Below are 115,343 nucleotides of genomic sequence, written 5' to 3' on the forward strand. Positions count from 1 at the left end.
TCATGCCGCCTTCGTCATGCATATGCTTGTCATACGGAACCATGGGACTCGGCACGACGGCAAAATCCCCCGGCTGTCCCGGGATGTCGTACGCCCAGAACGTCGCCGCGTCGATGTCCTCAACCGTCTCGAATTTCGGCATATTCTTGCCGTTCTCCACCGCCGCATGGTCGCTGCACATGAGCAGCTGCAATCCATATTTGGCAATGAGCGGCAGGCAGAGCTCCGCACCGCGCTCGGCGGAAAATGTCTCACGCAGCGCGTGATAGTCGTCGAGAAATTCCTGCCAAATCGGCTTGCTCTCAAGGAGCGCATCGAGATCGATCTCCTCCTCCGGCTCCGGGTCGGGGGCGGGCGGCGGGGCAGGCTCCGGTTCGGGTTCCGGCTCCGGTGCGAGCGCCGCAGCGGGACGCTCCTTCAATTCCGCAACGTCCGTATCAATCTGCGCGATGCGTGCGCCAAGGCTTTCAATTTCATCTCTGAGCGACTGCACCTTTGCCGCGGTTTCCGAATCCTTTTGCACGGACGCCTGTATCTCCGCCGAAAGGCGCTCTGCCTCCGTGCGCAGCCACGAGACATGTCCCTCAATCGTATCCACCGTGCCGCCCGTCTGCCGCCACGCGTAGTATGTCGCGACGGAGGCGATCCCAACACTCGCCACGACAAGGACAAACGACAGTATCGTCATCACATCCGCCATGACGGGGTGAATGAACCCAACCGCCTGCACAGCGCTTGATGCTGCCTCAGTCTCCATAGATGTTCCCCTTCCCGATTCCCTCATATCTCTCATATGTGATCAGCCGCAGCAAGGCACTGCGGCAAAATGCACAAAATACTTGGTATATATTTCGCCGCCCTCCTTGAAAAATCCTCCACAGATGAGACACAAAAAAGAGCCGCTCCGCGCGAAGCGACTCTTTTCCCTATGTGCGTCTATGGCTTAGAGTGCGCCGGCAAGGGCAGCGCCGAGGTTCTTGCACCCCTCCATACCCTCGTCATCCGGCTCGTTCTCTACAATGAACGTATCGACGAGTTTTGCGCCGGCATCCGTCGTGCGCTCTTTCCACGTCTCCATCCAAGCGCCTGCGCCCCAGCCCCACGAGCCGAAGAGCACGACCGGCTTGCCGGAGAGCTTTCCGCTGTCGACGGCGCCTGCGAAGAACGGCTCAAACGAACCTTCCTCGAGCTCCTCGGCACCCATCGAGGGGCATCCGAGCGCGAGACCGTCAAAGCCGTCAATCTGGTCGACGGAGAAGCTGTCCACTTCGAAGAGCTCAACCTCCGCGCCTGCACCTTCGATACCTGCGCGAACGCCCTCCGCCATCTTTTCCGTGTTGCCCGTGCCCGACCAATACACAACCGCTGCTTTTGCCATGTGAAATCCTCCTCAAAAGAACTGCGAAGCGCGATGCGCTCCTGCTAAACCGCCTGCACCAGCTCTGCGAGCGGACGTCCCGCCTCGAGCCGCGTACAGAACTCCTGCGTGCAGGCAGAGTACCGCTCAAAGAGCGCACGCGCCTCTGCCTCGTTCGTATAGACCTTCCAATATCCGCTGTAGACAAAATCCTGTCCCCGCCGCGCAATAAAAGCCTGCACATCCTCCGGCGGATAGCCGAGGAACAGCCCCACCTCCGGCGGCAGCGTCTTGCGCACACGCATCCGCAGGCGCAGGAACTCCAGTCGGTCTTCCATGCTGTCCGTATCGCGGTAGCCCGCGCCCGCAAGGATCTCCTTTGCCCCGGAAGTGGTGAGCGCACGCTCGACGAGCTCCGCCCGGTAAAAGAGAATGAGGACGTACTCCGTCCCCTCCGCAACGCGGAACGTCGAGATACCTTTGCAGGAAAAACAGGGCTCATAAGAGGCGAGCAGCCCCTCAAAATCCTCAAACCGGCTCTTTTGGAACGACAAGAGACTCCCTGACGTCAGCCCTGCGAGCAGGGGTGCGGCATGATAGCCAAGCAAATGCTCAAAGTCCGGGCAGCGCACGAATATCTCCCCCTTTTGCTAAGTGCGCGCTGCAAAGCAGCACACATCGATAAAATCCCAGTCTCTCGCTATTATAGCCGAAGTGATTCTCATTAGCAATAGGTCAATTCGTCACAGGAGTGTCCGAATATTGGTCTTTCCCTATTATAGCGAAGTTTTTTTACCATGACAACAGGTCACAGTATAATCTTTTCCTATATGAAATGAAATCCCTTTCAATACCGCACTCATCGCTTGCAGGAGGGCTGCTTCTGATTCCTGCTCGAATTACCCGCATAGGGAAGGAGGGGAGCCGTGAGTTCGAACTCGTACGTCTCGCGGTTGACGCGCCCGAGAATCTTGTCGCTGTCATAAAGCCGCAGGAGGAAGTCCGCCATCTGCTCCGCCGTGTGATACGTCCCGAACCGCGCGTCGTAGTCGTACTCCGCCGCGTCGTTGGCGACCTTGCCGAACTCGGTGCGCGTCGCCGCGGGTGCAAGTACCTTCGCGCGCAGTTTTGCGCCGGATGCGATGAGTTCCTGTGCCAGCCCCTCTGTGAACGCGCTCACATAGAACTTCGTCGCGCAGTAGGTGACCGCCGTCGGCACGATCGTATAGCCGCCGCAGGAGGAGATGTTGATGAGCTGCGCGCCCGCCGCATCGCGGTAGTCGTGCACAAAGAGGGTCGAGAGAATCGTCAGCGCCTCGATGTTGAGCCGCAGAATGGATTCGATTTTTGTGAGATTCTGCTCCGCGACGCTCCCGTAGCTGCCGAATCCCGCGTTGTTCACCCACGTCTCGATCTCATAAGCGCGCAGCTCGTCATAGAGCCGGTGCGCATTCTCCGGCACGGACAGATCCGCCGTCCGGATCACGACGTCCACATCGGGATGCGCCGCCGTGATCTCATCGCGCAGTCGTGCGAGCTGTGCCTCACGCCGTGCAGTGACGATGAGGTTCTTGCCGCGTGCCGCGAACGCCTTTGCCGCCGCATAGCCGATGCCGGAGCTTGCGCCCGTGATGACCGTATATTTTTTATTGCTCATTTGAAAAACCTCCTTTGATTTATTTTTATCATATACCTTAGTGTGTACTTCATGTCAAGCGTCTCATGCGCCGATGCCCGCGGCTTCGGGCGCGTGCAGTGCGAATGTCGGCGGGGCGGTGCGGACGGGCGCGCCGCAGTCCGCCCAGCCAAGTGCCGCGCGCGCGGCGTCAATGTCCTCGATGATCTTTGCCGCGAGTGCCTTCGGGTCGGTGTTGACGGTCATGACCGCGCCGAGCGTCTCTGCCGTGTCGCGCTTAAGAAAGTTCTCGACGTTGGTTGATCCCTGTACGGGCGGTTCGACACAGTGATAGGAGTTGATGCCGAACAGGCGGAACGCGAGCGATGCGTCGAGCCCCTTTTCATTCGCCCACTCGGGGCTCGTGAACGCATACGGCATGTCCTTGATGTCGATGCCCGCGGCTGCCGCCGTCGCGCCCAGGATCGTCGAGGCGCGCGTGTTGTCCACGCACTCGCCCATGTGCCAGACGGGCGGTTGATCGGCGCCGAGGAAGGCGCGCAGTCCCGCACCCGTCTTGTCGAGCGCAGAGAGGCTGCAATAGCCGAGTTTCAGCAGGGGGAAGGAGGCGCATCCGTTGGTAAAGATGAGGATGTCGTTCTTGATGAGCTCCTCGGCGATGTCAACGATGGCGCGCTCGTAAACGACGCGCGGATTGTTGCAGCCGACCATGTTGACGATGCCGCGAATCTGCCCGGACTTGAGTGCCTTTGCAAGCGCGCCGAACCCGCGGTAGCGTTCCTGCACGGACTCCACGCTGAACCCGATCTCCGCCGTCACCTCGTACGCGGGGATAAAGACGGGGACGTCGCGCCGCGCGGCAAAGCTCTCGACGGCGCGCGTGACAATCTTCTTCGCGATGTTCTCCGTCTCGCCGATGTTCGAATGGTGATGGTCGTAGGCGTAGTGCTCCGCGCCCGGCAGGCGCGCGGCGTCGCTCGTCGTGACGACCGTGGTCTTAAAGCAGCGCGCGACATCCATAATCGACGGGAATACGTCCTGCACGTCCGCAACCCACAGATCGAGCGCGCCCGTGCCGAGGACAAGCTCCGCGCCGACCGCGTTCGAGAGCGGAATGACGCCCTCGTAGCGGTACATCGCCGCAAGGCAGGAGCAGCAGATGCCGTAGAACTGTATGCCCTCCGCGCCGTGCTCCTTCGCGAGCGCAGTCATCTCCGCGGAGCGTCCGATACGGACGATCTCGCTGACGAGCGTCGGCAGATGCCCGTGGACGGCGATGTTGACCCAGCCCTTTTTGAGCGCGCCGACGTTGACCTTCGAGGTGGCGCGGTGTCCGACGCCAAAGAGCGCGTCCGTCGCAATGTTTGCTGCGACGACGCCCGTATAGCAAAACGCGAGCCCGCAGCGCAGGAACTGTTTCATAACGCTCTCCCAGTCGCCGTCCGTGCCGCAGCCCGTGCGGTGAAAGGCGTCGAACACCTCGTTGTACGCGCTGATGGGGAGGATGTCGAGCTTCTTCCAAACCTTTTTCCGCTCGGCGGGCGCGAGCGCGGCGATGGAGCGGTACTCCTCGGGGAGAGCGCGCGAAAGATCCGCGAGGAGGACGTCGGCGAGTTTGCCCGCGAGCCGCTTTGTGCTCTGTCCGCGCGTCGTGATGCCGAATGCGTGCGCGACCTCGCGGATGCGCTTTGCGCCGAGGAGCGGCAGTTTCAGTTTGCCCTCGGCGGCAAATTTCAGCAAGAGGAGCACCTCGCGCGCGTGTGCGCCGTGCTGTGCGACGCCGCCCGCCGCGCTGCGCAGGAGGTTGCGCGCGACGATGAGGTCGGCATCCGCGCCGCAGACGCCGCGCGGGCTCTTCGGCGTGATCTTGCAGGGGCCCATGTTGCAGTTTTTGCAGCAGACCCCCGCCATGCCGAATGCGCACTGCGGCTGCTGCTTATCGAAGCGGTCGAACGCCGTATCGCAGCCGATCTGCTCCATGTAGAGCAGCATCTCGCGCACCGCAGGGTCGGGCGTCTGCTCGAGCACCTGCTGGCGCGACGGGAACGTCTTGCGGTATGCCGAGATCGCCTGCATGTAGTCGTTCACGCCGCCGTGCGTATGCGGATGCGCCGCATCATGCGTATGCGCGTGCCACTTCCCCGGTGCATGGTCATGATCGTGGTCGTGCGTGCGGTTATGTCCGTGATCGTGCACATGGGTGTGGTCATGCCCATGCGTGTGGATGTGCTCATGTCCTGCTTCTCGTTTCGCAGCCATCGTCATCTCTCCTAACATTTTCAAACATATAGTTTTACTATGTATCATGTACTTTATAACATATATGTTTTTCTGTCAACTGTGTTGACAAAGAAAATAACGGTTCTAAATGTACACCTTGCCAAAGTATTTGCGCTCTGCTAGAATACAAACGGAAGCAACGGTGAACCGATGGGAGGCAATCATGGTACGGAAGAACTACGCACAGTGCGTGCGCACGGCGTTTGCCGCGCTGCTCTTCGGACTGCTCGCAGTGACGAGCGGCTGTTTCAGCGGCGACGTGAACCTCGTCGTCAACGACGACGGCAGCGCGGATCTGAAGACGACGCTCGTCAGCGTGCCGATGCTCGCGGAGATCGTAGAGCAGAGCAAGGCGGCGGCGGTGGAGAAAAATCCGGATGCGCAGGTGACGCCCGTGACGAAGGACAACAATATGTCGGGCTACGAGATCTCGGAGCATTACGCGACACTCGATAAGCTCTCCGACGTGGACTTTTTCGCCGCACACGAGGGGAAAAACGCGGGGATTACGGCGGCAAAGTCGTTTTTCTACGACGACTGGAATTTTGATCTCATCTTCAGCGGGACGGAGAGCGGCGGCGGCGCGGGTGCGTTCGCGAGCAACATCACGTTCACCTATGAGATGACGCTGCCGGTCACGCCGACCTCCTCGAACTCCGACCGCATTTCCGATGACGGCAAGACGCTGACGTGGAACCTCGGCAAGACGCTCACCACGGGCGAATCCACAAAGATCGAGGTCGCGTTCCGCATGTGGCACAAGCCCGCCCTCATCGGCACCGCCGCCCTCCTCTTTCTCCTCGTCGCCGGCACGGCATACGCCGTCCTGCGCCGGAAGAAATCGCCGGCGGATGCGGCAGACGGCGCATCACAAAACGCATGAGAACGCAAAAAGAGTCGGAGTGAGATTGTGTAAAATACAGTCTCGCTCCGGCTTTTTTATTGCCGTCATCCCCTCTTGGAGATACGCGCGCATTATTTGCAAGAGGGCACGGCACGCCGTGCCCCTACAAGGCGCGCATATGTCGATAGTTTTCCCACGATGTAATGACAGGGCGATGCGCAAAAATCGCACGCCAAACCGTAACCTGAGTGATGCGGAAGTTTCGATGCATAGTTAGGAACTCCAGTGAACGCGAGGAAGGCGCCCTCTTTACGAAATCCGATCAACCCATGCCGCCCCCGTAGGGGCACGGCGTGCCGTGCCCTCAAACGATTTAGGGCGGCGTAACGTATCGCCCCGTACGAATAACGACGCTAGGCACAAAAGCCCGCGTCACTCAAACCTCCGTGTGATACCAACTTCATGCACGAACGGAACTAACGTCTATGATGGCGCACAGTTCATATTCTATCAACATTATCTGCTTGTAAAAAAATCCCCCGGCGATGCATCGCATCGCCGGGGGGCAGGTGTTACCGCGCTTCGTTTTTCAGGATACCGCTTGCCTGCGGCGCGCGTCGGAAGGACTTCATGTCTTTGAGCGGCAAGGGGTTCTTTCGACTCTGTCCCACTTGCCTGATGTCCATCTCCGCATGTACTGCGTTCTCCGTGCTGTAAAATGGAACCGTCGCCGACGAAGCCCCCTTCACGTCACCGGTTTTCCCCTTCCCAATGACCGTCTGTGCATGTGCCACTCCCCTCACCCCTTTCATGCATCATATGCACATATCATAGCACACAAATGCCGGTGTGGCAAATCATTTGTTTCAAAACAACGATTTTCTCCCATAATAAAAAAACAAGCGCTGCCGCGGGTCGGATGCGCCTGTTTTCATATTTATTCGCGATTTTTTCTCTTTTTCCGCAGATTCTGTATCACAAGTATCGCGGCAAAGAGAACAAGTCCGATCATATCGGTCGTACTGCCGGGCTTGATCATCAGCAGCCCCGCCATGACGAGCAGAACGCGCTCATAAAGCTTGCAGTCGTCCGCAAGGAATCCGCAAAGCGCGGAGCTGACGGCGATCATGCCGACGAGCGCGGTGAGCGTCGCCGTGACGAGTGCGAACGGCGTCGCATCCACCATGAGAATGACGGGCGAGAGCACGAAGATGTACGGGATGATGAACGCCGCAACGGCGAGTTTCGACGCGTGGACGCCTGTTTTCAGAGGATTGCCGCCGCTGATCCCCGCGCCTGCATAAGCAGCAAGTGCGACGGGCGGCGTGACATCCGCGATGATGCCGAAGTAGAACACAAACATGTGCGCGGCGAGGATCGGAACGCCCATCTGCACGAGTGCGGGTGCGGCGATGGTCGAGGTAATGACGTAGTTCGCCGTCGTCGGCACGCCCATGCCGAGCACGATGGCGGTGATCATCGTGAAGAACATCGCGGGGAGCAGCATCCCGCCCGCCGCGTCAATGAGCCCCGAGGCGAGGCGCAGCCCGACGCCCGTCTTGGTCACAACACCGATGATGATGCCTGCCGCTGCGCACGCGATGAGGACGCCGAGGACAGCCTTTGCCCCGCGCTCGAGGCCATAGACAATCTCCATCGGCTTCATCCGTGTGGAACTCCGCAGCATGGCGCAGATGATGGAGAGCACGATCGCGACGAGCGCCGCGCGCATCGGCGTATAGCCGGAGACGAGGAGGTAGACGATGACGACGAGGGGAATAGCGAGGTGTCCGCGTTCCTTGAGCAGGGTCAAGGGATTCGGCAGCTCGCTGCGCGGGATTCCCTTGAGGTTCTTGCGCTTTGCTTCAAAGTGGACGCCGAGCCAAACTCCTGTGAAATAGAGGAGTGCGGGGATCGCCGCCGCCTTGACCACCTCGATGTAGGGTACGCCGACGAACTCCGCCATGAGGAACGCCGCCGCCCCCATGACGGGCGGCATGAGCTGTCCGCCCGTGGAGGCAGCCGCCTCGACAGCGCCCGCGAAGTTCGCATCGTAGCCGAGTTTTTTCATCATCGGAATCGTGAGCGAGCCCGTCCCGACGACGTTGGCGACCGAGCTGCCGGAGACCGTTCCCATAAGACCGCTCGAGAGGACGGCCACTTTCGCGGGGCCGCCGCTCGCCCAGCCCGCGACGGCATTGGCAAGGTCGATGAAGAATTTCCCCAGCCCCGTACTCTCAAGGTACGCACCGAAGAGGATGAAAAGGAAGATGAACGTCGAGGAGACGCCGAGCGGGATGCCGAAGATCCCCTCCGTCGTGAAGTAGAGATGCCCGACGAGCTGTTCGAGCGTCAGCCCGCGGTGTGCGAGGACGCCCGGCATATAGGGGCCGAGGAACGCGTACGCGAGGAAGAGGAGGACGACCGTGACCATCGGCAGCCCCACAACGCGGCGCGCCGCCTCGATGACAAGCAAGATCCCAAGCACGCCGACGACTGTATCCACCCCCGAGACAGAGCCCGCACGCGTTACGAGTTCGCGGTACTGGATGACGATGTACGCGGGTGCCGCCGCACCAAGGACGGCAAAGAGGACATCGATCGGGTGAAAGAACGCATCGCGCGTCCATTTTCTCCGGAACGGATAGAGCAGATACGCGAGCGCAAGTCCAAAACCGAGATGCACCGCGCGCTGGAGCTGTGCGTCGAGTACGCCGAACGTCGCCGTATAAAGCTGGAATACGGAGAACGTGATCGCAATCGCGGCGATGATCTTCTTCGGAATCCCTTCGTAATGCACGGTATCCGACTCGCGGTCGTATTTTTTCAGGATCTCATCCGTGTTCACTGTATTCTTATCGTTCATACGGCATCATTCACTTCCTTTGTGTATTTTTTAGCGCAGCAAATAATCATGAAATCACGGGATACCAGACGCCCCTGTTATCGGTGCGCATGGAGAGCTGCATTTACCCACGATGTAAGGCGCGCGTTGATCGATCAAGGGCACGGCGTGCCGTGCCCTGTAACGATATACGGCGGCGTAACGTGTCATTGTGACACAGCTAGGCGCCAAAATCCCGCGTCACGCCTAAATCATGCTGCATCTGCTCCGAGATTAAAATATCCCCCGATACAGAGGCGCAACAAACAGATCAATCTTCGTCCCCGGCGCATACATTTCATAGAGCGGAATCTCGCGCCCCGCCGCCTCGATGCGCAGCTCCGTACCGACGCCCGTCCGAAGGCTCAGCGACGGATAATCGCGCTCCATATCGAGGACAAAATAGTCGCCTTCGCGGCGAAACTGCCCCTCCTCGGGGAGGAAGGGCAGCCCGACGCCATGCGATTGATAGCACGTCCCCGTCAGGTGAAACCGGCCGTCCGCGTGCACGGTCAGGAACTCCTCGACGGGCGTTTTCTGCACCGAGTGGATGAAGCGGATTGTGAGCGGTACCTCATCCTTCACCTGCGCCGCGAGCACATCCCGATGCCCGTCCGCCTCCATGATGAGCGCGGGCGCCGAAAGGATGTCAAACGCAACCAGCCCCGCCGCAGCAAGGAGCGCGATCAGATAGGCTCTCATTTACTCGCCGAAATACTTCTCCGCGCCCGCGTTCATTGGGAGCGACATGCCCGCTTTTGCAGTTTCTTTCGTAATCTGCTTGCCGACGGCGTGCGCGCCCTGCAGGCGGTCGAGATGGGTGAAGATCGCTTTCGTGATGTCGTACCCCATCGCCGCATCGACCGAAGGTCCCGCCACGAGCATCGCCATCACGGAGACGCTCGGCACCGCCTCGTCAAAGCCCGCGTATGTCCCTGCAGGGATGACGGTCTTGGTATAGAACGGATACTTGGCGATGAGCCCGTCCGCGACGTTCTCCTCCACGGGGAGCAGGCGCACCGGGTTTTGCGATGCAATATCCTGCACCGACGCCGTTGGGTAGCCGGCCGTCAGGACGGCAACATCCACGTTGCCGTCCTTGAGGGCGCTCGCACCCTCGGCGAACGAGAGGAACTGCTCGTCGATATCGTCATAGGTGATGCCGTACGCAGCGAGGATCTGACGCGCATTCGCCTCGACGCCCGAGCCCGCCGCGCCGACCGCAACGCGCTTGCCCTTCAGCTCGCCGAGACTCTTGATGCTGGACGATTGGAGCGTCACGAACTGGCAGGTCTCAGGGTAAAGGGATGCAATCCCCTGCAGCCCCTCCACCTTTTTCCCCTCGAACATCTCCGTGCCGTTCACGGCGTAAAAGGTGATGTCGTTCTGCACTGTCGCGAGATCGATGGACTTATCTCGCAGCATATTGATGTTCGCGACAGATGCGCCCGTGCTCTGCGCACTCGCATTCATGCCCGGGATCTCCTTGTTCAGGATCTCGGCGATCGCGCCCCCGATGGGGTAGTACGTCCCCGCCGTTCCGCCCGTGCCGATGTTGAGGAACTTCTTTTCTCCGCCGGCAGAGTCCCCGCCGCCGCAGCCGACGAGCAGCGCTGTGGAGAGTGCGGCAATCGCACCCGCCGCAAGGATTTTCTTTACGGTAGAAATGTTCATGGTCTCTTCCTCCTATACGCAATACCAACATCATCGAAAGCCCCGCTCCCCGCGCGGAATAATGTGGATATTCTAACACAAAGCGTCCCATGCCCGCAAGACAAGGAACGCTTAGTATACAAATATACATGAAGTACGTTTAATTTTTCACAAAATCCGTGGACGCGCCGTCCGCTTTTGCGCGGGCAATGAGTTCCTTCAGCCGCACAATGTTCTTTTTATGCAGATCCATGGCAAAGCGGATGCGCTTCTTCTCCTCCTCGGTGAACTCCGGCTTTTGGTACGCTTCACTGATGCGCACGAGCCGCGCCTCCACGTCGCGCAGCTCGTCCTCCATCGGACGCACGTGCATGAGCGCAAGACCGTAGACGGCGCGCATCTGCTCCTCGATGTAGGCGGCATAGCCCGGCTCTCCGGAGGTATGCTCGAGCCACTGTGCGACATGATAGATGATGTCGTACGGCGACTCGCCGCCGTGGATCATGCCGGCGATCTCCATCTTGACCTGCTGTTCACCGCCATGCGGGAGTTTGCGCGCGGGCTCCGTGTCCGCCATCAGATGATCTTCTCTCCGTGGTAGCGTTCGCCGCCGATCTCGGGATAGACGCCGTACTCGACCGACCACTCGCATTTATATTTCAGCGCCTGCGCGTGGATCGTTGCGATGCGGTCCATGTTCTCGCGCACGATCTTGCCCGGGACGCCCGCCACGAGCGAGTTCGGCGGGATCACCGCGTTCTCCTTGACGACCGCGCCCGCAGCGATGATCGAGCCGCGCCCGATCTTTGCGCCCGTCAGCACCGTCGCGCCCATGCCGATGAGGACGTGATCCTCGATCTCACAGCCGTGGATGCACGCGCAGTGTCCGACCGTCACATAGTCGCCGATGATGCAGGGCTTGTTGTCCGCCACATGCAGGCAGGTCAGATCTTGAATATTGGAGCACTCTCCGACCGAGATATAGTCCACATCGCCGCGCGCCACGACCCCCGGCCAGAGACTCGCGTATTTTGCAAGGCGCACATCGCCCGAGAGAAAAACCTGCGGGGCGACGAACGCCTCTTCGTCAATCTGCGGCGTGATGCCGTGAAAGCTTGGAAATTGATCACCTTTGAATGTATACATAGCAGTTCCCTTCCATAATAACAATCTGTCGCTACCCGCGCATACTGAAAAATTCCTTAACCTGCGCCGTGTGGTAGTACCGCTGCGCCGCCATGAGAATCTCAGCGGGCGTGGGTGCGGGACGCAGTGCAGGGGCATTTTCGCTGTGCGGATATTTTTTGCGCTTTTTGTCGAGCTCCTTCTTTGCCGCGTCGAGCGGCGTGTCGGGCAGCTCCTTGTACGCCTTCGAGTTCGAATACTCCATCCACTCGCGCTGATAGGCGCGCAGTTGATAGACGTGCTCCGTATCGAGCGGCGTGAGCTTTGTCCCCGTCAGCGCGGAGCGGCGCAGCTCATCCTTTTCCGCAGGCGTGAGCGCGCGGTGTCCGCCAAACGCCTGTGTCGCCTGCGGCATTTCCTTGCGCGGGGATTCCTCCGTGCCCGGCGCATCCGTGTCCGCACGCTGCGCCGCGGCATCCGGCGCGGCATCCTTGCCGATCGCGTCGCCCGCGATCGCGGCGTTCATCTCCGCGCTGCTCGGCTCTGCCGGCATATCCAGAGCAGCGGCTTCTCCGCCCGTATCCGGCACGCCGTCAGCTCCTGCGGTAGACGCAACAGATGTCCCCGCCGCAGCTGCACCGCCTCCGCCGCCCTGCACCGCACTCCGGAGACTCGGTGCCTCTGCACCGCCCGTCGCGCGCATCTCCGCGAGCACCGCGATGTTCGCAAGCGTGACTGCACGCAGTGCCTCCTCCTTCGTCTTGGCACGCTTTAAGGCGCGGGCGAGTTCCTCGCGGCGTTCCTCAATACGCGATACCTTCTCATAGAGATCGGGATCATGATCCTTGAGGTACTGCTTATCCGCGCCCGAGAGCTTTTGCCCCTGCCGCAGCTTCTGCCGGATGCGCATAGAGCGCAGCTCATCGCTCTCCTGCACCTGTGGGAGGAGCGCGGCGGACTGCGTTTTCTTCATGTCCTGCGGCATCCCGAGCGCCTGCGCCAAACTCTGTCCCGTACGCAGACGGTAGTTCATATCACGCCGCAGGTTTTTCATCCGTGTGTAGTCGCCGATGCGGCCGATCGTTTCAAACATATGCATATGCTTACCTCCGTGTAATGCAAAAACGCAATATTTCTCTATGATATTATCGGCGCAAGCGCCTAATAGATAAAGCATCTCAGCGCTGTATCCCCTATTTTACCCCATTTTGGGCAAAAAGAAAAGCCGGTCGCCCGGCTCGTACTCCCTGCGTCTCCCTTTGGTCGTCCATGCACTCTATTCTTTCTTAATAAAAAATTGCAGTGTGCAGACACTAATCCCCCCGCCAAGTCCCGAATGCGCGCATTCACCAAGGCGGACAAATCGTTCCGAAGGCATATGATTCATCCACGAACCATATGACAGACAGGAAATTTACGGGTGTTAATGTAACACATTTATCATTCTAATGCAAGTGATATTGTGAACAAAATTTCATTTTTTTCATTGCAGGTGAAATTTCAATGAAAAATATATTGACAAAACATCTTAAAAGGTACAGAATAACCTAGTATCATGGATTGTATTTTAGGGATTACGGAAAGTGGATCGTACCTCTGGGAAAGGTATTAAGGGGGATTTTTTATGGGAAAACGGCTTCCAATCGGTGCACAACTCAGCGGTCTTTTGGGCAGCGTTATTGCGCTGATGGTTTTGCTTCTCGGCGTCGTTCTATACGAATTTGATACGACGAGCGGTGCTTATCAGCACTTGCTCTCCGTAACGGTAGACAACTCCATCACCTTGCTGCGTGCGGAAGACGACTTCCATCAAGGGCTCAGCGAGCTCCGCTCTTACGTAGTGACAAAAGACAGTGCCGCTGCAAGCCGTACAGAGGACGCATTAAAGAAAGCGGAGGATCAAATCACTCGTTTCTCTGAGAACGCCGTCAATCCGGACAGCAAGCAGCTCGGCCAGCAGCTGCGTACGGGCATACATGAATACAACGAACATACCAAGCGTGTCATTGCGGCGTATCAGAGCGGTGATGCCAACGCCTACGAAGCTGCGCGGAGCGAGCTCTATAAGCAGACAGAGGATGTAAACAGTCTCTTTGAAAAGACCGCCGACGTCCAAAAGCAGGTACGCACCGGTCAGATGGAGGATCTGAACGATAACGCGCACCATATCTTTATCATTGCTCTTGCCGCAAGCCTCGTCGGCATCATCGCCATCATCGCATGCGCGACATGGTACGCGCGCAAACTGGCGCGGCGTCTCATGAACCTGCGCAACGATGTCGGGAAACTCGGCAAGCTCGACCTCTCCTTCCCCGGCACGCGCGCCACATGGAACGATGAGATCGGCGATATGGCGAATGAGCTGATCGATATGAAGAACGCCCTGCATGACATCGTCCGCTCCATTCAAAGCGAGGCGGACGGTCTCTCGAAGGAGAGCGAAGCGCTCTCCGGCTCTGTCCAGTCGCAGATGCAGGTCTCCGAGAGCATCGCGCACACGATCACCGAGGTGGCAGCCGACGCGACGCACAACAACGACAGCATCGGCGAGATCTCGACCGCCATCGAGCAGGTCAGCGCACGAACACAGGAGATGAGCGCGAGCGGCGCCTATGTCACGCAGACTGCGGACGACGCCGTCGCCGATGCCAAGGGCGGCATGAAGTACATTCACGAGCTCGTCCAGCAGAACGAGACGGTCGCCGACTCCATGACGGAAATCTCCCGTGTGTCCGAACAGCTCGTCACAGGATCGGATGCCATCAAGAATGTCGTCACAACCATCCGCGAGATCGCCGGGCAGACCAACCTCCTCGCACTCAACGCCGCCATCGAAGCGGCACGCGCGGGCGAAGCAGGACGCGGCTTTGCCGTGGTCGCCGAGGAAGTGCGCAAGCTCGCCGAGCAGAGTTCCGCCGCGACAAACGAAATCGAGCAGACCATCGGGCGCATGATTGAGAGCATTCAGGTTGCCGCCGGCGCCATCTCGAACGCCGAGGAAAAAGTGGACGCGAGCAAAGAGGTCACTGTCGAAACGGAGAAGAGTTTCAACTCGATTCAAAAGCGTCTCGAGGATGTCCGCGCCAGCATCACGCAGATCAGCAAAGCCGTCGACGAAACGGCGGGCGATATGCAGGCTGTCGTCGGCAATGTCCAAAGCATCGGCACCGTCGCCGAAAAGACAGGGGCGAACGCCGAAAACGTCGCCGCCGCCTCCGAAGAGCAGAGCGCAAGCCTGCACGACGTGAGCGACAGCGCCGAATCCCTTTCGCACACCGCCTCAAAACTCAACGACATCACATCAAAATTCAAACTCTAACAAGAAAAGGTACATCGTATGCCGGGCATCTCCCCGTGCACGATGTACCTTTTTGATATTTATGCCCCTTTATCTCCCTACCTACATGGGCAGTCCCGGCCATTGCCTTATGCGAAAAATAAAATAGGGATTTTTATTTTTCTATGATTTGACGCTTGACATTTCACGCAGCAGGTCTTATAATCAATACAAATGAACATCTATTCATATGTAGCATATGAAGGAAGGGGAAATTACCATGAAAAAGGCATTCAAACTGAGCGAGCTCGACTGCGGACACTGCGCACAGGAGATCGAGGAAGCCGTGGCAAAGCTCGAGGGCGTGAACAAGGTTCGCGTGAACTTTCTCAGCGAGCGTATGACACTCGATGCCGACGACGCGCGTTTTGACGAGATCCTTGGTGAAATCAGGAAGATCATCAAGACGATCGAGCCGGGCGCCACGTTCGAAGGCTGATCTTTTAGTTTAGAAGGAGAAGCAAGATGTCGAAAAAACAGAAGCAGATGCTCTATCGCATCGGCGGTGCGGCGGCACTCTTCATCCCCGGCATGATCCTCGAACACTCCGGGATCGGCATGGCGCTGCTCCTTGCCGCCTATGCACTCATTGGCTGGGACATTCTCTGGCGTGCCGCCGTCAACATCCGGCACGGGCGCGTCTTTGACGAGAACTTCCTCATGTCGATCGCGACCATCGGCGCAATTCTCCTCGGCGACTACTCCGAGGGCGTCGCGGTCATGCTGCTCTATCAGATCGGCGAGTGGTTCCAAGCCTACGCCGTGCAGCGCTCCCGCCGCTCCATCTCCTCGCTCATGGACATTCGTCCCGACACTGCGCGTGTGCTGCGCGGCGGCGAGGAGGAGGAGGTATTCCCGGATGAGGTCGAGGTCGGCGATACGATCCTCGTGCGCCCGGGCGAACGCGTCCCGCTCGACGGCATCATCCGCAAGGGCGAGGGACTGCTTGACACCTCCGCGCTCACAGGCGAATCCATGCCGCGTGAGGCGCATGAGGGCGACGAGATCATCAGCGGCTGCATCAATCAGACGGGCGTCCTCGAGATCGAGGTCACAACGCCGTACGAAGAATCCACCGTCGAGCGCATCCTGTCGCTCGTCGAGGAGGCAACGGACAAAAAGGCCACGACCGAGGCGTTCATCACACGCTTTGCCCGTTGGTACACGCCCGCCGTCGTCATCGGCGCGCTGCTGCTCGCCATCGTCCCGCCGCTCGTGACAGGCGATCCGTTCGCGGGCTGGATCTACCGCGCGCTGACCTTCCTCGTCATCTCGTGCCCGTGCGCACTCGTCATCTCCGTCCCGCTCTCCTTCTTTGCGGGCATCGGCGGCGCGAGCCGCGCCGGCATCCTCATCAAGGGCGGCAACTACCTCGAAGCGCTCGCCAAGGCAGACACTGTCGTCTTTGATAAGACCGGCACGCTCACAAAGGGCAGCTTCAGCGTCACGGACGTTCTGCCCGCGAACGGGTTCTCAAAGGACGAGGTACTCTTTTACGCAGCGAACGCGGAACGCTACTCCACACATCCCATCGGCGTCTCCATCGTGCGCGCCTTCACCTCGGGCGGGCACTCGACGGAGGGGACGGACGTGCACGCCCTCGAGGAAAAGGCGGGGCGCGGCATCTCCGCACACATCAACGGACGCATCATCCTCCTCGGGACGGTGGACTTCCTCAAGGCAAAGAACACCAAGGATATGCCCGCCATCCCGCACGTCGGTGCGGTTTGCCTTGCCATCAACGGACGCTATGCAGGCGTCGTCCACATCGCCGACGAGGTGAAGGATGATGCAAAGGTCGCGGTCAGCGCCCTCAAGGAGCGCGGCATCGGCGAGACCGTCATGCTGACGGGCGACTCGAAGTGGATCGGCACATCGGTCGGCAAATCGCTCGGCATCGACACCATCCACGCCGAACTCCTCCCGCAGGACAAGGTCGCACAGGTCGAAGAACGCCTTGCGGGTCGTAAGGAGGGCGCAACGCTCGCCTACGTTGGCGACGGCATCAACGACGCCCCCGTGCTCGCGCGCGCGGACGTCGGCATCGCGATGGGCGCGCTCGGCTCGGATGCCGCGATTGAGGCGGCGGACGTCGTACTCATGACCGACGAGCCGAAGAAGATCGCAACCGCGATCGACATCGCACGCAAGACCATGCGCATCGCTTGGCAGAACATCATCTTTGCCATCGGCATCAAGGGCATCGTCCTCGTCCTCGGCGCACTCGGCATGGCGGGTCTCTGGGCGGCAATCTTCGCCGACGTCGGCGTCACCGTCCTCGCCATCCTCAACGCCATGCGCGCACTGCATGTGAAAGAATAAATCCAAAAACGAACCCGGCAGCATCGACACCGAATCGTCGATACTGCCGGGTTTTTTCTATCACATTAAAATAAATCAGTATGTGATCCTGTTCTTGTTAGATACAAAATCAGTTCTTTCTCAAGAATCTCATAGACTAAAAGCCAGTCGGGTGTAATATGACATTCCCTACATGACGCATAGTTACCGGTAAGCGCATGGTCTCTGTTCTTTGGTGGAAGCCCCTCACCGTTCGCAAGCTTTTTAATAATCTCAGTCAGGAGATCTATATTGTAACCTCGCTTTTGTATACGTTTCAGATCCTTTTGAAATTTTGTCGTTGGCCGTACGGTATATTTCACGCCAACAGCTCCCGCATCATCTCATCGACATCCGTATACGTTTTTCCGAGAGAGGGATTCTCCTTCATACGTCGAACTTCCTCAATCGCCTCTAGGGTTTCCGCATTCGGCAGAGAATCTCCCACATCGAAGGGGATGCGATACTCGCTCACCGTCTTCCACGCAAAAAGATTAAACGCTGTCGTCATGCTGATACCCATATCGCTGCAAAAATCATTAAACGCCGTTTTCAGATCTCTATCCATGCGAATGCTCACACTCGTCTGCGACACCATGATCACTCCTTCCTTATCATCAGTGTAAAACAGCTTGAAGATACTGTCAACATACAGCTAAAAGCCGCATATTATCCCCTTCGTCCGGAGGACAAACGATGCGGAAGCAGCACGAAACTCCAGCATCATCATCTTTATACGGATAGTAAGTGACGCGGAAGTTTGAAGGCAGAACAAGGAACAAGAAAAATCCAAGGGCAGGCGTAGTTAAGACCTACGTCAACTGCAGGATTTTTCGCAGTGACACAGCTATGCGCCAAAATCCCGCGTCACGCCTCCCCCTCTATAAGCAACGCTAAGTGACGTGCAAGCTTGGATGTATAGCTAGGCATGAGGAGAATACAAGCGAAGGCGTAGTTAAAAGCTACGTCGAGCGCAGTATTCGACAAATAACGACGCTAGACGCCAAGATCGGACGTCACGCCTCTCCGCGGCGACCATGGTACAGACACCACGGCTCCTCCGCCATATAATCCCCGCCGTGATAATACGCGGCGCGGGCGCGGCAGCCGCCGCATGACTTCTTATAGCTGCAGGAGCCGCATCCGCCGCCGTAGTCGAGTGTGCGGAGCTTTTGGAACACTTCGTTCTTTGCCCAGATCTCATCGAACGGGGTCTCGCGCACGTCGCCGAGTTCACGGTTGAGATAGGCACAGGGCTGCACCTTGCCGCGCGGACTGATGATGCAGTACGTCAGTCCCGCCAGACACCCGCGCGTGAAGCGCGTCGGCGTGCCGATCTGATCCGCGATGCGCAGGAACTGCGGCGCGCAGGTCGGTTTCAACTCGATGTCCACAGTTTCCTGTTTTTTCATGATGCGCGTGAGGACGTCCTCGTACGCCTCGGCGCGCAGCGACTCCTCCTCAATGGTCTCGGCGCGTCCTGTCGGCACGAGGAAGAAGAAATGATGCGCCTTCGCACCGATCTCGACGGCAAAATCCGTCATCGCCTCGAGTTCGTGCTGGTTCCAGTCCATGACCGTTGTGTGGATCTGAAACGGCAGTCCGACCGCGCGGCAGTTCTCCATGCCGCGCACCGCACCCGTCCAGCCGCCCGGATACGAGCGGAACGTGTCGTGCTTCTGCGGGTCGAGCGAGTCGAGCGAGATACCCATGCCGCACGCGCCCGCGTCCTTGAGTGCCTGTGCCATCGTGCGGTCGATCAGCGTGCCGTTCGTGCCAAAGACAGGGATCAGCCCCAGTCCGCGCGCGTAAGCGACCAGCTCGATGATGTCGGGGCGCGTCAGCGGCTCGCCGCCCGAAAAGATCATGATGCGAAAGCCCGCCTTTGCGATCTCGCGCAGAAGCTTCTTTGCCTCCTCGGTGGAAAGTTCCTCCTCCGCACGGCAGCCCGCGTCGCGGTAGCAATGTGCGCAGTACATATTGCACGCGTTCGTCGTGTTCCACGAGATAATCTTCACGCCGCCGCCCGCAACACCCTGCGGATGTCCGCCCGGTCGACCGCCGGGATGTCCCGCTCCGTGCGGGTGTCCCCCGGGATGCCCGCACGGATGCCCCGGAGCGTGCGGATGACCCGACCCATGAGGATGATGCACCGCAGGCATGCCCGGATGTGCGCTCCCCCCGTGTGGGCAGAACACCTCTTTGCACACTGCGGATGCCGCACACGCCTCCGGCGCGCTCACAGTGCCGCCTCCCGAAGCCCGATCTCCTCATCCGTCAGATAGCAGGACGGATCGGACTCCCAAAAATCCCCCGTCCGCGCCTCGGCGCGCGTGCGGAAATTCCCGTTGCACCAACTGAGATATTGGCATTTCGAGCAGCGCCCCTTCAGCAGCGGCTTACGATCCTTTAGCCCTGCGAGAATCGGGTGCGTCATGTCCTGCCAGATCTCGCCGAACGGGCGCTCTCGCACGTTTCCGAAGGTATGATGCTGCGTGAACTGATCAGGATGCACATAGCCGAGCGGATCGACCTCACCGAACGCGATGCCCGAGCGGTTGCCGCCGTTCGCCCCGATGAGCCTGCGGATCTGCTCGGCGCCGGCGTCGTTGCCCTCCGCGAGCGCCTTGATATACATATAGACCCCATCGCAGTGGTTGTCGACGGTCAGAATCTCCTTTTTGAGTCCGCGCTCTTCAAAATCCTTTGTCCGCGCGATGATCGTGTCCATCGCGCGGCGCGACTGCTCCGCCGTCACGTCCTCATCCATCATCTGACCGCCGCGCCCGGAGTAAACGAGATGATAGAAGCAGACGCGGTTGATGCCCTTTTCCTCGATGAAGTCAAAGATTTTATCGAGCTCCATGATGTTGTGGTGGTTGATGGTAAAGCGCAGCCCCACGCGCTGCCCGACCGAGACGCAGTTCTCGATGCCCTCCATCGCGCGCCGGTACGCGCCCTCGACGCCGCGGAACATATCGTTCACATCCGCGAGCCCGTCGAGCGAGATACCGACGTAGCCGACGCCGAGATCCTTGATGCGCTGCGCGACCTCGCGTGTGATGAGCGTCCCGTTCGTCGAGAGCGTCGGACGCACCCCGCGGTCGCGCGCATACGCCGCCAGCTCGAAAAAATCCGGACGGATCAGCGGCTCGCCGCCCGAAAAGAGCAATACGGGCACGCGAAAATCGGCAAGCCCGTCGATGAAGCGTTTTGCCTCCTCCGTCGTGAGCTCTCCCGCGTATTTCTGCCCGTCCGATTCCATATAGCAGTGGCGGCAGCGCAGATTGCAGGTGCGCGTCGAGTTCCAGACGACGACGGGTCCCATGCCCTCCGCCGCGCCGTTTCTCATGCGGTGCGCGTTATGCCCGTAACGCAGCGCGTCGCCGTAGTGCTCGTCCATAAAAAGTAGTTTCGTTACGCTGATCATGTGGAGCCCCTATCCTAAAATACAATACACAGAACTAGGTTATGCCTCATTGCTCGCCCGGATGCCGTCGAGCAAGAGCTTTGTCTTGAGCGCGATATTTTCTTGAAACGAGAGATCGAGCCGGCTAAACGCCGCCGCCTGATAGAGCGAGTGGAACATCTCCGCGATGAGATCCACGGGCACGTCGCGGCGAATCTCGCCCGCCGTCTGCCCCTGTGCGATGATCTCCGTAAAAATTTGCTTGATCTGCGGTGTCATACGTCCGCCGCCGGGATGCCCCCCGTGGTGCGGATGCGGCGCGTCCACGGTCTCCGCACCTCCATGCCCCCCCGTCTCCGTATCCTGGGGTCCCGCATGTCTGGATGCCGCGAGGAACAACGGCATCACAAAGCGATTTTCATCGAGGAACTTTGCCGTCACACGCGCACCGACCTCAAGGAGCTCGAGCGCAGTGCGATCCGCCGCCCGCGCCTCGGTGAGCGCCATACGGATGGCATCGCCGAGCCGGCTAAGAAGCGAGAACAGGAGATCTTCCTTCGACGTAAAATAATTGTAAAACGTCCCGATCCCGAGATCCGCTGTCCTCATGATGTCCGCAACCGACGTATCCTTGTAGCCGTTCTTCGAGAACTCGCTGACCGCCGCCTCGAGAATCATCCTGCGCGACTGCATCTTCTTGCGCTCGCGCCGTCCCATCATCGTCTCCAACAAAAGTCCACCCTTTCTTCAAATCCTTACATGCGTATTATATAGGAAAAAACTTCGTTTGAAAAGCAAAAAATGAATCCCATTCATATTTTCATTCTCAATTAGTCGATTGAAACAGCCAAATCCAAGGCAACAAAAAAACGCCGACCAAAGTCGACGTCCATACGTTCATCAAAATGGTGACCCAGGAGGGATTCGAACCCCCGACCCTTTGATTCGTAGTCAAATACTCTAATCCAGCTGAGCTACTGAGTCACGTTGTCTTGCGACGGTGATTATATTAGCATCTTTAGAAGAACGTGTCAAGGGAAAATTTTTCATACAGACACCGCCGTATCCTCTTGCAGGTACCGGAATCAAGCGTTCCACACATCCTACACCGCGGCTTCGTTCCCATGCGGACGGATTGGTGACGAGACAGGGGAGGTTCTATCGCCCGTCTCCTCCGCTGCGAAAAAATGCCAGCGTCCGATAAACGCTCTCCAAGTCGCTTCCCGTATGGCGCAGGAATATTTTCAAAAACAGATAGAGCGCATCAAGCCTGCCGAAATACGTACATGCACGTGCCGCATAGTGCGGCTGCCTGCCGGCATAAACGCGGAACACCGTTTCCGCAAGGCGGTCGGCATCCGCACCGGCTTCCTTGAAGATGCTCTGCACAAAGAGCAGCACGTCGCGCAGGATACGTTTTTCACGCGGAAGCCCTATAAGGATGCCGTCCTCAAAATCGATCAGCATCACGCGCGTACCGTCCCACATCATATCCTTGAGCGCAGGCCGCCCATGATGCAGTCCCAAAGCATGCAGACGCGCCAAATCTTCCGCGCCGGAAGACAGCATCTCTTCCTTCTGTGAGAACGGCACATCCGCTCTCCCCACGAGTTCCGATACCCGTGCGCCGCAGTCGGCAAGCGCCAGCCAGCCGTCCCCGGAGGCATATACTTCCGGCACCCCGACACCGCGCCGCGCCAGCCGATCCAGACGTCCCGTCTCAAAATGCAGCGCCTTTTTCCCGTTTGGATTTACCCCCGGCTGCAAAATTCCAAGTCCCAGCACGAGGCATGCGCAGCGCGCGAACCGCAGCCAACGCTCGTTGCGCACGGACTCTGTCTGTTTGACCCAGATTTTTCGCCCTTCGTATATAAACCAGAAAATGCGCTTCTCCGGGTGTTTTTTTAACTCTTCGCCGATGCGTATGTTCAGGTCTCTCATCTCTCCTGCCTCATTGATACGCATCTCCATCACCTCCTTATGCTGCCGACAGACTTTCCGGAGGAGGAATCACGCCGTATTGCCCAACAGCGTGCCCCGTTACTCCGGTTCTCCCCACACACCGTCACGAAAAAGGCGCGTCAGCCGCACGGAAACAAGGTCGCCGCGCGTGACGGGAGCATCGGTGTAGACGCGGATATAGGTGTCCGTGAGCCCGTCCGTAACGCCGTGCGCCGTCGTTTCAAATAGGACATCCGTGACCGTGCCGAGCGCTGCCCGGTGATAGCCTACAGCGAGTTCCTCAGCGAGCGCCTGCATCCGCGCCGCACGTTCCTTGCGTATGGGCGCGGGCACCTGATCGGGACGCCGTGCGGCGGGCGTTCCCTTCCGCGCGGAGTACGGGAACACATGCATCCGCGCAAAGCCCATCCGACGCACGAAATCAAGACTCTCCTCGAACTGTGCCTCCGTCTCGCCCGGGAATCCCACGATGATGTCCGTCGAGACCGCAACGCCCGGCACGGCGCGGCGTACATCCTCGATGAGACGTGCGAACGCCGCCGTATCATAGTGGCGGTTCATCGCGGTAAGAACGCCGTCGCTCCCCGCCTGGAGCGGCAGATGCAGGTGCGCTGCAAAGCGCGGCTCGGTGCGGATGAGCTCGAGCAGATCGTTCGACAGCTCGACCGACTCGAGTGAACCGAGCCTCAGGCGCCTCAGCTCCGGCAAAGAGAGTGCGGTACGGCAGGCATCGGCAAGCGTCGGGCGCCCGGGGAGGTCGATGCCGTACGCGCCGAGGTGAATGCCCGTGAGGACGATCTCATGGAATCCTGCCGCTGCGATCCGCTCCGTTTCACGCCGCACGGCGGCGAGCTCACGCGATTTGACAGGACCGCGCGCATAGGGGATGATGCAGAACGTGCAGAAATTTTGACAGCCGTCCTCGATCTTGAGAAATGCACGCGTGCGCTGCGGCATGTGCGCGAGCGGGATATCCTCGAACGTCCGCGCCTGCATGATGTCCGTGATCTGCCCCGAGATGCCGCTCTCCGCGCGCATTGCCTCCTCCACATAGTCGACGATCTGTGCGCGTTCCTTCGTCCCGATGACGACGCGCACGCCCTCGAGTGCGCGAATCTCCTCTGGCGCGACCTGCGCATAGCAGCCGCAGACCGCGATACAGGCGCGCGGATTCGTCCGTGCCGCGCGGCGGATGATCTGGCGCGACTTGCGGTCGCTCAGATGCGTCACCGAGCAGGTATTGACGACATAGACATCTGCGGATTCCTCGAACGGCACGACATCGTAGCCGCGCGCGCGGAACAGCCCCTCCATGGTTTCCGTTTCAAATTGATTGACCTTGCAGCCGAGCGTCATGAATGCAACTGCGCTCAAGACGCACCTCCTCCCGTTCATTATATTACTATTGTACCACAAAGCCGCTATGAACAATAAATTTTTTCTTCCAAAGTGATGACATTTCCTAAAAATGCGATATAATAAGTACAAGAAATTGTTCCCATGCCATAGACCACGGAGGGGGGATATTTATGGCGAGCATTTCACAGATGACCGGAGCGGCACGCTCCATCTATTCGTCGCTTTACAGCAATAGCTCACGCATGGACGCGACCGCCGCGCTCTTCGGAGGGAATACGAAGCGCGGATCGTCGAGTCTGTTTTCCGCGCAGTACCGCGCGCAGGATTCGAGCGCACAGGAACTGAACTCGATTTTTTCGATCGCAAATCAAGCGGCACAGCTCCGCAAATCCTATGCCGAGAGCAGTTCGAAGTTCTACAAGGAATACGATTCGAACATGAAGGATCTGCGCAAATCTGCGGGCACGGTCAAGACAATGAGCTACGAACTTGACAGCTCCGATATCAGGGCGAACGCAGACGGCTCCAAGACCTACAGCGACCGCCTGAAAACAGCGATTGGGAATGTCAAAGACCTCGTCGCGCAGTACAACGAGACGAACGCGTTTCTCGCGGAGAATAAATCGGCAGGTCCCGGCGTACAGCGCCTCGCTGCCGATTTCTCGGATACGACGTACAAGGCGGATTCCTATGCCAAGATGGGCATTACCGTCAACGCAAAGACGGGGCAAATGACGGTGAATGAAAATCAGCTCGCGCGCGCACTTACGAGTTCGCCGGCACAGTCAGAGGCGATCCTCGGAAAGGACGGTCTCGCCGGACGCGCAGATCGTCATGCACAGCTCGCACAGAGTTCGCGCAGCCGCGTGCTGCCGACCATGCAGGAATCCATCGGCAAGCAGCTCAGCTATGCGGAAGGACTGCTCACAGGCGGCTCGCTCAGTACGATGTCGCGCTACTCGAACATGCTGAACCTGTTCAGCATCTATGTATAAGGAGAAATAGGGAATGGATCTCACAATGGATATTGCACAGATGTCGGTCAATATGCATCAACAGCAGGACATGCAGAGTCTCGGCATTGCCGTCGCCAAGATGGCGATGAACGCGAGCGACGACGCGCTCGAACTCCTTGAGGAGACCACGGCAAGCGTCGATCCGAACCTCGGCAATGTCGTCGACGTGTCTGCCTAAGGATCATATTTGACGAAACAATGCAAGCAAAAATCCCAACCGCCGCGTACGGTTGGGGATTTTTTATGGATCATTTCGAGATGCGGCCCTGTGCCGTCTGATAAACAAGATCGTCCGCCCGTATGCCGATCACGATGATCACCATCCGCTTCTCCGTGCGCAGCAGGCGATAAACAATGCGAAGACCTTGCCCTCTGAGCTTGATTTTAAGCAGTCCCGCAAGCGCGGTGCCGGCGACATTCCCGAGTGGCTTCCCGTAGCCGCCCTCCGTGTTCGGCAGCGGATTTTGTCGTACCTTTTCAATTGCCTTGACGGCGATCTGCCGTTGACTGCCGTCAAGACGCGTGAGATCGTCGGCGGCTTCCGGCAGAAAATCCACCGCCCATTTCATTCGAACACAACCTCGTCGCCGTCCTCACATGCCGCAGGCGACATCCCCATATTTTTGCAGACCTCTTCGAACGGGATACACTTCTTTGCATCGAAGTCGCGCAGTCGCTCCGCTGCGAGCCGGGCGAGCTGCATCTCGTGCAGTTCCTCGCGCATCTCTTCATATTGCTGCGGAGAAAGCAGCACGCATTCCGGCGCATTGTTCTTGATCACGACCGCCATACCCGACCGCTTGACTTCGGAAAAGATTTGTCCCGCCTTCCCGCGGTTGAACGCGGTGATGGGCACGGTCTTATTGAGCGGTGCTGCTTTTGCCATGCGATCCCTTCTTTCCTAGGGATATTATATCAAAAAGCAGCGAATATATCAACAAATTCATCGATATTCTGCTCGCTAAACAGACGCGCCCCGCATTTTCCCAAACCGAAAACAAAAAAGCTGCCCGATGCGCATTCACCGGCGATTGCGGGGGCAGCTATTTTAATGTCTCTTTACCGATTCTTCTTTCGGAACTCCTCCATAAATGCGGCAAGTTTTTCGACGCCTGCAAGCGGCATGGCGTTGTAGATGGAGGCGCGCATTCCGCCGACGCTGCGGTGTCCCTTGATGCCGGAGAGCCCACGCTCCTTGGCTTCGGCGACGAATTGCTCCTCGAGCGTGGGACTGCCGAGCCGGAACGTGACGTTCATGCGCGAGCGGCTGCCCTTTTCCGCGTGCCCGCGATAGAACCCGTCCGAGCCGTCGATAACGCCATAGAGGAGCGCGGCTTTTTCCGCATTGCGCCGCCCCATCTCGGCAAGTCCGCCCTGCGCCTTGATCCACGCGGCGACCTTGCCGACCATGTAGATGGCGAAAACGGGCGGCGTGTTGTAGAGCGAGTCGTTCTTTTGGAACGTGCTGTAGCGCAGCATCGTCGGCAGCTCGGCGGGACTGCTCTCAAGCAGCGACTTTTTCGCGACGTTCAGCACGACGCCCGCAGGCCCGAGATTTTTCTGCACGCCCGCATAGATGAAGTCATAGCGCGCAAAATCCCACGGGCGAGAGAGGATGTCCGAGGACATGTCGGCAAAGAGCGGGATGCCGTTCGTCTCGGGCGTATAGTGATACTCCGTGCCGTAGATCGTGTTGTTGAGACAGATGTGGAGATAGGCAGCATTCGGCGCGATATTCAGCTCCTCCTGCGCGGGCACGCGCGCATAATCCTCCTCCTTCGTCGAGGCGGCGACCGTGCCGACATCGAGCCGCACCGCCTCCTCATACGCCTTCTCCGCAAACGATCCGGAGAGTGCGTAGCTGCCGGGATGCGCCACCGAGGCAAAATTCAGCGGGATGAGCGCAAAGGTCTGGCTCGCTCCGCCCGCGGTAAATACAATGTCATAATCCGCGCCAAGCCCCATCAACTCGAGAATGTCCGCCTTTGCCCGCGCGTGTACCTCTTCGTACGCAGGCGCACGGTGACTGATCTCAAGGATGGACATGCCCGTCCCGCGAAAATCCGGCAGTTCCTCCTGCACCTCGCGCAGTACCTCTTCGGGCAGAACGGCGGGACCGGGGTTAAAATTATAAATGCGTTCGTTCAAAATATTTCCTCCTCGCTTATCCGTGCTTCACTCCGGATCGTCCGCATCGCCCGCGCACTCCACGCGCGTCATGCGGATCTCGGCGACGCGCGCACGATCCATCCGCCGCACCTCGAATGTAAATCCGTTCCAATCACATGTCTCACCGACGGCAGGAATGCGCCCGATCTGCGCGGTGACGAATCCGCCGAGCGTCTGAAAATGGTCGTGATCCTCGTCGGGAAGCTCTTCGATGCCGAACTCCTCCTTGAACTCGTCGATCGGATACAGCCCGTCAAAGACCCAGCTCGCCCGCTCCTCCGCACTCATGCGAGCGCCCGTGGGCGCATCGCCGTCCTCGCTGCCGATGATCTCCTCCATGATGTCGTCCATCGTGATGAAGCCGACCACGCCGCCGTACTCGTCGAGCACGACCGCCTCGTGGATGTCGCCGCTGCGGAACTTCTCGAGGACGCGCAGTCCCTCCATCGTGCGCGGCACAAAGAGCGGCTTTTTGATGTAGTCGGCAGGGTCGATACTCTTGCCGTCGAGCATCGCGTCAAGAAGCTCCTTTGCATAGATCACGCCGCGAAAATCGTCCAGGTTCTCATACGCAACCGGAAACACGTCGTGCGGCGTCCTGCGGATAATGCGCAGCTGCTCACGCCGCGGCTCCGCCAAATCGATCCACGCGATACGTGTGCGCGGCGTCATGAGTGCGGACGCAGTCTGATCGCTCATGTGGAAAATACGATCCACCATGTCCTGCTCCGCCTTCTCGAACGTGCCGTCCTCCGTCCCCTGCTCCATGAGATCCTTCACCGCATCCTCCGTCGCAGCGGCGCGATCCTGCGGACTGATGCCAAAGAGCAGCAGGAGCCCGCGCGAAACCGACACGAGCGCCGCGCTCGGCAGCGACGTGAGCCGCGTCAAAAGGCGGATGCTGCGGTGACTGCGCAGGAGAATGTCCTCCGGGCGGCGCAGCGCGATCTCCTTGGGCAAAAAATCGCCAAAGAGCAGCGTCAGCGCGGTCATGACGACGATGCTCAGCACGAGCGCTGCGGCAAAGACCTCCATCCCCGGCAGGAGATGTGCGAGGAATCGCCCGAACGCGGGCGCAACGAGCAGTCCCATACCAAGCCCGATGAGGAGACTCATGCAGGTCACGCCCGCCTGCGCCATCGCGATGGGCTTTTCCGGATGCTCGAGCAGCGCGAGCGCCGCCGCCGCATCGGGATTGCCGTCGAGCGAAAGCTTTTCGAGACGCCCGCGGTGCGAGCCCGTCAGCGCCGTCTCGATCTGCGAAAAATACGCGTTCGCCGACAGACACACAACGAGCAATACGAAACAGATCAGATCCGAAGCAGAACTATCCAAGAGGAAGCCATCTCCTTTGATCGAGAAGAAATATCCTTGTTGTCACAGCGGCTGCACGCCGTGCTCCATGCGCTCTCCCCGCCCATAAACACACGAAAATTCACCGGCTCCGCCCCCGCCGCACGGAATGCGTCGTGCACCTCCGGTGCGCAGACGGCGCGCAGCTCCGCCTCGAAGTTGTGATCCCAGAGGCACGCGGGGATGAGAACGGCATTGTCCGTGCCGGGATGCATCATGACCTCGGTCACGCCGTCCACAGATGCGCGTACAATCTCTGTGAGAACGCGCGTATCCACAGCCTCGCCCGCGACGATGCCGGCGAAGCGATCGGGCGTCCGTATTCCGCGCCGACGCGCCATGACCGCTGCACGACGGGCAAGCACCGACAGCCCCGCACGCCCGACGATCTGCCCGACGCCGCCGAACGCCCCCGCAAAGAGCGGTGCACGCGGCGCACGCATCGCAGGTATCGCGGCGGCGGTGCAGAGGTCGAGCACGATGTCGATGACGCCCGGCAGGACGTGCATGTGCTGATGACTGTCCGCGTGCGTCGGTCGGATGCCCGCCGTCTCCACACGACGCAGCTGCGCCGCGAGCTCGGCGCGCACCTCATCAAGATTGACCTGCCCGCGCAGGAGATGAACGGCAAAGACATTGTGATCGTCATAGAAGACGCCCGCCTCCGTCACGAGCGAGGGAATCTCTCGGGGCGGCAGGACGGGAGTACCGTTGACGAGCGTCAGATGGATGCCGACACCAAGTGCCGGCGTCCGCTGTGCAAGCAAAACCGCATCGTCAAACGCCGCGCCGCCCGGCATCAGCGTCGCCGAGCGCAGCACGCCGTCCTGTACGCCGCGCTCCACCGCGCGGTTGATGAGCACATGCCGCCCAAAATCGTCCGCATTGACAATGATCCGCTTCAAAACTCTCTGCACCGCCGTTTCCTTCTCCGTGTTTCAGCAAAATTACCGTTTATTATACCGCAGAGCGCCGCTCCCGTCCACCCATCGCGCCGTTTCCATGCACAGGAGCGCATCCGGGGGCATTTTTATGCACACGCGATATATATCCGGTCGACGGAGCATCGTCATGTATTCGCAGGCAGCCTGTCGCTCCGAACCTTTACCATCGTGACCAAGCTCCGCTGCCGAAGATGATGCCTCCCGTGATCGACGCGCCGCGCGTGCCGCCGCTCACCGTGTCCGGTACCTCTGCCGACACATAGATGCCCGTATCCGTCAGACCTGCGACAGCGAGCACTGCCTTGTCTCGAAGCTCCCGATACGTCTTGCGGTCGATTTCCACCGTAAACTCCTGCGACGCCCCCGGCTCAATGGCAAACGTCTGGAATGCCTGCGTAAACGCCATCGTATTTGACCAGCGCCAAATCTCCTTCCCCTTTGCATCAAGCAGCGCAAAATCATAATCCTGCCCCGTCGGATGCTCGACCATATAGAGGCTCTCCCCCTCGTTGTGCACCTTGAGTTTCAGCAGCAGCCGCCCGCCTTTTTCCTCAACGGTCAGCTCCTCGGCAACATCATGCACGCGTACGCCCGCATAAGAGGTGCGCTGCAGCCGCGCCCCTCCGTGATGTCCCGCCGGGAACGTAATGCCGATACCGCCCCCAATCCCCGCCTCAGCCGGATGCACAGCAAACGTCGAAGGTATGGTGATTAACGACGCAATCAGCGCAATGCCGAATCTTTTTTTCGTTATTTTCATAGGACAATCCTTTCTGCGTACAAAAATTGGATATGCTTATTAAATTCGACGACGCAGAGAAATTTACCTTTTTGATATGCAGAGGATCTGCCGTGCGCTTTTATATAAGGAATTTACACACTTTACTTGACAACCCTATTTTCTTTTTGTCAAAGATTCTCCCGAGCTCGTTCAGTGCATTGCTTGTGTCTCTGCTAAGGGCTGAAAGGTCTTGATCCCGGTGTTCACGCACGTCAATACTGCCCGGCACGCTGCCGTGCCGGGACAGGAAAATAGTTTTTAGGACTGAAGCGGTATCAATCGGATATTCCTTGCGCCTTCAAGAACGCCGCCGTTATATCCTCTTGCAGCTGATATCCAACCGTAAGAAAATCTTTGAGTTCTTTGTAATTACGAAAGACAGGCATCGAGTATGTTTTTTCCGGTTTGAACAGAAAACGCTCTAAATTGATAAGTCGATCACCAGCATAATACTTCTTGTCTCTCCTAGCATACCACATCAGATCAATCATACCGTATTTTGTATCTATGTGATACCAAAACTCATAAATGCCGCGCTTATTGGTCGAGCGAAAGAAATTTTCACTCTTCCAAAGCTTTACATTTTGATATCCCACCTCCGAAAGAATCTCTAGTACGCGTTGGTTGTCATAGTTCTCAAAGCTGTTCTTTGCACCAATAGCATATGGTATGCAGAGTGCCTGGTAGCGCTCCACAAAGTTGATGCTGCTCAAAATTTCTCTCATTTCGTTATCCGAAATTCGTTCCACGATCTATTCCTCCCGAAATCGGAGTGGATTTTCCCTTTGCTGTAGGAAGCGCTGTTCTCTATATTGATATCTGTGCCAATCGATGATCACAGGATGAATTTTACAAGCCAACCTGCATGATAAGGCGACGATTATTTATGTCATCTTCATGCGTAAATACGATCGTCCACTGCAATGTTTCGTCTGTAAGATATACATCTTCCGGGAAAAAATGCGCATGATCCAAAAACAAATTGTAATCTACACGCACCATAGTTTTCTTCCCAAATTTCCAATAGTCTTTGATATAAATCAAATCCTTAGAATGATTGTCCCAAAAGATTAATATTTTTTTAATATTTTTCTATACTCTTCAATCTGTTCTTCATGAATAAATGTTGGCGACTTCAAAAAATCCCATAAATATCCCATATAACGTAAACCATCAGAGAAAGGGTATAGATCTTCAATGTATTCTTTATAATCTTCAGCATACGTATCAATATATTTATTTATATAGAGCTTCCGATATGCTTCTGCTTTACGATCCTCCAATATTTGTATTTCTTTCTTGAAATTTTCCAGTTCCATATGGTCTGACTACCTCCTGTATTCTTATCGTCCCTTTTTTCCCAGTTGCCGTGGTGTAATTAATATGCGGATATCTATGCCGACTATTAAAGCCTTCTTTATGCGCTGGTTCCGCTCTTAATGGCGTTCCTCCGGCTTCTTTGATTAAGGTTTCGGCTTCATCTTGAGTCACAATAGTACCGTTGATTCTTTCTATGTCTCCTCCTTGTTCGACTGATTTAACATTCTCTTTCCATAGTTTATCTCCTCGCCAGCCTTTCCCTCCTATCCCCCGCTCCGGCGTTGGTGTCTCGACTCCCTTTCTACTAGAAAAGAATGCATAAAGGTCTTTTTGTGCATTCTCCACGCCTCGATAGGCACTCGTGCCACCATGCACAACTAGAGTGGCTCCCTCAGCAACAAGTCCCGGTGTTGCGACAGCACCGCTTCCCGTTATTGCTAGTCCACCACCGCCTCCAATGCTCATAAGACCAAGAATAATTTCATGCGTCCCTGCGTATATGGAGGCTGTATCGCCAAATAATCTGCCTGCAAGATACGATTTCGAGGCGGACACATATGGGTAACGTCCCCTTATTCCTCGGAATATTTCTCTCATGATGCCGAACGACATGTTCGTATCAAATCTTTCGAGGGCTCCGGATGTAAAATCAGCCACGTCTTGAGAAAAAGGAGATTTTGCTAAAACTTCTATTTCGTCCATGCGGTAAAAAGGAAACCGTTAAAGGCTACATGATCCTGATAGTACTTGTTATTTAATTCCCTTGCGGTTTGAGTTTTTGCTTCTTCTTTCTCTTTTTCTTCCTGTTCTTTGTCTTTTTCTAGATACTCTGCCTCTATCGCTCGCCGTTCATCTTCGGTAGTGGCTTCTGCTAAGCGGCGTTCTTTTTCGTTGTAATCTTCCTCCCTCAGAAGGTTCCACTTCGTCCCACTCGCGGCCGCACTCGCACCCGCGCCCGCCGTTCCGCCGACTGCCTTAGCTGCTGCCGCACCAACGATGGCGCTGACGATTTGTGCTGCGCCCGGGTCATGCTTGGCAATCTTGTCGATTTCCTTAATCACGGCTTCGTTCAGCCCCGCACCTACGGCACCTGAAGTGAAGCCCGCGCCCGTGACACTGCTCATGATGCCGCCGATGGCTGCGTGGACAAGGATCTTTCTGCCGCTCCCGTCGTCCTTGAGGTTATGGGCGAGTCGGTATGCCTCTTCACCAAAGACGGCGGCTAGCTCCTGCTGCTCTTCTATTTTCTTCTTGTCAAAGATTCTCCCGAGCTCGTTCAGTGCATTGCTTGTGTTTCTGCTAAGGTCTGAGAGGTCTTGATTCTGGTTTTTACGCACGTCAATACTGCCCGGCACGCTGCCGTACCGGGACAGGAAAATAGTTTTTAGGACTGAAGCGGTATCAATCGGATATTCCTTGTGCCTTCAAGAACGCCGCCGTTATGTCCTCTTGCAGCTGATGCCCGATGATAAGAAAATCTTTGAGTTCTTCATAATTACGAAAGACGGGTCTCGTGTGCCTTTTTTCCGGGTTGAACAGAAAGTTCTCTAAATTGGTAAGCCGACCACCGGCATAATACTTCTTGTCTCTCCTAGCATACCACATCAGATCAATCATACCGTATTTTGTATCTATGTGATACCAAAACTCATAAATCCCGTGCTTGTTTGTTGAGCGAAAGAAATTTTCACTCTTCCAAAACTTTACATTTTGATATCCCACCTCCAAAAGAATCTCTAGTACGCGTTTGTTGTCATAGTTCTCAAAGCTGTTCTTTGCACCAATAGCATATGGTATGCAGAGTGCCTGGTAGCGCTCCACAAAGTTGATGCTGCTCAAAATTTCTCTCATTTCGTTATCCGAAATTCGTTCCACGATCTATTCCTCCCGAAATCTCGTTCTTGAATTTTATTCGTTAGGGAGACTAAGATAGCTATGATAGCCCCACTGAAAGCGCTCTTGCACTTTTTCAAGTAATTCTTCGCAGTAATTTATATATTTAATATATTTTCTGTTGAGACACAACCCCTCATCAGTTGTTTTGAAAAAAATAATTGCGCCCTGTAACAGAACGCCTAAGAACTCTTTTTCCGGCAGCCAATATCGTTTATCGTTCCAATCGGTATGAAGCTTTATAAAACCGTTCAGGTGTTCTTTAAAAGATAGATCCCCTGGGTGGTCTGGCATACAGAAGTGAGCTTCTCCGGTATTTAAAATTTCTTCTACGGCCATAGCAAAATATATCCAAAGAGATACCATAGGATCCCAATCACTAAACGACAATATTGGATCATCATAGTAACTTAGTAAAATCGCACCTTCCAGGTATTCTTTGTCAACATACTGAGCAATTTTTCTAATCCCTTCGATATCCGTTACTTCTGTGAAGATTGTAGGATCTATATGATCAAGGTCTAAAATGGTATAGCGAAGATCCAATAAGAATGATTTGCATGTGAACATACTTTACCTCTCTTTTATAAAAAATTGATTGATATGGCCTTCTTCGAGTCCTACTACATATTTAACGCCATCTATAACAGCCTCAATTTGTCCTGTAAGAAACCGTGTTTCTTTTGCTTTGTCTAAGGGCTTCCCGTCCTTTAATAAATTTCCATTTATAATATTTTCTTTGTTTTGATAAACAACCTTCTGAATTGTATATATAATATCGTTTATAGAGGATTTTGTGCTAAAAAATGTTTGATGCTTCTTTAATGTTCCTAGCCAATAAGATGGGTGATGTCGCGTTAAAATATGCATCATTCCTTCTTTATTAAGTAATATAGCTTGGTTGCCTAGATCCCATGTTTTAGATTTAAAATCTCGCAATGCGACTTCAGCCTTTTGCCGAATAAGATAAAATGTGCTTTTATTAAGCGAGCTTTTAATTAAAGTTTCTCCTGCTTCCTTGGAAAGACCTTGAACAAGCTTTCCTCCGATATGAGCAACTCTACCTGCACCCGTGAAGTTCGCAGGATCGGATATCTCCGATAATTCAAGATCAGCGTCAGTCAGAAAGTTTTTGTTTTCTAATGGAGAGCTTATTCTAGATAGAATAGCCATCTCAATTTTATTTTTTAGCACTATTGTGTGCACCGGATGTGCAACCATGTCAGCTTCCCAAAGGACAGGTTTTTGGTCAGCATCCAGATAGATATTACCATCCTTATTTACGGCAACTCTTATATCATCAAGGTACTTCCAGCCATAGATATTCACATCTTTTTTACTTTGTTCACTGGTACGATCGTAGATATAGTTAGGGAGCTGAAAATCTTTTTCTACAAACTGGAGTCGACTTAACGTTTTGGAAAACACAATACCTGAGTCACTTCCCAGTTTTTTATAAATAAAATTATCAGCAAATGCATTTATTTCTTTTGTATATTGATTTAAGAAGCGATCCGCACTCTCTTGTGTGTACCCGTGAGCGTGCAGGTATTCTCCTAGTCGAACAATACTCGAAAATTTTTCTACGAGGGGGAGTGTGTTAGTAGACTTTTCGGGCTCCAGTGTTTCCAGAAGAGCGGCTAAATCATATAATACTTGTGTAGCCTCATCACTAGATATTTTGCTTCCGTCCTCTTTGATCAATATATTTTCGGCTGCTTGGATCATAGGCTCATCAGTCGTTGAAATAACTGATCCGTTAGAGTTCCTATGATGGTGAGCAACTCTAAAGAAGTTCCACTTCGTTCCGCTTGCAGCCACTGCAGCACCTGCTCCTGCTGCTCCTCCAACAGCTTTTGCTGCCGCCGCACCGATGATGGCACTCACGATTTGTGCTGCGCCCGGGTCATGCTTGGCAATCTTATCGATTTCCTTGATCACGGCTTCGTTCAGTCCCGCACCTACAGCACCCGAAGTGAAGCCCGCGCCCGTGATGCTGCTCATGATGCCGCCGATGGCTGCGTGAACAAGGATCTTTCTGCCGCTCCCGTCGTCTTTCATGTTATGGGCGAGTCGGTATGCCTCTTCGCCGAAGACGGCGGCAAGTTCCTGCTGCTCTTCTATTTTCTTTTTGTCAAAGATTCTCCCAAGCTCGTTCAGTGCATTGCTTGTGTTTCTGCTAAGGTCTGAGAGGTCTTGATTCGGGTTTTTACGCACGTCAATACTGCCCGGGGCAATAGCAGATTTGGTTGTGCTTGCCGCATCGCCTTGGGCGGGGACGGAAAGAACGGGCGTGAGCCCTTTCATGTTGTAGCCTTCTCCTGCGCCGTATGCACCGCTTGCGAATTTACGGTACGAAAGCCCTTTGCTGCTCGCGCTGTAAGAGGCGCTGTTCTCTATGTTTCCATAGGTGAGGGTTTCCGTGGAGAGCGTGTTCTTATCGGAAGCCGCTTCGCTTGCAATAACGGAGCCCTTGAGGTCGGTATTCTTCTTTACATGAATATCGAAGCCGTCTGCGCCTGCATAGATGCCTGCCTGCCCGGTGATGCTCTTCCAGTTGGAGTGGATCTTCCCTTTGCTGTAGGAGGCGGCAATGTCGGGATCGTTGGTGTTGATCCCGCCGCTCATGGATGCGCTGATGTTGAAGCCCGACGAGGAGTTTTTCTCTCTGTAGTCGTCTTTTTCCTGCAGGCTCTCGATGTTGAGATTGCCGCCGACCTCCATATTGACCTTTTTGCCCGATGCCTGCGATCCGATGATGTTGGTATCTGCGCCCGAGGTCATGGAGAGTTTTTCTTGTGCTTGTATGATGGCAGGGGTATAGGTTGTGCGGTCTCCGATGCCGTCACTGGCGGCGCGTTCTGCGTTGATGCCGACACTCGTGATCCCTGCACCAAAGGTGTAGGTGGCACTGACGCCTGCGGAGCTCGAGCGTTCTTTGGTCACGGTATGCGTGGTATTCTCTGCGGCGTGCAGGTCGATGTTGTTCTTCGCCTCCAATGTGACATTCTTTCCTTGGAGGGTGCCGCCCGTCATAGAGATGTCGTTTTCGCGCGCACGAAGGGAGAGGTCGGTGCCGGCCTCTATTTTGCTTCCCACATTCTCGTGCGAGAGGATCTCTGTGCTGTCTGAGTATCTCGAACTGCCAAGTCCTATATTGAGTCCGAATGCATTCTTCCCGTTGAGGATTTCTTTGTATTTTGCTATGCCGTCCGCGGGTTTCTTCGTGAGGTCATAGAGTTTTCTGCCGATTTGCCATGCGTAGAGGTCCTTCAGCATGCCGTTTTCGACCGCGCCGATGCGCCGCACGGGACGGGCAATGTCGTTGTAGGTGTCCATGACCGTTCCGCCAAGGCTGACGGAAAGGCCCGACTGCGATACTTCATGGGTATACTTTTCCTTGACGACGTTATCTTTCCCATCAAGCTTAACGCCTGCAGCGGTGATGCTTGCCTCCTTGCCTGCGTAGAGTGCGGCGTTGGCGAGATGCGCGTCTTTATCGGCCGCGATGTTGACGCTTCCTTTTGCCGCAATGATCGTTCCCCGCTGTGTGAGAGCGTCTCCTTCGTAGGTGTCGGTGGTCTTCTTGCTCCCGATGAAGACGCCGAATCCCTGTCCCATGATGCCGGATTTCTTGACGCTCTTATAGTTCTCGGAGAGGTCTTTCTGCGCTTCGGGGGTCAGGCTGACGGTGCCTTTCGCCTCCACCGAGACGTTCTCGTCCGCGGTGATGTTCGCGGCTTTAAGGTCGATGTCGTTATCCGCCGAGATGCCGACGTTCTTTCCGCTGATCGTTGTTCCTACGGCATGGTCGCTCTCCTGCCGCGATCGGACGGTGGTTGTGGTACTCGAAAGAAGCCCTTGGGATTTATACTTGATCCCATAGGCGTCGTCCGAGATTTCCCTCCCTGCGGTGAGGGAGATGTCTTTGTCTGCGTTGAGGCTGACGTTGCCCTCGTCGCTGCGGATGTAGGCGGCGCGTGCTTCGATGTTTTCTCCTGCATGGAGAGAGACGTCGCTGCCCGCTTTGATCGTTGTGCCGAGCTCTGTGCTCCGCTTGGTACGAAGATAGTTATCTCCGCTCTGGGTCATGTCTTTATCTGCGGAGAGGGTATCTGTCGTGAGGCGGATGTTTTCTCCTGCGTTTAGCCTGACGGTGCCGTTTTTTCCTCCTGCGGAGAGGGTCGCCCCCTTGAGGTCAATATCCTTTTGGGCGTCCAAAGTAAGCGTGCCGTCATCTCCCGTGACGGAGATGCCTGCCATACGCCCGGCGACGTCTTGATGGGCGAAATGCTCGATGTTGTTTTCAGAGGAAATGCTTCCACCCGCGGTGAGTTCTGCTTTTCTTTCTGCGGTGATGCTGCCGTTTTGACGGATGTCGCCGCTCGTTTTGACGACTGCCGTCCCCGCGTAGATATCTCCCTCGTTTGCAAAGGTCTTCGCATCCACGCGAAGATCCTGTTTGCCAAGGATGAGTCCTGCGTTATGAACGTTCTCCGTGCTGTTGATGGAAATATTCTTTGCGCTGATGATGCTCCCGTCGGGGCTGAGTGTGAGTCCCTTGGTCGATGTGAAGTAGACGTGCGGCACGAGGACTTTTTCGCGGATGCCGTTTATCTCTACTTCCTGCTCTTCGAGCCAGATGATGTCGCTCTTCAGCTTTGCGATCTGTTCTTTGGAGAGGACAATGCCCGGCGCGATCTGCAAATCTTTGGCGGCTGCGATGCCTGCGTCCATGAGCGCCTTGATTGCGGCGTCCACGTCTTCGTATCCGTCGGGAAGGATACTGCCCGTACGCTGCAATATCTGATCAATGATCAGCCGCCGCTCGTAGAATCCGTCGCCGAGGCGTTTCTGCATCTTGTCGGGATCCCATTTGAGCTGTTCGAGCATGTAGTCCGAGGAGAGGAATCTCTTCTTATCCGTAAAGGCGGGATCGGTCTCGATGAGATACTTCGCCCCGGGTTCCGGATGGAGCTTGAAAAGCGCGCCCGGATCCTTGAGCGTGATGATACCGTCGCCGAGGTGCAGGTGTTCCTGCGCGGTCTTGTCGATGGAGAAGGGATCGAGAAAGCCGTTCACGTTCCTGCGGGTTGCGAGGGTGATGTCTTCTTTATCCCCAAGCGCCGCGATGCCGAGGGAGTAAGGCCGATCGTCCTCTGCCTGCGGGGTCATGAAGACGGCGCTGCGGTATTTGCGTACATGGCCTTTATGAATACGGTTTCTCCGATCGGTATAGCTTGCCCGTGTATAGCCGAATGTGACGGTTCTCCGGTCGGTCTGCGCTGCGATATTGTCTGTCGCCCCCGTGATGCTGAGATGTTTCCCGGCGACGACCTGGCTGTTGTCGTTTTTGAGGTTTCCTTGGATGGTGAGGTTGCCGCCGCTCTCGATGACGCCGGCATTCGTCATGCGGACGATGTTCTCTGAGGTCTGGGTTTTCGTATGGATAAAGGTGCACAGTTGGAATTTATCCGGATTTCCTTGATGGTATGCGCCGTATCCGTTGTCTATTTTGTCGAATTCGCCGGCGTCAAAGGTCTGTCCCTCCTCGCGGTTGCCGGGCTCGTCGATACGGATGCGCACGGGGTTGCTCCGCAGGGGGCTGACGACGCGCTGCACGGAAAATGCACTGTTCTCGTTCCGAACGGTCGGCGCGGTGATGTGCATATTGCCGCCGCTCTCGATGCGCCCGCCGCTGTTCACGACGGTATCTTTGGCATTGAGTGTCATGTCGCTGCCGCTGTAGAGAATGCTGTCGGCGCTGTTTTTGATCGTTCCCGCTTCTACGCTGAGGTTCTTGCGCGCGGCAACGGCACTCGCCTCATGGTTTGCGAGTGCTGTGCGTGCGGCTTCTGTGCGTTCTCGCTGCTGCTCATAGGCTGCGGTCGCTTCTTTGATATCCAGTTGATACCTGCGCTGCGCTCTTACGCCGCGCAGCTGCGTGACGTCCTGCCGAACGACGGCGTCGAGGGCTTCGGATTTCTCTTTGAGGAGACGAACTTCTTTTTGGAGGTTTTGCTCAAGTTCTTCGTTTCGTTGATTAACGAGGCTGTCTGCTTTGATGGAGATGTCATTTCCGTAGATGCGGCCGCCCGCCTCGAGCTGTATCTTCTCGGCGGTTACCGCTGTGCGCCCGCCGCTGTTTATGAGACCTGTGACATGCAGTGTGCCGTCGGCGTCGATGGCAGCGGCTTCGGAGGCGACGAGTTTGCCGCCCATGTTGACGCCGAGTCCTTTCTCCGTGCCGACGAGACGGATCTTGTTTGCGTACATGCCGCCGACGGCTGCAGCGTCGAGGGTGACCGCGGGTGTTTCGCCCGTGCCTTCGATCGGCGCTGCGGTAAGACTGCCATAGGAGATGTCGTTCGCGCCGCCGATGTGCGTTGTTTGATTGGCGAAGATGTCGGCGTTGATTTGCTCGGCACGGGTGAGGACTTCGAGGCTGTTTGCGCCGCGGGCGTCGATTCCTTTTCCCTCAAAGGAAACGGCTCCCTCGGTGACGCGGATACGATCAAGGGAGCCGTTGCTGCCGAATTCAGGGCGCCCTGTGGTGAGGATCGCACGATCCGTATTGATAAACCCGCCGCCGCTGACACGGATGCCGTTTTCGTTGGCAATGACGACGTCGGCTCTGCCGCCCGCGATTTCGAGGAAGCCGTTCATGTTGGTGATGCCTGCGCCCGTTACCTGGTTCACGATGATCTGCGCGGGACCATAGGCGAGGTTCGGGTTGCGGTCAATCCAGCCCGCAAGTTCGGTTCTGGAAATGGTATAGCCGTTGTTGAGGATGAGCCCTGCGGGATCGATGCTGAGTTCGCTGTACTCGTTGATGGAGACGCCCGCGCCGTTCGTTGCTGCGATGTTGACGACGGGGATGCCGTTATCTGCCGACGTGACGATGGGACGCCGCTCTTCGGGGGCTGCCTCGTCGGGGACGGCCGCCGCGAAGCTGATCTGCTGAAATGTGAACATCCCGAGCGTTAGATAGGCTGCGATGCGCTTTGCGAGTATCTTTTTGCGGATCATGGGGGCGTCCTCTCTTTTGTCCTGATGTGTGTATACGTCTTATATCAATATCTTAAAAATCCCGGGCGTCTAAAATTTCAACGCGGCGCGGAATCCTGTGGTCATACGGTCGGCGGGAAATCCCGGAGGGCGCCGGATCGGTGCGGCAATGAAGAGGTCATAGGTGAAGTCCTTCGCGACGGCACCGCGCACACCAAGCACCGCGCCCATGAGGCTGTGGCCGAACTGCGTCTCTATGCTTGATCCGTAGATCATGCCGAGGTCAAGGCCGATGTAAAGGCTCGCGTCGAGTTCTTGGAAATATGCGGCGATTTCATTCTGCCAGTACCAGCCGCTCTCTCCCGAGAGGGTGTATTCTCCGTCAAATCCCCGCACGGTATAGCGTCCGCCGATGCTCACCATGTCTGCGCCGTAGAGCCGTTTTCCTTCGACAGTCCACTGTCCGTGAAAGGAGGATGTAAAAGTGCCCCGGCGTTTTCCCATCGGGATGGGTTTTTGGTAGTCGAGATCGAGCAGCCACATCCGGTACCTCGACTTTGGGGCGTCGGGATGCGGGTTTTCTCTCTGGGCGCCGAACCAATCGACGCCCATGCGGTGCGACAGCCGCCCAAAGAGCTGTGCGCTGCCGATATTCTGCTTTTGAGAGATGCCGAACTCCAGGGAGGTCATCTTTTTGTCCTGGATGGGAATGCGCACGCCGTTGATGCTTTGTTCCGAATCTCTCTTTCGGATGCTCACTTCAAATGCCGTTTTTCCGGTCTGCGTCCGGGATAGAACCCGGTTCCATGTCAGCCTGGTCGTACGCGATGCACCGCCGCTGACGAACGGATACGGCCGCACGTGCACGGTCTGCCGGTAATCGCTCCGATAATGCGAAAGAGAGAGGGTGTCGTAACCGAGCGGAACGGCATAGTAGAAATTCTTGCCGCGCGTGCCCCTCCGATAGCCGTCATGGGCGCCGTCCAGGTCAAAGCCGAGGCGAAGGAGATCGCTCGCGCCCGTGGGGCTGTCGATGCTGAGTGTAAAGCCTGCCTGCAATTTCCCTGTGGCGTCAAGTCCCGAGTTGTCGACGGAAAGGATGCCGAAGACGTTTCTCCCGCGCTGCACGGTGAGTTCCACATCGCTGTATCCCTCCCGGTCGGAGGGAATGAGGCGGATGTCGACGCGCTGCGACGATACTTTGTGCATCTGCTCGACGCCCTGCTCGAGGGCGCGCAGGTTCAAAACGTCTCCCTTACGTATGGGAAAGGAATTCCTCCACGGGATGTGCGGGCTGCCCTCGGCATACTTCATCTCGCCCATGTATCCGATCCGGAGGTCGAGGACGAGATGTCCGCCCCTGAGGTTCTGCTCCGGCAGTGTAACGCGCGTGGTGACATAGCCGCGCGCCAGCAGCTTTTGATTGAGTTCGCGCAGCAGCGTGTTGACAGCGCTCAGATCCAGCTCTCTGCCTTCGTATTGTTTTGTGATGCGCGTGAGGAAGTTCCATCGATCGGCGGCATTTCGCAATGTGATTTCGTTGATGAGAAAGGTCTGCCCGTTCGGTGCTGTCCCTGCCGGCTGTGCCTGTACGTCTCCCGGGGTCAGATGTATGGAAGGTTCCCGGCGTCGGGCTTCCCGTTCGTCCTCCTGTCGACGTGCCTCGTCCAACTGTTCCTGCCGGCTGCCGTCCCCCGGTGCGGCATAAACGTGACTTGCTGTTCCGGACAGCGCGAGTGCACAAAATACAGCGCAACAGATCTGACGATTCATACATGCACCTCTCAGTTTCCTCTATCATCATTTCTATTGTATAATAATACAAAGCACTGCACAATAAGGCAAATATCCTAATTGTATAACAATCCGGCAAAGCACAAAAACACCCCCGCCGCATCTGTGTAGCGAGGGTGTTTTCTTCTTTTACGCCTTTACAGCTGTATGCGTTGCCTGCAGGCGTGCGACGGCGCGCTTGAGGGCAAGCGCGGCGCGATGCTCGTCAATAGCTGCACCGCCGTCCTCCACGCCGCCTTCGCGCAGACGTTTGAGACGTGCCTGTGCGCGGTCATAGGCGCGCTGGGCACGGTTGATGTCGATCTCGTCCGGCTCTTCGGCAGCCGTGGCGAGGACGGTGATCTTCTCCGGGGTGACCTCCATGAAGCCGCCCGCAACTGCAAAGAGCTGCTCGGTACCGCCGTCGACATGAATTTTCATGGCATGCGGCTGAAGTCCCGTAACGAGGGGGATGTGCTTCGGCAGGATGCCGATCTCGCCGCCCGTGGAGCGGGCGATGAGCATGTCGATATCGGCGGCGTAGACCACGCGGTCGGGAGAGACAATCTCCAGCTGGATGGTCGCCATCGATTATTCCTCCTCTTTGAGTTTCTTCGCCTTCTCGATGGCCTCCTCAATGCCGCCGACCATGTAGAACGCCGCCTCGGGGAGCTCGTCGTACTTGCCGTCGAGGATCTCTCTGAAACCGCGGATCGTGTCCTTGAGTGCGACGTATTTGCCCGGGGATCCGGTAAAGACCTCGGCAACTGCGAACGGCTGCGAGAGGAAGCGCTGAATCTTACGCGCGCGCGAGACGGTCAGCTTATCCTCGTCGGAGAGTTCCTCCATGCCGAGGATGGCGATGATGTCCTGCAGCTCTTTGTACTTCTGCAGAACCGCCTGCACGCCGCGCGCGACCTCGTAGTGCTCCTGACCAATGACGTTCGGGTCGAGGATACGCGAGGTGGAGTCGAGCGGGTCGACGGCGGGATAGATGCCGAGCTCCGCGATCTGACGGGAGAGAACGGTCGTCGCATCGAGATGCGTGAACGTTGCCGCCGGCGCGGGGTCGGTGAGGTCGTCCGCGGGAACGTAGACCGCCTGCACGGACGTGATGGAGCCCTTCTTCGTGGAGGTGATGCGCTCCTGCAGCGCGCCGACGTCGGTCGTCAGCGTCGGCTGATAACCGACGGCAGACGGCATACGTCCGAGCAGCGCCGAGACCTCGGAACCTGCCTGGATGAAACGGAAGATGTTGTCGATGAAGAGCAGCACGTCCTGTCCCTGCACGTCGCGGAAGTACTCCGCCATCGTGAGCCCCGTCAGCGCGACGCGCATACGCGCGCCGGGCGGCTCGTTCATCTGGCCATAGACGAGCGCGGTCTTGTCGATAACGCCCGACTCGGTCATCTCCGACCAGAGGTCATTGCCCTCGCGGGTACGCTCGCCGACGCCGGCAAAGACGGAATAGCCGCCGTGCTCGGTCGCGATGTTGTGGATCAGCTCCATGATGAGAACCGTCTTGCCGACGCCCGCACCGCCAAAGAGTCCGACCTTACCGCCGCGCGAATACGGGGCGATGAGGTCGACGACCTTGATGCCGGTCTCGAGGATCTGGGTCGACGTTTCCTGGTCGTCGAACTTCGGCGCGGGACGGTGAATCGGCCACGATTCCGTATTCCCGACGGGTGCCGGGTTGTGGTCGACCGTCTCGCCGAGGACGTTAAAGACGCGTCCAAGCGTTGCCTCGCCGACGGGCACCTTGATCGGGGAACCGGTGTCCTCCGCCGCCATGCCGCGCATGAGTCCGTCGGTGGAGCTCATCGCGATGCAGCGCGTGACACTGTCGCCGAGATGCTGCATGACTTCGACCGTGAGATGAATCTCCCGATCTGCCGCTTTGCCGTCGATCTTGATGGCGCTCAGTATCTCCGGCAGTTCGCCCGCCGGAAATTCAATATCTACGACAGGTCCGATGACCTGTACGACTTTACCTTTTGCCAATGGAAAACCTCCTTACCTCCATGCCGCAAAATGCTGCGTACATGGGCGTCACTTGAGTGCCTCGGCGCCGCCGACGATTTCGTTGATCTCGTTCGTGATGCCCGCCTGTCGCACTTTGTTGTAGTACAGATCGAGCTTCCCGATGAGTTCGCCGGCGTTGTCCGTTGCGTTGCTCATCGCGTTCATGCGCGAGGAGAGTTCGCTGGCTGCCGACTGGAGGAGCGCCGCATAGATGGTCGTGAAGAGGTACTGCGGCAGGAGATGCCCCAGTACGGTCTCCGCATCCGGCTCATAGATGTACTGTGCACGCGGCTGTCCGTCGTCCTCCGGCGCTTCGAACGGGAGGAGTTTCACAGCCTCCGGCACGCAGGTGATCGCCGAGACGAAGCGCGTGTAGATCATGTAGACTTCCTTGATGCCGCCCTCCGAAAAGGCTGCGATCAGCTCGTCCGCGATCTTCTGCGCGTGCTGTGCGCGCGGCTTTTCGCTGATGCCGATGTGCTCGCTCACGATGTCAAAGGAGCGATTTTTGAAGAAATCGCGCGCCTTGCGCCCGACGGTGACAATCTGCGTGTTCGCCTTGTCCTCGACCAGCGCCATGGCCGCCTTCAGCGCGTTGCTCGAATAGGCGCCCGCGAGACCTTTGTCCGCCGCCATGACGAGGATGAGACGCTTGCCGCTCTCATGCCGCTCGAGCAGGGGATGCGATACGTCGTCCGCCGCAGCCGCGACGCTCCGAATGACCGCCGCGGTCTTTTCCGCGTACGGACGGTTCGCATTGGCCGCCTCCTTGGCACGGCGCAGACGCGAGGTCGCGACCATGTCCATGGCGTTCGTGATCTGCTGGATGCTCTTGACGCTTCGAATGCGACGACGAATGTCTTGTAAATTGGCCATTTCGTGTCACCTCTCTCCTTACGCTTCTTTGTAGGAGATGGTGTCCTTGAACTCCCCGATCGCCTGCGTGATCTCGGATTCGAGCGCGTCGTCCAGCTGTTTCTTCTCCGTAATCGCCGCGGCGATATTGGGATGCGATGCCCGCATGAACTTGATGAAGTCCGTGTGGAACGTGACGACCTTGTCCACGGGGATGTCCATGAGGTGTCCGCGCACCGCCGTGAAGATGACGAGCACCTGCTCGGCAACGGAGAGCGGGCTGTACTGCGCCTGCTTCAGCGTCTCGACCATGCGTGCGCCGCGGTCGAGCTGCGCCTTCGTCGCCTTGTCGAGGTCGGAGCCGAACTGCGCGAATGCCGCGAGCTCGCGGTACTGCGCGAGGTCAAGACGCATCGTGCCGGCAACCTGTTTCATCGCCTTGATCTGCGCGGAACCACCGACACGGGAGACCGAGAGACCGACGCTGATCGCCGGGCGGATGCCCGAGTAGAACGAGTCGGTATCGAGCATGATCTGACCGTCTGTGATCGAGATGACGTTCGTCGGGATGTACGCCGAGAGGTCGCCCGCGAGTGTCTCGATGATCGGCAGCGCCGTAATGGAGCCTGCGCCGAGTGCGTCGGAGAGTTTCGCCGCGCGCTCGAGGAGGCGGGAGTGTAAGTAGAACACGTCGCCCGGATATGCTTCGCGTCCCGGCGGACGGCGGAGCAGCAGCGACATGGCTCGGTATGCAGCCGCGTGCTTTGAAAGGTCGTCATAGACGCAGAGCGCATGACCGCCTTTATACATAAAGTACTCCGCCATCGCAACGCCCGCATAGGGAGCGAGGTACTGGAGCGGCGCGCTGTCCGCCGCCGTTGCGGCGACGACGATCGTGTACTCCATAGCGCCGCCGTCTTCGAGTGTCTTGACAACGCGCGCGACGGTCGATGCCTTCTGACCGATGGCGACGTAGACGCAGATACAGTTCTGTCCCTTTTGGTTCAGAATCGTATCGACGGCAATCGCCGTCTTGCCCGTGCCGCGGTCGCCGATGATGAGCTCGCGCTGTCCGCGGCCGATCGGCACGAGGGCGTCGATCGCCTTGAGACCCGTCTGGAGCGGCTCGTGGACGCTCTTGCGGTCCGCGATACCGGGCGCGGGCGACTCGACCGGGCGGAACTCCTTCGTGTCGATGGGGCCCTTGCCGTCGATGGGGCGTCCGAGCGCGTCCACGACGCGACCGATCATCGCCTCGCCGACAGGCACCTGCATAATGCGCCCCGTGCGCTTGACGGTGTCGCCTTCCTTGATGAGGGCTTCGCCGCCGAGAAGCACGGCGCCGACGCTCTCCTGCTCGAGGTTCAGAACCAGTCCGTACACCTCATTGCCAAAGTCGAGCAGCTCGCCCGCCATCGCCTTGTCCAGGCCGTAGATGTGGGCGATACCGTCGCCGACCTCAAGAACGGTGCCGACGTCGTTGACGTTCAGGTCGACGTCGTAGTTCTTGATTCGTTCCTTAATTATGGAAGTAATCTCTTCCGGATTCATTTTCATATTTCGCTGTCACCCCGCTAGTTCGCCATTAACTCTGCCGTCATTGCCTCGAGACGTCCTTTGATGCTGCCGTCGATGCGGCGGTCGCCGATGCGCACCACCACACCGCCGATGAGCGAGGGGTCGCGGTGCCGGCGCAGGGATACCTGTTTGCCCGTGACGCTCTCGAGCTTTTTGCGCAGCTCTTCGATCTGCGCCTCGTCCGGTTCGCCTGCCGTCGTGACGTCCGCCACGGCGATGCCGAGTTTCTCGTTCGAGAGTTCGTTAAAGATGGCGCTGATGGCTTCGAACACATGCATACGCCTCTTGTCCACGAGCAGCAGCAGGAAGTTCAGAACGTGCTCGTGAACGCCGCCCTCGAAGACCTCCTTCAGGAGGGATTTCTTATCCTCCGGCTGGAAGTTCGGATTGCTGAGGTAGGATTTCAGCTCCGGACATTCGGTATAAAGACGCTGTACCTTCGAAATATCCTCGCCGAACTCCTTCAGCTTGTCTTCCTCGCACGCCAGTTCAAAGATCGCGCGGGCATATTTGCGTGCAAGCTCCATGTTCAGCATGTCGCATCACCAATCTTATGCGCGTCGAGTTTCGCGATAAACTCGCCGATGATGGCGTCGTTGTCCGATTTCTCCAGATTCTTCTGCACGATCTTGCCCGCGGCCGCGAGCGCCAGTGTGACAACCTCGCCCTTTAACTGCTCGACGGCGTGGGCGCGTTCGCGCTCCATCTGCTGTTCCGCCGCCTTCTTCATCTGCTCGATCTCGCGTTTGGTCGCCTGAATGCTCGCCTCATGCTCTTCGCTGGCACGCTTCTCGGCGAGATCCATGATCTCCTGCGCCTTTGTACGCGCCCCTGCAAGCTCCGCCTTGTAGGCTTCGAGCGTCTTTGCCGCCTCGGCGGCGTCGGCGTCAGCCTTGTCGATGCTCGCGGCGATCCTGTCCTCGCGCTCTTTGAGAATCTTGAGCACAGGTTTATACGCCACCGCACGCAGGAGAATAACGAGGATGAGGAAGTTCAGTATCTGAGCAAAAAAAGTCGAATTAAGCTCTATCAATTACGCTGCCTCCTTTGCACATATCCTCCCGGGACTTATTTCATGAGCGGGTTGGCATAGAGCATGATGAGCGCAACGACCGTAGCGATGATCGCCATCGCCTCGATCAGACCGACGGAGATGAGTGTATTCGTAAAGAGAACGCCCTTTGCCTCAGGCTGACGCGTGATGCCCTCGATGAACTTGCTCGTAACGAGACCGTCGCCGATGCCCGCGCCAATCGCCGCCAGACCCATCGTAATGCCCGCACCGATCAGAGCAGCTGCTACCATGATTGCGTTTTCCATTGAGAAAATCCTCCTTAAATTTTGAACCTAAAATTTTTAATACATCAAAGTCAATGCGAGGAGCAAATTAGTGCTCGTCCTCTTTGACCGCATTAGCAAGATACGCCATCGACAGCATCGTAAAGATGACCGCCTGTACTCCGCCGATGAAGATACTGAACGCGAGCCACAGAACCGAGGGCACCGGCATCCAGATCGGCATGAGTTTGAGCAGGACGATGATGAGAATCTCGCCCGCCAGAATGTTGCCGAAAAGACGGAACGCCAGCGTGATCGGCTTTGCGACCTCTTCGATCGCGTTGATGATCACGAACACCGGGGTCGGCTGAAAGAAGTGGGCGATGTAATGCCCGCCTTTCATATAGACGCCCAGCACATGAACCATGCAGATGACCAAAAGTGCTAAACCTAATGTGGTGTTCAAGTCGTTCGTCGGGGACGCCATCGTGGGAACGAGTCCTACCCAGTTCGAAACGAGCAGGAACAGAAAGAGCGTGACAATGAACGGGGACAGGAACTGACCGCGTTTCCCGAGCATCGTGTCGCTCTGCTCGGCAAGCGCCGTCACAACCATCTCGACGACGTTCTGCCAGCCGCTCGGGACGAGCTTTAGACTGCGCGTTGCAAGAAAAGCAATGAGCAGAACGATCGCCATCGTGATCCACGTCATCTCGAGCGTTTCCCAGTTGAAGGTGAGACCCGCGAACTGCACTGTTTCGCGAACACCGATTTCATGCATAACCTCTACCTCCTTACTGCGGTGAGCGGCAAAGCCGCGACCGCTTCATTTTTGACTGCCCTGCGCCGCAATGAGATGCAGCATAAAAAGCGCGTAAAAGAGGAGACATCCTCCCGCCGCCGCCCAAAAGACCGCCGGCGAAATCTGTGCGGCGGCGCTGAGTATCAAAAACAGCGTCATGAGCCGCAATGCCAGTCCCCACAGCATCTCGCGCCGCGCGCGCGCCGGCGGAAAGCCCGCACTGCGCCAAACACGATACGACATGCCCCAAAGGATTGCCGCGCCCGCCGCATAGCCCGCCAGCACGCCGCCGATGAGACGCACCTCGCCCGCCGCAAACAGCATCGCGGCAACAGAAATCGTCACCAAGAGGAGCGTACGGGCAAAGCGCCGCACAACAGGCAGTAATACGTCTTTCATATCCCTCCTCCGACAGCGCCAAAAGCGCACAAAAAACCGCGTCCCGAGCGCATCGGGGCGGGGGTGCACAGGCACCGCCATGGTTGAATATCAGTACCTTATGACCATTCGACACAAAAAAAGAAAATCCTTCCACAATTGTATACACGCGTGGAAAGACCTCCCCCTCTGTGCCGAACACATAAGACTCGGCTATGTGAATCGCTTCGTGCGATTCATTCCCCTTATAAACTATTATAGGGGCTTATGAGAAATTCTGCAACAACATTTTAATTAATTCATTCATTTTAATGATTGAATTGCGTGAAACGCTCTGCTACAATAGGCAAAATATCCGTGTTCCGCTGCCTTCCCGCCGAAGGGAGGGCGGGGGAACCGCACTGAAAGGAGCCTACCCATGACCATCGAAGGCGCCGTCATCATCGAGCAGGGCGTCACGTTCGCCCTCATCCACGTCGACCCGAGCGTCACCACATATACCGTCAAATCTACCCAAACACGCCGCGCCCTCATGCGATTCTTCCCCGGCATGCCCATCATCCTCATGAGCCTCACGCCTGCAGGCGAGCCGCGTTACTACGGGCGCAAGGAGATCGTGGAGTTCCTCAGCGGCATCCGCCTGAACCAAATCCCGTGGAAACAGTACCATATTGTGTAGGGAGTTTTTACGCCGCGCACGCGTCCTAATTGTTGATTTTCCCTCGCAGTATACTACTCGTAGGCAATCAGTTTACCGCAAACGACGACCCCTCTAGAGAGCATGGACGCGCTCCTAGGGGGTTCTCTTTTATTGCCCGTGTATAAATGCCGTGGCAATTATGCCAAATACATTCATTGATAACGCGAAGGTAATGGCAAAGGGACAGGTCACGATACCGAAAGATGTGCAGCATGCTCGGCGTGTCGAGCGGCAGCCGCCTTACATTCATTATGAAGAACGGTTCTGTGCGTCTTGTCAACGCCGCCGTCTATGCAATGCAGCTGATGCGCAAGGAGATGACAAGCGAGCCAAAGCCGTCGGAAGAAGAGGTCACATCCCTCGTCAAGGATATGCGCCGGGAGATGTAATCCCCCTTGACATGAAAGCGCGCTCCAATGCTATAATGCAGTCAGTATGGAAACCGGGGTATAAGGAGCGCGGCATGAGTCGCGCCGCACAATGGAAAAGGGGGATTTTCTTTGTATTTGGAAAAAATCACGTCGCCCGCGGACATCAAGGGCTATGACGCAGCCGAGCGCAAGGCGCTCGCACAGGAGATGCGCGACGCGATGCTGAAACGTGCGAGCATTCACGGCGGGCATTTTGGCCCGGACTTCGGTGCGGTCGAGGCGATCATCGCGCTGCACACGGTGTTTGACTCGCCAAAGGACAAGATCGTCTACGACGTCTCGCATCAGTCCTATCCGCACAAGATGCTGACGGGGCGCGTCGAGGCGTACATCGTGGAGTCGCAGTACGACGAGGTATCGGGCTATACGAATCCCGAGGAGAGCCCGCACGATTTCTTCAACGTCGGGCACACGTCGACCTCTATCAGCCTCGCAACCGGTCTTGCAAAGGCGCGCGATCTGGCGGGGCGAAAGGAAAACATCATCGCCTTCATCGGGGACGGCTCAATGTCGGGCGGCGAAGCGCTCGAGGGACTGAATACGGCGGGCGCGATGAACTCGAACCTCATCGTCGTATTCAACGACAACGATCAGTCCATTGCAGAGAACCACGGCGGGATGTACCGCGCGTTCAAGGAGCTGCGCGAGACAAACGGTACTTCGCCGAACAATCTCTTCCGCGCGATGGGGCTGGACTACCGCTATGTCGCGGACGGCAACGACGCGGAGACACTCATCGCGGCGTTCTCCGAGGTGAAGGATACGGAAAAACCCGTCGTCGTCCACATCGCAACGCAGAAGGGCAAGGGCTACAAGTTCGCGGAGGAGAACCGCGAGGCGTGGCACTACTGCGGGCCGTTCGACATTGCGACGGGCAAGGCAAAGCATACGGGGAGCGATCCCTATGCCAAGGCAAGCGTGGAGTTCGTACTCAAGATGGCGAAGGAGAATTCGAATTTCGTCTATCTGACGGCGGGCACGATGGGCGGCATCGGGCTTTCCCCATCAAAGCGCGCAGAACTCGGCAGTCAATACGTCGATGTGGGCATTGCAGAGGAGCAGGCGGTCGCGATGGCGTCGGGACTTGCAAAGGGCGGGGCGCGCCCGATCTTCGGCACCTACAGTACGTTCTTCCAGCGCGTTTATGACCAGGTGGCGCAGGATGTCGCGGTGAATAATAATCCGGCGGTATTCCTCCTCGTCGGCGCGTCGATGTACTACATGAACGACGTGACACATCTCGGATTCTTTGACATCGCGATCTTTGCGAACATCCCGAACCTCGTGTTCCTCGCGCCCGCGAGTCTCGCAGAGTACAAGGCGGTGCTCGCGTGGTCGGTCGCGCAGACTGCCCATCCCGTAATGATCCGTATGCCCGTCGGCGGCTACGAGGAAAGCCCTTACGACGTACGCACGGACTACAGTGACCTCAATAAATACGAGGTCGTTACGGAGGGCGCGGACGTCGCCCTCATCGGCGCAGGAAATTTCGCGGCGCTTGCAAGCGAGGCGGCAGCTGAGCTCGCAAAGGAGGGCATCTGGGCGACGGTCGTGAATCCGATCTTCCTCTCGGGGCTTGACACTGCGCTCCTCGATGCGCTCAAAGAGAAGCACCGCCTGATCCTCACGCTCGAGGACGGCATCCTGGAGGGCGGCTTCGGGCAAAAGATCGCCTCGTACTACGGCACGGACGAGGGGCTGCGCGTGCGGAACTACGGTCTCAGCAAGGAGTTCCACGATCGCTACGATGCCGCGGAACTCGCGCGCGAGCACCATCTCACCGCCGAGCAGATCGCAGCGGACACGCTGATTTTGCTGAAGAAATAAGGCTCTGTTTATAAAACAAAACTGCTGCACCTCTCCGTGGAAAAAGGTGCAGCAGTTTTTGTATGCGCTCAAAAATTCTCGAGACGACTTTTTGAAAAAATGCTATAATATAGAGGTTTTATGAACAAATGCAAACAAAGGAGAGTCTTTCGCATTGTATTTAGAACGCATCACTTCCCCGGAGGACATCAAGAGCTATACCCCCGCCGCACGCGCCGCCCTCGCAGAGGAAATGCGGGCCGCCCTCATCCGCCGCACGAGCATCTGCGGCGGACATATTGCACCGAACCTCGGCATCATCGAGGCAACGATCGCACTCCACACGGTCTTTGACTCGCCGCAGGACAAAATCATCTTTGACGTGTCGCATCAGTGCTACCCGCACAAGATGCTCACAGGGCGCGCGGGTGCGTATATCAACGAGGCGGAGTACGGCGACGTCTCGGGTTTTACGAATACGGACGAGAGCGTGCACGACATCTTTAACATCGGGCACACATCGACCGCTGTCAGCCTTGCGACGGGGCTTGCAAAGGCGCGCGATCTTGCGGGACGCACGGAAAATATCATCGCCGTCGTCGGCGACGGCTCGATGTCGGGCGGCGAGGCGCTCGAGGGGCTGAACGTCGCGGGCGAGATGCACTCGAACCTCATCATCGTGTTCAACGACAACGATTGGTCGATCTCGGAGAACCACGGCGGCATGTACGAGAAGTTCCGCGCCCTGCGCGAGACGGGCGGAAGCGCCCCCGACAACCTCTTTCGCGCGATGAACCTCGATTACCGCTTCGTCGCGGACGGCAACGACACGGAGGAGCTGATCCGCGTCTTTTCCGAGGTCAAGGATACGAAAGTGCCCGTCGTCGTCCACATCGTCACGCAAAAAGGCAAGGGGCTCTCCTTTGCCGAGGACGATCCCGAGGGCTGGCACCGACACAAGCCCTTTCACCTCGATACGGGCACGGCAAAGTCCCCCGAAACGCCGGGCGCATACGACGCCGCGACCGTCGATTTCGTCCTGAGGACGGCACGGGAAAATCCGAACTTCGTCTATCTCTCGGCGGGCATCGTCGGCGGCATTGGTCTCACCCCCGAAAACCGCGCGGCGCTCGGCGCACAGTACGTCGACGTCGGCATCGCGGAGGAGCACGCCGTCGCAATGGCGTCGGGACTCGCACGCGGCGGAGCGCGCCCGATCTTCGGCACATACAGCACGTTCTTTCAGCGCGTCTATGATCAGATGGCGCAGGACGTGTGCATCAACCGCAGTCCCGCCGTGTTCCTCGCGACGGGCACGTCGCTCTACCGCAGTACGGACGTCACGCATCTCGGGTTCTACGACATCTCGATTTTCTCCAACATCCCAAACCTCGTCTATCTCGCGCCCGCGAGCATTGAGGAACATCTCGCCGTGCTCGCGTGGGCGGTGCGCCAAACGGAGCATCCCGTCATGATCCGCATGCCGTTTTCGGGCTACGCAAAGAGTCCCTATCCCGTGCGCGCGGACTACGCCGACCTCAACAAATACGAGGTTGTCACGCGGGGCGAGGACGTCGCCCTCATCGGCGTCGGCAACTTTGCCGCAATGGCGAGCGATGCGGCGGCAATGCTCGCGCGCGAGGGCATCCGCGCGACCGTCGTGAACCCGCTCTATCTCTCGGGGCTCGATACCTCACTCCTCGATTCGCTCGGGAAAAAGCACCGCCTCATCCTCACGCTCGAGGACGGGATTCTCGCCGGCGGCTTCGGACAAAAGATCGCCGCCTATTATGGAAATCACCCCGCCGTTCGCGTTCGGAACTACGGACTGCCGAAAAAATTCTTCAACCGTTATAATCCCGCGGAACTCGCACGGAAATATCACCTCACCGCCGAGCAGATCGCGGCGGATGTGCTAAAGGAACGGCGACGCCTATGAAATTGGCTTCGCGCTCTCATAAGCTGCAAAAAAGAGCCGGTGCCGGCTCTTTTTTCATGCGGCAGCGCCGCTTACGGCTCATAGGGAATGCCCTTTTCCTTCATCAGCTCGATGAATTTTTCCTGTTCCTCACCGGAACTGAAAGCGCGCAACGGAATGATGAGCACCGCCGTGGGTCCCGACGTCAGATAAAACGCCGTCGCCGACCGCTGCAGCACAATGAACTGCTTATAGCGTGCCGTCATATCGTAATACGACGCATGTTCCGTGAGGTGCTGATCGCCGCACTCGACGATCCGCGCTCCGACACTGTTGTTTCGCCCCGCAGTCAGAAACATCGCCCGCGCATTGTGCCGCAGTGACGCATCGGTGATCTTCACTATCACCCCGTAGATCACAAGCGCAAGCAGGAGGATCAAGCCGGCTAGAATCGCCCCATGCATGACGTTCATGATATGCACCCGGGGCAGTGCACCCAAGACGGCGACAAGCGCGCAAAGCGCGATCACGATCCGTAGACGCCTCCGCGGCTTTTTGAAAAAGGGTGCCCTGCGCGCATAGAAAAGCGTGTAGTCGATATAATCCTGCGGCGTCAGATCAAATGTAAGTTTCATCAGCGCACCTCCCGTATACGTTCCAATGCGGATAAACCGCCCTGATTTTATAATATCGCTCGTTCACATCTCAAGCAAGACCGGTTCCCTTAGAACGAGACCCGCAACAAAAGTACAAAAAAAGAACCGCCGCACCGACGCAGCAGATGCGTTTCGGTGCGGCAGCTCCTTTTCTCCTATGGTATGAATGTCCCTGAATGCAATATTCCGCTATGCCGAGATGCCCGCATAGCGCTCGCTGCCGAGCACCTGCATCATGTAGTCGTAGGGCGTGATCCGCTCCTCGACCACCATCCCGAACACGCTCGGACTGCACCCGGAGACGAGCATGACGCCCTGCTCGTTCTGCGACACGGGCTGGTGCCCGTGCCTGCTCGCCACATTCCAGAAAACAAGCTCCGGCAGCGTGTAGCCGTGCGATGCGAAAAGCTCCTTTGCATACGCAAAATTCGTCATATCGGCATTCTGCGTGCAGACGTTGAACTCCATATCGGAGATGATATAGAGCCGCGCAGGCAGCTCCTCCTGCGAGAGGCCATTCTTGACAGCCGTCTCTAAAATCAGCTCGAACACCGCCTGAATATTCGTATCCGCCGCCTCGTTAAAGCTCGCGCAGTACGCCGCCTTTTCATCAATGCGCGCGCCCTTCACCTCGACGAGACGCGGATGCTGCGAAAACGTAATGAAGTGATTCTTGAACCGGCCTTCGTTCCGCTCGGCAAAGTAGACCGCAAGCGACACAGCGACGGCAATCGGCTGGGGATTTGCGCCCCACTGATACATCGAACCGGAACCGTCCATCACAACGAGAGCATTCTCTCCGTGCGTATAATCGGGGAGCGAGCGCCACGCCGCATCCATGGAGCGGCGCTCCTCCTCGGAGGCCGGCTCCTTGCCCTGCAATATCCCATAGATGACAGTAAAGTCCATCAGCGGACGAATGATGTCATACGGATAGAGCGTTCCCACATGCATGGACGCCTCGCCGCGCTCTACACGCGTGATGAAATCCGTATAGCGCTCTTTATCATTGCGCAGGAATGCCCGACGATAGAGGAACAGCGCGCGGGACGGCTGCTTTTCATAATCAAAAGTATAGTCCTTCGTCCGCAGGTGATCCTCAATGATCGCGATGCGGCGGCGCAGTTGTACGAGCGACTTTCGGTACTGCGCCTCGGTCTGCCCGAGCAGGCGCGCGAGCCTCCGCCCGCGCATGACGGCCGCACGGCTCGACGTATTGATCGAGGGCAGCCATTTCGCGAGCAGCGAGACAGACTCCCCTGCTGACAGCGCGCGAAGATCCTCCCTCATCTGCGCGGCAATCACCCGGGCGGCGCAGGGTGCGCACGGCGTATCGACCAGCGCCGCGACGTCGTCCCAGCGCCCGTATTCGGCGATCTGCGGGAGAATTTTCTCCACGATCTCGGGCGCGTGCACCGCGAGATACGCCAGAATTACGCGAAACACGCGCCGCTCGCCAAGCCCGCCGCGAATATCGCGCGCATAGAAGAGGATCCGCAGCGCCGTCGTCCGGTCCTCGGCGAAGGCACGAACAAAGCGCCGCCGAATCTCCTCCTCGTCCGCAGCGCGCAGCGCCCCGATCGAAGCAAACAGGTCGAGGCAGTCGGAACCTGTGCTTGCAAGCGCTGCCGCATCGTTTTCCGTGCGCGCAAACGTCTCGTTATTCTCTTTTTTCAATAGTTCCAACATGGCTCCGTCCTCCTCACCTGTATATCGTCAACAAGATGCCATGCTTTGCAGGCACGGGATCAAAGATCCCGCGGTACGGATTCGAACCATACTTCGCTCCAACCGGTCGTTGCTGTAGGCATCTTTCATAAAAACTAGGCGCATTGCACGCGCGATCCGAAGACCGCAAGCTATCGGGAAACCCCAATCATTTTCTGCATTAATTGCTGTTTGCGCCTACGAATTGAAGTAGAATATCATATTTTGTAAGTGAACACAACACTATTTTATAAAATTAATTTTTTCGTAACAAAAAAAAGAACCGCCGCACCTGCACATAATGTGCAGGCCGCCGGTTCTCTCATATGCGACAAGATGCCGACCCGCAGGTCTCGCCTGCGGTGCACGGGTATCACGCCGTGCCGGGGTGACAAACCCAAGTTGAGATATGTTTTCGCTGCTGTGGGCATCTTTCCTGTAATACGGCACGAAGCTCCGCCGAAACGAGCGGGGTTCGCGCCTTTATGTTATCAGCATATCACGTTTCCATGGATAAGGCAAGTGGTACGCATCGAAATACGCCAATATTCCTGCAAGGCTTTCAAAAGCCGTCGAATGCGGCGATAAATTCGCGCGTGAACTCCTCGCGCGGCGCGCTCAGCACTTCGTCGGCGCGCCCCTGTTCGACCATGCGCCCGCGGCACATGATGCCCACGTCGTCGGCGAGGAAGCGCACGAGATCGAGGTCGTGCGAGATAAAGAGATAGGTCAGACGCTCTTTTCTTTGCAGGTCTTTCAGGAGATGCATGATCTGCACCTGTACGGTTGGGTCGAGCATCGCGGTCGGCTCGTCGAGCACGATGAAGGACGGCTGCATGGTCAGTACGCGCGCAATGGAGAGCCGCTGGAGCTGTCCGCCGCTCAGCTCCGCAGGATACCGATCCAAGAGGTCGGCGCCGAGACCGACTTTTTCAAGGCACGCCAAGATCCGCGCCCAATCCGGCGCGCCCATCGCCGCCGCATGAATGCGGTACGGCTCTTCGAGCAGGCGGCGGATGGGGAAATTTTCATAGAGCGACGCCTGCGGGTTTTGAAAGATCATCTGATTGTGCCGGCGAAACTCCTGCTCCGCGGCGCGCGTCCTCAGCCGATCGGCAAGAGGTTCGTCCCCGTAATACACGGCGCCGCTCGTTGGGGGGATGAGTCCCAGCACGATGCGCCCGAGCGTCGATTTGCCCGAGCCGCTGAGCCCGCAGAGCGCATAGGTCGTCCCATCCGCAACGGAAAAAGACACGTCCTCAAGCGCGGTCACCGCCCCGCCGCCCATAAAGCCGCTGCGAAAGACCTTGCCGACGTGTTCACAGCGCATCATGCCGCTCCCCCCTCTCGTGCGAACGCCTCCGCCGCCGCCGCGAGCGTCCGCGTATAATCCGCCTGCGGCTGCGTAAAGAGAAGTTCCGTCGCGCCCTGCTCGACGAGCCGCCCGTCCCGCAGCACAACGGTGCGGCCGCTGATCCGCCGCACGAACCGCAGGTCGTGGCTGATGATGATAAAGCCGCAGTTCTGCGTCTCGGCAAGCCGGCGGAACAGTGCAAAGACCTGTTTGCGCAGTCCGGGGTCAAGCCCCTTCGTCGGCTCGTCCGCGATGATCCACTGCGGGCGCATGAGCGAGGCGATCGCGCAGAGGACGCGCTGCCGCATCCCGCCGCTGAGACTGAACGCATAGGCGTCAAAGATCCGCGCCGCGTCGTCGAATCCATAGCGTTCCAGCTCGGCAATCGCGCGCCGCCGCGCCGCACCGGGCGCCGTTCCCTCATGGTATTCGAGCGCCTCGGTGAGCTGCTCTCCGATGGTCAGCGCGGGGTTGAGCGCGAGCGCGGGATCCTGCGGCATGAAGAAGATGTGCCGCCCGCGGTACGCGCGCAGTTCCGCTTCCCCGAGCTGCGCTAGATTTTGCCCGTCGTAAAGAATGCGCCCCGTGACGGCGGCGCGGCTGAGCAGCCCGACGATCGCCTTGCCGAGCACGGATTTCCCGCTGCCCGATTCGCCGATCACGGCGGTGATCTCACGTGCGGGGAACGTGCAGTCGACAGGATGGAGGACGAGCCCCTGTTCATAGGGGAAACTCACGCTCAGCTCTTGCAGTACGATGTCTTCACTGTTCATTTCCTGCATGACCGTCCCCCCCTACATCTCGCGCCGCGTACGCCCGGCAAAGCGCCGCTGCAAGCTCTCGCCGAGGATGTTGACCGCAACGCACAGGATAAATATGCACGCGCCCGGCGCATAGAGAAGCAGCGGATACGTGCGGAAATAGGTCTGCCCCTCGCTGACCATGAGCCCCCAGTCCGACGTCGGCGGCTGGAGCCCGATGCCGATGTAGCTGAGCCCCGAGACGGAGAGGATGACCATGCCGATGCGGATGGTAAAGAGCACGATGACGACGGGCAGGAGACTCCTGAGGACATAGCGGCCGACGATGAATCCCGCGCCCGCCCCGAGCGCGCGCAGCCCCTCGACGAACGGCTCGCCCTTGATGCGGATCACCTCGCCGCGCACGACGCGCGAGAATCCCGTCCACGAGGTCACGACGACCGCAATGAGCATGCTCGTGACGCCCGGCTCGAGAAGCCCCGCCAGCGCGATCATCAGACTAAAGCTCGGGATGCCCTGAAAGACGTTCACCACCGTTTGAATCAGTGCGTCCACACGCCCGCCGACATAACCGCTGACCGTTCCCACGACGAGCCCGACCGTCATCGTGCAGAACGCGGCGGCCGTGGCAAACCCGATCGAGACGCGCGCGCCCGAGATGAGACGGCTGAGCACATCGCGCCCGAGCGGATCGGTGCCGAGCAGATAGCGCGCGCTCGGATATTCGAGCACATGCCCCATATCGACGAAGTTCGGATCGTACGGCATGAGGAGCGGCGCGGCGGCCGCGACGAAGATAAAGGCGGCGCAGACGGCGAGCGCGCCGCGTTCGAGCCGGTTCATCTCAGTCATTTTGCCCATCCCCCAGCCGCAGATTCGGTTTTAACATCACATAGAACACATCGACGCACATGTTTACGAGTATCATCATGCAGCCGACCATCAGCACATAGCCTTGGATCATCGGATAGTCGCGCGCCTGCACCGCCGTCAGCGCGAGCGTGCCGAGCCCGGGCAGGGCAAAGATCAGCTCGATGATCGCCGCGCCGCCGAGCAGAGCGCCCGCGTAGTTGCCGAGCATCGTCGCGGTTGCAATGAACGCGTTGCGCAGGGCGTGGCGGTAGACGATGTAAAAGAGCGGGAGCCCCTTGGCCCGCGCCGTCAGGATGTAGTTCTCCGCGAGCACGTCCGTCAGCGCGTCCCGCTGGAGCCGCATCACCGCGCCGATCGTCCCCGCGCCGAGGACGAGTCCCGGCAGCAGCAGATGGCGCACCGTCCCGTAGCCGCTCGTGGGGAAGATGCGCAGGTTCTCGCAGAGGATCTGCATGAGGACGATCGCGAGCCAGAAACTCGGCAGAGACGTCAGCGCGATGGAGAGCAGCGTCAGCCAGCGCTCCGCCGCTCCGTGGCGATACACCGCCATGACGGCACCGAGCGGCACACTGAGGAGGATCACCCAAAGGAGCGCCATGCCCGCGAGCGAGAGCGTCACAGGGAGTGCCTGCAGGAGTTCCTGCAGTACGTTTTTCCCCGTGATAAAGGAGACGCCCCAGTCCCCGCGGAGCACCCCGCCGAGCCACGCGGCGTACTGCACGGCATAGGGGCGGTCGAGCCCGAGTTCCACCCGCTTCACCGCGATCTCCTCCGGCGACGGCGCGGTCACGCTGTCCATCGTCATGATCACCGCCGCCGGATCGGAGGGCGAGATAAAGCCGAGCGCAAAGACCAGCGCCGTCATGCCGACGAGGGTCGGCAGGAGGAGCAGCAGGCGCTGCCGGAAATACGTTTTCATCGCCTCACCGCCTCTCCACCTGATCCAGCGTAATCCCGTACGTCGTCGCGTTGTAGCCCGTCAGCTCCGCGGCATTGTAAACCACGACGTTATTGTCGCTGCCGAAGGGGATGAGCGGCGGCGCCTCAACCGCCATATCCTGCAGTTCGTCATAGTATGCGCGGCGCCGGTCCATGTCGATCACCTCCGGCAATTCCTTAAAGACCGCGTCCGCCGCGGGGTTCTCATAGCCCACGTGGTACAGCTTATTATTGCTCCCCCACGTCGCCATATAGCTCTCCATCAGCGTCTCCGGCGCGTAGTTCGCAAGCCCGTGCGTCCCGATCGAAAAGTCGTAGTTGCCGGCGGACATGTATTTCGAATGCGTCGCGCTGTCGAGGATCAGAATGCGCGCTTCGACGTGCAGCTTCCGCAGCGCCGCCTGAAGATACTCGACCACTTCCTTGTAGGAGTAGCGGCTCAGCCCGTACTGCGGGATGAGGAACGTCGCCCGATAGGTCTCTCCTCCCATCACTTCGTCCGCAAGGCGGACGGCCTCCGCCTCGTCGTGTACGAGCGGAATTTCTTTATAGAACGGATTGCAGCGGTTCAGCAGATTCATCGTCGGCTCCGACTGCCCGTTGAAATAGTACCGCACAATCGCTTCGCGGTCGATGAGAAGGCTGATCGCACGCATCATCCGCACATCCGAAAACGGGAAGCGGCTCTGGTTCACCGTCACATACTGATTGATCGTATTGCGGTTCGAAGAGACAGCAAAGCGCGGGTCCCGCAGCAGGGCGAGCGTGAGGGACGGCGTGAGCGAGCCGAGATCGAGGACGCCCTCCACCTCGCCCGCCCGCAGCGCCGAGAAGCGCGTGGCGGCGTTCGGCATGCTCACGAGCCGGATGTATTCGCTCTTTGCGGGCGTCCCGTGATAGCCGTCGAAACGCTTCAGCACGACATACTGCCCCGGTTTGCGGTCAACGATGGCAAAGGGGCCCGTCCCCACGGCATAGCCCGTGAAATCGCCCGACTCGATGTCAAAACACTTTGGACTGAACATCGGCGAGGAGAAGTTGATCATGCGGTAGACGAGCATCGGCTGCGGTTCGGAGAAACGCAGCTCCACCTCGTCGTCGGCGATCTTCTCGATCCCCGCGTAGCCCGGATAGACGCGCGCGAGGAGGAATCCGTAAAACGACGACAGGCGATAGCCCATATTCTCCCAGCGGCGGAAATTCGCCACCACCGCGTCCGCGTCGAAGGGTTCGCCGTCTTGGAAGGAAATGCCGCGGCGCAGCTTGAACCGCCATACCGTCGCGTCCTCGTTCGCCTGCCAAGACGCCGCGAGCACGCCGCGCAGATGGCCGTCGGCATCCACCCCGACGAGGGGTTCCCACACCATGCCGATACTGCTGATGTAATAGGGATCCTTCTCCCCCGGCGCGAGGTCGCGCGGCGCCGCGAGCGTGATCTCCGCGGGGTGCGCGCTCTTATCCTGCTGCACCGCCCCCGCGAGCACCGCCAGCCACAGCGCGAGGAATACCGCGAGCAGCCTGCATTTGCGCAGGTAAAACCGCAGTCGTCTCATGAAGCGCCTCCTCTCGGGCCGTCATGCGGAAAACGCCGCACACCGACAAGCGGTATGCGGCGTACACACATCATTAAATATCAAACTGCGCCGAGAACATCCATGTGCGCGGCATCGACAGCCCGAACGTCGACGAACCGCCGCGCCCCATCCAATAGCTCTTGTTGAGCGCGTTGTAGCACATCAGGCTCAGCTTCGTCGGCACCGTGTTGATGTGCGTCTTATACGTCATCCCGAGATCCACCGTCGCGTATGCGGGGATCTCGATCTTGCCCCTGCCCGACGTATTCTCAATGTAGGCCTTATCGCTCCAAACGAGGCGCCCGATGAAGCTGCACGCGTCCGTCGGCTCATAGGTAAGACCGACGACGCCCGAGTACTTTGCGGCGCCCGTGACGAACGCGCCGTCCTTCGCCCCGCCCGCCGTATGCGCTCGTTCGGCGTCGAGATAGAGGAGGCCGCCCGTCACCGTCCACTTCGCGTGAGGCTTGCCGTTCACCGTGTACTCGATCCCGCGATAGCGGTTCTTGCCGTCCGCCGCGCGGCGATAATTGGTGCCGCCGAGCGGCACGTCAATCAGATTCGGCTCGTCGATCTCGAAGAAGCTCAGCGTCGAAAGCACGCCGCCCGCCAGATGCTTGACGCCGATCTCGTTCTGCCTGCTCCGCACGGGCGCGAGCGTTTCCCCCTCGTTGATATACGTTTTTGTGCTGCTGTTCATGACAACCGCGCCGCGCGAGAAACTCTCCGTATGCCCGTAGTAGATCGACGTGCGCTCCGTCGGACGGTAGGTCAGTCCCCACGTCGGCAGGATATTCGTGTTCTCGATCGTCTTGCCCGAGGAAATATTTTTGAAATGCTCATGTTTCTGCGACGCCGCGAGCAGTACGTTCCACTTGCCGACGCGCATGGCGTCCACAAGCGTCACGCCGACGTTCAGCTCCTCCCACTGCGGCAGATAGGGCTTATAGCTCGGCACCGTAAAGCCCGGCAGGAAGGAAATCCCGTCGTAGAGGTTCCCGCCGTAGAGATTATAGCCGCTCCAGTTGTTCGCGTTCCAGTACTTCGCCCACGAGCGGTCGACGGACAGCGCAAAGTCGTGACGCACGGCGCCCGTCACCGCGGTTCCCTTGATGCCCGCCTGCAAATAGACGTTGCGCGCCGCCTCGTGCTGCGCGTTCGAGCGGTTGCTCCCGGTGAAGTTCCCGTTCGCGTCAAATGCCAAACTGGCGCCCGAATTGTACTTCTCCCCGTCGCGGCGCGAGAATCCGACGTTGAAGAACGCCGTATAGCGGTCGTCTATCTTTTGCTCGTGATTCAGCGTGAGGATATGCCCCCACATGCGCTTCGTCGTCTCCTTGAAGTCATACGGGGTCGTCGCATCCGGCACCGTCGGCAGCTGCGCCGTATTGCCCGTGTAGGTGAACCAGCGCTGCGCGCCGTCCACGCGCTGGTCGAAGAATCCCGCGAAGAGATTCGTCGTGCTCCGCGCATCATGGTGGTCGAGGTTGAAGAAGATATTGCTGTTGTGCATCTCGGCGTCCCGCAGCGACATCTTCCCGTGCAGAAGCTCGCCGTTCACGCGCAGCCCCCACGCCTCGTTCCTGCCGAAGCGGCGGCCGACGTCGATGTACTCGCCGAACGTCCCGCGTCCGCTCACGACCTGCGTATAGCGCGTGACGGGCACGGCGCCCGCACGCTTCGTCACGATATTGACCGTACCGGGCGCCGGCGTCGCGCCGCTGTTTGTGCCGTTGTTGGACATACTGACGCCGTTCACGGCTGCGTTCGGTCCCGATGTGATGTCCATGCGCGCGATCACATGCGACGGCGGCACCGTGAACTGCGAGTAAAGGCTCGGCACGCCGTTCAGCATCATGTGATTGCCGTTCATATTGATGCCGCGCATGGAGAAGTCGCTGTACATCGGCGAGCTCGTGCTCGAACGGATCGACGGGTTGTTGAGGAGGACGTTCGCGAGCGGCTGACTCGGATCGTTATACGTCTCGATCATCTTCTCCGTCATGCTCATCTCCGAATACGGCACGGTAAAGATGCTCTGCGCACCAAACACACCGAGCTTCGTCTCCTCCTGCACCATGCCGCCGGGAATACTTTCTCTCCGCCCCTCGACATCCACGGGATCAAGCTCATAGGTATCGACTGCGCCCGTTGCATGATCGTCCGCCTTCTCTGCGGCAGATGCCGGATTCCCGCACGGACAGGCATAGACCGCAAGCGCCGCAAGCACGAACGCCGTCAACTTCTTCTGATTCGTCATTTCCCCTGTTCCCTTCCTTAGATGTCCATCGCCATCGAGAGCGCGAACGTGCGCGGCGTGGAGAGGTAGAGACTCTGATCGGAACGAGACGCCATCCAGTACTCCTTGTTGAGCACGTTGTAGACGGTGAGTCCGAACGTCGTCGGCACAGAACCGAGATTCGTCTTGTAGTTCATGCCAACGTCAAAGACGGCATTCGAGGGCACTTTGAATTTCTGATTGTACGTCCACGCAGCCCCGGCATAGGTCATACGGGCAAATGCGCTGAATTTGTCATCCGCCGTATAGCGCGCCATGAGCGTCCCGTTCCAGCGCGGCTGTCCGTCGGGCGTGCGCCCGTCCTTTGCGCCCTTTGCCGTACGCTCATAGGTCGCCTGCATATAGGCAAGTCCCGCCGCAACCGACCACTTTGGCGCAAGCCTGCCGCCGATGCCGAGCTCAATGCCGCGGTGACGCTCCTCGCCGTCCTGCTCCAAATAATCCTTCGCCGCGCCGCGATTGACGGCGATGTTGCTTGCCTGCTTAATATCAAAGAACGCAAGGGAGTAAAGTATGTCCTTGTTCGCGTACTTGACGCCAAGCTCGTTCTGCTTGGTCTTGAACGGCGGGAGAATCGTTCCTGCATTCTGATAGGAAGTGCTGACCACCGTCCCCACGTCGAAATACTCCGCGTGGCTCGCATAAACGGTGATGTCCTCTGTCGGACGATAGGAGAGCGTGTAGGTCGGCGTCGTTGCGCTCGAATCTACGCTCGACGATACGCGCCCCGTCGTGAGATTGTAAGCCTTCACATTCGAGGAGTGATGATGTACGCCGAGGATCATGTTCCATTTATTGAGGGTAATTGAATCGACAAGCGAGATGCCCTTGATGCTCGTCTTGTTGTTCATGCCGATACTGTAATCTGTCCTGGGATCGCCCGTTTGATGAAACACGCCTGTGTAGATATTGCCGGTTCCAATATTTAGCGTCGGGCTAGCGGTCGCGGCTTCCCGTCCACGCCATGCACGATCGACGGCGATCGTCATCTCGTGGTTCGCATTGCCCGTTTCGAATTTCCCCGTAAATCCCGTTTGGATATAGTTCGCGCGCTGCGGCGTCGTCGTCCGCTGATAGTTCAGGTCAAAATCCCCGTTGTCGTTCAAAATCGTGAGCGCACTGTACTGATACATCACGTTCCGGTTCAGCTTGTTCTTCAGCATTCCGGCGTTGAGGAACCACTTCCAGTCAGCGGAGAGCTTCTGCTCGTGATTGAGGATCATCATCCAGCCATAGGACTCCTTGTCCATGCCTTCGAACGAGTAGTTCCGTGACGCCTTCGGCACTGCCGGCAGTTTGGTCACGCCCGCGCCGATCTTGAACCAACGCTGTCCGCCGACGATCTGGTTCTGCCGATAGCCCGTGAAGAAATTCGTCTTGCTTTTCGCGTCCTCATGGTCGATGTTGATAAAGATGCCCGCGGACTTGACCTTTTGCCCGTCCACGGCGGTCTCGCCGTGCACTTTCTCCGCATTGAGGCGGACGCCCCATTCCTTGTTTTTGCCGAAGCGGTGCCCGAGGTCAAAATACACGCCGTTCATGCTCTGCCCCGAGTGCGTGAGGGTCATCCGCCTCAGATCCTCGGCGCCTGCGCGCTTCGTTGTGAAGTTCACAATGCCGCCCGCCGCGGTCGACTCATACTGCGTACCCGTCCCCGCAAGTCCGCTGTTCGGCCCCGAGATAACGTCTGCTCGTTCGATGACAAACATCGGCGCATTGAACTGCGTGAACATGCCCGGCACGTTGTTGACGTAGGTACTCGTTCCGTTCGCACGGAACCCGCGGTGCTGGAAATCGTTGTGCAGGATGCTGCCCGTCGGGCGGATCGACGGCGAGATCGAGAGCACGCTGTCGAGCGGCTGCGACGGATCGCCGAACGATTGGATCGTCTCCTTCGTGATGTTCGTCGTCGTGAACGGCGTCTCCATCGCGGTCTTCTCACCGAGGATGCCGACCGTTCCATCTGCCGCCGTAAAGCTCTCCGCGTTCTTCTCCGCGCGTTCTCCTTCGACGTCGACGGGGTCAAGCTCGTACGTATCGACGACATCCGTCCCCACCCCGTGGACGGTCTCTTTCTCCGCGGCAGATACATTGCTCGTCCATACCGTACTCGTCCCGAGCGCCGCGACGGCGACGGCAAGCGCCAACTGTTTTTTCGTCATGATGCAGTTTTCCTCCCCAAAATTCCCGGGCACCCCCGCGCCCGCTATACACGTAACATTCACACTGAATTTACCTATGAAGGTTAATCCAAGATAAATACCTATTGGAGTATAGCGAACGACTCCCCTGTTGTCAATCCGATTCGTGAAGTTTATCACAAACAACTTAATATTTCGTTGCTTACTTTTTATAAATAATATAGGCTCATAGAGATTATACGAAAATTTCATGTGTTTTCTGAAAAAAGATAGTAGGATTTTTCCCAAAAACAGAGAATAATAAATTGAATAGATACAGCGGGCGGTACACCGTACCGAATACGCAGCATACAGATTCGTAAGATGAGAACCGAAGACGCAGCAATGTTGCCGAACAAGCCTATATGCCGGACGCACAAACACGCGCCCGTGCAGTCTCATCACGCCCCGATGCCCCGCATCGGCGTCCGAAAGGAGAATCTGCTATGGAAACAGACAACTTGCTCAATCACCTCAAAGGATTCGACGCGGAGATTTTTGAACTTTTGCAGGAGGAGATCAAGCAGCAGCGCTACACGCTGTCCCTCGTCCCCACCGTCAACGCGATGTCGCCGCTCGCGGCATACCTCGAGGGGAGCCTCCTCACGAACAGCACGATCGAGCGCTGCGGCGGCCGCGTGAGCGCGATTGAAGAGCTGGTATGCAAGCGTGTCCGCGATCTTTTTGGCAGCGAACACGCCATCGTCCGTTTCGGCAGCATCGCCGCCGCTTCGCGCGTCGTTTTCCTCGGTCTCCTGCAGCAGGGCGACCGCGTCCTCTCGTTCAACCGGCGCAAAGAGGAGCACTGCGCGGGACTGAATTACACCTTTGAAAATTTCGGCATTGATCCCGAGACACAAAAAGTCGACTGGGACGCCGTGATGGAGCTCGCGCAGCGTGTAAAGCCGCGGCTCATCATCTTCTCCCCGGTCAGCTATCCGCGCATCCCGAACTATGCGAAACTCGCCGAGATCGCCCATGCGGTGGGCGCGTACCTCTGGGTGGACATCGGGCAAAACGTCGGGCTCATCGCCGCGGGACTGCTGCCGTCCCCCGTCGCGCACGCCGACGTTGTAACCTTCCCCACGAACGACTCGCTGCACGGTCCTGACGGCGCGGTCGTCCTCTGCAAAGAGCAGCTCGCGGGGAAACTCGACGCCGCCGTCGAGAACACAGGGCATGTCGCCCTCCACATGAACCACCTCGCGGCGCTCGGCATCGCCCTGCACGAAGCCGCGAGCGAGACGTTCCGCGCGTACGGGCGACAGGTCATCGCAAACGCCAAGGCGCTCTCCGTTTCTCTCGAGCAAAGCGGCGTCAAGCTCCTCTGCGGCGGGACGGATACGCATCTCGTCCTCGCGGTTCCCGCAGACGGAATCGGTCTCGTCGATGCGGCACATAAACTCGCGCATGTCGGCCTGCGCGTCAAAACGGACAACGTGCCGACCATGCAGGAAGGCGTAACGCTCCCCGCCCTGCGCCTTTCAAGTCTCAATCCGACGACGCGTGCGCTCAAAGAGGAGGACATGACCACCGTCGGCAAGCTGCTCGCAAAGATCCTGACCGGCGACGCCTCGGCGGATATTCCAGAGAACGTGCGGCAGGAAGTCGCCGCCCTCATCGTCATCAAACCCATCTTCTCGCGCGAATGGTATGTTGACACCGAAGGAGACGACGAGAGCGCCTTCTACGACGAATCCAACTCCGGCGCCGTCCACGAGCACGTCGCGCGCGCCCGCATGAACACGATCAAAAAACTGTTCCGCTGGAAATAAGGCGGTACTTGGAAGGGAATCAAAAAGGAGAACCCGCGCGGGTTCTCCTTTTTAGATGCTCATCTCTCGGTAATTGCCGCAGCGAGCCATTAATGATATAATTGTTGTATAACAGCATAGAAAGGACACCTCATATGAAATTGCAAAAACAACAGCCTACGCATACAGCCCCATCGCTTCACATACAGACAAGTGAGAATAACCCCATACTAGAAGAAAAGATTCGTCGTTCTTCAGAAAAGTTCATCAAGCGAAATTACCGCCTATATAAAGCACTGGAAAACAAATGAACAGTGTAAGTGGAATCATACCGGACCTTGTTCGATAAAGCCGCACAGCTCTGTTTCGGCTTAGCAAAAGGCCACCCGTTCAAGGATGGAAATAAACGTACCGCCCTGCACAGTATGCTTGTATTTTTGGACGTAAACGGCATCTCTATAGACTACGATGAAAATGAAATGGAAGAATTGATTCTCTCAGTCGCCGTTGGTGATATGACAAGCTCGCAGCTATCCGTATGGCTGCAAAGACATGCAATAGATAATACATGAGACCCGCCCCGACGGACATACCGTCAGGGCGGTTTTTGTATGCGTATAAAGGACTCAGAACGCGCAGTTCACACCGACGAGGAAACTGCGCCCCGTCGTGTAGTAGACGCCGCTGTTCGTAAAGTCGCGGCGGTTGAAGAGGTTGTCCACATCGAACGTGCCCGTGACGTTCGGCGTGAACCGATAGGCGAGGTGAAGGTTCGAGGAGAGGAGATTGCCGGAGATGTGCGTGAAGGTCACCTGTTCGTTCCGCGTCCCGTTATAGCCGCGATCGCCCCAATAGCTGAGGTTCAGCGCCGCCGTGAGGGCGCGGTTCTCATAGTTCACGCCCGCCGTCAGCTGGTAGCGGCCGAGCGCACGCTGCCACGGCTGCCCCTCCTTGTACTTGCGCTCGGGATTGCCGACCGTAACGCCTACGTTCCAGCCGAAGTGCGCGTCCCTTTCCTCGGCATACGAGAGTTCGACGCCCGTATTGCGGTACGACGCGGCATTTGTCTGATACGTGACTGCACCGTCCTTGACCCCGACGATCTGATCGCTGACATTGATGTGGAAGATCGCTGCCGTAAAGCGCCGTTTGCCCGCATCGTACTTATACCCCGCCTCATAGTTCCAGCCGGATTCCGGCTTGAGGTTCGGGTTCGGCCGCATCACCGCGCTCGCATAGTAGAGGTTGCGGAAGTTCGGCATACGGAAGAACTTTCCGACGCTCGCATAGGCGGCGCTGTCCCTGCCAAGCCGCGTCGTCACCTGCACCTGCGGCAGGAATGCCCGGTAGTCCCCTGCCGTCGACTTCACCCAATCCTGCCGCATGCTGAGAATCGCTGCCGTGACGGGGCTGAGGTCGCGGTCATACGAGGCGAGCAGCGAGTATTCGTTCATCGCGTAGGGGCCGAACTTCGCATAGGGTCTGAGCGCACTTGAGCTGTCGCGCCAAGTAACATATTTTTGATTCTGATCGACATACGTCTGCCGCTTGACCGAGAGCCCGACAAGCGTCGTACTCACATCGTTTTTCCAGACTTTCTTGATATCCGTGCCGAAATGCCGATGTATACTCTTCTCCCACTCCACAACGGAAGGATTAACGACGAAGTGGTCGGGATTTGAAATCGAGCGGACGTTATAGAACGCGTCTGCCGTCCACCCATTCGAGTCATGATAGTTCACACTTGCAAAATGCTCGTCGTCATCGTAGCTAAACAATTGGAGTAGATTTCCTGCCTCGTCGCGGGACTGAATGGAGTGATTTTTCCCATTATACATGTAAGAAAATCGCGTTCGCTCGTTGATCTTATATGTCAAGTGAACGTGATCCTTGCGGCTTGCGCCAAATCCATACACAAACGGGGTCGGTATCCCGTTGATCTTTGTCTTCGCCTGTACGGTTGACAAAATCCCCGTCTCGCCGTACCGTGTTTGACTGAGGGCGAGCCCGACGGGGCCGAGGTCAAACGTCGCGGCATAGACGCGCTGCCCGCGGTCGCCCGCGGCAATCCGCGCCGCGTTCTTGTACGCGCTCTTCGTGATGACGTTGACGACGCCGCCGAACGCCTCGGAGCCGTAGAGCACGGAGCCGCCGCCCCTGACGACCTCGACGCGCTCGACCGTGTCGAGCGTCAGCATGTCGAGATGGCTGACGTTGTTAAAAGACGCGGGAATCCCGTCGATGAGCACGAGCGTCCCATTCTCGATGCCGCGCAGATTGACGCCCGCATTCCCCGTAATCCAGCTCTGATTGTCGGGTCCCATCTGGGTAAAGTGGACGCCGTTCTTGTATTTCAGTGCGGAAATCACGTCGTGCGCGCCCGTCTTCTTTAGTTCCTCCGCCGTGTAGACGGCTGCGTCTGCGGGCGTATCAAGCGTGGGCTTTTCATAGCCCTGCGCCGTGACGTTGACATCCGCCGTCTGTACGATATCCGGCGCGTCCTCGCGCGCCGCCGGTTCTGCCGCGTGCGCCGTCACGGGCAGCAGCCCCGCGAGTGCGCAGACGCCAAGCATCCGTTTCTTTGTTGTCATCCTGATTCTTCCCTTTCTCATACACATATTCAGCGCGCGAGCCCCTCAACCACCGAGAGATGGCGGTGCACGGGCAGCGGGACGATGTCGCCGTACGCCGCGTGCGCGATGTCCTGCGCGCCGAAAATCATATCCTGCGAGGCGTTGTAGATGTAGCCCTCGTGCGGGCGCGCAATCCGGCGGTCACGAATCGCCCGCACCGTTTGGAGCGCAGGGTCGCCGAGGTATTCCCGGTTGAACTTCTCGATGTCGTAGCTGCCGTGGTCGTTCCAGACGGGCACGATGAGGACATCCGGATTCACCGCGACGATGTGCTCCTTCGTGAGCGCCTGTCCCGCTGTGAGCCCGATTTCCGCCGCGCCGTTCGTGACGCCCGCCATGCTGCACAGCTCGTCAAAGAGGCCTCCGCGGCTGCCGTAGGTCGGCGACATAGAGATGACGACGACCGTCTTACGCGCCTCCTGCGGCACCTCTCTGAGCCTCCCGGCAAGCGCCTCCCGCTCCGCATCGAAGAGCCCAATGAGCGCCGCGCCCTTTTCCTCCTCGCCGAGCGCGGCGGCAACGAGCCGGACGGCCGCGTGCAGCTCCTCGGCGTTATGTGGTTTCCTGCAGGCGACGACGCGGATGCCAAGCTCGGGCAGCGTCTGCGCGGGTCCCGCGTCGATGTCGGCGTCGAGGAACACGACGTCGGGATGCAGGGCGAGCACGCGCTCGGCGGACGGGTGATTGATTTTCTCCGCGATGCCCTCGGCGATATCGACGATGTTGGAGCTGTTCGGGTCGTCCGCCATATGGTCGATGCCGACGAGGCGCTCCGGCGGGAGCATCCCGAGCACGATATCATCCAGCCATAAACCGTAGTTCAGAATCCGCACGGGCTTTTCTTCGAATGCGACCGCGCGCCCCTGCGCGTCCGTCACCGTATAGCCCGATGCCTGCTCGGGCGCGGTTTTCCCGCATCCCATCGCCAATAGGAGCAGCAGCGCGCCGAGCAGCAGGCTCCCTCTGCGGAGCAATCCCTCCATCATCTTCTCCTTTGCCATGCGGTCACGGCCTCAAGAGCCGCACATGCTTGTATCCGTCTTCGACGCTGACACACGTCCGGACGCCGTACATCGCGGCGATATTCTCCTCGGTCAGCACGTCCTGCGCCGCCCCGCACGCGAATACGCGCGCGTCCCGCAGCATGAGCAGACGGTCGCAAAAGAGCGAGGCGAGGTTGAGGTCGTGGATGGTGAGGAGGATGGCGATGCCCTCCCGCTTTGCAATCTCCGTGATGAGCTGCAGGATGAAGAGCTGATTGTAGAGGTCGAGGCTCGCGGTCGGCTCGTCAAGGATGATGACGCGCGTTTCCTGCGCCAGCGCCCGCGCGATAAAGACGCGCTGGCGCTCGCCGCCGCTCATCTCCTTGATGTTGCGCAGAGCGAACGGTTCGAGCTCCATGCGCCGCATCACCTCGAATGCAATCTCTTCGTCCCGCGCCGTATAGCGGTGTCCCGCGTAGGGCAGCCGCCCCATGAGTACGGCCTGCAGCGCCGTCATGCCGAAGGACGCCGTGTTGTACTGCGGCACATAGGCGATGCGTTTGGCAATCTCCCCTGCGCCGAGCGACGACAGATCTTCGCCTGAGATGTGCACTGTCCCACTCTGCGGCCGCAGGAGGCGCGCGACGCACCGCAGGAGCGTCGTCTTGCCCGTGCCGTTGGGGCCGAGGAGCCCGAGCACCTCGCCCGCCCGGAGCTCAAGCGACACATCGTCGAGGATTTTTCTTTCCGCCTTGTAGCCGAAGGTCAGATGCTCCGCCGCAAGGATCACCTTCGTACTCATTCGAACTCCTTTCCCCTGCGCAGGATGAGATGGATGAAGAGCGGCACGCCGAAGAAGGAAATCACGATGCCGACGGGCACGGTCACAGGGTAGAGAATGAGTTTCCCGACCGTGTCCGAAACGAGGAGGAGCGCCGCGCCGAGCACGCAGGTAAAGGGCAGATAGAAGCGGTGATCCGTCCCGATGAGAAACCGCGCCATGTGCGGTGCGATGAGCCCAACGAATCCGATGACCCCCGTAAAGCTGATGATCGCCGCCGTCATAAGGACTGCCGCGAGCCCCACGATCGTCCGCAGACGTGCGGGATTCACGCCGAGGCTGACGGCGGTCTCGTCGTCACTTGTCGCCATGACGTTCAGCGGCAGGCAATAGAACATCGCGACGGCAAAGCCAAAAGCGACAATCAGCGCGCCGATGACAACATAGTCCCACGAGGCGCGGTGGAGCGACCCGAACGTCCACTGAATGACCGCCGCGAGCTTATGCTCCTGTGCAAAGAACTCGAGCGTCGCCGTGAGCGCGCTGAAGAAGTAGTTCAGCGCGATGCCGACGAGTACGAGCGTCGTCGGTGTGAGCCCTGCACGCTGCGCAATGCCGTAGACAAGCGCGCCGCACACACAGGAAAGCGTGAACGCGGAGAGGATGATGCCGAGATCCGTGTCCATCGCCGTTCCTGCGGCAAATACGATGCAGATAGAGGCGCCGAGCGCCGCCGCCGAAGAGATGCCGAGCGTAAAGGGGCTGACAAGATAGTTGCGCGTGATGGACTGCATAAGCGCACCCGCAAGTGCAAGCCCCGCCCCGCGACGATCGCGAGCAGGATGCGCGGCAGGCGCAGCAGCAGAATAATCTTATTCGTCGCCGCATCCGCACCGCTCCCCGCCGTGCCGCCTGCCCACTGCTCGATTGCGGACACCGTTTGCGACATCGGAATCTCCCGCATCCCGATGGTCGTGAATGCATAGGCAGCGGCGAGCACCGCGAGGATGCCCCCGCAATCATCAGCCGCTTGCGCCGGTTCTTTTCATGATAGGCCTGTGCGAGCATGGCTTATTCACTCAGCGGGAACGCGGGATAGGTGTGCCCGCTGACATACGGCAGGTGCTGATATTTCTCGAGCCAGACCTTGAAGATATCCTCGGGATGAAGGTCGGGGAGCTGCTCGGGATAGAGGAACTTCGCGATGTACATGGTGCCGACGAGTTTCGAGGCGCCGCCGTGCACATAGTGCGAAAGAAGGAGAATCCTTTGATTTTTCACCGCGTCGATGGTATCCCAGCCCTTGCGCGACTCCAGTTCGTGCAGGATGCGCGCGTGATCCTCCTGTGTCGGCGGGATGTACGAAGAGTTCACCTTCGGCTCGGAGACCTTGACGATGTAGGCGGGATTGCGCTCAATGACCGCCTCGGGGTTCACCTGCGGGTTCGCCGCGTCGCCGAAGATGTTGTGTGCACCCGAATACTCTACCATGTCGTAGAAATAGTTCCCCGGCACGGTCGTATTGCCCTCGGTACGGTACTCAAAATAAAGAGATTTCTTCGGCACATCCTTGGTCTGCCGTTCGATGTAGTCTAGTTTCTCCATAAAGAAATCCGAGAGTTCCTGCGCTGCGGCTTCCTTGCCGAAGAGCTGCCCAATCAGCGCACAGTTGTCCCGGAACTCGCGCGTGTAGTAGGCGTCCACGACGATGACCGCGATGCCGAACGGGGCGAGTTTTTCCTGCGCGTCCTCCCAGCCGCCGTTGCCCGTCAGGATGAGCGCCTGCGGGGCGAGCTCGATAATCTTCTCATAGTTCAGATTGCCCTGGTTCGCCCCGATGACCTGCTCCTGCTTGAACTTCCCCTTGAATCCCGCCTCGTCGTTGAAGATGTAGTTGTCGACGCCGACGACGGTATCGAGCGCGCCGACGGCGTTGATGAGCTCTGCGTTGTAGGCGTTCGAGACGACGACGCGCGTCAGCGGATGCGGCACGGTCACGCTGCGCCCGATGCTGTCCGTCACGGTAATCGTATCGACGCTCTGCCCCGCGCTGTCCTGCGCCGCGTCCTTGCCGCAGCCGAGCATGAGCAGCGCGCAGAGAAGGAGCGCGCAGAATGCGTTGATGCTGTATTTTTTCATAATCCCCTCACAAAAAAGGGAACCCGCCGCCCCCGCAGCGAATCCCCTGTTTTTCCATTTAGATATCCATCGTCATCGACAGGACGAGGCTGCGCGGATAGCCCTGAATCCCAAAGTTATAGGTCGGGCGCGACATCCAGTAGTGCTTGTCGAAGAGGTTGTACGCCGTGAGGCTGAGCGCCGCGGGTACGGTGCCGAATTTCGTCTTGTACGTCACGCCGAGGTCGCAGGTGAGATACGAAGGCACGTTCAGCTTGCGCGCGTCCCCCGTGTAAATCGGCGCGGAGCCGGAGTAAATCGCGCGCGCAAACGCCGTTAGCTGCGCATCCGGCGCGTACTCGACAGCGAGCATACCGCTCCAGTCCGCGACGCCCGCCACAGCCTTGCCGTTATAGCCCGTATTCGTCTGCTGCTCCGTCGTCAGGTGCATCAGGCCGCCCGTCAGCGTCCACTTCGGCGCGATTTGGCCGCTGACGCTCAGTTCGACGCCCTTGAATTTATTCTTGCCCTCCATGACGCGCGTGGGGTTCGGGTCGCCGGTGTAACGCACGTCAATCGTGCGGTCCTGTTCGATTTGGAAGACGCTCAGCCCCGCGAGGACGCCGCGCCGACGGTACTTAACGCCAATCTCGTTCTGCTTGGTCTTGGCAGGGGAAAGCATCGCGCCCGTGTTCATAAAGCCGCTGCCGACGACATTCCCCTTATCAAAGCTCTCAGAGTGGTTCGCATAGATGCTGAGGTCATCCGTCGGGCGGTAGACGATGCCGAACGTCGGGGAGTTCGCGCTGCTGCTGACCGTCGTGCTGCGCGCGCGATTATAGCCGGAGTCTGCAGCATAGGACGTCGCCTTGACGCTGTGATGGTGAATGCCCAGCAGGGCAGTCGCTTTCCCATATTCGACGGTATCGGTCAGCGATACGCCCGAGTAAGTCGTCACGCCGGACTTAATCGCCCCGCGGACAGAGCCGGGCGCATAGTTCCACGTCACGCTGCGCACGCCGCCGCTGAGGCTCCCCGACATATTGCCGAAACTCGGAACGGCATTCCCATACGCCCCGTTCCGTTCATAGCCCCAGTAGGCATGGTACCAGTCGCGGTCGAGCGCCAGCACGACGTCGTTTTTGACATCGCCGACATGGAACGTCCCGCGCACGCCGAGCTGCGTATATGCGTTGCGCAGGCCGTACGGATACGTCCACAGCGTATTATAGAAATCGCCCGCCTCATTGCGCATGAAGAGCTTGCTCGAGGAGGTCATCACGTAGCCGCTGCCGTAGTTGCGGCTGTACCCGGCGTTAAAGAAGGCCTTCCACGTATCGCTCAGTTGCTGCTCGTGATTGAGCACGGCCGTCCACGTCTTCACCTCGATATGCTGCCCCGGGAAACTGTAGTTGCGCTTGCCGCTCGGCGCCGACGGCAGACGACTCCCCGTATAGAGATTCGCCCCCGTACCGCTGAAATCGAAATAGCGCTGGCCGCCCTCGTCCTTCGTATAGCGGTAGCCCATGAAGAGATTCGTTGTGCTGCGGCGCCCCGCATGGTCGAGGTTGATATAGAAGTCGCGCGTCGTGAGCTTCTCGCCCTTGACCGCCGTCTTGCCCTGAATGTTCTCCGCGTTAATGCGCAGCCCCCACGCCTCGTTTTTGCCGAACCGCCTGCCGATGTCGACAATCTCGCCGAGCGCTCCACCCGTGCTCACCGTCTGCGTATAGGTGAGGCGCTCCTTGCCGTACGCCGCGCGTTTCGTCACGAGATTGACCGAGCCGCCCGCGGACTCCGAGTTCGTCGAGCCGTGAACGCCGATGACAGGCCCCGAGATGACCTCCATGCGGTCCACGAAGTTCGACGGCATATTCGTCTGGGAGAACATGCCCGGCACGCCGTTGACCTTGAACTGATACGCGTTCATCGGGAATCCGCGCATGGAGAAGTCGTTGTACATCGTGCTGCTGCTCGTGCGCACGGACGGCGACATGAGCAGCGCGCTCGTCAACGGCTCAACTGCATCCCCGTACTGCGCGAGCGCCTTGTTCGTGATGTTCGTCTGCGTGAAGGGAACCTCCATCACGTCCTTCGTTCCGAGGAAGCCTGTGCCGCCCGTACTGCTCGTGAGACTGTTGGCCTCCTCGCTCCGCTCCCCTTCGACATCGACAGGATCGAGTTCATAGGTATCGACGGCATCCGTCCCCCCCCCGTGGACATCCTGCTTCTCTGCAGCAGATACACCGCTCATCCACACCGCATTCGTACCGATCGCCGCGATGGCGACGGCAAGTGCCAGCTGTCGTTTCGTCATGATGATATTTTCCTCCTCCAAAGTTCCCCTGAGCGCCCCCCGCGCCCTCTTCCCTATGCATTGCTTTCCTCCATCGTACGCACTAAAAAAACACTGCCGTTCTGTCCATCGCAGAATGCAGTGGCAGCGCCGCCCTGTCGTGCATCCGCACACAAAGGGCACCGCTCCCGGCGTACGAGATTCGGTAGGTCTTCCGGCTCTGCGTCATCGTCCGCCCCGTCTTCCCGCTCGCGCAGTGACATGGTGGGGCATCCTCGGCATTACGGCGGCGGGACCGCATCGGTTTCACACCGATTTCCCTGTTACCTCCTTTTCACAAGGAGCACCGAACCTGCTTATGAAGTTAAAAATGAATAAATACTTATTGAAGTATAACGAATACTAATCCTATTGTCAACCACGAAAACCGCGGACTCCACAACGACCGGGGCATCCTCCCTGCTGATCGGGAATGACCGCATCTGCATCACACAGAAGCACAGGCATTCCGGAAGACGTTCTACCTCTTCAAAAGCACGCCCTGCATATTCACCGCCGCCCCCTCTTCTCCTGCGCCGCGCGCCATGATCCGCAGTTCGCTCAGGCAAAGGCGGCTCCGGTCATCCAAATCGATCTGCATCTCACGTGTGAATCTGTTTACACCGTTTCCCGCACGATGTTCGCGCGCATACGCCAACGCCTCCGCGACGTACGCCGAAACATCGCAGTGCTCCTCTGCGCCCGCCCCCTTTTCCACAACGAGCACGCCGTCCCTGACAGGCGTATCCGAAAACACATAGGCTTCCTGCCATCCGGCCACCGGAACGAAGGCAGGATCGGGCGGGGTGAAAAGGAACCAATCGACAGTGTCTTCTCCCTCATAGCTGCGGCGCAATTCCGCGAGCGTATCGTTCATGCCCGGCGTCTCGAGGAACGCCGTCTGACCTCGCTCCGTCAGGTACTCCGAGGCGCTCAGCAATTTTTCCTGCGCCTCCGGCGAAAGAGCAGGGTTCCCCACGACAGTGCCGTCCCTTATCATATCGTTTTCCTCAAGAACGCTCCAAAGGCGTGCCTCCTGCGTACGCAGCGGGATGTCGAGGATGCTCAGCGGCGTCAGCGCGGACACGGCGATCATGACCGCCAGGACAAGGAACGCCGGGCGCGGAGAACTGCGCCGGAACGCACATATGAGCAGGAAAATACCGAACGCCGTGCAGAGGATGGATGCGTACCGAGGAGCGGTAAGCCCATACGGCGCGATCCGCTGGCATACGGCCACGGCCTGCACTGCAAGAATCGGCAGAAAGACCGGCAGCCCGCGGTGCAGAAAGGACTTCAAAAAGGGGTGCCGTTCATCCCCCGCAAAACAGACAAAAAACACGGCAAAGGCAAGGAGCGCCAGTGAGGCAAACCAATTCATCATGCCGACGGGAATCTCCCACAGGAAGATGATCTTCGCCACGTAGAGATAGAGAATAACGAGCAGGATGAGACAGGCAGGCCAAAGGATGCGCACGAGCAGCACGCGGAAAAGTGCGGGCATCTCCGCTCTTTGCCCGTACACGGGCAGACCTGCAAGGGCGACCTGTCCCCCTGCAAAAATATAAGAGACCTCCGCAATCAAGAAATACAGCAGCGTCAGCAAGTTCGGCGGCACTGAAACGATCAGCGAATCAAATGCCATGAGGCAGATATTCAGCGATGCGGTCAAGAGTGTGCCGACAACGGCAGCCTTGCACAGAGAAAATATGACAAGCGGAGCGGAGCGCCCCTCCTCTTCGCCCTCCAGACAATAAAGTCCAAAAGCCGCAAAGGAGAGCGCAGCGCCGAGGGTTTGGAGCAGGATGTACGGCACCGTCCAGCTGTGCCCCCGCACAAGAATGAAGACTGCGGCACATACGGCGGCTGTAAGGATCGCCTCCACACGTCGGTGTTCCTTGCCGCGTCTCTCAAAAAAGAGGTGCAGCGAGACGGCAAAAATACAGCCGACTGCAGCGGCCGCCGCCGCGGAACCGGCCTCTTCCAAATACCAAGCCTCCGCCTCGTATATTTCGCGATAGGTAAATGCTCCAAGACATAGGAGCAGCACGACATCCGCCGCCACTGCGGTGCGGAACCGCCGCGCGCCCGTACGCACGGTTTGGCACAGATTTTTCCACAGCTTCTCGACCCTCATCTTGCACCTCCTCTTGTATATATTCTTCTGCACGCGCAGTCTTTCCTTCCGCAGGCGTCCTTTTTTAACAATAGGATCTCACACCATATAAAAATTTTTTCGCTTCATTTCGAAAGTTTTCATTACATATATTATATTATAGTAGATAAATGATTTTTATCACGCCTTAGCAGGGAGTTCAATGTTGCTCGGGCTTCCGGGATTTTTCCATATCACGTCCTGAAGTTCCATAAATAATTTTTTCTTATTATAGTTTTAGACTATGTTTTTTATACTAAAATATTATGTCGGCTGCAAAGGAAAATAAGAAGGATTTGAAAAAGAGATAGAGAATTAAGAATTTCGTCAAAGAAAGTTTCTGTAATATATTTCAGAAACTAAAGTTATGAACTGATGAATGGAGATGAATCAATGGATGCAGCAATGCTGACATTAGGGGTTCTCGCGGTGGCGGCGATTCTCTTCGCCACTGAGATTATCCCGCTCGCCGTTACCGCGATGGGCGCGGCGATCTCGCTGGGACTGTTAGGCGTGCTAACACCCGCACAGGTATTTTCCGGTTTATCTAATTCCACCGTCGTTCTGTTTGCCGGTATGTTCGTCATCGGCGCCGCGATGTTCCAGACGGGACTCGCACAGAAAATCGGTATCGCTGTCGTGAAGAAGTCCGGCAGCAGCGAGGCGCCTCTGATGGCGGCAATCATGTTCATCACGATTGTCCTCTCGTCGGTCTCCTCGAACACGGCAACGGTCGCCTGCCTCATGCCGGTCGTGATCCAGATCTGCGCGGCGGCAAAGGTGCCTGTCTCTCCGCAGCTCATGGCGCTCGCCGTCGCGGCGAACGTCGGCGGTACGATCACGATGGTCGGCACGCCGCCGAACATCCTCATGAGCGCAACGCTTCAGTCCAGCGGGCTCCAGCCGTTCGGCTTCTTCGAATTCGCATGGATCGGCATTCCGCTCTCCATCGCGGGTATGGCGTACATGCTCACGATCGGCCGTAAGCTCTGCCCGCAGCACATGGTACAGGGTCTCAGCACAGATGACGCCGACGCAGCGATCGAAAAAGAGGAGAAGACGAACGCGAGCAAGATGTATGTCTGCGCCGCCATCCTTATCGCTGTTATCGCCGCGATGGTCTTTGAGAAAGAACTCAACGTTCCGATGCATATGTCCGCCATCATCGGTGCACTCATCTGCGTATTGACGGGCTGCCTCAACGAGAAACAGGCGTATCAGGGCATCGACTGGACGACGATCTTCCTCTTTGCCGGTATGCTTCCCCTTGCGAGCGCGATGGACAAGACGGGCGCAGGCGCGCTCATCGCGAACTTCGTCGTCAGCCTCATGGGCGACGCCCCCTCGCCGTACGTCATCATCTTTGCGATGTTCGTACTTTCCTGCGGTCTGACGCAGTTCATGTCGAACACGGCGGCGGCGGCTCTGCTCGCGCCGATCGCAATCTCGATCGCGGAGACCGTCGGCGTCTCGCCGTACCCCGTGGTCATGGCGATCGGTATCGCTGCATCCTGCGCGTTTACGACGCCGGTTGCGACCCCGCCGAACACGCTCGTGCTTGGTCCCGGCCAGTTCCGTTTCATGGACTACGTCAAGGTCGGCGTGCCGCTCGTCGTGGTCTCGCTCATCGTCTGCCTTGTCGTCATTCCGCTGGTATGGCCGATCGCGAAATAAAAATCGGTAAGATATGAGTGACCAATGCTTTTCATTGTGCTATACTAGGAATATACAGCGCCGATTTGAAGGCGAGAAAATCACCGTATGGCAAGTGGCCTCCCCGCGGGGCGTTTGACTCTGCCGGATATGTGAGGAGAACTGACGATGAAAAAGAAAGAGTTGCTCAACCATCTGAAATCGTTCGACGAGGAGATCTACACACTGCTCGAAGATGAGGAACAGCGCCAGCGCTACACCCTCTCCTTCCTGCCGAATACCAACGCTATGTCACCGTTCGCGGCGTATCTCGAGGGGAGCATCCTCACGAATAGCATCTTTGACCGCCACGACGAAACGGCAATCGGGGGCATTCATCTCGAATCCATTGTGCAAACGCGCGCCCGGACGCTGTTCGGCAGCGACCATGCGATTGTGCGGCTTGGCAGTATCGCCTCCGCCTCGCGGGTCGTCTTCCAGGGCTTGCTCCAGCCGGGCGACTGCGTTCTCTCTTTTAACCTGCGCAAGAAAGATCACAGCACGGGGCTCTCGTACGTGTTCGAGAATTACGGCATCGATTCTTCGACGCAGCAGATCGACTGGGGCGAGGTGCGTGCGCACGCAGAGCGTGTGCGTCCGCGTCTCATCATCTTCTCGCCGGTGAGTTATCCGCGCACGGTAGACTACCGCATTCTCTATGAGATCGCGCAGTCCGTGGACGCCTATCTCTGGGTGGATATCAGCCAGTGCGTCGGACTCGTTGCGGCGGGGCTTCTGCCCTCGCCCGTGGCGCTCGCTGATGTTGTGACCTTCTCGACATCCGAATCTCTGCGCGGTCCCGACGGCGCGGTCATCCTCTGCAAGCGCGACATCGCCGCCTGCATGGACGCCGCCATCGTCAATACGGGACATGTCGCCCTCCATATGAACCACCTCGCGGCGCTCGGCGTCGTGCTGCGCGAAGCGGCGAGCGAAAAGTTCCGCCGCTACGGGGAACAGGTGCTCAAAAACGCCGAAGTCCTCGCGCGCGCCCTTGCCGACCATGGAGCCTCGGTGCTCTGCGGCGGTACGGATACGCATCTCGTGCTCGCCTCCGCGACGGGCAGTGTGAATATGGACGAAGCGTCGAGCGTGATCAATCGCATGGGTATCCGCGTCCGTGTGGAAGACATCCCCACGATGAACCCCGGACTGTTCCTCCATGCGCTGCGTCTCTCGACGTCCAATCCGACAACGCGCTCGCTCAAGGAAGAGGATATGGCGTACATCGGTCTGCTCCTTGCAAAACCGCTGACACAGATCCTCTCTCCCGAAGAAATTGAGCAGTCACATCAAGAGATCGTCGCACTCGTCAAGGACAGCCCCATCTCCTCCGAGGAGTGGCTGGGCGAAAGCGACGATACATAATCGCAGCATATAGAAACTGCCGTACCAAGGCGCAGCGCTTCGGTACGGCAGTTTTTTATATCCAAGACTCCTTAGTACGTTCAAGGATTCACAAGCCATGTGACAAAATAAACCGTCAGAGGGATGGTGATGCAGGATATGCCGATCACGTCGACACAGAAGCCGGTACGGATCATCTTCGTGATGGGGATATATCCGCTCGCATAGACGATCGCGTTCGGCGGCGTCGATACGGGGAGCATAAATCCGAGCGCGCCGAGGGCAACGCCAACCGCCACGGGAATGGGGTTGAATCCCGCGGAAACCGCCGCGGTAATCGCAAGAGGGCCAATCATATTGGTCGCCGCCGTGTGACTGGTCAGCTCGGAGAAGAAGAGCGTCATCACGGCAAATAGCGCGATCAGCGTGACCTGCGAAAGATCGCTCCCGAGGTTCTCGATGATGAGGTCGCCGAGCCATGTGGAAAGCCCCGTCTTATACATCATGCCGCCCATCGAAAGCCCGCCGCCGAAGAGTACGAGCGTCCCCCACTCGATGCCGCCGGAAGCGACTTTCCAATCCATTGTGAAATGATGCTGTTTGAACCGAATCGGCAGCAAAAAGAGCAGCAGCGCGCCTACCATCGCGACAACGGCTTCAGAAAACAGCTCATTGTAGGTTTTCAGCAGCGGATCGGACGGCTCCAGCACGATGGAGAGAATCCCGGGCAGCACCCAGAGGAACACGGCGAGAGAGAAGCCGACCAGCGTGTTTTTCTGTGCGCGCGTCCACGGGCCGAGTTCCGCGATCTTTTGCCGGATGAACTCCTCCGCGCCGTCGATCTTTTCGACGTCGGCGGGGAAGAAGTGCATGAGGATCACCGAGGCAAGAATAAAATATGAGACCATTGCGATCGCGCCCCAGACCATCCATTCAAAAAACGAGATGTGGATGCCCGCCATCTGATCGAGAAAGCCGAGCATGATGAGGTTCGGCGGCGTCCCGATCGGAGTGAGCACACCGCCGATGGAGCAACCGTATGCGGTCATAAGCATGAGCCCGGTTGCGTACTTGTAATCGTGCAGATCGATTTTTCGCCCGTTGACGCCGAACATTTCCTGAATGGATTTGAGCAGGCCGAGGCAGATGGGGAACATCATCGCCGCCGTCGCCGTATTGCTGACCCATCCCGAGCAGAGGGCGGCGGCAAGACCGACGGCAAGGAAGATGCGGCGCGGATTCGAACCGACCCACGGGCGCGAGAGGAGCCAATAGGCAAAGCGTTTGTCAAGACCGTGCTCCATCATCGCCGTGGCGAGGATGAACCCGCCCATGAAGAGGAATATCATTGGATTGGCGAACGCAGCATATGCCGTCGCGGCAGGCACGACGCCCGTGACCGCCGCAAGCGTTGGGCCGAGCAAGGATGTCGCAGGGATCGGGATGGGCTCCGTGATCCACCAGAGCGCCACAAGCACCATGATGGCGAGCAGTTTGTGCGCCTCAAGAGAAATCGCGTCGATCGGCGTCAGAAAGACGAGCATCGCGAGCACGGGTGCTCCGAACAACCCGACCATGCGGCGCTTGCGGTCAAAAGCCTGTTCCGCTTCCTTGACGGCAAGCGCTTCTTTACTCATGTTCTCCAAGTTAAACACGCCTCCTCATATAAAATTGTTATGAGCAATCCGCCCTAAGCACTATACTAACAAAAGATTACAATAATTTCAATAACTAATATTCATTATACAAAAGTTTCATAATAGCTATTATTTATATGCATAGTGATGTATGTCCCTCCCCCATGCCCGTCTCTCCGTTCTAGTAGTTCTAAAGGCATACAAAGAGCCCGCCGCGGATGCGTCCGCAACGGGCTTTTCATGGATATATTGCAACATATGTTTCGCTATGCTATACTGTATATAAGGCACTGCTAACTACGGTAGGCGGTCTTCTTCCCCCTAACAATATATAACAGGGGGGTGATTGGTATGAACATCTATGAGTTCCTCACCGTGCTCGTGTTGCTCCTCTCCGGCATTATTGCGATAAAAGCATAAGAATACTCCGCCTGACGTTCCCCAACAATAGGCGGAGTTTCTTGCATCTATGAGGGGGACAGCCGCTTATCTGCAGTGCCCTCTTTTTATACTTGTATTGTATCACCGTCGGAGCAAATCGTCAAGTTCCCGCGATCCCAATGATCTCTTTGCGGATATAGCCCTCACGGACGCCTGAGTCGCTGTAGAAAATATCCTCGGCGGCGAAGGTTTCGGCAAGCACCCGGGCGATGATCATGCCGGGAACGATGTTATGCAGACGGTCGGGCGCGGCGCGCAGGAGGAGTACGGCCCGCTCCTCGTCAAGAGGTGTCGCCGTGCTGAACATCTCTATGAGCTGCGGGATCGCAACTGCACGCAGTACGCGCGGTACGGCATCCGTATGCAGGAGTTCATACATGCGGCTCGCACTGCTGAGAACGCCGCCCAGACCCAGTATATGACGCGCACGCAGAGCGCATACGCCGGGGAAGTCCGCAAGAACGGCGCGCACTGCTTCCTCCATTCGGCGACATTCCTCACGCGTTGGCAGCAGGTCTGCAACATGCTCCCGGCGCAGTGCAAGCGATCCGATCGGCAGGCTATAACGCGCACCCATACGATCATCCGCATAGGAGACGATCTCCGTACTGCCGCCGCCGATGTCCATCATGATGCCGTCCGGATACGGGATGCTCTGTACGGCGCCGATGAAGTCATACGCCGCCTCTTCGTCCCCCGAGATGATGCGGATCCGCACGCCCGTGCGGCGCGCAAGCTCCTCACAAACAGCGCGGCTGTTCGTCGCTGTGCGCAGCGCTGCGGTCGCAAAAGCATGAACACTGCGGATATCAAAAGTCTCGATATAGCTCCGGAATCCGCGCAGAATCCTGACCGTTTTCTCAATGCCGTCACGCACAAGCCGCCCTTTTTCCAGATACGCGGCAAGCCCGACGGTATATTTCCGCTTCATCAAGAGGTCGAACGAACCTCCCTCGATGCGGTAAATCGCCATGCGTATGGTATTCGAACCGATGTCGATGATCGCGTGCAGCATGGGCATCCCTCCCTCCGATTCCCCTAGATTATACGATAAAGAAAAGTGGTTCGCAACCGTTCCGGTGGTTCGGAACAATACGGACACGCGCAATAAAAAGAATTGCCGCAAAGACGCATACCATCTCTGCGGCAATTCTTTTTTGCGCTCTATTATTTTTCCTGCGGTACTGCGCCCGGCACGGCGTAGATCGGCGGCTCGGTGTCCTCCGTGAGGCGGTGCATCCCGAACATGGTCGTCAGCGTCTCGCGCGTGAACCCGTAGGATGGACTTGAAAAGTCCTGCAGGGGGTCGTAGCGGTTGCTCGGTGCGCCGAGCAGCCCGCAGACAGTGTCATACATCATATCGTTCGTGAAGTACGCTTCGCGGCGCGATGCCAGGATCTCGCTGCGGCGCGGGAACGCGGCGCGGTACTCAGGCGAGAGGTAGATGAAGAACGGGATCTTCACCATATCGAACTTGAACACGTCCGGATTGTGCGAGATCTTGAGATTCTCGCCGTGGTCGGAGAAATAGACCATGGCGCGCAGGTTGAGGTTCTTCTGCGCATAGTCGAAAATCTCTTTGAGGATATGGTCGGTGTAGAGGACGCTGTTCGCATACGACGGCGCGCTCGTCATTGTGGAGTCGCCCGCCGCCGATTCGAACTTCGCCCACTCACCGGGATAGCGGTTGTTGTAGTAGATGTGACTGCCCATGAGGTGCAGGACGATGAAATTGTTCGCGTGCGGATCGATGCGCGTGAGATACGGGAGGAGTTCTTCGTCGTATTTCGACGTAAAGGTATAGGAGTCGTCCGTCCACTCCGCCTCGTCCGCCGTCTTTGCGACCATCGTGATGGCGCTGTCAAACTGTCCGTAGCGCCCCTGATTGCTGAACCAGTAGGTCTTGTAGCCGATTTTTTTCGCGACGTCGAGGAGCGATGCAGACTCGAAGAACTCCTTGTCGTTGTACTGGCTCTTCTCCGTGAGCGCGCGTTCGAGGACGGGGACGGTCTGCGTCCACGAGGAATAGGTATTTTGATAGAGGATAAATCCGGGATTCTGCGTCATCTCCTCCATCCACGGTGTATCGTCGTACGGGAAGCCCGGCGTGTAGATATGCATGTAGTCGCGCGAAGCGGACTCGCCGATGATGAAGATGACCGTGCCGGGCGCGCGTGCGGCGAGGGTGTTCTCCCTGTCGATGATGAGCGAGTCGTACCGCTCGTCCCGGTGGAGACCGTAGGTCTGCGTCTGCTCCACATAGTCCGTGACGTCCTTGTAGACGCCCGCGATGGAGCACTCCGGAATGAGTGTGATATGGACGGCGGCGGCGATGATCATGACAAGAAGGAGCGCGCCCATGCGCGTCCCCTCCGCCGCAGGATAAATGCTGCGCCCGAGCGCGAGAAAGCTCCGATAGGAGAGATAAATCAGTGCCAAGAGCCCGATCGTGATAAATACTGCGGGCACAGTGCCGACCGTGGATTCGATGTAGTCCCCCGCCTCGTGCCAGTTCGTCAGGTAGAGCGCCATGAGCGAGGCGGGCGAGAGCGCGTGCCAGACAGTCATGTAGTACGCGATCTGCGTCATTGGAATAAGCGCCATGAGAAAGGATAGAATCGCAAGGAGTGCGGCGGTCAGTTTTTTCCGCCCGAGATGGAAGAGGACGCCGCCGAGCGCCGCGAGCATCATCATCTGCCCCGTGCCGATGAGGAAGTCATAATAGATGAGCGAGCGGTACCAGTCCTGCGCGTACGTCCACGCGTAGAGCAGAGGGAACGTGACGCTCCAGAGCACGCCCGTGACGAGCGGCGCGCACATGCCGCGCGAGAAGATAGAGACGCCCGTGCCGTACTGCATGAGCACGAGCGCCCCGAGAATAGGAATGAGCGCGGGTACAAAATACTCCGCGCCCATGTCCTGCCCCATATTGATGTCGGCGGCGATGAGCATGAGGAAATATGCGCCCGCCGCCGCGGTATAGCGGATCAGTTCGTTCTGCCGCTCAACAGTGAGTTTCATAACGGTTTGCATCTACTCCATGATAAAAATTTCCAGTTCCTGCCATCCAAAGAAAATGGCTTCTTCGTGCGTGTCGAACGCAACGTCGATGCGGTTGCCGTGAATCGCGCCGCCGACGTCCTCCGCGACCGCTTCGCCGTAGCCGGGGATAAAGACCCGCGTGCCGAGGGGGATCACCGACGGATCGACGGCGATGACGCCGTGCCGCACGGGCGTCCCCATCGCCGTACGGCTCCCGTTGCCGGGGTCGTGCGCGCTGTACGCCGTCGCCGAGACGAAGAGGGAGCGCCCGCTGCCGCGGCTCACCTGCTCGGAGCGCTCGTCCCGGATGCCGAGTGCAACGGGATCATACGGGACGCCGCCCGAGAGGACGAGATAGGTCGCCTCGCCGCAGATGCCGTCCACGACGAGCATGTGATCGGTCTGGCATCGTTCGATCGCCGCGCGCGTCTTTGCGCCCGCAACGCCGTCCGCACCGCCCTCTTCAAGGTAGCCCGCCTTTATGAGAAGCTCCTGCACATGCTGCACGGCGCCGCCGCGCATCCCCTCCTTCACGAGGATCTGCGCCGCCTCGGCGGGTGCATGGATCGCGAGGGGGGCAGCGAGGGCAATCGCCGCCCCCGCGATGATCCCGCGCCGAAAATGTTTTCTCTCACGGAGTTTCCGTACGCCCCAAAGGAGTCCTTTTGCCGCCAAAAGCAGTTTCCACACCTGCATCTATCATCGCGCTCCCTTCTTTTCTGTTCCTTTAATTTGGTTATATTTTACTATAAAGCGCGCTCCACGTCAAACCGGAGCAAACGCAAGCGCAGACGCGGCGGGTATCAACCCGTCCTCCGCCGCATATGCGTAGAACCGGCGCAGCCCCGCGATCGTCTCCGCATCGAGCCGCCATACGACGGCATTGCCGAGGTATGCCGAGAGCTGTGCGTACGTGAGCTGTCCATCCGCAAGCACCTCGCCGATCGCCGCATCCCGCACGCGCGCCCAGTCGTCGAACGCCCCCTGGATGCGTGCATGGATCATGCGGAGCTCCGCCGGATGCGCCGCTGCAAAGGAGCGTGCCGCCGCCCAGATGCCGAACACCATGCGGTGCCCCGTGAGGAGCTTCCACTCGTGCGCGAGGTCATAGATACGGCAGCCCGCAGGTGGACGGTGATAGAGCTCGAGCGCATCGTCCCCGATGAACAGGGATGCCGCCGCCCCGTCCGGCACGGGATCTGCAGGCGTGAGTGCACGCACCTCATAATCGGGCGCGGCACGGTACGCACGGCGCAGAATGATTTTGAGCAGCGCATGGGATGATGCGGATTTATCCGAAAGCAGAACGCGCCGCGTGCCGATCTCCTCGGCGGGAACCCGCGAGACGAGAAGCACGCTGCGTACATCGCCGTCAGACGCAATGCAAACATCGGGCAGAATGAGGAGCTCGTCTGCGTGCTGCGCATAGGTGATCGAGGAGATCCCCGAGACGTCGAGCCCCTTCTCTTCGAGTGCACAGTTCAGCCGGGCGGGCGATGCGCGCAGAATATCAAGCCCCTCCGCCGCCCCATGCGCAAGCGCATACGTCAGCGGCAGCACATTCAAAAACGCGATATGCCCGAGTCTCGGCGTCACATTCCCGCCCCCGTTCTCATTCCATTTTAGCCTGACAGCATATATTATACTACATCATGCAGGGAAAATATAGTATTTAGAATTTTTCGTGTTTTCTTGTACATCTTCATGTCATGCCGACTACATGGTCAGCAGCATGAATTTGTATTTATATTCAATTCCTTCCGGGTCCCCTGTGCTCGTCCGGTGTGTCTTTTTTCTTCCCACGATCTCTCGCGCCTGCGCGTCAATCTGCTCCTGCAAGTCCCGCATAGACCTCGCCTCTTTTCTATATCGTTGAACCTATGATTATTTTACTGTATCGTATGGCAGTATTCAAGAAAAAACCGCATGAGATGGTCATCGCCGCGTCTTTGTGATATGATAGCCGTGAGATATTTTACAGGGGAAGAAAAGGAGCGCTCATGATGAATGAACTCGCACTGAAATACGGCTGCAATCCGAACCAAACGCCCGCGCGCGTCTATGCCGAGGGCGGTCTGCCCTTTACCGTGCTGAACGGACGTCCGGGGTATATCAATCTGCTCGACGCTCTGAACAGCTGGCAGCTCGTACGCGAGCTGCGGGAGATGTCGGGGCTGCCCGCCGCCGCCTCGTTCAAGCACGTCAGCCCCGCGGGCGCAGCGCTCGGACTGCCGCTGCCGGAGACGCTTGCCCGCGTCTGCCACGCGGAGGGGCTCTCCCTCTCTCCCGTCGCCGCCGCCTATGTGCGCGCACGCGGTGCCGACCGCATGAGTTCCTACGGCGACTTTGCCGCCGTCTCGGACATCTGCGACGAGAGTCTCGCGGAGTTCCTGCGCGGCGAGGTCTCGGACGGCATCATCGCGCCCGGCTACACCGACGGTGCGCTCGAGATTTTGAAGAGCAAGCGCAAGGGCAGCTATCTCGTCCTCCAAATAGACGCGGACTACGTGCCGCCCGCGCTCGAGCATAAGGACGTCTGCGGCGTCACGTTCGAGCAGCGGCGCAACGACGTACACATCACCGAGCGCTGTCTCACCGACATTCCGACAGTCAATAAAGACATCCCGGAGCACGCGCGGCGTGACCTCCTGCTCGCCCTCATCACGCTGAAATACACACAGTCCAACTCCGTCTGCTACGCCTCCGGCGGACAGGCGATCGGTGTCGGCGCCGGGCAGCAGTCGCGCGTCCACTGCACGCGCCTTGCGGGGAGCAAGGCGGACACATGGCATCTGCGCCAAAGCCCGCAGGTACTCACCCTCCCCTTCCGCGAGGGTGTCCGCCGCCCCGACCGCGACAACGCGATCGACGTCTACATCACAGGCGACGCGGAGGACTATGCGCAGCTCGCCGCAGATTGGCAACGGCTCTTCACGGAAAAGCCCACCCCCTTTACCACCGAGGAAAAGCGCGCGTATCTGAGAACGATCCGCGGCGTCGCGCTCGGCTCGGACGCGTTCTTCCCCTTCGGCGACAACATTGAGCGCGCACACCGCAGCGGTGTCTCCTACATCGCGCAGAGCGGCGGCTCCATCCGCGACGACAATGTCATCGAGACGTGCGATAAATATGGGATTGCGATGGCGATGACACATATCAGGTTGTTCCATCATTGAGCAATGTGATGTGGGATTTTGGCGCATAACTCGCAGCCCTCCGGACATACAAAAGAGGCGATCTGCGGATCGCCTCTTTTGTTATGCTTGAATCTCTTTTAGAATGCCCAGGTCATCTGTACGCCGCCCGTGATGCCCCGACGTTTGCCGGTCATACCCATGAGATTCACGCCGTAGCTGACGCGGCTCTCTTTCGGGGTGAACCGGTAGCCCAGTTCGAGGATGCCCGTGCTCCCCTTGAGGCTCGGGCTCGGTGTGCTGTACCCTTGGTAGCTCGCTCCTGCTTCGCTGCCGAACTCGTACTCATATGCAAGCCCTGTGTAGAACGCGCCGTTGCCCGGCATCTTGTGCGTATAGCGTGTGCCGATGCGGATGCGGTTGGAGTTGACGCTGTCAAATTCGTACGTCTCGCCCGTGTGCAGGGTTGTTGTATTGCCGCCCTGGTGTGCGTAGAAGTACTTGGCATACCCTTCGATGGTGCTGCCGTTCTTCAGCTCCTTTTCTTGTCCGATGCCGATATGCGCCGCATAGTAGGTGCTGCTGTTGTCATATCCGGTATTCGTGCCGGCGATGTTGCCGCTGTAGTCGCTCTTGACGCGTCCTGCGCGCAGGCTTCCTTCGACATAGGTGCCGCTTGCGCTCTGCACTTTTGCCATGACGCCGCCGCCGAAGTAGCTGGTTTTGCCGTCGCCGTGCGTGCCGTCGTCGAGGTAGGAGTCGTAGTTGCCGCGTCCGTACTCGAGGAACGGTCCATAGGTGACGGTATTGCGTCCGGCGGCGGCTTTCTTAGCAAAGCCGAGGTTGATGTTCCAGCCCTTGGCATCGACGTGCGAGCCGGAGTTCAGACGCAGCGACGAGCCGCCCTGCGCCGCCCAGAGGTTGAAGTCGTTGCTGCCGCCCGGAACCGTCCGGGGCGCAGCGGACGCCGCCTCGATCGCTGCGTTCATTCCGCTGTCCGTGAGGAGATCGGCGCCGCTGTTGATGAGAGCGGCACTTGCCGCACGCGTCTCAACGAGGGATTTGGTCTGCTCATTGAGGGCAACGGAGTTGACCTTCGCGACGAGTTCGTTGTCTGCACGCTTCATGAGGTCAAATCCATAGCGCAGGCTGACACCCTGCATGCCCGTCGTCTTGTTGACGAGATCGCCCGTTGTGAGCGGAACGGCATCTGCATCCGCCATACTGTTGTTCTTATAGGTTTTTATCAGGCTGACGGTATCGCCGATCGAGAGGGTCGGGCGATTGCCCGCAAGCGCAACGCCGATGTTCATGCCGCGCAGGTCTTTGCCCGCGGTCGGCGCGTTCTTGATGTAGAGCATCGTGTCGCGAACTGCGCCCGTCGTGCCTGCGGGGATATAGAAATGCAGGTTCTGCACGCTCGCGTTGTCGATCTCGCCGACCTTCGTATTGAATCCGCGGATGGCGAGAGTATTGTTCAGGCTGCGGTGCGTCGCATTGACAACGCCGCCGCGAACGGCGCCCATAACGTAGCCGCCCGTGAGGTTGACCATATTGCCGACTGCATCGCCGTTCGTCGATTGACCGCCCGTAACATCGCCCTTTACAACAGTTCCGTTCAGCGTCACCATGTTGTAGTTCGCCGTGCCGCCGTAGCCGCCGCCAATGTTCATGCCGATGTATTTGTTGTGGTCGTAATCAGAAGCCCCGATGATGACACGGTTGTAATTTGCCGCAGCACCTTGCCCGCCCTGAACATTTTGATCGATGTCAGGATTGCCGGATATGACGCGGCGGCTGAGCGTGACATTGTCGCCGATATGGACGACGTTGTACGAGCCGGAGCCGCTGCCGGTATTATCCTGCGCAGTGAAGTCATAGCTGCCGCCGCCCGCAACTGCGCCTGTGATGGTCGTGCCGTCCGCAACGGTAACGGTGTTCCTCTCGGCAGTGCCGTTCTTCGCCGCACCGCCGATCACACCGCCGCTGACCGTGCCGCCCGAAACGGAAACATAATTCTGTGACGCCGTACCGTTATCCGTTTCCGAGTGCCCACCGAGTGCGGCAACATGCTGATTGTTGAAATCTGCGCCGCTTACGGTGCCCGCCTTGATCTCAACGGTGTTGTCTGTTGCGGTCGCGCCGTAGCCGCCCGTAATGGAGCGGACGGTATCCGTCGCCGCGCCAAAGTCGAGGACGACGCGGTTGCCGATGGCGCGGCCTGCCGACGTGCGGGTCGCAGGCGTGTCGAAGTTGCTATAGGAAGCGCCGCCGAACGCGTCGTTGATTGTTCCTCCTGTGAGATGCAGCGTGTTGTTCTGCGCCGTACTCTCTGCGGCACCCTTTGTCGCGAGTCCGCCGTAAACGCCGTCCGTGATCTCACCGCCCGAAACGGTGAGCGTATTGTTCTCGACGGTGTTGCCCTTATCGGAGCGGCCGCCCCAGACAACCGCATGATTCTGGTCGGTCGCGGTGTAGGCCGCCTCCGTATTGTTGCGGAAGCGGTAGCCCGTCGCTGTGACTTTCGTATTGTCAGCGTTCTTATCGACGGTCAGCTCATAGTCGCCGTCCGCAGCCCCCAGCTCTTTCGCATGATCGTACGTTGTGCCGAAATCGAGCTTGTCGTTGCCGCCGGCATGCATCAGCGTCCATGTCGATTCATAGGTGCTCGCAGTGCCGCCCGTGCCGTTTTCGACCTTGAGCTTCGACCAGTCGAGCGTCGTCGTCGTTACCGCCGAGGCAGCATCGTCGCCGTCGTTCAGCGTCAGCATGGCGTCTCCGCCGGCTTTGACCGCGTTCAGCGCAAAGGTGATGATGTCGAACTTCTCAACGGTCTTGGCAGACGCTGTGCCGCGGACATTGAGCTTGTTGTCCGTGGCGGCATCCTGATTGCCGCCCGAGATCACGCCGTCGACAGTGATGCCTGTCCCCTCGATGTTGACTGTGTTGTTCGTGGTGACGCCCGTACCGTCGGCCTTGCCGCCGTAGACATCGCCTGTGATATGTCCGCCGCGCAGGTTCACCGTGTTGTACGTCGCGTCGCCCGTCGTCGCCTTCGTATAGCCGCCGTAGACATTGCCGATCGTCTCGGTCGTGCCGACGGTGCTCTCAACATTGACCGTGTTGTAGGTCGAATGCGCCGTCGCCGCCGTCGTATCGGTCATCGCACCGTAGACGTTATTCAGACCGCCGGTCGGCAGCGCCTTTACGGTCAATTCATTGTGGGTCGTCGTTCTTCCCTGATTCGAATAGCCGCCGTAGATATTTCCGTCCGGCGTCGCCTCGCCGCTATATACGGTCTTGGCGTTTTGGTAGCGGTTGTAGTCTGCCGTCACATTCGTTGCACTGCGAATGCCGTCTGTCGTCGTACCTTCGGCGCGTACGGCATATTCGTAGTCGCCGTCGGTTCCCGTACGCTCTGCATACTCAGAAAATTTAAGTGCGTTTGCGGTATTGGAGTGCAGCAGTGTGAAGTAGTTTTTGCCGTTGACCCACCCGACGTATGTCTTCAGTTTATCCGCGTTCAATTGGATATTATCCCATTTGACCGTCATGCCAAAGCCGTCGCTTGTCGTCAGCAGCGTGCCACCGGAGATATTTTTATCCGTCAGATTGAAATTGTACTTCTCAAAATTTCGTATGCCGTAGACACTAATGCCCTGCGCGTTGACGTTCAGCGTATTGCCCTTGATGAGGTCGCTGTCGTTGGTCATAGCGGCGGGCGCGCCGTTATAATAGTAAGAACCATAGAGCCATGTGTTAAGCCTCGCCGTACTAGTGAACGTGCCATCCGCTGCGCCAAGATTGACGGTATTGCCCGCCGCGGCAGCAGCCGTATTTCCGGCAGCCGAGCCAAAGACATAAACAGCGTCCGCGGACATCGTGCCTCCTGTGATTGTGACGGTGTTGCCGGAAACCATTCCCGTTCTGTCCGCATTGCTGTTCTGACCGCCCATGATATAGCCGCCGGTGAACGTGCCGCCCGCCACATTCACGGTGTTGCCCGTCGCGCTGCCGCTTTTATTGTAGGCATAACCTCCGTAGATGTAGGAGCTGTTATATGCGCCTCCTTCTACGGTGACTGTATTTCCTGTTGCATTACCGTCCGCAGCATTCGCGTAGCCACCGAATATCTTCGATATACTGCCCGCGCCGTTCTTGATCGTCACAGTGTTTTTATGCGCGCTCCTGCCGACGCCGCCGTAAATACTGCCCGTCGCAGTTCCGCCCGAAATCTCGACGGTATTTTCCTCGGCAACACCTTTTTCCGCCTGCCCGCCAAAGAGCAGACCGGTACTGTTGCCTGCCTCCATGAACACATGGTTTTTCCGTGCAGATTTCCCCTCTATATCGGTATGTCCGCCGTAGATATAGCTGAGGTTCTTGTTCCCGACGCTCGCCTTGATCGTGACGGTGTTGTTGGTCGCATGCCCCTCGTCCTCGACTGCAGCCGTTCCCGTCGTGTTGCCGCCGTAGATGTTGGTCATGCCGCCGGGCGCCGTCGACGTGACCGTGAGTCGGTTGTTGTCGACGGTATATCCGTACCGCGAGAGCCCTCCCGCGACCGTGGAGGGGTCGTTAGGCCCATTATAGGCGTATTTGATGTCGGCATCTTTGACTTGATTGACCTCGGCATAGATGAAGCCGGCTGTCTTTGTAGCGTCGGAACCGTATACATTGGCACGCAGCCCGTATTCGTTGTTGCCCGCACGCCCCAATGCGCGGTCGCTGTAATTCGTCAGCTTGAGACGGTCCGCGCCGTTGACGTTATGCTTTAAGAGTGCGATGCTGTTCTGTCCCGTCTTCCCGCTGCCCCATGCTTTGAGCTTATCCGCATCGATATGAACGCCCGACCAGTCAAGATTCGTATCGGCATCCTCCGTGAGCGTGAGGAACGTCGTCCCCGGCGCCGTTCCCGCGGGGACGTCAAAGTTGACGGTGGAAAAATTCTTGATATTCTTCGCCGTATAAGCGCCGCGCACATTTAGCGTATTGCCCGTCGTATCGCCCGCATTGCTGCCGCCGTAGATGGTGCCCGTCGTCTTTGCGCCTGCGGCGACGGCGTTCGTACCGTCGCCGATATTGACAGTATTGCCTGTCGTCGCGCCCGTGCCGGAAGCAAATCCGCCGTACACATCGCCGCCGAGCACACCGCCCATGAGGTTGACTGTGTTGCCCATTGCCGCGCCGCCGGTGCTCTTGCCGCCGAAGACCGTATATCCATTGCTGAGCGTGATGCTGTTGATCGTGAGTATATTATGTGCAACGTCGCTCGCATCGGTACCGCCGGACACATCCCCGTTGACCGTTGGTCCCGATGCGCCGACTTCACCCACCGTGATCTTGTTGTCACTGCTGAAGCCTGTTGCCATCGTGCCGTCAATGCCGGCTGTATGCGCCGTATCCGACGATGGGATTGTCGCCGCATGCTCCTCCGCCGCCTGTGCCGACGAAGAAAACAGCAGACTCCCTCCGGCAGACAGGGTGAGCGCTACGCCAAATGCCAGGCGGCGCTGTGCCTTCATTCCTTTGAACATAATGTTCTCCTCCTCATGCATCGTACACGAAACCCACGGCGAGCTGAATTGAACTTAAGCGTCGTATTTCCTACATGTAGAAAATCTCATTAATATCTTAGTTCAATATCATACAGCGGCGGCTTTTTCCCGTCAAGTTTTCATTATAAAGTTATAATTTCAAAGAAAATCATTCATGAATTTTTTGTGAAAGAAATTTCGTTTGTTGGAAAGGGCATCATACGCTGCACATTTTCCTAAATAAATCCGGGCACACGAAAAAGCTCCGTACAGGTCATGTCCTGTACGGAGCTTTCGTATTCTATTGCCGTACGCGATCTATGGCGGCGCAGCATACGGATATAGCGAGGTGCCAGAATCCTTTGTCACACCGCAATCTAAGTGGCGCGGAAGTTTCGATGCAGCGCAAGGAACTAGAAAAAGCCACGCGACGGCGTAGAAAAGCTGCTACGAGCGCAGGATTTTTCGCAGTGACACAGAGATGCGCGAAAATCCCGCGTCACGCCTACTCTTTGATCGAATCCGCGACGACGGCAGCCTTCGCCGTCCCCTCATCGACGCCCGTGACGTTGACGTTCTTGGTGACCTTGGCGTCGTAGGTTTCGCCGCGCATGATTTCGGCGAGGTCGACGCCCGTGGTCTCCTTGATTGTTTGGAAAGTCTTTGCCATGACGATGGGTACGTTGTCGGCGACGGGTCCCATCGCGCCCGCGCCGCTCCCGCTGCCGATGATGGAGACGTTGCCGATGCGCTCCATGGGTTTTGCGACTTCGGCGGCGACTTTCGGGAGGATCTCGACGACCATCTGCGCCATGGCGGCTTTGCCGTATTTCTTCAGCGCTTCGGCTTTGCGATCCATGGCGGCGGCTTCGGCTTCACCTTTCGCTTGGATCGCTGCGGCTTCGGCTTCCCCCTTTGCCTTGATTCCGGCAGCTTCCTGCTCTGCGGAATAGCGAGCGGCGGCAGCGCGGGCTTTCTGCGCTTCGGCGGCGCGCTCCTGTTCGTAGAGGGCGGCTTCGGCTTCGCGCTGGCGCTTGGCGAGGTCGGCGGCAGCTTTTTGCTCAACGGCGTATTTCTCGGCGTCGGCTTGTTTTTGAATCTGCGCGGCGAGTTCCTGCTCGCGGACGGAGACTTCCTGCTTTTTCAGCTCTTGATCACGTTCCGCCTTTGCGATCTGGGCGTTGACGGTCGCGGTCTGGATGGATTTCTGCTGTTCCTGCGATTGGATTTCGTAGGCGGCATCGGCTTCGGCGCGCTTGATGTCCGAGGCTTTTTTCAGCTCCGCCTGCCGGATAGCGAGATCGGTGTTGCGCTGGGCGATTTCGAGGTTTGCCTGCACCTGCGCGTCGTTGGCTTCTTTTTGTGCCTGTGCTTTGGCGACGGCGACGTCGCGCTCGGCTTCGGCGCGGGAGATCGCGGCGCGTTTTTTGATGCGCGCGGTGTTGTCGGCGCCGAGGTCGACGATGAGTCCGTTGTCGTCGGTGACGTTTTGGATGTTGCAGGAAATGATCTCGATGCCGAGTTTTTTCATATCCTGTGCGGCTTTGATGACGACCTGATCGGAGAAGCTGTCGCGGTCGGTGTTGATCGCCTCGAGGGTGAGTGTTCCGATGATTTCGCGCATGTTGCCCTCGAGGGAGTCCTGGAGATCCTTTGCGATCTCGGCGGCGGTGAAGTTGAGGAAGTTGCGCGCGGCGAGCTGCACGCTCTCTTCGTCCCGCCCGACCATGACTTTCGCAACGGCGTCGACGTTGACGTTGATGTAGTCGTTGGTGGGGACGGAGGTCTCAGTCTTGATGTCGACGGAGATCTGTCCGAGGAAAAGGGTGTCCATGCGCTCGAGGAAGGGGATGCGCACGCCGCCCTGTCCGATAAGGATGCGCGGGGTGCGTTTGAGTCCCGAGATGATGAGTGCGGTCGACGGAGGCGCTTTGACGTAGGCATAGACGATGCCGGCAGCGATGATGATGAGCAGTATGACTGCGGCGGGGATGCCTGCTGTGATGATAAGGTTCGACATAGTGCTGCGGCGCGATATGCGCCGCGCCCACCTCCTTTGGATGAAAAATATAATGATGACGACGCTAGGCGCGAAAATCCCGCGTCACGGCACGCACCACACCGCAGCGTAAGTGACGCGGAAGTTTCGATGCATAGCTAGACATGAGGAGAATCCAAGCGAAGGCGTAGTTAAGAGCTACGTCGAGCGCAGGATTCGACGAATAACGACGCTAGGCGCGAAAATCCCGCGTCACTTCTAAAAAAGGAAGGCTTTCGCCTTCCTTCTACTATATCTCTCGTTTCTTAATATATAATTGTATTTCGCTCATTTCTTTGCAAATGTGCCGCTGACGAACCGTTCAAAGAGGATCAGCACGAGGATGAACACGCCGAGCCCGAGGTACTCCGCCGTTCCTGCGAAGTCGCCGCCGACGAGACGGAGCGGCTCTTCGCCGCCGCCGCCGGAGACGGAGACAACGATAAGTCCCGCGAGCAGGACGCCGATGATGGACTCGCCGACGATGAGTCCGGAGGCGAAGAGTGTGCCGCGGCGTCTTGCCTCGGATTCCTCCTCCGCGCCGGACGTCGCCCGTATGCGCTTGTTGATGATGTAGCCGAAGATCGCACCGACAATGAGCGGCGTCTGTACGGACGGCGGCAGGTAGATGCCCATGCCGACGGCGAGCGGCGGCAGGTAGAGACTGCGCGTCATGCGCTTGAGGGATACGTCGGCGAGCACGAGCAGGACGCCGATGCCGATGCCCATGTAGATATACTCCCACGCGATCTGACCGGAGAAAATGCCCTGCGCGATGGTGGTCATAAGGGTTGCCTGCGGCGCGGCGAGTGCCTGTGCGGGATCCATGTCGGGGCGCGGGAGCGCGCCGGTGAAGCCGTACGCCTCATAGAGGAGGTTCAGCACGGGCGCGATGACGAACGCGCCGACGACGCACCCGAGGAGGAGCGCGACCTGCTGACGCCACGGCGTCGCGCCGACGAGGTAGCCGGTCTTGAGATCCTGCATGTTGTCGTTCGAGATGCAGGCGATCGCGAGGATGATACTCGTGGTGAAGATCGCGGTCGCGGTCGCGAACTTCTCACCGCCCGGCAGTGCAAAGACGCCGAACGACGAGCAGAGCGCGTACATCACGAGCGAAGAGACGATGATGCCGAGGATGCCGATGCCCGAGATGGGGCTCGACGAGGTGCCGACAAGTCCTGCCATATACGCGCAGGCAGCGGCGACGAAGAAGCCCATGAGGACGGCAACGAGCACGCCGACCACGACGATGGAAAGTGACTGCCCTACGGGCAACATCTCAGGTGCGACAAATACATAGAATATGCCGAGGAGCCCGACAACTGTCACGGCAAAGACCAGCAGAATGGAGTTCAGCGACATGTCAATGTCCATACGGTGCAGTTTTTTCTGCTCCTGCGGCATCCGCATCATGCGGAACGACTCGCGGATGCCGTCAATGACGGGACGCGAGAGTGTGATCAGCGTCCAAATCGCCGCAACGCCCATCGCGCCTGCGCCGATGAAGCGGACTTTGTTGCGGTAGACGTCATTGGCAAACTGCTGCATCGTCATGCCGTCCGGCATGGGCAGCGTGTTCGTGAAATACGGGACAAAGACGCCCCACGCGATCAGAACGCCGATGAGGATCGCAATGCCGCTCCCGATGCCGATGAGGTAGCCCGCGCCGACGAGTGCGGAGGAGTAGCCGAGCGGCATCTGCGTCATGCCTTTGCCGACGTTCATCCATACGGTGAACGTACTCGTGAGGACTTGGAAGCCGCTCGTGCAGAGCGCGATGAAGCCGCCGATGATGCTCCCGGAGAAGATCTCGCGCAGCCCCGCGCCGGCGGGCGATCCGTCAACGGTTTCCTTTGCGCCCGCCTTGAGGATCTCCGCCGCGGCGAGTCCCTCGGGATACGGCAGGTCGCTGTGGACGACCATGGCGCGGCGCAGGGGAATCGTGAAGAGCACGCCAAGACAGCCGCCGCACGCAGAGACCAGCAGTGTCTGCCAGAACTCAAACCCCTGCCAGTAGCCGATCATGAGCATACCGGGGATGATGAAGATGATCGATGAGAGCGTACCCGCCGCGGACGCCTGCGTCTGTACCATGTTGTTCTCGAGGATGTTGGCATCCTTTGCCATCTTGAGCACCGCCATCGAGATGACGGCGGCAGGGATCGCCGAGGAGAACGTCAGACCGACCTTGAGCCCGAGGTACACATTCGACGCGGTAAAGATGATGGTGAGAATCGCGCCGAGCAGCATTCCTCGAACGGTGAGTTCAGGCAGACGCAGTTCGTGCCGCATAAACTCGGTTTCTTCGTGCTTCATACATGCATTGCTCCTTTTCAATTTTATAAAAATCGTTTTTTATTATATCATAATTTACAGATATAGGAAAGAAACAGAGGTCCTATGTTAAAGGTATACAATGAAGTCTTTCGGCTCTGTAAATGAGAAAGAAATCTATTCCGCCTTGAACTTCGGTAATCGGGGGCGTATAATACCCCGTAAACAATCGTATTAACGAAAAGATTGCAATATTACAAAAAGGATCGGAGGTTCTTATGAAGATCAAGTTGGAAGGAGTTGCGGAGACTCTGCTGACGACGCTGTATGTGCGCGCAAAGGACGCCGCGGCACCGAAGTCGGTGCTGCACGATACGAAGTCGGCGGAGATCGCCGCGATGCTCGATTATGACTTTGCGCAGTTCAAACACGCGTGGGCATCCTATTACGGCGTGCTCGCGCGCGCAAAGACCATCGACGCCCAGATCCGCAAATTCCTCGCGGCGCACCCCGGCAGTGTCGTTGTCTCGGTCGGCAGCGGTCTTGACACGCGGTTCTCCCGTGTCGACGACGGGAGCGTTCTGTGGTACGATCTCGATTTCCCCGAGGTCATCGCGTGGCGCAAACAACTCTTTGAGGGAAATCCACGCGTACACTGTATCGCGAAATCAGCGCTCGATCCCTCGTGGACGCAGGATGTTGAGACGGACGGGCGTCCGCTCCTCATCGTCTCCGAGGGCGTTCTCATGTACCTCGAGGAGAGCGACGTGCAGCGCTTCCTCCGCATCCTCACCGACGGATTTTCGGAGTTTACGGCATATTTTGACCTGATTTCCACCTACACACAGAAACAGAGCAAACGCCACGACATGATCAAGAATATGAACGCCCCGTTCCGATGGGGCGTCAAGGACGGCAGCGAGGTCGTCCGACTCGAACCGCGGCTGCGGCAGATCGGGCTCATCAACTTCACCGACGAGATGCGCCGGCTCCTGCCCGGTTGGAAAAAACTCTTCATCCCGATCTTCTACCTCGTCAACAACCGACTGGGGATGTATACCTACACGCGTGAAAAATAGGATTTGTTCCACATTCCGCCCACCGGTGATACGCGCGCATCACTCGCAGGAGGGCACGGCACGCCGTGCCCTGTAACGATTCATAGCGGCATATCTATCAGAAAAGGACTGTAACAGCCGTGTCAAAAACACGATTTTGTTACAATCCTTTTTCGATATGGTTTCAGCCGAAGGCGACATCGCCTAGCTTTCGTTGTTCTCTTCCCTGGCGAACGCAAGAATCGTCTCCTCGGGCAGATCGAGAAGCGCCGCGATCTCGGCGGGCGCCATCTTGGCGCGCAGCATACGGCGGGCAGTCCCTTTTTGGACTTCGGCGCGTCCTTCGGCATGTCCCTCGGCGCGCCCCTCAGCACGCCCTTCGGCGCGTCCCTCGTCAAGTCCTGTTCTCCGCTCCCAATTCATTGCGCTGACGACGTCATGTTCCTTCATTTCCTCGCTAAGATAGGCAAGACGGAGCGCTTTATCGCGCATGAACCTGTCCGTTGCCGTCCATGCTTCTTTGATTGCCGGTTCGCTCATGGCAAGTTCCTCCATTTCCTCATGCGATAATTTGTTGCTCAGATATGCCATCTACTTTTCGAGGAGACGCATACCGCGCAGATCTTTGATCTCGGTCGTGACTTTCGACAGTTCGAGGAAGATCATTATAGGAAGTTTTCGGATTGCGGTCAATGGGAAGTAAGGCGGGAAGTTCTACGCGCAAAGCTCCCGGCGTTCGGCGCTTGGCAGAACCTCTTCGAGCGCGGCTTTCGCGCGGTCGATTGCGATGCGCAGTTCCTCGCGCGTGATATTGAGCGCGGGGTTGAAGTAGAGGACGTCGCCGAGGGGGCGCAGGAGGAGTCCGCGGCGCAGGGCGCGCTTGTAGATTTCATAGCCTGTGCGTCTCTGTGGGAGCGGCGTTTTCGTCTCTTTATCAGCGACCAGCTCGATAGCGTGAATGAGACCGATGTGGCGGATCTCGCCGACGTTCGGATGTGCGCCGAAGGCGTCCTGCATCTCGGCGGTCAGCCACGCCGCGGTCTCGCCCGCCCGCGCGAGGATGTTTTGTTCGCGCATGACGCGGAGCACTGCGCGCGCCGCTGCGCAGCCGAGCGGGTTGCCCGCGTAGGTGTGACTGTGCATGAAGGCGCGCCCCGCCGCGTAGTCCGCATAGAACGCTTCATAAATATTTTCACGCACGCAGGTAATGGACATCGGCAGATAGCCGCCCGTCAGCCCCTTCGAGAGACACATGATGTCGGGCGTGATGCCCGCATGGTCGGAGGCGAACATCTTGCCCGTGCGCCCGAATCCCGTTGCAATCTCGTCGCAGATGATCTTTACATCGTACGCGTCACAGAGTGCACGCAGCTTCCTCAGATAGAGCGGCGGATAGATGCGCATCCCCGCGCAGCCCTGGAGGAGCGGCTCTACGATGATCGCAGCCGTCTCGTGCGCATGCCGGGCAAAGGCGCGCTCCGCGTGCTCGAAACACGGGCAGTCGCAGCGCTCGCGTGTCTCGCCGTACGGACAGCGATAGCAGTCGGGCGCCTCCACATGAATGTTGTCCATCATCATCGGGCGGTACATCTCGGCGAAGAGATCCATGCTCCCCACGGAGAGCGCGCCGATCGTCTCGCCGTGGTACGCCTCCGAGAGACACATGAACCGTTGTTTCTCGGGCTTTCCCGTCTGTAAATAGTACTGGAACGACATCTTGAGCGCGCACTCGACCGCCGCCGAACCGTTGTCGTTGAAGTGAAACTTCGTCAGTCCCGGCGGCACAATATCCGCCAGCTCCTCGGCAAGGCGGATCGCCCCTTCGTGGGAAAAGTTGGCAAAGATGACATGCTCGAGCGTATCAAGCTGCTCCTTGACCGCGCGGTTAATGTCCGGGTTGCAGTGCCCGAGGAGGTTCGCCCACCACGAGCTGACAATATCGAGATATTTCTTCCCGTGAATGTCCTCTAGCCATACGCCTTCGCCGCGCGCCACGACGATGGGCGGCAGCTCCTCATAATCCTTCATCTGCGAGCAGGGATGCCAGATGTGCGCGAGATCCCGCTCCTCCAAGGTACGTTCTTTCGGTTTCATTGCTCTCCTCTTTTCAGTGATACAGTGCCGCGAGCCGGGGCGCATCGATCTCGAGTTCCGCGGCGTTCGATGCTACCGCCGCGATGACCGGGATGCCTGTGATTTCCTCGATCATGCGGCGATTATCCTCCTCCATCGGATTGCCCGTATGATAGTTGTTGAGGATCACGCCGCGCACGGGGATCTCGCGCCGCTGTAAATGCTCGATGGTCAGCACCGCCGCGTTGATCGTTCCGAGCCCCGCATCCGCGACGACGATCGTGCCGAGACCGAGCATCTTGATGAGATCGTCCAAAATCAATTTTTGCTCGGCGTCCCAGCGCAAGGGACAGATGATGCCGCCGCTGCCCTCCATCGTCAGCAGCTCGTAGTAGTCCATTGCGCGTGCAAAATCCGCGCGCACGCGCTCGGGATCGATGGGACGATCGTTCCACAGCGCCGCCAGATGCGGCGACACCGCCTCCCGGTAGACGTAGGAGACCGCTGCAGGACCGCCCGGCGGAATCCCCGCCGCCTCCTGCACATGGCGCACATCGCCCGGCACGAGGGTGCCCTGCGCATCCGGCACCGCCCCCGAGAGCGCGGCTTTATAGTAACCCGCCCGATAGCCCGCATCGCGGAGTTTCTTCACGATCAGCCCCGTCACATAGGTCTTGCCGACGTCCGTGCCCGTCCCGGTCACAAAAAGCGCTTTTCCCATCGATTACACTTCTTTCACTTGAACATGTGCCGGCACACTCTGCCACGCGCCCGCCCGCCGGAAGCGCACGGCGAGCCACGCCGCTGCGCCGCAGATGAGGAGATCGGGCGGCGTCTGGAGGATGCCGCAGTAGAGAATCGCCGTCCAGAGCGCGATCGGCGCCTCGAGCAGATAGTTCGACGCGAGATAGAACCAACTGATGCCGATGCCGTAGACGATCGCCATCCCGCCGAGGTTTACGAGCAGCAGCCGCCGAACGCCCGGCTCCGCCGTTTGCCGCGCCCACCGCCCGCAGAAATACGCCTGCACGATGAAGCCGAGCAGATAGCCGAACGTCGGCTGAAAGAGATACCCCGGCCCCCGCCCATCGCAAAGACCGGCACGCCCACGAGACCGAGCAGCACATAGGCGCCGACTGCGATCGCTCCGAGCCGCGCCCCGAGCACGAGCCCCGCCAGCAGCGTAAACAGGAACTGCAAGGTGTAGACATCCGTCCCCACCGGGATGCGGATCCACGATCCCACCGTAATGAGCGCGATGAAAATCCCGCAGCGTACCAACTCTCGAACCTCCAAATGTTTCACAGAAACACGCCTCCTTTATTTGTTCGGTTTATGATAACTCTAAATATATCTTATTGTCAACAATATTTCAAAAATTAGTTTACCGTATTTTTCAAGTATTTTGGACGTGTCCGTTCCTAAGTATCCGCATATGCACATCAAAAAACCGCCGCATCACTGTTCAATGACAGGGTGGACGGTTCTTTGTATACGGTACGTATGCTGTCTGCCGTACCTTAGGCTGCGCTTACACGTCGAATGTCTCGATCTGCCCTTTGATTGCGCGAACCTCCTCGGCAAGCTGACGTGCGACATCTGCCATTTCGTTGATCGCGTGTGTCTGCTGCTGGACGCTCGCCGCCATCTCCTCAGTGCTCGCGGCACTGTTCTGCGCGCTGCCTGCCAGCGAGCCGACGAGCGGCACAATTTCCTTGACGTTGGCAAAGATATTGGAGAGTGCATGCTCCAGATTGCCGACGGCACGCTCCATCCGCTCAATGGATCCCGCAATATTCGTATAGTTGTTGCGCGTCGACTCGATTGCTGCCGCTTGCGCCTCAGCAGACGACTCGACATCCCTGATACAGGTCACGGTATTCTCCGAGTCGCGCTGCAGGGCGAGAATGACGGATTTGATATCATTTGTAAAGAGGCCGGTCTGCTCTGCGAGCTTGCGCACCTCGCCCGCAACGACGGCAAATCCGCGCCCTGTCTCGCCTGCGCGCGCAGCTTCGATCGCCGCATTCAGCGCGAGGAGCTGTGTCTGTTCGGCGATGGACTCAATCATCGTGCTCGCTTCGCCAATTTTTCCTGCACTCGCATGGCTCTCCGTGACGAGGGCTGCAATACGCGCGACATTATCATTCACCTGCTTGGTCTCACGCAGCAGAGCCTCCACCGCTCGCGATCCATGCTCTTTTTCTTCGTTCACCATGCTGCTGACCTCCTTCAGGTCATGCAGCATCGTCTCATTTTCCCGCAGCGCCGTCTCAATGGACCGGATGTTGTCGTTGATATTCTGCGTGTGCATTGCCTGATCGGTCGCACCGCTTGCGATACTCTCGATGGTGCGGCTGATCTGTTCGCCGGACTCCAGAACGCTCGTATTGGATTGACTGAGCGTCGTTGACATATCGCCGAGTGCCGCTGCACCATGCGCGAGCGAGCCGACCATCGTCTTGATCTGCGCGCTGAAATCGTTCATCGTACGTGATAGGACGCCGATCTCATCCGCACTGTCATTTTTAAAAAGAAAGAATTTAGCATGCTATTGATTGACAAAGGAGTATACAATCATGCCTGTGATCGCTCGATTCTACGGTCTTGTTATATAAGATGTATTTTAACAGGCGGAGCACAATCCTCCTCATTTTCATGTTGTATACGGCGAATATATCGGTGCCTTTGAGATTCAAACCCTGTGGATGATGGAGGGAGGCTTGCCCGTGAAGGCACAAGCACTTGTACAGGAATGGGCTGCGCAGCATACAGAGGAGTTGCTTCGCATCTGGAACACGCAGGAATTTATCAGGCTTCCCCCGCTTGAATAATCATTGTCCTGTGAAAAAGGAGGACACAACCGATGTTTCACAAGGTCAAAACGGTACGACCGTTGGCGGAATATACACTGCTTGTCGACTTCATGACAGGCGAGCGCAAGCATTATTACATTTTACCGCTTTTGAGCAGATTCGATACATTCCGGACGCTGACACAGATCAAGGGATTATTTGAGCAGGTGAAGGTGGGCGCCGGCGGATATGGGGTCAGCCGGAACGATGAGGTCGATCTGTCCTGCAGCGAGCTTTACGAAAACGGCGTAAGCATATAAGCACTATGGAAAAAGAAAGGAAGGGGATTTTATGAAGGCAAAGGCACTGCTTTTTGCACTGATGATTTCTGCGATAGGAGAGACGGCAATGGCGGCACAGACAATGCCGGATATGCGCGATGCGGAGATGGGCGGCGCGCCCGCCCTAGCGGAGCGGCCGGTTGTGATTCCGGAGGGGAGCGAGCGGCTCGACGTCACGAAGACGCGCCGACCGCGATCTTCCCGCAGCCGCTGCAGGATATGAAGGCGGCCGTGCGCTATCTGCGCGCGAATGCGGCGAAGTTCAACATCGATCCCGCGCACATCGGCATCATCGGCGGCTCTGCGGGCGGCTATCTCACCGCGATGATGGGCACGACCAACGGTGACAAAGAGTTCGACGTCGGCGAGCACCTTGACGAGTCGAGCGACGTTCAGGCTGCGCTCGATATGTACGGTCTCTCGGATCTGACAAAGGTCGGCGACGACTATTCGGACGAGGTAAAGGCGGTGCATCGATCTGCGGGCGCGACGGAAGAGCTGTGGGTGAACGGCTCGCCCGTATTCGGCGGCAGGGACGGCGGCATCCTCGCCAATCCCGAAGGCGCAAAGGCTGCAAACCCCATTACCTATATCTCGAAGAAGACCGCGCCGTTCATGTTCATGCACGGCACGAGCGACACGTCGGTCTCGCCGAGCCAGACGAATCTCCTGCACGAAGCCCTGCGCGCACGCGGTCTCGCCTCGACGAGCTACGTCATTCCGTACGCGCTCCACGGCGGCGATTACTGGGTGCAGCCGGAGGTCATGAAGGTCATCATCGCGTTCTTTGACAAGTATTTGAAGGGTGCCGACGGGAAATAACATACGCATCAAAAAAGCTGCTGCCTTCGCACATTCTAGTGTACGTGGGCTGCAGCCTTTTCTTATACGCTTTTCGATACGGTGTGCTCCGCTGCAGGATCCTTTTTTCGCTTGAAACATCCAAACAGGATAAAGATCAATTGTGCGATACAAATCGTCAGCAAGAACCACAGAATACTGACGAAGATCGTCGAACCGTAGGGCCCCATCGAATTTTGCACCCGGAACGGATCCGGCGGCATAAACGTGACCCGCACCCATACATAGAGGATATTCAGAGCCGTAAGCGCAAGGAAGGTGCCGAGCGGGATCCACAGATACTTCAGCGGGCGCCCCGCATCCCGCAGACGGCAAACGGCGAGATATAGCTGCGGCACAAGCGGCAGCGCGGGCGCAAGCGGCAGACACAGCGTGTAAACACAATAATCCACAAAATCCAATGTGTACCGATCCGGCGCGTCCGGCAGCCGCTCCGCCGCAGGCACAAAGATCGGCGCTAAAACCTGCATCATCAGCGCGGAAAGGACATCGACAACCTCGCCCCAATGCCAGAGAATCCAAATCCCTGCCGCAGTCAAAATGCCGGAACAAAGCACATAGGGGAGCGGTGATATTCTCCGGTCAAAGACCGCGCGAAGTTTTTGCATCAGAGGCTCCTTCTCGTAAAGCACGGGTTTTATTCAAAAACGACCGCATATCGTCCATGCCCCCGACGAACCGACAGATTCATTTTTTTGTAAGTCCGTGCGGGCACAATGGCGCGGCATAATCCCCGCCGTGCTGTCACCGCGTGCCGCCGCAACACAAAAGGGAGGCTCCCCCGCCCGCGGGGGGCAATCTCCCTGTGTCGTCTCTATAAAAATTACTTCACACCGAGCGCACGCGATGCCGTACCGTCAATATCGACGGTGCTGTAGTAGCCGGAATCGACGAGGACGCTCTTATAATTCGACGCGTCGACGAGCGTTCCCTTCAGCACATGCGCGGGGACAACTTTTTTCCCGTTCATGAAATTCTGCGTGTCGTTGATCTCGGGCTGCTGCTTCCCGGCGATCGCCTCGACCATCTTTGCCGTCTCGAGCGCGAGCAGCCGCGTGTCCTTAAAGACGGACATAGTTTGCTCTCCTCCGATGAGCGCCTGCACATTCGGCAGGTCGGCATCCTGCCCCGTGAGCACAGGCATCGGACGCGCCGCCGAGCCGTAACCCGCGTCCTTCAGCGCAGCGAGGACGCCGAGTGCGATGGAGTCGTTCGCCGCGAGCACGGCGTCAAGGCTGCCCGTCTCATACTGCTTGAGAAGCCCCGCCATGCGCTCCTTTGCCATCAGCGTCGCCCAGCCGGGCGTCGCGCACTGTTCCTGCGAGCGCTGCCCCGAGCGAATCGTGAGCTGCCCCTTGTCGATGTAAGGCTTCAGCACATCCATTGCGCCCGCATAGAGCACCTTAGCGTTGCTGTCCTCCATGGGGCCCGCCGCGATCTCGAGCGTGCCCTGTTTCCCCTCCGCAAGACCGAGCTTGTCCACAATGGTCTGTGCCTGCATCCGTCCGACGGCATAGCTGTCGAACGTCGCATAGTAATCGACCGCATCCGTCCCCATGAGGAGGCGGTCATAGGCGATGACGGTCACCCCCGCCTGCTGCGCGCGCTCAATCACCGGGCGGAGCACATCGCCGTCCACCGCGGCGATGACAAGCACCTTGCAGCCCTCGCCGATCATCTGCTCGAGCTGCGTCTTTTGCTTTTCCGCGTCGTTGTCCGCAAACATGATGTCGACATCGAAATCGCGCCCGCGCAGCTCCGTCTCGAGATACGCGCCGTCCCGGTTCCATCGGAGCAGCTGCTGTGCCGGCATCGCGACGCCCACCTTTGTCCCGCTGTTGTCACGCGGTACGACGTCCGTTCCGCCGCAGCCCGCGAGACTCAATATTGCAGCGACAATCCCCGCATAGAAAAAAATTCTCCCCATTCGCATACCATCATCCTCCTGATCCGTGTATCAAGCCTCTGCAGGAAATCCCATGGATGTACCGTGAACGATCGTATACCTTTTTCTCATTGCTCTATGTTCAGTTCGTATATATATCTCTCTTTAATGCTATCCTATCAACCGGTATGATATTTGTCAAGGAAAAGGGGGACGGGAATATACGGTATATAAAAAGATTGCCGCAGAAGGTCTTCCTGCGGCAATCTTTTCTCTCAGCACGGCAAAACGCCGCTCATATTTAGGTGTTTTTTGCGATAATCGCACCGATGACGGCACCCGCAATCGCAGCGGTGTTGACGCTGCCCTGCGAGTACCCGCCCCGGCGGCTGCGATCGCGGCGCTCCCGATCGCGGCGATCCGCTTCACGGCGATCTCGATCCCGGCGTTCACGCTCGTATTCACGATCCCGGCGCGCGCGCTCATAATCCCGATCGCGGTGGAATCCCCGGTCGTCCCTCCGGTCACGATCCCGGCGCGCAAGCGTGATCATATCGCCCCCATTATATGAGTATGAAAGCGGCATATAGACGTCATCCGCCTTCTCGGCATGCACAGACTCTTCGGGATGCGCCGGCATGTGCACCTCATCCGCCTCGTCCGGCGGCATCGCCTCTTCGGGATGCGCCGGCATGTGCACCTCGTCCGCCTCGTCCGGCGGCACTGCCTCGTCGGGATGTGCCGGCACATGCACCTCGTCCGCCTCGTCTGCCGCCACTGCCGCGCGAACGGCTATATCGTCGTACGCAAATACGACGCTCCCTCCTCCATAACTCATAATACCTATCAGCATAACGGCAATATTCTTTTGCAAACGTTTTGTTATCATCTTTATCGCTTCCTTTCCGGCAGCAGCATTCTTCACCGCCCCGCTTTCTACGCATAACATACGATAAGCAGATGTGATGCGATTTAGGTCTTGGTATAAGTTCCGTTAGGAATAAAGTTTTACATATTGGATTTACACCCCAACAGGCTGCGCTGTTTGATAAATGCAGCGTCCCTCAGCAAGAAGCCGCGCCAATATGACGGTGTCATGCAAAAATAATATGCCCCTCTTTACCGAATGTCCGGTAAAGAGGGGCATATTGCTCCGACCTTTGTGAGGCTTTTTTCTCTGTTTTCTTAAGAAATATACTATCAACTCTGTACTGCCTGAGCAATCCCTTTGATCATATACATCACTGCTGTCGCGCCGGGATCCTGCCGGCCGATCGATTTTTCTTGATAATAAGCGGCGCGCCCGTGGACGGACTGCATGGATTTCGTCTTCTCCACGCCGTCCTTTGCCGCCTCATAGGCTTTTTTCCATGCAGCAGCGAGGGAATCCCCCGCTGCTGCCGCTGCGCCGAGCGCTTCGACGGCGGGATACAGCGCGTCGAGCATGGTCTTATCGCCGGGCTTTGATTTGCCCCGCTCCATGACGCCTGCAACGGCCCCTTTTCCCATCTCCGCCAGATCGGCGAGGGTGAGCTGCGTCTTTCCCTTAGCGGCGGGCGCCGCCTTGAGGAAGCAAGTGGCAATGAGCGTTCCCATCGTAGACGGAACTGTGCTGTTCATCTTCATGCCGAGCTTCATCATGAGCTTGCCCATGTCGGTCTCATCCAGCGCGCGGATTTCTTCCGCAACGGCGGTAAATCCATGTACCATTGTGAGTCCGAGATCGCCGTCGCCCATAGCGCCGTCGAGTTCGAGGAGCTCCTCTTTTGCCCCTTCCATAACGCGGACAATTTCGTCAAGAATCTGTGTCAGTTCTTCCTTCCGAACGATATCCACCGTGCGCCTCCTTACCTTGACTGCTCAAAAAACGGGGATCGGCAGGGCGCGTCGATATATTTCTTCAGCTCGTCGTCCAGACGCAGAAGCGAGACGGACATCCCCGCCATCTCGAGCGACGTGGCAAACTCCCCGACGTATTTGCGATGAATCGTAATGCCCTTGTCCTTTAGCATCGCCGCAGCTCTCCGATAGGCGATATAGAGCTCCTCCTTCGGCGTGGCGCCCAGTCCGTTGACGAGGACGGCGGCCGAATCCCCGGATGCAAACGGAAGATCCTCCAAAATACGCGAGAGCATGACGTCGACGGTTTCATCGAGGACCTTGAGCTTTGTGCGCTCAATGCCGGGCTCGCCGTGAATGCCCATGCCGATCTCCATCTCGTCGTCGCCGATCGAGAAGGTCGCCTTGCCCGCTTCCGGCACAATGCACGGGGTGAGCGCAACGCCCATCGTACGCGTATTGTCAACCGTCTTTTGCGCGATGCGCGCGACCTCGTCCAAGGAGAGCATCTCCTCGGCAGCCGCTCCCGCGGTCTTATAGGCGAATACGAGACCCGCGACGCCGCGGCGCTTATCCTCGCTACCCTTGGGCGCGGAGGCGACATCGTCCGTGACGAGGACCTCCCGCACCTCGATGTCGTCCATTTCGCACAGATCTTTTGCCATGCCGAAATTCATGATGTCGCCGCCGTAGCGACCATAGAGATGGAGAATCCCCGCCCCGCTGTGCACGGCTTTGTCCACTTCATACATATCCTCAGCGCTCGGTGAGGCGAACACGTTGCCGATTGTGACGCCGTCGCAAAGCCCATAGCCGACATATCCGAGGAATACGGGCAGGTGTCCCGAGCCGCCGCCTGTCGTAATGGCGACCTTCCCTTCCTTCTTCTCATCGGCACGCACCATCCGGTGCCAGCTGTCGCCGACGAGTTTCAGCTGGTCGGAATGCGCCGCAATGATGCCCTCCACCGTCTCGCGCGCAAAATCTTCCGGCCGATTGATCAGTTTCTTCATCGAAGAACCCCCTCCTCTTGGCGGAACCACATCCGTCCTATTACTATTTTTGAAGCAGTTTGATTTCCTTCGGATATTCCCATTTCTGCAGCTCGCTCTTCGGCACTGCCGGAGGTTCCTTGCCGCCGAGAACGGTCAGCGTCGTGAGATAGATCTCGGCCAGCTCCTCCACATAGGAGGCTTTCAAAAGCGCTTCCTTCAGCTCACACGCATCGACGGCGATGACGCCGTGCTTCTCCATGAGCGCGACATCCGAGATTTTCAGCGGCTCGACAATCGATTCGGCGAGCGCAGGGGTGCCGGGGCGCCCATAAGGCGCGACGGGGATATACCCCTCCTTGCAGCCAAGCGCCGCAATCTCATAGACGACCGCAGGGATCGGCTTATTGAGCACGGCAAACGCCGTTGCCGTTTTAGAATGCGTATGTGCGATGGCATGAAGCTCGGGACGCGTCTTATATGCCATTAAGTGCATCAGCGATTCGCTCGTCGGGCGCTGCCCCGTCTCCGCTTCCACCACCTCGGCATCGAGGGTCATAACGACGATGTCATGATAGGACATCTCCTCACGATCCATGCCCGTAGGCGTGATGCAGACCAGCTGTGACTCCTCATCGCGTATGCTGAAATTGCCGGACCGATGCTTGCACAGGCCCATGCGGTCCGCCTGAAGCGCATATGCGGCGACTTGCTTCTTCAACGATTCTAACATAGCGTAACCTTCCTTTCACAGCGCATCGGCAACGAGAACACCCGCATTACTTGCCGGCGGCCTCAAGCTCCGCGTCGCGCTTTTTCATCCGCTTAAAGTACCAAACGAACATCGCGCAGAACAAGACGAAAAGACCGATGCCCGCAGGCTCTCCGTTGAACATATGGGCAAGCGACCACCGGAGTTCCGGAACCTCCAGCTGAATCCATGTGATGTACTGCCCCGCCTGTACCTGCAGCGTACCGGACTGCGCGGCCATATCGGTCAGCATCCCGGCAAAGCTTGTCGCAACCCAGAGATACGTCGGCGTCGCAATGATGCAGATGATGATCATGCGCAGGAGATTTCCTCCCGTGACGATCAGCGCCGGAACCGCGACGACAACGTTGATGACCGACGCAAGCGGAATCACATTATTCATGTCAAAATAACTGAGACCCACGGCCCACAGCAGCTCAAACGGCACGAGAATGATCGCCGTAACCCAGAGCTCCGAGGATCCCGCAAGAAACGGCCAGTCCAATCCGACATAGAATTCACGGCCCTTGAAACGCGCCTTCATGAACGCACCCGCCGCATCCGCGATCGGTGCGAGCGCCTGCATAAAGAGCTTTGCAACCATGGGGAAAAGGACGAGCGATGTCGCAACCTGCATGGCCGTCGTGAGAACGCCCTTGAGATCATATCCGCCCATGACGGCAATCAATGCGCCGATCAAAAAGCCCATGACGCTGTTCTCACCGAAAAGGCCGAGTTTCTTGCGCATATCCGCCGCGTTCATATTCACCTGATTGAGTCCGGGGATAAAATCCAGCACACGGTTGATCGCGGAGAGCAGCGGCGCCTGCAGCATCATCGGATGCGTGCATGTCACACCCGGAATCTTACAGATACGATACAGCTGTTTTTGAATAAGATCGCCGTTGATCAGCTCAAAGACAATCTGAATCCCCGCGGCAATCAAGCCGAAGGCAAGGCTGCCGGTCAGCCCCATCACCATCGCCGCGACAAAAATCTTGCCCCAAACGTTCCAAAGATCCACATTCAAGCAGTTCGTCCACTTGAGCGCAAGCATGAGGATATTGATTGCAATCTGCACGGGAAACAGGATCAGCGCATACGGCCATGCCCATGCAATGGCCGCGATCGGCGACCATCCGACATCGATGGCCGTCAGCTGCAGCCCCGTATGCTCGACCAGCGCCGTCGCAGCAGGACCGATGGCATCGAACATAAATCCGAGGATCACGTTCATACCGGTAAACGCAATGCCAAGGGTGAGGCCCGCCGAGATCGCCTTTTTGAGCGACATCCCCATGGCAAGCCCCAGAACGATCATAACGAGCGGCAGGAAAATCGCCGCGCCCAGACCTAGGATATAATTTACTGCGTCCAACATAGATACCCCTCCGAAAAACACTTCACCACAGCAGGCTATGCTTCAATATATTCCTTGAGCTGCTCCCATGTATCTTCCATGCCGACGCCCGTGAGGAAGGGGATCCCGCTGACCGTCGGCTTGCCGTAGCTCTCCGCATCGCTTGATACGATGGAGACATAGATATCACACTGATCGATGATACTTTCCAGCGACTTGATATCCACGGCTTCCACCGTCGCGTCCAGCCCCTCGTCCTCGATCATTCCGCCGATCTTCGACGCGACCGTCTGACTGGTGGCGACGCCCGAACCGCAGGCGACAAAAATCTTCTTCATATGGATTTCCCCTTTCTGCAAATACACACGCGCAGGGGCAGTCCTGCTCCGCTGCGCATGAAAGCCTACCGTCCGAAGTGCGTACCGTTTTTAGGAAAGAACGGCCTCCAGTTTTGCAACGACCGCCGCAGGATCGTTCGTTTCATAGAGATCAACGAGCTTTGTCTCATCGGTAAAAATGGACATAAATTTCCCCAACATGATCACATGACCCTCGGGATCATCTACCGCGAGCATAAAGACAAGCCGTGCCGGCACATCCTTCCCGCTGCCGCCCATCTCCTTGAAAACCACAGGTTCCTTCAGGCGCGCGACAAGAATCGCGGCCTTCTCCGCATGCTCCGCCGCAGCGTGCGGCATGGCAAGCGCGACGCCCTTCGTATTGAGGCCGGTCGGATACGCGGCTTCCCGCGCAAGTATGGCCTCCGGATAGGAGTCCTTGACATAGCCTTTTTTGAGAAGCACCTGCGCAAGCTCCCGCAAAAGCGTCTCGCGGTCCGGTGCGGCAGCGTCAAGCAGCACCAGATCCTCATGTAGTAATGCCACTGTTTCCACCTCTCTGATACAGATTGATTCGGAACCCTCCTGC

At 58.1% G+C, this 115,343-nt stretch carries 100 protein-coding genes, 1 tRNA gene, 2 pseudogenes and 1 riboswitch (1 of these 104 running past the window's edge); of the genes and pseudogenes, 21 read left to right on the forward strand and 82 right to left on the reverse strand.

Going from position 1 to position 115,343, the window contains the following annotated elements; genetic code table 11:
- The 5 genes from HMPREF9162_RS10810 to cooS form a co-directional block, all read right to left on the reverse strand.
- On the reverse strand, window positions 1-757 hold the 5' portion of the coding sequence (locus HMPREF9162_RS10810; RefSeq protein WP_009439525.1) for a hypothetical protein. Its footprint begins 134 nt before the window's first position; only the first 757 of its 891 coding nucleotides appear in the window; it begins with the start codon at window positions 755-757; the stop codon falls past the left edge of the window.
- A gap of 186 nt (window positions 758-943) precedes the next feature.
- Window positions 944-1,378 (reverse strand): flavodoxin, encoded by a 435-nt coding sequence (locus HMPREF9162_RS10815; protein WP_009350639.1) that lies wholly within the window; start codon window positions 1,376-1,378, stop codon window positions 944-946.
- Between the two features lie 44 nt (window positions 1,379-1,422).
- A complete protein-coding gene (locus HMPREF9162_RS10820; RefSeq protein WP_009350638.1) occupies window positions 1,423-1,989 on the reverse strand; it encodes a DUF3793 family protein in 567 nt (188 codons plus the stop codon).
- A 227-nt stretch (window positions 1,990-2,216) separates the two neighbouring features.
- Complete coding sequence (locus tag HMPREF9162_RS10825; protein WP_009439320.1) at window positions 2,217-3,014, reverse strand: SDR family oxidoreductase; 798 nt, start codon at window positions 3,012-3,014, stop codon at window positions 2,217-2,219.
- A gap of 63 nt (window positions 3,015-3,077) precedes the next feature.
- The gene (cooS, locus tag HMPREF9162_RS10830; protein WP_009439539.1) at window positions 3,078-5,252 is read right to left on the reverse strand and encodes an anaerobic carbon-monoxide dehydrogenase catalytic subunit; all 2,175 of its coding nucleotides are present in this window, start codon (window positions 5,250-5,252) and stop codon (window positions 3,078-3,080) included.
- Window positions 5,253-5,436: 184 nt separating this feature from the next.
- On the opposite strand from cooS, the gene HMPREF9162_RS10835 reads away from it, so the two are divergent.
- A complete protein-coding gene (locus HMPREF9162_RS10835) occupies window positions 5,437-6,156 on the forward strand; it encodes a hypothetical protein (RefSeq protein WP_009439454.1) in 720 nt (239 codons plus the stop codon).
- Between the two features lie 533 nt (window positions 6,157-6,689).
- Here the strand turns inward: HMPREF9162_RS10835 and HMPREF9162_RS10840 are convergent.
- From HMPREF9162_RS10840 to HMPREF9162_RS10870, 7 genes are all read right to left on the reverse strand, one after another.
- Window positions 6,690-6,911 carry a hypothetical protein gene (locus HMPREF9162_RS10840; protein WP_009439380.1) on the reverse strand — a complete coding sequence of 74 codons (222 nt, stop codon included), beginning with the start codon at window positions 6,909-6,911 and terminating at the stop codon, window positions 6,690-6,692.
- A gap of 143 nt (window positions 6,912-7,054) precedes the next feature.
- Window positions 7,055-8,983, reverse strand: a complete 1,929-nt coding sequence (locus tag HMPREF9162_RS10845; RefSeq protein ID WP_009439366.1) for a TRAP transporter permease — start codon at window positions 8,981-8,983, stop codon at window positions 7,055-7,057.
- A gap of 252 nt (window positions 8,984-9,235) precedes the next feature.
- On the reverse strand, window positions 9,236-9,703 hold the full coding sequence (locus HMPREF9162_RS10850; RefSeq protein ID WP_009439298.1) for a DUF1850 domain-containing protein: 468 nt from the start codon (window positions 9,701-9,703) through the stop codon (window positions 9,236-9,238).
- Window positions 9,704-10,675, reverse strand: coding sequence for a TAXI family TRAP transporter solute-binding subunit (locus HMPREF9162_RS10855; protein WP_009439411.1), 972 nt, complete (start codon window positions 10,673-10,675; stop codon window positions 9,704-9,706).
- Between the two features lie 139 nt (window positions 10,676-10,814).
- Complete coding sequence (locus HMPREF9162_RS10860; RefSeq protein ID WP_009439351.1) at window positions 10,815-11,231, reverse strand: hypothetical protein; 417 nt, start codon at window positions 11,229-11,231, stop codon at window positions 10,815-10,817.
- Complete coding sequence (locus HMPREF9162_RS10865; protein ID WP_009350628.1) at window positions 11,231-11,800, reverse strand: gamma carbonic anhydrase family protein; 570 nt, start codon at window positions 11,798-11,800, stop codon at window positions 11,231-11,233. Before HMPREF9162_RS10865 ends, HMPREF9162_RS10860 begins: the two co-directional genes overlap by 1 nt.
- 31 nt (window positions 11,801-11,831) lie before the next feature.
- Entirely contained in the window at window positions 11,832-12,878 is a 1,047-nt protein-coding gene (locus tag HMPREF9162_RS10870) for a hypothetical protein (RefSeq protein WP_009439551.1), read from the reverse strand.
- Window positions 12,879-13,403: 525 nt separating this feature from the next.
- On the opposite strand from HMPREF9162_RS10870, the gene HMPREF9162_RS10875 reads away from it, so the two are divergent.
- The 3 genes from HMPREF9162_RS10875 (at window position 13,404) to HMPREF9162_RS10885 (ending at window position 17,438) form a co-directional block, all read left to right on the forward strand.
- Window positions 13,404-15,098, forward strand: coding sequence for a methyl-accepting chemotaxis protein (locus HMPREF9162_RS10875; RefSeq protein WP_009439296.1), 1,695 nt, complete (start codon window positions 13,404-13,406; stop codon window positions 15,096-15,098).
- A gap of 238 nt (window positions 15,099-15,336) precedes the next feature.
- Window positions 15,337-15,555 carry a heavy-metal-associated domain-containing protein gene (locus HMPREF9162_RS10880; protein WP_009439357.1) on the forward strand — a complete coding sequence of 73 codons (219 nt, stop codon included), beginning with the start codon at window positions 15,337-15,339 and terminating at the stop codon, window positions 15,553-15,555.
- 26 nt (window positions 15,556-15,581) lie between these two features.
- On the forward strand, window positions 15,582-17,438 hold the full coding sequence (locus tag HMPREF9162_RS10885) for a heavy metal translocating P-type ATPase (protein WP_009439494.1): 1,857 nt from the start codon (window positions 15,582-15,584) through the stop codon (window positions 17,436-17,438).
- A 65-nt stretch (window positions 17,439-17,503) separates the two neighbouring features.
- Here the strand turns inward: HMPREF9162_RS10885 and HMPREF9162_RS12100 are convergent, their stop codons facing one another.
- The 8 genes from HMPREF9162_RS12100 to mtaB all read right to left on the reverse strand — a co-directional run bounded on the left by HMPREF9162_RS12100 (window position 17,504) and on the right by mtaB (window position 24,222).
- The gene (locus HMPREF9162_RS12100) at window positions 17,504-17,779 is read right to left on the reverse strand and encodes a type II toxin-antitoxin system YafQ family toxin (protein ID WP_009350622.1); all 276 of its coding nucleotides are present in this window, start codon (window positions 17,777-17,779) and stop codon (window positions 17,504-17,506) included.
- A complete protein-coding gene (locus HMPREF9162_RS10890; RefSeq protein WP_009439382.1) occupies window positions 17,776-18,054 on the reverse strand; it encodes a type II toxin-antitoxin system RelB/DinJ family antitoxin in 279 nt (92 codons plus the stop codon). The genes HMPREF9162_RS12100 and HMPREF9162_RS10890 overlap by 4 nt, the downstream gene beginning before the upstream one ends.
- Before the next feature lie 418 nt (window positions 18,055-18,472).
- Complete coding sequence (gene nirJ2, locus HMPREF9162_RS10895; RefSeq protein ID WP_232208082.1) at window positions 18,473-19,618, reverse strand: putative heme d1 biosynthesis radical SAM protein NirJ2; 1,146 nt, start codon at window positions 19,616-19,618, stop codon at window positions 18,473-18,475.
- Window positions 19,619-19,695: 77 nt separating this feature from the next.
- On the reverse strand, window positions 19,696-20,886 hold the full coding sequence (nirJ1, locus tag HMPREF9162_RS10900) for a putative heme d1 biosynthesis radical SAM protein NirJ1 (protein WP_009439488.1): 1,191 nt from the start codon (window positions 20,884-20,886) through the stop codon (window positions 19,696-19,698).
- Between the two features lie 39 nt (window positions 20,887-20,925).
- Window positions 20,926-21,582, reverse strand: a complete 657-nt coding sequence (locus tag HMPREF9162_RS10905; protein WP_009439406.1) for a TetR/AcrR family transcriptional regulator — start codon at window positions 21,580-21,582, stop codon at window positions 20,926-20,928.
- 189 nt (window positions 21,583-21,771) lie between these two features.
- Window positions 21,772-21,849: transfer RNA gene (locus tag HMPREF9162_RS10910), tRNA-Arg, on the reverse strand.
- 174 nt (window positions 21,850-22,023) lie between these two features.
- The gene (locus HMPREF9162_RS10915) at window positions 22,024-22,830 is read right to left on the reverse strand and encodes a hypothetical protein (protein WP_009439295.1); all 807 of its coding nucleotides are present in this window, start codon (window positions 22,828-22,830) and stop codon (window positions 22,024-22,026) included.
- A gap of 75 nt (window positions 22,831-22,905) precedes the next feature.
- Window positions 22,906-24,222, reverse strand: coding sequence for a tRNA (N(6)-L-threonylcarbamoyladenosine(37)-C(2))-methylthiotransferase MtaB (gene mtaB, locus HMPREF9162_RS10920; protein WP_037350641.1), 1,317 nt, complete (start codon window positions 24,220-24,222; stop codon window positions 22,906-22,908).
- 134 nt (window positions 24,223-24,356) lie between these two features.
- Between mtaB and fliD the strand changes: the two genes are divergently transcribed.
- Entirely contained in the window at window positions 24,357-25,181 is an 825-nt protein-coding gene (fliD, locus tag HMPREF9162_RS10925) for a flagellar filament capping protein FliD (protein WP_009439439.1), read from the forward strand.
- Window positions 25,182-25,194: 13 nt separating this feature from the next.
- On the forward strand, window positions 25,195-25,380 hold the full coding sequence (locus tag HMPREF9162_RS10930) for a YjfB family protein (protein ID WP_009350612.1): 186 nt from the start codon (window positions 25,195-25,197) through the stop codon (window positions 25,378-25,380).
- A 70-nt stretch (window positions 25,381-25,450) separates the two neighbouring features.
- Here the strand turns inward: HMPREF9162_RS10930 and HMPREF9162_RS10935 are convergent, their stop codons facing one another.
- The 23 genes from HMPREF9162_RS10935 to HMPREF9162_RS11040 all read right to left on the reverse strand — a co-directional run bounded on the left by HMPREF9162_RS10935 (window position 25,451) and on the right by HMPREF9162_RS11040 (window position 49,380).
- Window positions 25,451-25,771 carry a type II toxin-antitoxin system RelE/ParE family toxin gene (locus tag HMPREF9162_RS10935; RefSeq protein WP_009439468.1) on the reverse strand — a complete coding sequence of 107 codons (321 nt, stop codon included), beginning with the start codon at window positions 25,769-25,771 and terminating at the stop codon, window positions 25,451-25,453.
- Entirely contained in the window at window positions 25,768-26,088 is a 321-nt protein-coding gene (locus tag HMPREF9162_RS10940; protein WP_009350611.1) for a type II toxin-antitoxin system Phd/YefM family antitoxin, read from the reverse strand. The genes HMPREF9162_RS10935 and HMPREF9162_RS10940 overlap by 4 nt, the downstream gene beginning before the upstream one ends.
- Before the next feature lie 173 nt (window positions 26,089-26,261).
- Window positions 26,262-27,350, reverse strand: coding sequence for a 3-phosphoserine/phosphohydroxythreonine transaminase (serC, locus tag HMPREF9162_RS10945; protein WP_009439500.1), 1,089 nt, complete (start codon window positions 27,348-27,350; stop codon window positions 26,262-26,264).
- A 27-nt stretch (window positions 27,351-27,377) separates the two neighbouring features.
- A complete protein-coding gene (locus tag HMPREF9162_RS10950) occupies window positions 27,378-28,706 on the reverse strand; it encodes a hemolysin family protein (protein WP_009439536.1) in 1,329 nt (442 codons plus the stop codon).
- Window positions 28,682-29,629, reverse strand: coding sequence for a ChbG/HpnK family deacetylase (locus HMPREF9162_RS10955; protein ID WP_009439324.1), 948 nt, complete (start codon window positions 29,627-29,629; stop codon window positions 28,682-28,684). Before HMPREF9162_RS10955 ends, HMPREF9162_RS10950 begins: the two co-directional genes overlap by 25 nt.
- A 199-nt stretch (window positions 29,630-29,828) precedes the next feature.
- The gene (locus HMPREF9162_RS10960; RefSeq protein WP_009439521.1) at window positions 29,829-30,428 is read right to left on the reverse strand and encodes a BsuPI-related putative proteinase inhibitor; all 600 of its coding nucleotides are present in this window, start codon (window positions 30,426-30,428) and stop codon (window positions 29,829-29,831) included.
- 296 nt (window positions 30,429-30,724) lie between these two features.
- Window positions 30,725-31,198, reverse strand: a complete 474-nt coding sequence (locus tag HMPREF9162_RS10965) for a hypothetical protein (protein ID WP_009439375.1) — start codon at window positions 31,196-31,198, stop codon at window positions 30,725-30,727.
- A 321-nt stretch (window positions 31,199-31,519) separates the two neighbouring features.
- Entirely contained in the window at window positions 31,520-31,768 is a 249-nt protein-coding gene (locus HMPREF9162_RS12825; protein WP_009439528.1) for a hypothetical protein, read from the reverse strand.
- A complete protein-coding gene (locus HMPREF9162_RS12425) occupies window positions 31,719-32,471 on the reverse strand; it encodes a hypothetical protein (protein ID WP_139057105.1) in 753 nt (250 codons plus the stop codon). Before HMPREF9162_RS12425 ends, HMPREF9162_RS12825 begins: the two co-directional genes overlap by 50 nt.
- Window positions 32,459-33,124: a hypothetical protein gene (locus HMPREF9162_RS10975; protein WP_009439313.1), complete on the reverse strand. Its 666-nt coding sequence runs from the start codon at window positions 33,122-33,124 to the stop codon at window positions 32,459-32,461. The genes HMPREF9162_RS12425 and HMPREF9162_RS10975 overlap by 13 nt, the downstream gene beginning before the upstream one ends.
- Window positions 33,125-33,170: 46 nt before the next feature.
- Window positions 33,171-33,644, reverse strand: coding sequence for a hypothetical protein (locus HMPREF9162_RS10980; protein WP_009439397.1), 474 nt, complete (start codon window positions 33,642-33,644; stop codon window positions 33,171-33,173).
- 33 nt (window positions 33,645-33,677) lie between these two features.
- The gene (locus tag HMPREF9162_RS10985; RefSeq protein ID WP_254655392.1) at window positions 33,678-34,208 is read right to left on the reverse strand and encodes a hypothetical protein; all 531 of its coding nucleotides are present in this window, start codon (window positions 34,206-34,208) and stop codon (window positions 33,678-33,680) included.
- Window positions 34,209-34,235: 27 nt separating this feature from the next.
- On the reverse strand, window positions 34,236-40,691 hold the full coding sequence (locus HMPREF9162_RS10990) for a hemagglutinin repeat-containing protein (protein WP_009439532.1): 6,456 nt from the start codon (window positions 40,689-40,691) through the stop codon (window positions 34,236-34,238).
- 69 nt (window positions 40,692-40,760) lie between these two features.
- Window positions 40,761-42,443 carry a ShlB/FhaC/HecB family hemolysin secretion/activation protein gene (locus HMPREF9162_RS10995; protein WP_009439553.1) on the reverse strand — a complete coding sequence of 561 codons (1,683 nt, stop codon included), beginning with the start codon at window positions 42,441-42,443 and terminating at the stop codon, window positions 40,761-40,763.
- A 150-nt stretch (window positions 42,444-42,593) separates the two neighbouring features.
- On the reverse strand, window positions 42,594-43,031 hold the full coding sequence (locus tag HMPREF9162_RS11000) for a F0F1 ATP synthase subunit epsilon (protein WP_009349331.1): 438 nt from the start codon (window positions 43,029-43,031) through the stop codon (window positions 42,594-42,596).
- Between the two features lie 3 nt (window positions 43,032-43,034).
- Entirely contained in the window at window positions 43,035-44,447 is a 1,413-nt protein-coding gene (gene atpD, locus HMPREF9162_RS11005; RefSeq protein ID WP_009349332.1) for a F0F1 ATP synthase subunit beta, read from the reverse strand.
- 48 nt (window positions 44,448-44,495) lie between these two features.
- On the reverse strand, window positions 44,496-45,344 hold the full coding sequence (gene atpG, locus HMPREF9162_RS11010; protein WP_009349333.1) for an ATP synthase F1 subunit gamma: 849 nt from the start codon (window positions 45,342-45,344) through the stop codon (window positions 44,496-44,498).
- An 18-nt stretch (window positions 45,345-45,362) separates the two neighbouring features.
- Complete coding sequence (atpA, locus tag HMPREF9162_RS11015) at window positions 45,363-46,880, reverse strand: F0F1 ATP synthase subunit alpha (RefSeq protein ID WP_009439334.1); 1,518 nt, start codon at window positions 46,878-46,880, stop codon at window positions 45,363-45,365.
- Window positions 46,881-46,897: 17 nt separating this feature from the next.
- Window positions 46,898-47,437 (reverse strand): ATP synthase F1 subunit delta, encoded by a 540-nt coding sequence (gene atpH / locus HMPREF9162_RS11020; RefSeq protein ID WP_009439555.1) that lies wholly within the window; start codon window positions 47,435-47,437, stop codon window positions 46,898-46,900.
- Window positions 47,431-47,934, reverse strand: coding sequence for a F0F1 ATP synthase subunit B (gene atpF, locus HMPREF9162_RS11025; protein ID WP_009349336.1), 504 nt, complete (start codon window positions 47,932-47,934; stop codon window positions 47,431-47,433). Before atpF ends, atpH begins: the two co-directional genes overlap by 7 nt.
- A 35-nt stretch (window positions 47,935-47,969) precedes the next feature.
- A complete protein-coding gene (gene atpE / locus HMPREF9162_RS11030; RefSeq protein ID WP_009349337.1) occupies window positions 47,970-48,221 on the reverse strand; it encodes a F0F1 ATP synthase subunit C in 252 nt (83 codons plus the stop codon).
- Window positions 48,222-48,288: 67 nt separating this feature from the next.
- A complete protein-coding gene (gene atpB / locus HMPREF9162_RS11035; RefSeq protein WP_009439476.1) occupies window positions 48,289-48,960 on the reverse strand; it encodes a F0F1 ATP synthase subunit A in 672 nt (223 codons plus the stop codon).
- Window positions 48,961-49,005: 45 nt separating this feature from the next.
- Entirely contained in the window at window positions 49,006-49,380 is a 375-nt protein-coding gene (locus HMPREF9162_RS11040; RefSeq protein ID WP_009439297.1) for a hypothetical protein, read from the reverse strand.
- A 397-nt stretch (window positions 49,381-49,777) separates the two neighbouring features.
- Between HMPREF9162_RS11040 and HMPREF9162_RS11045 the strand changes: the two genes are divergently transcribed.
- The 4 genes from HMPREF9162_RS11045 (at window position 49,778) to HMPREF9162_RS11060 (ending at window position 54,235) form a co-directional block, all read left to right on the forward strand.
- Complete coding sequence (locus HMPREF9162_RS11045; RefSeq protein ID WP_009439338.1) at window positions 49,778-50,038, forward strand: hypothetical protein; 261 nt, start codon at window positions 49,778-49,780, stop codon at window positions 50,036-50,038.
- A 233-nt stretch (window positions 50,039-50,271) separates the two neighbouring features.
- The gene (locus HMPREF9162_RS11050; protein WP_009439556.1) at window positions 50,272-50,448 is read left to right on the forward strand and encodes a hypothetical protein; all 177 of its coding nucleotides are present in this window, start codon (window positions 50,272-50,274) and stop codon (window positions 50,446-50,448) included.
- Window positions 50,449-50,559: 111 nt separating this feature from the next.
- Window positions 50,560-52,317, forward strand: coding sequence for a 1-deoxy-D-xylulose-5-phosphate synthase (locus HMPREF9162_RS11055; protein WP_009439477.1), 1,758 nt, complete (start codon window positions 50,560-50,562; stop codon window positions 52,315-52,317).
- A 154-nt stretch (window positions 52,318-52,471) separates the two neighbouring features.
- Entirely contained in the window at window positions 52,472-54,235 is a 1,764-nt protein-coding gene (locus tag HMPREF9162_RS11060; protein ID WP_009439405.1) for a 1-deoxy-D-xylulose-5-phosphate synthase, read from the forward strand.
- Window positions 54,236-54,306: 71 nt separating this feature from the next.
- Here the strand turns inward: HMPREF9162_RS11060 and HMPREF9162_RS11065 are convergent, their stop codons facing one another.
- The 9 genes from HMPREF9162_RS11065 to HMPREF9162_RS11105 form a co-directional block, all read right to left on the reverse strand.
- A complete protein-coding gene (locus tag HMPREF9162_RS11065; RefSeq protein ID WP_009439392.1) occupies window positions 54,307-54,849 on the reverse strand; it encodes a YcxB family protein in 543 nt (180 codons plus the stop codon).
- Between the two features lie 210 nt (window positions 54,850-55,059).
- Entirely contained in the window at window positions 55,060-56,559 is a 1,500-nt protein-coding gene (locus HMPREF9162_RS11070; protein ID WP_009439328.1) for a DUF2828 family protein, read from the reverse strand.
- Window positions 56,560-57,139: 580 nt separating this feature from the next.
- A complete protein-coding gene (locus tag HMPREF9162_RS11075; RefSeq protein WP_009439473.1) occupies window positions 57,140-57,910 on the reverse strand; it encodes an ABC transporter ATP-binding protein in 771 nt (256 codons plus the stop codon).
- A complete protein-coding gene (locus tag HMPREF9162_RS11080; protein ID WP_009439400.1) occupies window positions 57,907-58,713 on the reverse strand; it encodes an ABC transporter ATP-binding protein in 807 nt (268 codons plus the stop codon). Before HMPREF9162_RS11080 ends, HMPREF9162_RS11075 begins: the two co-directional genes overlap by 4 nt.
- A 12-nt stretch (window positions 58,714-58,725) precedes the next feature.
- Entirely contained in the window at window positions 58,726-59,544 is an 819-nt protein-coding gene (locus HMPREF9162_RS11085) for an ABC transporter permease (RefSeq protein WP_009439413.1), read from the reverse strand.
- Entirely contained in the window at window positions 59,537-60,484 is a 948-nt protein-coding gene (locus HMPREF9162_RS11090; protein WP_009439448.1) for an ABC transporter permease, read from the reverse strand. The genes HMPREF9162_RS11085 and HMPREF9162_RS11090 overlap by 8 nt, the downstream gene beginning before the upstream one ends.
- Window positions 60,485-60,488: 4 nt before the next feature.
- The gene (locus HMPREF9162_RS11095) at window positions 60,489-62,057 is read right to left on the reverse strand and encodes an ABC transporter substrate-binding protein (RefSeq protein WP_009349352.1); all 1,569 of its coding nucleotides are present in this window, start codon (window positions 62,055-62,057) and stop codon (window positions 60,489-60,491) included.
- A gap of 73 nt (window positions 62,058-62,130) precedes the next feature.
- Entirely contained in the window at window positions 62,131-64,338 is a 2,208-nt protein-coding gene (locus tag HMPREF9162_RS11100) for a TonB-dependent siderophore receptor (protein WP_009439429.1), read from the reverse strand.
- 17 nt (window positions 64,339-64,355) lie between these two features.
- Window positions 64,356-66,539: a TonB-dependent siderophore receptor gene (locus HMPREF9162_RS11105; protein WP_037350648.1), complete on the reverse strand. Its 2,184-nt coding sequence runs from the start codon at window positions 66,537-66,539 to the stop codon at window positions 64,356-64,358.
- 464 nt (window positions 66,540-67,003) lie between these two features.
- Here HMPREF9162_RS11105 and HMPREF9162_RS11110 point away from each other — a divergent pair, with 464 nt between their 5' ends.
- Together HMPREF9162_RS11110 and HMPREF9162_RS11115 are read left to right on the forward strand one after the other, a co-directional pair.
- The gene (locus HMPREF9162_RS11110; protein WP_009439356.1) at window positions 67,004-68,332 is read left to right on the forward strand and encodes a serine hydroxymethyltransferase; all 1,329 of its coding nucleotides are present in this window, start codon (window positions 67,004-67,006) and stop codon (window positions 68,330-68,332) included.
- 299 nt (window positions 68,333-68,631) lie between these two features.
- The gene (locus HMPREF9162_RS11115) at window positions 68,632-68,883 is read left to right on the forward strand and encodes a type II toxin-antitoxin system death-on-curing family toxin (protein ID WP_009439415.1); all 252 of its coding nucleotides are present in this window, start codon (window positions 68,632-68,634) and stop codon (window positions 68,881-68,883) included.
- A 54-nt stretch (window positions 68,884-68,937) separates the two neighbouring features.
- On the opposite strand, the gene HMPREF9162_RS11120 is transcribed toward HMPREF9162_RS11115, so the two are convergent.
- The 4 genes from HMPREF9162_RS11120 to HMPREF9162_RS11135 are packed head-to-tail and all read right to left on the reverse strand — an operon-like array spanning window position 68,938 to window position 73,502.
- Window positions 68,938-70,902, reverse strand: a complete 1,965-nt coding sequence (locus HMPREF9162_RS11120) for a TonB-dependent siderophore receptor (RefSeq protein ID WP_009439466.1) — start codon at window positions 70,900-70,902, stop codon at window positions 68,938-68,940.
- Window positions 70,903-70,931: 29 nt separating this feature from the next.
- Window positions 70,932-71,945 (reverse strand): ABC transporter substrate-binding protein, encoded by a 1,014-nt coding sequence (locus HMPREF9162_RS11125; protein ID WP_009439386.1) that lies wholly within the window; start codon window positions 71,943-71,945, stop codon window positions 70,932-70,934.
- A gap of 4 nt (window positions 71,946-71,949) precedes the next feature.
- Complete coding sequence (locus tag HMPREF9162_RS11130) at window positions 71,950-72,729, reverse strand: ABC transporter ATP-binding protein (protein ID WP_009439309.1); 780 nt, start codon at window positions 72,727-72,729, stop codon at window positions 71,950-71,952.
- A complete protein-coding gene (locus tag HMPREF9162_RS11135; RefSeq protein WP_009439529.1) occupies window positions 72,726-73,502 on the reverse strand; it encodes an iron ABC transporter permease in 777 nt (258 codons plus the stop codon). Before HMPREF9162_RS11135 ends, HMPREF9162_RS11130 begins: the two co-directional genes overlap by 4 nt.
- A gap of 48 nt (window positions 73,503-73,550) precedes the next feature.
- Here HMPREF9162_RS11135 and HMPREF9162_RS12830 point away from each other — a divergent pair, with 48 nt between their 5' ends.
- The gene (locus HMPREF9162_RS12830) at window positions 73,551-73,694 is read left to right on the forward strand and encodes a hypothetical protein (RefSeq protein ID WP_254655394.1); all 144 of its coding nucleotides are present in this window, start codon (window positions 73,551-73,553) and stop codon (window positions 73,692-73,694) included.
- A gap of 85 nt (window positions 73,695-73,779) precedes the next feature.
- On the opposite strand, the gene HMPREF9162_RS11140 is transcribed toward HMPREF9162_RS12830, so the two are convergent.
- The 3 genes from HMPREF9162_RS11140 to HMPREF9162_RS11155 form a co-directional block, all read right to left on the reverse strand.
- Window positions 73,780-74,847, reverse strand: a complete 1,068-nt coding sequence (locus tag HMPREF9162_RS11140; RefSeq protein WP_009439495.1) for an ABC transporter substrate-binding protein — start codon at window positions 74,845-74,847, stop codon at window positions 73,780-73,782.
- Window positions 74,848-74,905: 58 nt separating this feature from the next.
- Window positions 74,906-77,143, reverse strand: a complete 2,238-nt coding sequence (locus tag HMPREF9162_RS11145) for a TonB-dependent siderophore receptor (RefSeq protein ID WP_037350704.1) — start codon at window positions 77,141-77,143, stop codon at window positions 74,906-74,908.
- A 165-nt stretch (window positions 77,144-77,308) separates the two neighbouring features.
- Window positions 77,309-77,488: riboswitch (cobalamin riboswitch) on the reverse strand.
- A gap of 154 nt (window positions 77,489-77,642) precedes the next feature.
- Complete coding sequence (locus HMPREF9162_RS11155; RefSeq protein ID WP_009439367.1) at window positions 77,643-79,298, reverse strand: DUF4153 domain-containing protein; 1,656 nt, start codon at window positions 79,296-79,298, stop codon at window positions 77,643-77,645.
- A gap of 411 nt (window positions 79,299-79,709) precedes the next feature.
- On the opposite strand from HMPREF9162_RS11155, the gene HMPREF9162_RS11160 reads away from it, so the two are divergent.
- Together HMPREF9162_RS11160 and HMPREF9162_RS11165 are read left to right on the forward strand one after the other, a co-directional pair.
- Complete coding sequence (locus tag HMPREF9162_RS11160) at window positions 79,710-80,990, forward strand: SLC13 family permease (protein WP_009439306.1); 1,281 nt, start codon at window positions 79,710-79,712, stop codon at window positions 80,988-80,990.
- A 147-nt stretch (window positions 80,991-81,137) separates the two neighbouring features.
- Window positions 81,138-82,376: a hypothetical protein gene (locus HMPREF9162_RS11165; protein WP_009439383.1), complete on the forward strand. Its 1,239-nt coding sequence runs from the start codon at window positions 81,138-81,140 to the stop codon at window positions 82,374-82,376.
- Window positions 82,377-82,456: 80 nt separating this feature from the next.
- On the opposite strand, the gene HMPREF9162_RS11170 is transcribed toward HMPREF9162_RS11165, so the two are convergent.
- The 6 genes from HMPREF9162_RS11170 to HMPREF9162_RS12880 form a co-directional block, all read right to left on the reverse strand.
- Complete coding sequence (locus HMPREF9162_RS11170; RefSeq protein ID WP_175282279.1) at window positions 82,457-83,992, reverse strand: DASS family sodium-coupled anion symporter; 1,536 nt, start codon at window positions 83,990-83,992, stop codon at window positions 82,457-82,459.
- A gap of 541 nt (window positions 83,993-84,533) precedes the next feature.
- Window positions 84,534-85,448 carry a phosphatase gene (locus HMPREF9162_RS11175; RefSeq protein ID WP_009439308.1) on the reverse strand — a complete coding sequence of 305 codons (915 nt, stop codon included), beginning with the start codon at window positions 85,446-85,448 and terminating at the stop codon, window positions 84,534-84,536.
- A gap of 152 nt (window positions 85,449-85,600) precedes the next feature.
- Window positions 85,601-87,454 (reverse strand): phosphoethanolamine transferase, encoded by a 1,854-nt coding sequence (locus HMPREF9162_RS11180; RefSeq protein WP_037350707.1) that lies wholly within the window; start codon window positions 87,452-87,454, stop codon window positions 85,601-85,603.
- Window positions 87,455-87,466: 12 nt separating this feature from the next.
- Window positions 87,467-88,171 carry a 3D domain-containing protein gene (locus HMPREF9162_RS11185; protein ID WP_009439412.1) on the reverse strand — a complete coding sequence of 235 codons (705 nt, stop codon included), beginning with the start codon at window positions 88,169-88,171 and terminating at the stop codon, window positions 87,467-87,469.
- Between the two features lie 69 nt (window positions 88,172-88,240).
- Complete coding sequence (locus HMPREF9162_RS11190) at window positions 88,241-89,071, reverse strand: menaquinone biosynthetic enzyme MqnA/MqnD family protein (RefSeq protein WP_009439315.1); 831 nt, start codon at window positions 89,069-89,071, stop codon at window positions 88,241-88,243.
- Between the two features lie 120 nt (window positions 89,072-89,191).
- Window positions 89,192-89,323: a hypothetical protein gene (locus tag HMPREF9162_RS12880; protein WP_009439482.1), complete on the reverse strand. Its 132-nt coding sequence runs from the start codon at window positions 89,321-89,323 to the stop codon at window positions 89,192-89,194.
- 155 nt (window positions 89,324-89,478) lie between these two features.
- Here HMPREF9162_RS12880 and HMPREF9162_RS11195 point away from each other — a divergent pair, with 155 nt between their 5' ends.
- On the forward strand, window positions 89,479-90,651 hold the full coding sequence (locus HMPREF9162_RS11195; protein WP_083801397.1) for a phosphoribosylaminoimidazolecarboxamide formyltransferase: 1,173 nt from the start codon (window positions 89,479-89,481) through the stop codon (window positions 90,649-90,651).
- Between the two features lie 98 nt (window positions 90,652-90,749).
- Here the strand turns inward: HMPREF9162_RS11195 and HMPREF9162_RS11200 are convergent, their stop codons facing one another.
- The 3 genes from HMPREF9162_RS11200 to HMPREF9162_RS11210 form a co-directional block, all read right to left on the reverse strand.
- Complete coding sequence (locus HMPREF9162_RS11200; protein ID WP_009439290.1) at window positions 90,750-96,146, reverse strand: autotransporter outer membrane beta-barrel domain-containing protein; 5,397 nt, start codon at window positions 96,144-96,146, stop codon at window positions 90,750-90,752.
- Between the two features lie 505 nt (window positions 96,147-96,651).
- The gene (locus tag HMPREF9162_RS11205) at window positions 96,652-98,166 is read right to left on the reverse strand and encodes a flotillin family protein (RefSeq protein WP_009439341.1); all 1,515 of its coding nucleotides are present in this window, start codon (window positions 98,164-98,166) and stop codon (window positions 96,652-96,654) included.
- A 306-nt stretch (window positions 98,167-98,472) separates the two neighbouring features.
- Window positions 98,473-100,503: an OPT family oligopeptide transporter gene (locus HMPREF9162_RS11210; RefSeq protein ID WP_009439434.1), complete on the reverse strand. Its 2,031-nt coding sequence runs from the start codon at window positions 100,501-100,503 to the stop codon at window positions 98,473-98,475.
- Between the two features lie 236 nt (window positions 100,504-100,739).
- Here HMPREF9162_RS11210 and HMPREF9162_RS11215 point away from each other — a divergent pair, with 236 nt between their 5' ends.
- Window positions 100,740-101,540 carry a class I SAM-dependent methyltransferase gene (locus tag HMPREF9162_RS11215; protein ID WP_009439502.1) on the forward strand — a complete coding sequence of 267 codons (801 nt, stop codon included), beginning with the start codon at window positions 100,740-100,742 and terminating at the stop codon, window positions 101,538-101,540.
- A gap of 183 nt (window positions 101,541-101,723) precedes the next feature.
- On the opposite strand, the gene HMPREF9162_RS11220 is transcribed toward HMPREF9162_RS11215, so the two are convergent.
- The 5 genes and pseudogenes from HMPREF9162_RS11220 to HMPREF9162_RS11240 form a co-directional block, all read right to left on the reverse strand.
- Window positions 101,724-102,059, reverse strand: a complete 336-nt coding sequence (locus HMPREF9162_RS11220; protein ID WP_254655395.1) for a hypothetical protein — start codon at window positions 102,057-102,059, stop codon at window positions 101,724-101,726.
- 174 nt (window positions 102,060-102,233) lie between these two features.
- Window positions 102,234-103,613 carry an adenosylmethionine--8-amino-7-oxononanoate transaminase gene (gene bioA / locus HMPREF9162_RS11225; RefSeq protein WP_009439455.1) on the reverse strand — a complete coding sequence of 460 codons (1,380 nt, stop codon included), beginning with the start codon at window positions 103,611-103,613 and terminating at the stop codon, window positions 102,234-102,236.
- A 13-nt stretch (window positions 103,614-103,626) separates the two neighbouring features.
- Window positions 103,627-104,313: a dethiobiotin synthase gene (gene bioD, locus HMPREF9162_RS11230; protein WP_009439428.1), complete on the reverse strand. Its 687-nt coding sequence runs from the start codon at window positions 104,311-104,313 to the stop codon at window positions 103,627-103,629.
- Between the two features lie 3 nt (window positions 104,314-104,316).
- Window positions 104,317-104,897, reverse strand: a pseudogene (locus tag HMPREF9162_RS11235) (biotin transporter BioY).
- A 226-nt stretch (window positions 104,898-105,123) separates the two neighbouring features.
- Window positions 105,124-106,080, reverse strand: coding sequence for a methyl-accepting chemotaxis protein (locus tag HMPREF9162_RS11240; RefSeq protein ID WP_009439464.1), 957 nt, complete (start codon window positions 106,078-106,080; stop codon window positions 105,124-105,126).
- Window positions 106,081-106,240: 160 nt separating this feature from the next.
- Here HMPREF9162_RS11240 and HMPREF9162_RS12625 point away from each other — a divergent pair.
- The 4 genes and pseudogenes from HMPREF9162_RS12625 to HMPREF9162_RS11260 all read left to right on the forward strand — a co-directional run.
- Window positions 106,241-106,426, forward strand: a pseudogene (locus HMPREF9162_RS12625) (DUF4160 domain-containing protein); the annotation flags it as partial.
- Between the two features lie 32 nt (window positions 106,427-106,458).
- Window positions 106,459-106,707, forward strand: a complete 249-nt coding sequence (locus tag HMPREF9162_RS11250) for a DUF2442 domain-containing protein (protein ID WP_009439381.1) — start codon at window positions 106,459-106,461, stop codon at window positions 106,705-106,707.
- Window positions 106,708-106,738: 31 nt separating this feature from the next.
- A complete protein-coding gene (locus tag HMPREF9162_RS12835; protein ID WP_037350657.1) occupies window positions 106,739-106,951 on the forward strand; it encodes a hypothetical protein in 213 nt (70 codons plus the stop codon).
- A complete protein-coding gene (locus tag HMPREF9162_RS11260) occupies window positions 106,948-107,550 on the forward strand; it encodes a prolyl oligopeptidase family serine peptidase (RefSeq protein WP_009439533.1) in 603 nt (200 codons plus the stop codon). The genes HMPREF9162_RS12835 and HMPREF9162_RS11260 overlap by 4 nt, the downstream gene beginning before the upstream one ends.
- Before the next feature lie 62 nt (window positions 107,551-107,612).
- On the opposite strand, the gene HMPREF9162_RS11265 is transcribed toward HMPREF9162_RS11260, so the two are convergent.
- From HMPREF9162_RS11265 to HMPREF9162_RS11310, 9 genes are all read right to left on the reverse strand, one after another.
- Window positions 107,613-108,197, reverse strand: coding sequence for a hypothetical protein (locus HMPREF9162_RS11265; protein WP_009439513.1), 585 nt, complete (start codon window positions 108,195-108,197; stop codon window positions 107,613-107,615).
- A gap of 215 nt (window positions 108,198-108,412) precedes the next feature.
- Window positions 108,413-109,522 (reverse strand): sugar-binding protein, encoded by a 1,110-nt coding sequence (locus HMPREF9162_RS11270; protein WP_009439390.1) that lies wholly within the window; start codon window positions 109,520-109,522, stop codon window positions 108,413-108,415.
- 253 nt (window positions 109,523-109,775) lie between these two features.
- The gene (locus tag HMPREF9162_RS12430; protein ID WP_050782898.1) at window positions 109,776-110,363 is read right to left on the reverse strand and encodes a hypothetical protein; all 588 of its coding nucleotides are present in this window, start codon (window positions 110,361-110,363) and stop codon (window positions 109,776-109,778) included.
- A 311-nt stretch (window positions 110,364-110,674) separates the two neighbouring features.
- A complete protein-coding gene (dhaL, locus tag HMPREF9162_RS11285) occupies window positions 110,675-111,310 on the reverse strand; it encodes a dihydroxyacetone kinase subunit DhaL (protein ID WP_009439369.1) in 636 nt (211 codons plus the stop codon).
- An 11-nt stretch (window positions 111,311-111,321) separates the two neighbouring features.
- Window positions 111,322-112,326: a dihydroxyacetone kinase subunit DhaK gene (locus tag HMPREF9162_RS11290; RefSeq protein ID WP_009439287.1), complete on the reverse strand. Its 1,005-nt coding sequence runs from the start codon at window positions 112,324-112,326 to the stop codon at window positions 111,322-111,324.
- A 43-nt stretch (window positions 112,327-112,369) separates the two neighbouring features.
- The gene (locus HMPREF9162_RS11295; RefSeq protein ID WP_009439354.1) at window positions 112,370-113,038 is read right to left on the reverse strand and encodes a class II aldolase/adducin family protein; all 669 of its coding nucleotides are present in this window, start codon (window positions 113,036-113,038) and stop codon (window positions 112,370-112,372) included.
- A 46-nt stretch (window positions 113,039-113,084) separates the two neighbouring features.
- Entirely contained in the window at window positions 113,085-114,437 is a 1,353-nt protein-coding gene (locus tag HMPREF9162_RS11300) for a PTS galactitol transporter subunit IIC (protein ID WP_009439395.1), read from the reverse strand.
- A gap of 35 nt (window positions 114,438-114,472) precedes the next feature.
- Entirely contained in the window at window positions 114,473-114,754 is a 282-nt protein-coding gene (locus HMPREF9162_RS11305) for a PTS sugar transporter subunit IIB (protein ID WP_037350663.1), read from the reverse strand.
- 90 nt (window positions 114,755-114,844) lie between these two features.
- Entirely contained in the window at window positions 114,845-115,300 is a 456-nt protein-coding gene (locus HMPREF9162_RS11310) for a PTS sugar transporter subunit IIA (protein WP_037350711.1), read from the reverse strand.
- Window positions 115,301-115,343 lie beyond the last annotated feature (43 nt).

Origin of the sequence: Selenomonas sp. oral taxon 137 str. F0430 (genome assembly GCF_000183625.1) — a bacterium.
Lineage (GTDB): Bacteria > Bacillota > Negativicutes > Selenomonadales > Selenomonadaceae > Centipeda > Centipeda artemidis.

What these genes read in the sequence shown, in the direction of transcription:
- HMPREF9162_RS10905 (WP_009439406.1), bottom strand. Translation starts at nt 21,582, where the DNA reads ATGGGACGGCGCGAGCGCAAGAAGATGCAGTCGCGCAGGATGATTCTC.
- HMPREF9162_RS11045 (WP_009439338.1), top strand. Translation starts at nt 49,778, where the DNA reads ATGACCATCGAAGGCGCCGTCATCATCGAGCAGGGCGTCACGTTCGCC.
- HMPREF9162_RS12425 (WP_139057105.1), bottom strand. Translation starts at nt 32,471, where the DNA reads ATGGACGAAATAGAAGTTTTAGCAAAATCTCCTTTTTCTCAAGACGTG.
- HMPREF9162_RS12830 (WP_254655394.1), top strand. Translation starts at nt 73,551, where the DNA reads ATGCGCGGCAGGCGCAGCAGCAGAATAATCTTATTCGTCGCCGCATCC.
- mtaB (WP_037350641.1), bottom strand. Translation starts at nt 24,222, where the DNA reads ATGAACGGGAGGAGGTGCGTCTTGAGCGCAGTTGCATTCATGACGCTC.
- HMPREF9162_RS11095 (WP_009349352.1), bottom strand. Translation starts at nt 62,057, where the DNA reads ATGAGACGACTGCGGTTTTACCTGCGCAAATGCAGGCTGCTCGCGGTA.
- HMPREF9162_RS11160 (WP_009439306.1), top strand. Translation starts at nt 79,710, where the DNA reads ATGGATGCAGCAATGCTGACATTAGGGGTTCTCGCGGTGGCGGCGATT.
- nirJ2 (WP_232208082.1), bottom strand. Translation starts at nt 19,618, where the DNA reads ATGCCTGCGGTGCATCATCCTCATGGGTCGGGTCATCCGCACGCTCCG.
- HMPREF9162_RS10935 (WP_009439468.1), bottom strand. Translation starts at nt 25,771, where the DNA reads ATGAAATGGGCGGTGGATTTTCTGCCGGAAGCCGCCGACGATCTCACG.
- HMPREF9162_RS11185 (WP_009439412.1), bottom strand. Translation starts at nt 88,171, where the DNA reads ATGCAGGTGTGGAAACTGCTTTTGGCGGCAAAAGGACTCCTTTGGGGC.
- HMPREF9162_RS11220 (WP_254655395.1), bottom strand. Translation starts at nt 102,059, where the DNA reads ATGAGCGAACCGGCAATCAAAGAAGCATGGACGGCAACGGACAGGTTC.
- HMPREF9162_RS10930 (WP_009350612.1), top strand. Translation starts at nt 25,195, where the DNA reads ATGGATCTCACAATGGATATTGCACAGATGTCGGTCAATATGCATCAA.
- HMPREF9162_RS11295 (WP_009439354.1), bottom strand. Translation starts at nt 113,038, where the DNA reads ATGTTAGAATCGTTGAAGAAGCAAGTCGCCGCATATGCGCTTCAGGCG.
- HMPREF9162_RS11100 (WP_009439429.1), bottom strand. Translation starts at nt 64,338, where the DNA reads ATGACGAATCAGAAGAAGTTGACGGCGTTCGTGCTTGCGGCGCTTGCG.
- HMPREF9162_RS10870 (WP_009439551.1), bottom strand. Translation starts at nt 12,878, where the DNA reads ATGCATATGTTTGAAACGATCGGCCGCATCGGCGACTACACACGGATG.
- HMPREF9162_RS11305 (WP_037350663.1), bottom strand. Translation starts at nt 114,754, where the DNA reads ATGAAGAAGATTTTTGTCGCCTGCGGTTCGGGCGTCGCCACCAGTCAG.
- HMPREF9162_RS10825 (WP_009439320.1), bottom strand. Translation starts at nt 3,014, where the DNA reads ATGAGCAATAAAAAATATACGGTCATCACGGGCGCAAGCTCCGGCATC.
- HMPREF9162_RS11180 (WP_037350707.1), bottom strand. Translation starts at nt 87,454, where the DNA reads ATGAAACTCACTGTTGAGCGGCAGAACGAACTGATCCGCTATACCGCG.
- HMPREF9162_RS11195 (WP_083801397.1), top strand. Translation starts at nt 89,479, where the DNA reads ATGAATGAACTCGCACTGAAATACGGCTGCAATCCGAACCAAACGCCC.
- HMPREF9162_RS10885 (WP_009439494.1), top strand. Translation starts at nt 15,582, where the DNA reads ATGTCGAAAAAACAGAAGCAGATGCTCTATCGCATCGGCGGTGCGGCG.
- HMPREF9162_RS12430 (WP_050782898.1), bottom strand. Translation starts at nt 110,363, where the DNA reads ATGATAACAAAACGTTTGCAAAAGAATATTGCCGTTATGCTGATAGGT.
- HMPREF9162_RS10960 (WP_009439521.1), bottom strand. Translation starts at nt 30,428, where the DNA reads ATGAAAATAACGAAAAAAAGATTCGGCATTGCGCTGATTGCGTCGTTA.
- HMPREF9162_RS11050 (WP_009439556.1), top strand. Translation starts at nt 50,272, where the DNA reads ATGCTCGGCGTGTCGAGCGGCAGCCGCCTTACATTCATTATGAAGAAC.
- HMPREF9162_RS10835 (WP_009439454.1), top strand. Translation starts at nt 5,437, where the DNA reads ATGGTACGGAAGAACTACGCACAGTGCGTGCGCACGGCGTTTGCCGCG.
- HMPREF9162_RS11105 (WP_037350648.1), bottom strand. Translation starts at nt 66,539, where the DNA reads ATGACGAAAAAACAGTTGGCGCTTGCCGTCGCCGTCGCGGCGCTCGGG.
- HMPREF9162_RS11260 (WP_009439533.1), top strand. Translation starts at nt 106,948, where the DNA reads ATGAAGGCGGCCGTGCGCTATCTGCGCGCGAATGCGGCGAAGTTCAAC.
- HMPREF9162_RS10940 (WP_009350611.1), bottom strand. Translation starts at nt 26,088, where the DNA reads ATGGCAAAAGCAGCACCGCTCAATAAGACCGTGCCCATCACCGCGTTC.
- HMPREF9162_RS11145 (WP_037350704.1), bottom strand. Translation starts at nt 77,143, where the DNA reads ATGACGAAACGACAGCTGGCACTTGCCGTCGCCATCGCGGCGATCGGT.
- HMPREF9162_RS12880 (WP_009439482.1), bottom strand. Translation starts at nt 89,323, where the DNA reads ATGCGGGACTTGCAGGAGCAGATTGACGCGCAGGCGCGAGAGATCGTG.
- HMPREF9162_RS10845 (WP_009439366.1), bottom strand. Translation starts at nt 8,983, where the DNA reads ATGAACGATAAGAATACAGTGAACACGGATGAGATCCTGAAAAAATAC.
- HMPREF9162_RS11120 (WP_009439466.1), bottom strand. Translation starts at nt 70,902, where the DNA reads ATGACAACAAAGAAACGGATGCTTGGCGTCTGCGCACTCGCGGGGCTG.
- HMPREF9162_RS11210 (WP_009439434.1), bottom strand. Translation starts at nt 100,503, where the DNA reads ATGAAGCACGAAGAAACCGAGTTTATGCGGCACGAACTGCGTCTGCCT.
- HMPREF9162_RS10890 (WP_009439382.1), bottom strand. Translation starts at nt 18,054, where the DNA reads ATGGTGTCGCAGACGAGTGTGAGCATTCGCATGGATAGAGATCTGAAA.
- atpB (WP_009439476.1), bottom strand. Translation starts at nt 48,960, where the DNA reads ATGCATGAAATCGGTGTTCGCGAAACAGTGCAGTTCGCGGGTCTCACC.
- HMPREF9162_RS11075 (WP_009439473.1), bottom strand. Translation starts at nt 57,910, where the DNA reads ATGATGCGCTGTGAACACGTCGGCAAGGTCTTTCGCAGCGGCTTTATG.
- HMPREF9162_RS10850 (WP_009439298.1), bottom strand. Translation starts at nt 9,703, where the DNA reads ATGAGAGCCTATCTGATCGCGCTCCTTGCTGCGGCGGGGCTGGTTGCG.
- nirJ1 (WP_009439488.1), bottom strand. Translation starts at nt 20,886, where the DNA reads ATGATCAGCGTAACGAAACTACTTTTTATGGACGAGCACTACGGCGAC.
- HMPREF9162_RS10875 (WP_009439296.1), top strand. Translation starts at nt 13,404, where the DNA reads ATGGGAAAACGGCTTCCAATCGGTGCACAACTCAGCGGTCTTTTGGGC.
- HMPREF9162_RS11175 (WP_009439308.1), bottom strand. Translation starts at nt 85,448, where the DNA reads ATGCTGCACGCGATCATCGACATCGGTTCGAATACCATACGCATGGCG.
- HMPREF9162_RS11250 (WP_009439381.1), top strand. Translation starts at nt 106,459, where the DNA reads ATGTTTCACAAGGTCAAAACGGTACGACCGTTGGCGGAATATACACTG.
- HMPREF9162_RS11110 (WP_009439356.1), top strand. Translation starts at nt 67,004, where the DNA reads ATGGAAACAGACAACTTGCTCAATCACCTCAAAGGATTCGACGCGGAG.
- HMPREF9162_RS10855 (WP_009439411.1), bottom strand. Translation starts at nt 10,675, where the DNA reads ATGAACATTTCTACCGTAAAGAAAATCCTTGCGGCGGGTGCGATTGCC.
- HMPREF9162_RS11300 (WP_009439395.1), bottom strand. Translation starts at nt 114,437, where the DNA reads ATGTTGGACGCAGTAAATTATATCCTAGGTCTGGGCGCGGCGATTTTC.
- HMPREF9162_RS11090 (WP_009439448.1), bottom strand. Translation starts at nt 60,484, where the DNA reads ATGAAAACGTATTTCCGGCAGCGCCTGCTGCTCCTCCTGCCGACCCTC.
- HMPREF9162_RS11155 (WP_009439367.1), bottom strand. Translation starts at nt 79,298, where the DNA reads ATGAGGGTCGAGAAGCTGTGGAAAAATCTGTGCCAAACCGTGCGTACG.
- atpA (WP_009439334.1), bottom strand. Translation starts at nt 46,880, where the DNA reads ATGAAAATGAATCCGGAAGAGATTACTTCCATAATTAAGGAACGAATC.
- HMPREF9162_RS10880 (WP_009439357.1), top strand. Translation starts at nt 15,337, where the DNA reads ATGAAAAAGGCATTCAAACTGAGCGAGCTCGACTGCGGACACTGCGCA.
- HMPREF9162_RS11080 (WP_009439400.1), bottom strand. Translation starts at nt 58,713, where the DNA reads ATGCAGGAAATGAACAGTGAAGACATCGTACTGCAAGAGCTGAGCGTG.
- HMPREF9162_RS10865 (WP_009350628.1), bottom strand. Translation starts at nt 11,800, where the DNA reads ATGTATACATTCAAAGGTGATCAATTTCCAAGCTTTCACGGCATCACG.
- HMPREF9162_RS11000 (WP_009349331.1), bottom strand. Translation starts at nt 43,031, where the DNA reads ATGGCGACCATCCAGCTGGAGATTGTCTCTCCCGACCGCGTGGTCTAC.
- HMPREF9162_RS11140 (WP_009439495.1), bottom strand. Translation starts at nt 74,847, where the DNA reads ATGAAAAAATACAGCATCAACGCATTCTGCGCGCTCCTTCTCTGCGCG.
- atpE (WP_009349337.1), bottom strand. Translation starts at nt 48,221, where the DNA reads ATGGAAAACGCAATCATGGTAGCAGCTGCTCTGATCGGTGCGGGCATT.
- atpG (WP_009349333.1), bottom strand. Translation starts at nt 45,344, where the DNA reads ATGGCCAATTTACAAGACATTCGTCGTCGCATTCGAAGCGTCAAGAGC.
- fliD (WP_009439439.1), top strand. Translation starts at nt 24,357, where the DNA reads ATGGCGAGCATTTCACAGATGACCGGAGCGGCACGCTCCATCTATTCG.
- HMPREF9162_RS10915 (WP_009439295.1), bottom strand. Translation starts at nt 22,830, where the DNA reads ATGCGTATCAATGAGGCAGGAGAGATGAGAGACCTGAACATACGCATC.
- HMPREF9162_RS12825 (WP_009439528.1), bottom strand. Translation starts at nt 31,768, where the DNA reads ATGGAACTGGAAAATTTCAAGAAAGAAATACAAATATTGGAGGATCGT.
- HMPREF9162_RS11165 (WP_009439383.1), top strand. Translation starts at nt 81,138, where the DNA reads ATGAAAAAGAAAGAGTTGCTCAACCATCTGAAATCGTTCGACGAGGAG.
- HMPREF9162_RS11070 (WP_009439328.1), bottom strand. Translation starts at nt 56,559, where the DNA reads ATGTTGGAACTATTGAAAAAAGAGAATAACGAGACGTTTGCGCGCACG.
- HMPREF9162_RS11125 (WP_009439386.1), bottom strand. Translation starts at nt 71,945, where the DNA reads ATGGCAAAGGAGAAGATGATGGAGGGATTGCTCCGCAGAGGGAGCCTG.
- cooS (WP_009439539.1), bottom strand. Translation starts at nt 5,252, where the DNA reads ATGGCTGCGAAACGAGAAGCAGGACATGAGCACATCCACACGCATGGG.
- bioD (WP_009439428.1), bottom strand. Translation starts at nt 104,313, where the DNA reads ATGGGAAAAGCGCTTTTTGTGACCGGGACGGGCACGGACGTCGGCAAG.
- HMPREF9162_RS10860 (WP_009439351.1), bottom strand. Translation starts at nt 11,231, where the DNA reads ATGGCGGACACGGAGCCCGCGCGCAAACTCCCGCATGGCGGTGAACAG.
- HMPREF9162_RS11270 (WP_009439390.1), bottom strand. Translation starts at nt 109,522, where the DNA reads ATGCGAATGGGGAGAATTTTTTTCTATGCGGGGATTGTCGCTGCAATA.
- HMPREF9162_RS11215 (WP_009439502.1), top strand. Translation starts at nt 100,740, where the DNA reads ATGAAGATCAAGTTGGAAGGAGTTGCGGAGACTCTGCTGACGACGCTG.
- HMPREF9162_RS11290 (WP_009439287.1), bottom strand. Translation starts at nt 112,326, where the DNA reads ATGAAGAAACTGATCAATCGGCCGGAAGATTTTGCGCGCGAGACGGTG.
- HMPREF9162_RS10990 (WP_009439532.1), bottom strand. Translation starts at nt 40,691, where the DNA reads ATGATCCGCAAAAAGATACTCGCAAAGCGCATCGCAGCCTATCTAACG.
- HMPREF9162_RS11170 (WP_175282279.1), bottom strand. Translation starts at nt 83,992, where the DNA reads ATGAGTAAAGAAGCGCTTGCCGTCAAGGAAGCGGAACAGGCTTTTGAC.
- HMPREF9162_RS11240 (WP_009439464.1), bottom strand. Translation starts at nt 106,080, where the DNA reads ATGAACGATTTCAGCGCGCAGATCAAGACGATGGTCGGCTCGCTCGCG.
- HMPREF9162_RS11040 (WP_009439297.1), bottom strand. Translation starts at nt 49,380, where the DNA reads ATGAAAGACGTATTACTGCCTGTTGTGCGGCGCTTTGCCCGTACGCTC.
- HMPREF9162_RS11205 (WP_009439341.1), bottom strand. Translation starts at nt 98,166, where the DNA reads ATGTCGAACCTTATCATCACAGCAGGCATCCCCGCCGCAGTCATACTG.
- HMPREF9162_RS11265 (WP_009439513.1), bottom strand. Translation starts at nt 108,197, where the DNA reads ATGCAAAAACTTCGCGCGGTCTTTGACCGGAGAATATCACCGCTCCCC.
- bioA (WP_009439455.1), bottom strand. Translation starts at nt 103,613, where the DNA reads ATGAAACCGAAAGAACGTACCTTGGAGGAGCGGGATCTCGCGCACATC.
- HMPREF9162_RS10995 (WP_009439553.1), bottom strand. Translation starts at nt 42,443, where the DNA reads ATGAATCGTCAGATCTGTTGCGCTGTATTTTGTGCACTCGCGCTGTCC.
- HMPREF9162_RS11135 (WP_009439529.1), bottom strand. Translation starts at nt 73,502, where the DNA reads ATGCAGTCCATCACGCGCAACTATCTTGTCAGCCCCTTTACGCTCGGC.
- HMPREF9162_RS10815 (WP_009350639.1), bottom strand. Translation starts at nt 1,378, where the DNA reads ATGGCAAAAGCAGCGGTTGTGTATTGGTCGGGCACGGGCAACACGGAA.
- HMPREF9162_RS11065 (WP_009439392.1), bottom strand. Translation starts at nt 54,849, where the DNA reads ATGAAACTTACATTTGATCTGACGCCGCAGGATTATATCGACTACACG.
- HMPREF9162_RS12835 (WP_037350657.1), top strand. Translation starts at nt 106,739, where the DNA reads ATGAAGGCAAAGGCACTGCTTTTTGCACTGATGATTTCTGCGATAGGA.
- atpH (WP_009439555.1), bottom strand. Translation starts at nt 47,437, where the DNA reads ATGCTGAACATGGAGCTTGCACGCAAATATGCCCGCGCGATCTTTGAA.
- HMPREF9162_RS11130 (WP_009439309.1), bottom strand. Translation starts at nt 72,729, where the DNA reads ATGAGTACGAAGGTGATCCTTGCGGCGGAGCATCTGACCTTCGGCTAC.
- HMPREF9162_RS11200 (WP_009439290.1), bottom strand. Translation starts at nt 96,146, where the DNA reads ATGTTCAAAGGAATGAAGGCACAGCGCCGCCTGGCATTTGGCGTAGCG.
- HMPREF9162_RS11085 (WP_009439413.1), bottom strand. Translation starts at nt 59,544, where the DNA reads ATGACTGAGATGAACCGGCTCGAACGCGGCGCGCTCGCCGTCTGCGCC.